This is a genomic window from Litchfieldella rifensis, assembly GCF_042646605.1.
GTDB lineage: Bacteria > Pseudomonadota > Gammaproteobacteria > Pseudomonadales > Halomonadaceae > Litchfieldella > Litchfieldella rifensis.
In genome coordinates, this window is record NZ_JBHRUG010000002.1 from 1 (window position 1) to 115,343 (window position 115,343).

The window sequence follows — 115,343 nt, forward strand, 5'->3', positions numbered from 1 at the left end:
TCAGACGATGCTGCTTCCAGGAGCGGACGGCCTCCCCGGTAACGGGTGCCTAACTCTAGCAACTCATATGGTGTCAACATACAAGGAGCGGCTTCAGCCGCGATGAAGGGCCTCCTGCTCCAGATGGATGAACAGCTTCTCCCTCGGCCAGCGCACTTTCTTGAGGCCGGCCAGGCGGTCGTTTTCGATATCCCGATAGCCTAATGCCATGAGGACGACACTGCGCAGGCCGTGTTCCTCGAGACCCAGCAATGCGTCCAGGCTTGCGGGATCGAACCCCTCCATGGGCGAAGCATCCACCTGTTCCACTGCAGCCGCCGCCAGGGCCGCTCCCAGGGAAAGGTAGGCCTGCTTGGCGGCCCAATGAAACCTTTCTTCCGGGGAGGAGAAGCCGTTGACGGCGCCCTTTATCGCGTTGCTGTAGTCTTCCAGGTCCGCCAGGTGCATACCACGTTCCTCGGCGGTCAGCCGGATGAAGTCATCGACATGCGTGGCGTGAACCGAGTCCCAGGCGGCGAATACCAGCAGGTGGGAAGACTCGGTGATCTGAGGCTGATGAAAGGCCGCCGGCGAAATCATTTCGCGCAGCGCTTCATCCTCTATCACCAGAACGGCATAGGGTTGCAACCCGTAGGAGGATGGCGCCAGGCGTGCGGCTTCCAATATCCTGTCCACTTTTTCCTGCGGGACTTTTTGCCCGTTCATCCGTTTCGTCGCGTAGCGCCAGTGAAGGGCTTCGGTGATGCTCATACGGTATCTCCGGATTTGATGTACCGAGTGGAGGCGGCGCGCGCACCGCGGTGAAAGAGGATCGTGCCGAGCGCGACCAGTATGCCCGCCAGGCCCAGGTTGGGGGGCAGAGCCTCGCCCAGCGTAAAGACAGCGATCAGTGTGCCGACCAGTGCTGCCACCGTCCCGATCTGGCTCAGGTAGACAGGGCCCGCGAGCTTCTGCAGCACGAAATAGAAGAGGTAAAGCACCGAGAACACGGCGACTTCCACCAGCAGCAGCCGGATCGCCGAGGCGGACTCGAACAGTGCCTGCATCTGCCCCGGCTCGAAGAGCAGCGCAAAGGGTAACAGCGCCAGCGCGCCGCCAAGCATCATCAGCGCGGCGAGGAAGACGGGGGCAGCACCACTGGGCCAGCGCAGGGTGCGATAGATGTTGCCCAAGGCGATTACCACCGGCATCGCCAGCACCAATACGACCCAGCCTTGGCTGCCGTCTACGCCCCCGGCCTTGGCAGCCGCCAGTAGCAGCCCACCGGAGAGCCCCAGCAGCACGCCGAGAAGCCGCAGCGTGCGCAGGCGTTCCAGACTCAATAGTACGGCCAGTAGCCAGGTGATGAGGATCGGGAAAGCGAAGCTGAGTGAGACGAACCCCGCTCCGACATGCCGCACCGCCAGAAACCCTAGGGCGTTAGGCAAGGCGAAGAGCGCACCGGAGACGATGGCATACTCGAGGGTGCGGCGCGTGAGCGAAATCGGCTGGCGTTGCAGTGCAGTGATCGCGGTCAGCACGATCCCGGCTCCCGCCACTGCCACCATCAGAAAGGTCAGGCGTGGCACGCCGGCCCCGTCGGCCAGTTTTGCCACCACCAGTGACAGCGCCAGAAAGGTGCCGACCAGCAGCAGGCAGCCAAGCGCATAGAGTCCGACCCGATTGATGATATTGCGCGATAATTCTGGATTCGCCATGATCCGTCTCCTATGGTATGCACAAAGAATCTTAGCAAAAAGTATCTTAACGTCAAGGTAAATAGACAGCCATGAACAGAGTAAAACTGGCAATCAGCCAATGGCAGCGGGAGATGCCCATGCTCGACCTTCTGCCGATGGAGGTCGTTGGCTATCTGAAAACCATGCAACTGATTAGCCGTGGCTATCTGGAGCCCTTCTTTCGGAGCCACGGCCTGCAGTTGGGCGAGTTCGACGTGCTGGCCACCTTGCGCCGGTCCGGCGCGCCCTACTCGCTGGGGCCGACGCAGTTGTTCGAGGCCCTGATGATTTCTTCGGGGGGCATGACCAACCGCTTGGATCGGCTGGAGAGATCCGGCCTGATTGTCCGGGCGCCCAACCCCGAAGATCGGCGTGGGACGCTGGTTTCCTTAACGGAAAAAGGGCGTGAACTGATCGATCGGCTCGTTCCGCTTCATGTGGAGAACGAAGCACGCATCCTCTCCACCCTCAGTCGAGAGGAGCAAGAGACGCTGAGCGAACTGCTGGGCAAACTGCTCGACGGGCTGGACGAAGGGTAGGCCGCCCGTCAGGGCTCTGTGCCGGCATGGGCATCCCGCTCACCGGCACGCTGGCAGACACGCCAGCCAAGCTCGCCGCCGAGTCGCTGCCCTCGTCTTGTCTGATCATGGTGGGGAGTGTAGTGAGGATGGTCGAGACCAATCCGGCAGTGGTCGATCGGGTTGATGCGATGGAACGTTTTCGGGAAAAATGGGAGCTGGGGCGGAATCTTGGGCGAACACTAAACTAGGGAAAATGGCTGTGACCAGCATCAGAGTGACCAGTGACTGCCTCATATTTCCCCTCCCTCGGACTTCACGACAATGCCCAAGCAATACGCCATGTAAGAAAAGATGCATCCAGTATAGCCCTGCCAGGCTGGCCTTTACGGAGGCTTCTGGCTCGCGATGACGACACCGATGGCGGCCACGCCCATGCCCATCCAGGCCAGCGGTGGCATGGCTTCATCGATCAACAGCCACGAGAGCAGGGCAGCGCAAGGTGGCACCAGGTAGAACAGCGCCGAGACGCGCGAGGCTTCCCCACGACGAACCATGGCCAGCAGCAGGGTAATGGCGATCAGGGAGTTGCCGATCACCAGGTAGGCAAGGGCAGCGATCATCTCACCGGCCCAGGTGATGTGCAGGCTGCCGAACAGCAGCCCGAGTGGCAACGTGGTGATCAGGCCCGCGGCATATTGCACCGTGTTGGCGGTGACGGGGTGCTGCGCCACGCTGAAGCGCTTTTCGTAAAGGGTGGCGGCGGTGATGCCCAACAGGGCCGCAACGGCACTGGCCAACCCGAGCAGCGAGGTGGCTTCGATCGTGGAGCGACCCAGAATGACGATCACGGCTCCCGCCAATCCCAGCACGAAACCGATCCATCGCGTCAGGCCGATCACTTCCTTGACCAAGGCCGGGGCCAGCAGCGCGACGAGAACCGGCTGCAGCGAGACCACCAGCGCCACGGTGCCTGCCGAGGTGCCGAGCGCGAAGGCGGTATAGCAGAACCCGAAGTAGACCGTCTGGATCAGGATGCCGACCACGCTCAGATGCAGCCAATCGATGCGCCTCGAGGGCATAGGTGGACGTAGGCAGACGATCAGCGGTGCCAGCACCACAAGCACCAGCGCATAGCGCAAGGTCAGGAAAACGATGGGGTCGACATAGGCCGTGCCGATCTTGGCGACCGGGAAGCCCAATGACCAGAGCAGCAGAAAGGCTGCCGGGGCAGCACGCAACCAGGGGGAGGGAGGGATAGCGGCCGGCGTTCCCGTCATGGGGATACGCTCGTCCGACACAAGGAGCGCTTGGAAACTCTCAGGCTTGGTGCTGTTGCCACTGGGCACGATGCTCTCCCGCGGTTTGAGACGTGCATGTATTGCGAGAGACTAGATGGGGGACTAAGTTAAGTCACGTTACTGGAAAATAAATTCGATATAAGCTGCGCTTAACTCATGAACTTGACACAACTGCGCGCGCTGGTCGCCGTCGCCGATACCGGCAGAATCAGCCAAGCGGCCGAGCGGCTAGGTGTGACGCAATCGGGAGCCAGTCAGGCGCTCTCTTCTCTCGAAGAGTCGCTTGGCGTACGCCTCGTCGTGCGTAGCCAGCGTGGCATGTCGCTGACCGCCGTGGGCGAGAGGGTCGTCGTGCGGGCACGGGAGTCGCTCGCCAGCCTGGAGGCGATCCGCACGATTGCCGACGAGGCACTGGGAATCGAGCGTGGGCAGCTGACGCTGGCCAGCTTCCCCTCGGTGATTTCGACACTGCTCCCTCCCCTGCTGCAGCAATTCAACACCCGGCACCCGGGCATCAAGGTCATCGCCCTGGAAGCGACCGACGAGGAGGTCGAAGCGTGGTTGGCAACCGGTACGGTGGATGTCGGGGTCGTGACCCGGCTGTCACCCGAGCGCGTTGGCGCGATGTTCTATCGCGATGAATGGGTCGCCGTGGTGCCCGCGGCTCATCCGTTGTCACGCCCCGCCGGCCGCGCCGTGCCCTTGGCGACACTGGTGGCCGAGCCGTTCGTCCTGGCCACCGGCGGTTGCACGACCCACGCGCGCCTTATCGCCCAGCAACACGGGCTGGTACTCGGCGATGTGAGGGTCGAGGTGCGTGACTGGGCCAGTGCGTTCGCCCTGATTCGCGAGGGGCTGGGTGTGTCGCTGGTCCCGGTATTGAACCTGCCGGAAGAGCGACGAGGGCTGCGCGTATTGCGGTTGGAAACGCCGATTTATCGCGATCTGGGCCTGGAGGTGGCGCCGCAAAGCACCGACTCCGCCATCGCGTTGGCGTTTCTGCACATGGCCTCGCAGTTGGATATTCGCAAAATGCCCTCGTTTGCCACGCTGGATGGCTGATATCGAAGATCGTCACTTTTCTTGTGATTCGGGGAGCGTTTCTCCCCCTGCCCCGAGCGCCCGTTGCATCAGCACCGTATCCAGCCAGCCACCGAACTTGAAGCCCACCGATTTGAAGGTGCCGATGGGCTCGAAGCCGCATTTACGATGTAAAGCGATCGAGCCGACATTATTGCTGTCGCCGATCACCGCGAGCATCTGCCGCCATGAGCCTTGTTCGCAACGAGCAATCAGCACCTCCAGCAAGGCCTTGCCGATACCGCGACCACCCATGCCCTCAGCGATGTAGACCGAGTCTTCCACGGTGTGGCGGTAGGCGGGACGCGGCCGGTAGGGCGTCGCATAGCTGAAGCCGAGGATGTGCTCCTGCCGGGCGGCGACCAGGTAGGGGAGTCCGGCGGCCAGTACGGCTTCACGGCGTGAACGCATCTCGTCCAGTGTCGGCGGTACTTCCTCGAACGACGCCGTGCCGTGCAGCACGTGGTGGGTGTAGAGGGCCTGGATGCCCGGCATGTCCGCGTCCCGTGCATCGCGCAGGCTCCAGGTGTTGCCACGATCGGTTTCGGAGGCCGACGCTTCGATAAGCCCTTTCGAGGTGGGAATATCGTGCTTCACTGCCATGCTCGGGATCCTCTCTGGTCAGGTATCGGCAGTATGGACCTGCTCAGCATGGCCAGTCATGGCTCTGGACTCGGCCTGAGCCGATAACGACCAGTATTCGGCTTCTTGGGTAAACTGAAGAACCTGGTAATTCATTCGCCCTCTGCCGCCACCGGCAGCTTGCACACATCCACCCACTCGGCTTCGACCAGCTCTGCCAGTCGTTCAGGGCACAGGCGTACGGCAGTGTGCTGCGAGCCAGCGGCCGGCAACACCTCGGGGTAAGCCTTGAGCGACTCATCGCAATAGACCGGTAGCGGCGTGGTCAGCCCGAACGGACAGACCCCGCCGACCGGATGGCCGGTCAATTCCAGCACCGTCTCGGCATCCAGCATTTTCGCCTTGGTATCGAAGGTTTCCCGCAGCTTGCGGTTATCGAAGCGCGCATCGCCACTGGCGACCACCAGCACCTGCCGCTCGCCGACACGGAAGGCTAGCGTCTTGGCGATCTGCCCCGGTGCCACGCCATGCGCTTCGGCGGCCAACGCCACGGTAGCGGTGCTGACGTCCAGCTCGATGATCTCGATATCCGGAGCCTGCGCGGCGAAAAATCGACGAACGGATTCCACGCTCATGCGATTGCTCTCCTCGGTCATGCATCGGTAGAGGGTAATCAATAACCGATGCACAGGCTGAATGCCACTGTCGCGGGGTGGAATACACCAAGATGGCTGGCGTATCATCGCCGCGTCCAACGCAGGAGATTTTCGATGAAGAACCCCAGGATTCGCGACAACGCCCTGAAGGCGCAACTGCGCACCCCGATGTTCAAGATGCAGCAGCAGAAACCCAAGAAGGGCAAGGGAAGCTACTCCCGCAAGGGGCGGGAGTATCGCCAAGCAGCCTGACTAGGCGGTTTCGCGATGCTTCCGCTACTTTTGCCACCCCCACGACTTCCTTCCCAATCAGTACCCTATCGATGCCGGGATGCTACGGATACGCCGCCGTGCGTGTGGCTAACGCCAGTCAGCCATTAAACGAAGGTAGGGTTGCACCAGTGCCTGGCCAGCCTGAAACTGTTTGGCCCACGCATTGCTTGCCGATGCCGGTTCTTACATAAATAAAAAAGTCCCCCGAAGGGGACAGGGGAGCACGCCAGCTCACTCGGTTTATCGCTACTTCGTAGCGACGTTGAAATTCGGGAAAGTCTCCAAGCAATATCCTCTTAGTATAGCCAAGCCGTGCTTGGCTATATCTATATAATACCATTCGAAAATCGCGCCAACTTGAATGAACTCGTTGAAAAACAACGAGTTGAAATAATCCTAACCGCTCTGTGTGAATGGTGAAGTCTCCGTGTAGAGGTTTTCCATGCACCAATGAGGGCCTTTGTGTGTTGCAGTGCATCATGTTGGCGCATGCGTGTGATGTTTGTTTCCGGACAGCATAAGCAATGGGTAGGATTGGCTGGAACTACGTTTGGTGGGCCGATAGCGGCATGTCCGATGTCGGCTTGATGTTCTGGTTGAAGCGGAAGACATTCGCTGGATCGTACTTGTTCTTTAGTGCGACCAGCCGCTCATAGTTGGCGCCGTAGGCAGCCCTGACTCGGGTTTCGCCTTCGTCACCCAGGTAGTTGACGTATGCCCCGCCTTCCAGGAAGGGCTCCGCCCTAGCGTAGCATCGACGCCCCCATGCGATGTTGGTCTCTGAATCCGCGGGATCGTCCCACATCCGTAACACGAGGATGCTGTGCTTCGCCTGCCGGTAAGCGAAGGCGGTGTCATGGGTTTCCACGCGACTGACCGCTCCACCCAGGTGTTCGATGGCGATCGCGGCAAATGGCGCAGGCATGTCGGCGACGAAGAAGTCGACGATCGCATTGATGGCGTCGTCGCTGAATTCACGGACGAAACCGCTTTTCCAGTAGTGGCGCATGCCCGGCTGGAAGACTTCGGTCAGCAGGTTCTGGACCGTCGCGTACGGAACGGAGTCGATGGTGTCGAGCATGGGAGAACCGAGTTGCCGTAGGGGCCGCAGCACCTTCTCGCCGGCGTCGATCTCCCCGCAATAGCAGACCTCGAACGCAAGCCCCGGCCCGTCGGGTGTCGAAACGAGGGTCGCATCCGCACGCAGCTCGTCCGGGGCATCGGTCGACCAGTCGCGGTAGAATCGCAGCGCCGTCCTGGCCTGGTCCAGAGGGAAAATGATCTCGCCCCCGAGTACAGGCCCGACGGGATGAAGCCGATACTCGAAGGACGTCACTACTCCAAGGTTGCCACCACCGCCGCGGAGGCCCCAGAACAGGTCCTCATGCTCGTCGACGCTGGCTGTCACGAGCGTGCCGTCCGCGGTCACCACTTCGGCGGATAGCAGGTTGTCGCAGGCGAGACCGTACTTGCGGTTGAGGCGCCCGATCCCGCCTCCCAGGGTGAGTCCACCGATCCCGGTGCTGGGGACGATTCCGCCAGTGGTGGCCAAGCCATAAGCCTGGGTTGCGCGGTCGAAGTCGCCCCACGTGGTACCGCCTGCGGCACGGGCGGTGCGTTTGTCCGGATCGACGCTAACGTTTGTCATCCCCGACAGGTCGATGACCAGGCCTTCATCGCACACGGCGCTGCCCAGGACGCTATGGCCGCCGCCACGCACGGCGATCGGCAGCTCCGTTTCGCGGGCAAAGTTGACGGCCGCGATCACGTCCGTCACATGTGCACACCGCACGATCAGGGCGGGGCGTCGGTCGATCATCGCGTTGAAGACCTGGCGAGCCTCGTCGTATCCCTCGTTCTCCGGCACCAAGAGCTGCCCTCGTAAGCTGTCCCGGAATTGCCGAATGCTGTTGCCGTTGACAGTCATGATCGCTCCCCTTTTTTCAGGATGTTCCGCATCTCAAGCTTGTGTCAGGAAGGCAAGGGGCGCTTCGGTGAAGCTACCCAATCTGCACCGCGTGGAAATATGGGTAATTTCCGCCAGGCATGAGATGGGGTCAGAGCAGTCCGTGATGGCAGGCGTAGGCCGTGGCTGCGGCCCGGGAAGGAACGTTTAGCTTGGCGAGAATGTTGCTCACGTGGCGATCGATCGTACGCTCGCTCACGAAGAGCTTGATCGCAATGGCTTTATTGGTCTTGCCGGCGGCGATCAGGCGAAGGACTTGCACTTCGCGGGGTGTCAGGCCATGGCGATTGCCGGGAGTGCCTGCGGAGGCGAGGGCATCGAGACGGGACAACTCAGATGAGGCTCCCAATTGCTGGAGGCACCAATGCGCCGTGTCGAACTCCATCCTGGCCGTGTCCTCGTCGCCGAGCTGACGACAGGCGAGCCCGATGAGAATCCGCACGCGCGCCAATTCATACTGGGCGTCGAGTGCTTCCCAAGTCTTGCATGCCTGGCGAAGCGGCCCCAGAGCCGCCAGGGGCTCGCACTCGGCAAGCAGGATCGCGCCCTGTGCACTAGTCGCCAAGGCTTGCAGGAAGGGAGCGTCCAGCATCTCGGCAATCCGGGAGAGCTCGTCAGCACCGGCCCGCGCCGCCGCCACATCTCCCACGGCGAGCATGATGTCGATGTAGGCGGGGAGGACGTCGGTGCGGGTTTTCTGGTCGCTCGCCTCGTTCACGATCCGCCGGATGGCGACCTCGGCAGCTTCTACCTGGCCTTGGGCCAGTCGCAGGAGGGCCAGGCCAGGCTGAAGCGTATATCCCCATCTGCTGGCCTGTTCGTACGCCTGCTCGGCCTCGACCCGCTCTCCACGCAGGCGATGCAGTTCGGCACATAGGTAGAAGGCATAGCCGGTCGCGGCCTCGCCAGGCCGATGACGGAGCTGATGGCAAGCCTTCTTCGCTTCATGCATGGCGTCTAGCCAAGCGCCGTGCAACAGCATGATCTCGGCACGGTGCACCAGGCACCGCCCACGGTAGGGGACCAGATCCGGTTGGGACTCGCACCAGCGGGTCAGCGCCGTTGTCCACTCCTGGGCTCTGCGCAGATCGAAAATCTGCTGGCATGTCTCGATCACGCCGCAATAGATTATTCCGGCGGCCAGAGGGGATAGCTCGCCGGCTTCCACCGCTACCATGGCTTCGTCCAGCAGGGCCGCGCCTTCGTGGATCCTGCCCGCCCCGATCAAGGATTGACCCTGACCGAGGCAGGATATGGCCACCAGGTTCGGGTCCCCGAAGCGGCGACCGAGTTCACCCGCTCGATGAAAGGTGGCGTGCGCCCCTGCGTGATCGCCCTCCCCAAGACTTCGGAGTGCGTCAGGGATCATCACGTAGCCTGCTTCCACGCAGTCGAGTCCTTCCTCCTCGATGAGCCGCCGAGCTCGAGAAATCCAGGCGCCGCCTCGCGCCTTCTCACCGCTCATGAGCAGCCCGAAGCCCAGCCAGAACGCACACCGGGCGGAACGCGCAATATCGCCCGCGGCTAGAGCGTCGTGGTGAGTGCGTGTCCACAGGTCGTAGCTCTCGACATCCTTGCCTAACAGATAGGCGGCAGTGGCGAGTCGCTCGAGGTCATCCGGCGCCAGCGATGTCCCGCGGGCCGCACCGGACAGCTCGGCGTAGGCATCCGCCCAGGCCTTCCGCTGAAAGGACGCCCGCCCTGCGTGAAGTGTTCCGGCCGTGTTCATAAACCCTCTACCGGGGCGCCGGTCGTATCGCGGAAGCCTGACGCCCGTTGAAGCATCTGTTCTTTTAACCGTGCCTTTGATGGTTATAGCGCAGATCCAATCCGCTGGCAGCCAAGCAGCGCTCAGTTTTCTGTCCGCCCGGATGCTTGTTTCATGCCCTGAGGAAGATACGCACCCAACCACTTGTACATGATATAGGTGTCCACGAGCCCGAGCCTTGCATGGTCGTAGCCCCTCGGGACCGTGCCGATGATCTCGTATCCCAGTGACTTCCACAGCTTGATGGCACCTTCATTGGTCGATACCACGGCGTTGAACTGCATCGCCAGATAACCCGCCTCGATGGCCACGTCTTGGGAGTGCAGGCACATCGCTCTCGCAATACCCCTGCCGCGCGCCTCGGGCGCGACCATGTAGCCGCAGTTGCAGACGTGAGCCCCCGGACCTGCCGCATTGGGCTTCAGGTAATACGAGCCCAACACTTCAGCGTTCTCCTTGGCGATGAACGTGAATTGCGGGAGCTCGCACCACAGACGGTAGGCATCCTCGTAGCCGATGTCGGGATCGAAGGCGTAGGTTTCCCGGGCCTTGACCACGGCCTTGAAGGTGGGCCAGAAAAGCCGGAAGTCGTCTGTCGTGATTTCTGTGATTTCCATGGAGCCGGTATCCGAGTGGGTAATCGCTTGCTAACTCTCCCAATGGCTGGCCGGCAGCCTCTTGAGATGCACATGGCTGGTCAGGCGAATCGTTGGACGGATCAGGAACTGAAAGCTGCCGATGATGAACAGCCATATCCCGACCTTCTCCATGCTCGGATTAGAGAAACAGGATGCTGCCCACCAAAAACCAGATGGCGATCAGGAAGTCGTTGATGATGCTGAGCGTCTCGTAGCGACGCCGAATGATCAATTCCTCCCGCCCGACATGTAGAGTCAGTGGGTTGTCGACCCGAGTATCGGGCATGGGCAGCCTCCTGTGTCATCGTGACTGAAGCCGATGAGGCGATACACCGGCTCAAGCCTGTCCCGTAAAGGCCTCGAACACTTCCTGGCCGGTCATGTTCCTGGTCTGATTGGCGAAATCGTAGAAAGTCGGCTTCTCGTCAATGAAGATTTGCGCGGTGAGGCTCCAGGGTTCGCCGCCATCGACCAGGCCAACCGGGACCGCGTAGTGCTTGCTATCCCGGAGTCGGTAGAACAGGTGGGTGCCACACTGGCGGCAGAAACCGCGTTCGGCCCAGTCCGACGAGCGGAACACCGTGATCTCGTCCTCTCCATCGATCCGTACTTCCTTGACCGATTCCAGAGCCAGCAGGGGACCGCCGCCCCAGATGCGGCACATGTTGCAGTGGCAAGCTCCTACCTCCTGATTGTCGGCCATGATGGTTAAACTGACCGCACCGCACAAGCAGCTCCCGCGATATTCGTTGGTGGCTGACATCTTTCTTTCTCCTTGCTGGTATTCCCGGTTCCTGTGTTGGGCGCACAAGGCGCTGAGCTTTGTCTGAAAAGTCGGCGAGCGATGACCAGACAAGGCAAAAATTGGTGAAAAGACGGAATTTACGCAGGGTAAATGAGTACTTTGAGCCAATTTTTAACGCCGTATGGTCGAGCGCAGGCAGTTTTCAGACAAAGCGTAACCAGTGTAGCCAGTGATGTTTGTAATGGGGAGATGACTAGCCGTGGTCGGTGACTTGCTCCCTTATCAGTGCCAGCAGGGCCGTGGCAGCCGCCGAGAGCGGGTGGCGTCGGCGCATGATGACGCCTAGTTCTCGGTCGATAGTCGGCATGACCAGCGGGCGGTAGTCGATGCCGTCGTCGGCGATCTGGCGGAAACTCAAGGCCGGCAATACGCTGATGCCGATACCGGCTGCCACCATGCGACCCACGGTAGCGATCTGGCTGACGTCACAGAGAATGTCGAGCGGCTTGCCGACCTCGGCCATGATCCGGTCGATATCCTGGCGTGAGCTGGACAGGCGGTTGATGCCGATAAAAGGATGCCCCGAGAGCTGTGCCCAGGTCACCGTGCCCTGTTCCAGCAGCGGATGCCCCAACGGGCAGACGGCCACGTAGCGGTCGACCAGTATCGGCTCGAAGACCAGGTCCTCCGATTCCAGCGGCGGCACCGAAAACCCCAGGTCGGCACGCCCTTCGCGGACCAGTTGGTTGACCTGCTCGGCCAGCACGTCGTGCAGGCTCAGATTGATGCGTGGGTGGCGTGCATGGAAGGTGGCGATGAGCCCCGGCAGCAGGCCCGCGGCCAGGGTCGGCAGAGCGGCCAGGTTGATCTTGCCCCGCTGCTTGGAGAACAACTCGCCCAAGTCCTCGAAAGCTTCGGTCCAATCGTGGAGCAGGCGGATCGCCACCGGCAGGAAGGCCTCGCCTTCCGGGGTCAACGACAGCTGGCGCGTGGTGCGCGCGAACAGCGGTCCGCCCACCGTGTCCTCGAGCTTGCGAATGGCGATGGACAGCGCCGGCTGCGACAGGTGAATACGCTCGCTGGCCTCGGCCAGGCTGCGCGAATGGGCCACGGCGACGAAGGCCTTGAGCTGCTTGATGCTGGGATTCATTTAGAAAATATAACGAAAATTAAAAACTATTCAATATACAAAATAATCCCTTGTGGCGACCATGCAAGGGAGCGGCGCCACGCGCCGGCGCCGGACGACAACGACAAGCCATAGCAACGATCCACAACAACGATCCATAACAACAGGGGCCCTGCGATCCGGGCCATGGGAGCCAACCATGAAGAAGACGCTGTTCACCGCCATAGCGACGAGCCTGGCCATGCTCGCTGCGGCCGCTACCGTCCAGGCCCAGGAGCGCCTGCTGATCGGTTCGACCTCGAGCTCCTCGAGCCACTACGGCTACTTCGTGGCCGTCAACCAGATCCTCAACAATCAAGTCGACGGTATCAGTTCCTCGGTGGCCGAGACCGGCGCGACCGTGGACAATCTGCGTCGCCTCAGCCGCGGCCAGATCGACCTGGGGCTGGTGACCACCAATACCGGCTACCATGCCTATGATGGGCAGGGCGACTTCGAGGGCCGCCCGGTCGACAGCCGGCTGCTGTGGGTCTACACCGTGGCGCCGCAGAACGTGGTGATGCGCGAGGATGCCGGGGTCACTACCTTGGAAGGCCTCGAGGGCGTACGCCTTAACCCGGGCATCACCGGCTCGGCTACCGAGAGCACCACCGAGGCGGTAATGAACACGCTCGGCATTTCTCCCGACTATGTACGCGGCTCCACCACCGACGTGGTCGATTCGATCAAGGATGGCCGGATTGCCGGTTACGTGAAATCCGGCGTCGGCAACCGCCTCGACGGCTCGACCCTGGACATTGCGACCTTCACGCCGGTCGAGGTGCTGTCGCTCAGTGACGACCAGGCGGCCACCCTGCGCGAGCAGATGCCGGACATCGCGGTCGTCGACATCCCCGAAGGGGCTGCGGATGGCATTCCCGCCTATACCACCTGGGCCTTCGGCGTGGCCGTGCATGCCCATCCGGACCTCGACGAAGAGACCGCTTACCGGATCGTCAAGGCGGTGATGGAAAACCCCGAGCCCCAGGCCAATGCGTTTGCTGCGGTCAAGGATGCGGATCTGGCGCGCATGACCCTCGAGGTCGGCACCGTGCCGCTGCACGCCGGTGCGGCCCGCTATTACGAGGAGCAGGGGCTGGAGATCCCCGACGCCCTGCAGCCCGCACAATAACGGCCATCGAGGAGCTCTCTCATGCGTGAGAACCTGACCAAGGCGCTGGCCCTGGCACTGGGTGGGCTGATTCTGTACACCTCGGCCACCGGCCCCTTCGACAGCCTGGTCCAGCGTGCGGTTTTCCTTGCGCTGGTGATTCTGCTCGGGCTGACCGTCTATCCACTGGGAGCCGGCAAACGCTGGCGCCCGCTAGGCATCGCGGTGGACCTGACACTGGCAGTGGGAGTGGTGCTGGCCTGCGGCTATGTGGCGATGAACCATGAGCGGATTCTGGTCGAGCTGCCCTGGGCGACGCCCCGCGACATGTTGCTGACCGGCGTGCTGCTGGTGACGATCCTCGAACTCTCACGGCGTGCCATCGGCATGATCTTCCCGCTGCTGGTGGTCGCGGGGCTGGCCTACGCCCATTTCGGCGCCGCCATTCCGGGGCCATTGGGCCACCGCGGGTTCGATGTCTACTACATCACCGAAACGATCTACCTCGGTGACCTGGGGGTATGGGGGATGCTGGTCGGTGTGGCCGCCACCACCATCGCCGCCTTCGTGCTGTTCGGGTGCCTGCTGCTGCATACCGGTGGCGGCCAGACCTTCATGGATCTGGCGTTGCGTGTCAGTGGCCGTTCCCCGGGTGGGGCCGCCAAGGTCGCCACCGTCGCCTCGGGTCTGTTCGGCATGGTCAGCGGCAGTGCGGTGGCCAATGTGGCCACCACCGGCAACTTCACCATCCCGATGATGAAGCGCTTGAATTATCCGGCTCCTTTTGCCTCGGGCGTCGAGGCGGTAGCGTCCACCGGTGGCCAGATCGCGCCGCCGATCCTGGGTGCGGCGGCCTTCATCATGGCCGAGATCCTGGGCGAGAGTTATGTGCGCATTGCACTTGCCGCCTTACTGCCGGCAATTCTCTTTTACCTAGGCGTATTCCTGACCATTCATCTGGTGGCGGGGCGGCGCAACCTGCAAGTGGTGCCTGACGACGAACTGCCGTCCTGGCCCGCGGTATTGCGGCCCGAACGTATCGTGCCGATCCTGGCGGCGTTGGGCGGGCTCTTCTATGGGGTGCTCTCAGGACGCTCGATCCAGACGGCGGCCTTCTACGGCATCCTGATGACCACCTTGACCTTCGTGCCCTTTGCGTTGTTGGCGAAGACCCCGGCTCGCGCCATCCTCGGCAGTCTGCTGTCGGGCTTGATCGATGCCGGTAAGGGCATGGTGATCATTGGGGTATTGCTGGCCGGTGCGCAGATCCTGGTGGCGATGATCGGCATGACCGGCATCGGCGTGACATTGGCCAGCCTGATCGTCGATATCGGCGGACAGTCGATGTTCCTGGTGGCCTTTATCGTCGGTGGCGTGTGCCTGATCCTGGGCATGGGGATCCCGACGACGGCGGCCTACGTGCTGGTGGCCTCGGTGCTGGCGCCGGCGCTGACCGAGATCGGCGTCGAGCCGCTGATCGCTCACCTGTTCGTGTTCTATTTCGCCACTCTGTCGGTGATCACGCCGCCGGTGTGCGTGGCCGTGTTCGTCGCCTCGGGCATCGCCCGTACCAACTGGTTGCCGGCGGCGGGCGAGGCGGTACGCCTGGCGGCGGCGATCTATGTGATCCCGTTCCTGCTGTTGATCTATCCGGCATTGGCGGGGTTCGGCAGTTGGACCGATATCCTGTTGGCGATCTGTCAGGGCGTGGTGTTCGTGCTGGCTTTCGCCTCACTGATGTCGCGGGTAGCGATCACCGGTATCCGCGCCTTGGATATCGGAGGGTTGATCGTGGTGATCGGCCTGGCGCTGACGCCAGGCTGGATCACCACGTCGGCGGCGCTACTGGTGCTGACGATCCTGTATGGATGGCGCCGCCATCTGACGCCCAAGGTGCCGGGACTCGGGCGAGGGGGGGTATCCCACTCTGGTGCCACCCAAGCGAAGGAGAGCCGCTCATGACATTCCTGCTGGGAAGCGGGGCCGGTTTCTCCGGTGATCGCACCGACGCGGCGGTTCCCGTGGTGGCCGAACTGATTCGGCGCGGACAGCCGGCCGCACTGCTCTTCGAAACCTTGGGCGAGCGGACGTTGGCGGCGGCGCATCGGGCCATGCGGGACGACGCCAACGCTGGTTACGAGCCGCTGCTCGACGAGCTACTGGCCCCGGTACTGGGCGACTGCCTGGATCACGGCATCGCCATTCTCGGCAACTTCGGTGCGGCCAATCCGGGCAAGGCTTGTGAGGTGGTGGCCGAGTTGGCCAATCGCTCCGGGCGTTCCGAGGCACGTATCGGTCAAGTTCATGGCGACGATATCCGCGCCCGTCTGGGGGAACTGGATCTTGAGCCCTGGGAAGCGGAAACCCGCGACCTGCCCGGTCCCGACCAGTTGATCTCGGCCAATGTCTATCTGGGCGCCGCGCCATTGGTACAGGCCCTGGAGCTCGGGGCCGAGGTGGTGGTGACCGGGCGCGTGGCCGATCCTGCGCTGTTCCTGGCGCCCCTTGTCCATCACTTCGGTTGGGCCTGGGACGACTGGGATCGCCTGGCCGCCGGCATGATGGCTGGCCATCTCGGTGAATGCGGTGCCCAGGTCAGCGGTGGCTACTTCGCCGATCCTGGGCACAAGGACGTGTCCGGCCTGGCGACGCTCGGCTATCCGATCATCGAGGTCGAGGCTGACGGCCGCCTGGTGGTGACCAAGCCGCCCGGCACGGGGGGCTGTGTGACCGGGCAGACGGTCAAGGAACAGTTGCTCTACGAGGTGCACGATCCGGCCAACTACCTGACGCCCGATGTGGTGGTCGATCTCACCGCTGTGACGGTGCGCGAGATCGGCCCCGATCGGGTAGAGGTAACGGGAATCGCCGGCAAGCCGGCCCCCGAGCGGCTCAAGACCACGGTCTGCTACGAGGGTGGCTGGCAGGGCGAGGCGGAGATCTCCTATGCCGGCCCCAATGCCCTGGCACGAACGCAACTGGCCGCGGAGATACTGCGCGAGCGACTGGCCTTCCGGGCGCCGTCGGCGTTGCGCAAGCGGCTGGATATCGTCGGGCATGCCAGCGTCTTCGACGACGACGACGGCGCCCTGCAGCGCGAAATGCGGGCAGGGTGGGGGGGCGATGGGGATTTTCGGCTGCGGCTCGCCGTCGAGCATCCCGAGCGCGCCTGGGTCGAGCGCGCCACCCAGGAGCTGCTGGCGCTGTACTGTGCCGGGCCGGCCGGTGGCGGTGGCGTGCGCCGCCATTTCCAGCGCCGGGTGTGCACGGCGTCCTACCTGGTCAAGCGCTCCGATGTGGAGCCCTTCGTCACCCTGGCCGAACAGAGGAGTCATGACCATGTCGCAAGCTGAATGCCGTCACGGGCGGATCGTCGTGCCGCTGCACCGCATCGCCCATTCGCGGGCGGGTGACAAGGGCGATCGGCTCAATCTATCGCTGTTCGCCTATGAGCCACATCACTATGAAGCCTTGGTCGCGCAGGTCACCGAGGCGCATGTGCAGGGGCTGTTTGCCCATCGCGGCGCCAGCCGGGTGCGCCGTTACCTGATGCCGAGCCTGGGTGGCATGAACCTGGTGATCGACGACGTGCTGCAGGGTGGGGTCAACGGCGCCCTCAATCTCGACGGCCACGGCAAGACGCTGTCGTTCCTGCTGCTGGGAATGGAGGTCGAGGTCGAGGCACGGTTGCTGAACTACTGATAGCCCTTGGCCTGCAGTCGGAATAGGTGGGCATAGAGGCCGTTCCGGGTCAGCAGGGTGGCGTGGTCGCCGTGTTCGACGATCCGGCCCCGGTCGATCACCAGGATCTGATCGGCGGCGCGCACCGTGGAGAAACGGTGCGAGATCAGGATGGTCATCTTGTCGTGGCTGTGTTCGCGGAAGCGAGCGTAGACCTTGGCCTCGGCGGCGGCATCCATGGCCGCGGTGGGTTCGTCGAGCACCAGGATGTCGGCTCCCTCGCGCATATAGGCGCGCGACAGGGCGATCTTCTGCCACTGCCCGCCGGAGAGTTCCTGGCCGTGCTTGAACCAGCGACCCAACTGGGTGCGATAGCCGCTCGTCATGCGCGAAATGAAATCGTCGGCCAGGCCGCTGCGTGCCGCCGCCTGCCAGCGGGCCTCGTCCTCGAAGGCATCGACATCGCCGACCCCCAGGTTCTCGCCGACCTGCAGTTGGTAGCGCACGAAGTCCTGGAAGATCACCCCGATGCGCCGACGCAGGGCCTGGATGTCCCATTCGCGAAGGTCGCTGCCATCGAGCAGGAGGCGGCCCGTGGTGGGGGAATAGAGGCGGGTGAGCAACTTGATCAGGGTGGTCTTGCCTGAGCCGTTCTCGCCGACCAGCGCCAGGCTCTCGCCGGGCTGCAGGTGCAGGCTGATAGCGTGCAGCACCGGGGTGTCGGTCCCCGGGTAGGTAAAGCCGACATGCTCGAAGCGGATACCGTCGCCCGGGATGGCGCCCTCGGTGAGGGTACCGCTGTCGGTTTCCACCGGCTGCTCGAGGTATTCATAGAGATTGGAGAGGTAGAGGTTGTCCTCGTACATGCCGCTGATCGCCGTCAGGCTCGCCGAGAGTGCCGCCTGGCCCTGCTTGAACACCATCAGGTACATGGTCATCTCGCCGAGAGTCAGGTTGCCGCCCACGGTCTCGATCACCACCCAGGCATAGGCGCCATAAAAAGCCAACGTGCCCAGCAATCCGAGCAGGAAGCCCCAGGTGTCGCGGCGAATGGTCAAGCGCCGGTCCTCGGCATACAGCGCATCGAAGATGGCGCGATAGCGCTCGAGAAACAGCGACCCCAGGCCGAACAGCTTGACCTCCTTGATGCTGTCCTCGCGGGCCAGCACAGTCTCCAGATACATCTGCATGCGGGTCTGGGGCGAGCGCCAGCGAAACAGTCGGAAGGCGTCACCGGAGAACTTGGCCTCGGAAACGAACACCGGCATGGCGCCGATCACCAGGATCAAGATTGCCCACGGCGAGAACTGGACCAGCAGTACGCCGAAGCTCAGCAGCGAGATGGCATTCTGCGCGAGCGTAAAGGTCTTGTTGACCAGTGCCAGTGGGCGGGCGGAGGCTTCGCGCCGGGCGCGGGTCAGCTTGTCGTAGAGCTCCGAGTCCTCGAACTGGGCCAGCGACAGGGTGCCGGCCTTCTCGAGAATCATCACATTGACCTTCTGGCCGAGCAACGCGCGCAGTAGCGACTGCTGGGCCGAGAGTCCACGCTGGGCCAGGGCGATCAGGGCAATCACCAGGGCTTCGAACAGTACATAGCGCAGTACCGGCCACAGCGCGGCATCTCCCGTCTCACGCTGGGACTGCATGGCGGCGACCACCGCATCGACGATCAACTGGCCGACCCAGGCTGCCACCGCCGGCAATACCCCGGCGACCAGGGTGCACAGCGCCAGGCCGATCGTCAGGGCACGCGAAGTGTCCCATACCAGCTCGAGCGCCCGGCGGCTATAGCGAAACACCCCGAAGAAACCGACCAGGGGGCTGGTATCGCTAGGAACGGGCTGGGGCCGGTCGGCAGGCGAGGAGGACAAGCGAACGAATCCTTTTGGCGGTCAGGAAGGGATAGTGTAACGCTCTGCGTGCCGCCTTCCCTGGCGACGAGGGTGATGGCTTATGCGGGATGGCGTGCCGTGATGGTCCACGAACTGGAGGCCATGACGATGCCTTCATCCTGCTGGTAGGAGCGTAGAGCATCGCGTTGTTCGCTGACCTGTGTCATGGTCGTGCCTCCAGGATCGGGTGGAAGGGGACCGGCGACATCTTTTCGTTGCGTCGGACCCCTACAGTATGAGCGATCATGGCGCCCCTGGCTCACTCGCCCCGGCATTGGGGCGGCTTACGAAAACAACACCGCCGCCCGGTTGGGCGGCGGTCTGCGTGGTGGGCCAGGACGGGTGGCCGTATGTCGAAAGCCTAGCGTAGCGACAGGGCGCCGCTGCCGGTGTCTTCGCCGACGGCATCGCGGTAGGCCGCCTGTTCTTCGGCCTCGACTTCGGGCGAGAAGCGCACCAGTAATGCACAGAGGGAGGCGATCACCACGGCGATGCCGAGGTAGAACAGGCCCTGCTGGTAGCTGAGCGACTCGGAGCGGAACAGGAAGCCAGCGGCCACGGCCCCGGCGTTGCCCCCCGCACCGACGATACCGGCCACCGCCCCCAGGGCTTTCTTGTTGACGAAGGGCACCACGCCGAAGGTGGCGCCTTCGGCCATCTGCACGAACAGGCTGAACACCAGCATGATGCCGATGGCCAGTGCCAGCACATGCATCTGGGAGAAGAACATCAGGGCGACGCCCTCGCAGAGCATGGCGATGAACAGCCAGCGGACACGGCCCTTGAGGCCGCCATTGCGGGCGAACAGGTCGGAGAAGACCCCGCCGAGAGTGCGGGCGAAGATGTTCATCAAGCCGAACAGACCGGCGATGATCCCGGCGGTGGCCAGTGTCAGGTCGAAGTTGTCGAAGAAGTAGATGGCGGCGATATTGTTGATGGTCAGCTCGACGCCGAAACAGGCAGCATAGACCACGAACAGCGCCCAGACACGGATATCCTTGGCGGCGGCGGCAAAGCTCTGGCCCATGCCGTGTTCACCGTCGGCCGGGGGCAGTTCGCCGCGTGCACGCAGCTCATCGAAATTGCCGTCGGGGGCATCCTGGGTAAAGAAGTAGTAGGCGATACCGGTGAGGAACAGCACCACACCGGGAACCACCATGGCCAGGCGCCAGCCGAAGGCCTCGTTGACGCCCAGCATCAGCAGGCCGGAGAAGATCAGCGGCATCAGGATCTGGGTGGTACCGCCGCCGAGGTTACCCCATCCGGCGGAGGTGGCGTTGGCCGTTCCGACCACGTTGGGGGCGAACATCACCGAGGTGTGGTACTGGGTGATCACGAAGGAGGCGCCGATGGCACCGATTGCCAGGCGAGCCAGGAAGAACGACTCGAAGCTGTCGGCGAAGCCGATGCACATCACTGGCAATGAGCCCAGGCACAGCAGCCAGGTGTAGGCCTTGCGCGGGCCGATCTTGTCACAGAGCACCCCGATTGCCAGGCGTACGATGACGGTGATGGCCACCGAGGCGATGATGGTATTGCCGATCTGCGTCTTGGTCAGGCCGAGGTCGTCCCGCACCACTGCCATCAGCGGCGCGATGCCGAACCAGCCGAAGAAACAGATATGGAAGGCGAACCAGGAGAAGTGGAAGGCGCGCATCTGCGGCGTCTTCAGGTTAAGCAGACGAATCCTGTTGGCTTTGTTACGAATTTCCATGGGAGCAGCCTCGTGGGGTATTGATCGAACTCACGAACTTTGGGCCTTCGCCGTTGAAGGTCGGGTTCGACGCACTCGTACTCCCTGGGAGCCTGGTCCACGTCTACCTACAGTCTGAAGGGATTGCTGCAATTATCTTGCCGGCCATGGATTGTCTGTTTTTAATCAATTCATTGCGTGTTTTTTGGTCTATGGAAATTGGAAGGGAATGACATATTCTGGTGCAGGATGCGCTATCGAGAGGCAGGATTGGGGCGTGGGGTTTGCGATCGCCACAGACGACAACGCCCCGACCGGAAAAAGACGGGGCGTTGTCGTGATAGAGACAGCCGTGACAGGACTTTTAGCTACCGTCACCACGCGGTTCACGGTTGCCGGTGCTGGCAACGACGGTACCGGTTTCACCGCTTTCGAGCGTCGCCAGCAGTCGCTCGGATTCACGCTGGAAGGTGACCAGGGCATCACCTTCGAGGCTCTGGTTTTCCGGCAGTTCGACGCGCATCGGGTCGACCTGATTGTTATTGACGATCACCTCGTAGTGCAGGTGAGGGCCGGTACTGCGGCCAGTGTTGCCGGACAAGGCGATGCGCTCGCCCATGCTCACTCGCTCACCACGATTGACCAGAGGTCGTGAGAGATGCAGATAGCGGGTCTGGTAGCCGTTGTCGTGACGCACCACCACGAAACGTCCAGCCAATGGGTGGTTACCGACTTTTTCCACTCGCCCTGCGGCGGGAGCAATGACCGGCGAGCCGGGAGGCATGGCGAAATCTGTGCCATAGTGGGGGCTGACTCGTCCTGTGATCGGATGTCTACGCTTGAGATTGAACGATGAACTCAGGCGGTAGCTGCCTTCGAAAGGGTAGCGATCGAAAGCCGGATCGAGGCTTTGGCCTTCAGGGGTATAGAAGCGATCGTCGGCACTGTTTCGGACCACGGTCAGGTCCATTCTGGCGCCTTCGTATTGCACGGCGAGGATGTGGGCATCGAGGTTTTGTCCATCGATGACATCGTATTCAACCAGTACGTGAAAACGATCGCCGCGACGGGTATCGCGGCGGAAGTCGAGTTTTTTCGAGAGCAGGCTGCTGAGCTGAGCCACCTCGGCGGCGGAGAGGCCGGTGGCTTCTGCCGATCGACCGAAGCTGCCATTGACGGTACCGGCAAACAGGCGCTGAGTCGGTTCACCGGACTTCTCGATGCTCGTCACCTCGAAATCCTGATCGTCACCACGTTCGATCAGATAGCCGTTGCGTGCATTCTTCATGATGCGCAGTGCCAGCAACTGATCATCCTCATTGAGCCGATAGTCGAAGCTGTGGCCGACACGCAACCGCGTCAGCACACTCTCGTCGGGAAGATTATCGAGAAGTTGCATGACTTCGCTATAGCCTAGACCCAGGTTGCGCTCGGCCATGACAGCGAAAGTATCGCCCGGCTGAACGGTATAGGTCTGCCATTCGGGGGTATAGGTCTGTTGGGCGACGATTTCCTCGTCGAGAAAGACATGCTCTTCATCGAACAGAAACAGCGGGTCGGCGGAGAAATCCTCATAGGAAGTGCCACCCTCTTCATCATGTGAAGTGTCGTCTTCCTGCGTTGATTCATCCGGCAACATCATGGCCAAGTGCAGTATGTTGTTATCGATACGCGGAGCTATGCCAGGTGCTGTAGTTTGTGCGTCGGTGGCAGGGGCCCGAGCGGTCGAGTCCACCGGACCCTGCGATTCCTCGTTCGCATTGGCGGACGAAACGAAATCGATGTCCAGAACTTCCGTGGCGGTCAACTCGGAGAGAGGGACGTGCTGGCGAGTGGGGTTCGGAGCATTCGACGCGAGTTGGACGGCCTCGGCTATGGGCGACTTGTCGGACGCCGTCGGCGTGTCGCTAGTTGAAGTGTCGAGATCGAGAGGGACGAGAACCGTGGGGGAGTCATCGACGCTGGCGTTTTCATCGAAAGCGCTGAAAATCTTTTGTGTGCCCAGCACGGTGACCATGGTGGCAACCGGTAACAGTAACAATTTGTGCGTGCGGGGCAGCGAATGAAGAATTCGCAACATAGTAAAGGCCATACGTGTCGGATGGATATAAAAAGGCACAAGAACCTTAACCCATGACGTATGGTCTGCCTAGTCTGTATGTAAATACAGTAATGGGCGGAAAGCCGCGCTGTCGCTGAGTTTCAGCGATAGCGCGGCCGGCTAGGCTGAGAAAAAGAGGGGCTTTTGGTGACTGTTTTTCGTTTTGCCCGTGGCTGATTTTTGAGCAAAAAAAGTATGGCTGATATCTAATCCGTCAGAGTGCCATCTCGATACTCGGCCAGTGTCTGTTCCAACTCGGCATGAGTGTTCATGACGAAGGGACCATAATGCGCAATGGGTTCGTGATGTGGTGTGCCGGCCAGTATCAAGGCCTGGGCACCCGCAGTACTGGAGAGCGGTACATCATCTCCGGCGCTCAACTTGGCGAGGTCACCCTGACCGACATTCTGGTCGGCGATGACCAACTCGCCGGCAAAGACATAGAGCAGCAGTGTCGGAGACTGGTTGGCCAAGCGTAGTGTGCCGCCAGCCTCGAGAGACACATGTGCCACGCCTCCCTGTCCGGCCAAGGCATCCAACGGCCCGTCGACCGTTGTGCCGTCGACGAGTTGCCAGTTGCCTCCCAGTGCCACCAAGTGGGCGTTGTCACCGCTCAGTGTGGGCATCTCACTGGCGCGTACGTCACGATAGGTGGCTGGGCTGAGCTTGTCCCGGGCGGCCAGGTTCAGCCATAGCTGAAAGGCATGCAATCCCTGGCTGTCGGTCAAGGGCATCTCCGAATGAATGATGCCACGTCCCGTGTGCATCCACTGGGCATCGCCGACGCCGATGGTGCTGGCGTGGCCCATATGGTCCTCATGGGTCAGGCCGCCATGCAGCACATAGGTCAGGGTCTGGATGCCACGGTGTGGGTGCGATGGAAAGCCACCGACGTAGTCGTCCGGTCGATTGGAGCCGAGTTCGTCGAGCATCAGGAAGGGATCGAGCCCTCCGCCGAAGTCGTGGATGCGCCGAATCTTGACGCCGTCGCCATCCTGGCTGGGCTGGCTCTTGAGCAGGCGCTCGACACGGCGCAGGGAGGAGGCAGGAGTTGGCATCTGAATACCCTCTTGGTGAAACATCTTCACTGGTATTTTAGGCCGTCTTTTTCGAAACTTAAGCGCATAATTTGGCTTCCCTGATTCGAGGAAATCGAAATGTCGCGTGTCACCTTGTCCCAATGGCAGATGCTGGCGGCCGTCATCGACCATGGCGGCTTCGCGCGCGCAGCCGAGGCGGTCCACAAGAGTCCCTCGACGCTGAACCATGCGGTTCACAAGATCGAGGAACAGTTGGGTGTCCGGGTTCTGGAGCCGGTCGGGCGACAGGTGCGTCTGACCGAGGCCGGGGAGATGTTGCTGCGCCGTGCGCGACAGTTGATCGAAAGTGCCGCCGCGCTGGAAGACGTGGCAGAACGCCTGGCCGAAGGGCTCGAGGCCGAGGTGGTGCTGGCGGTGGACCAGATCTTCCCCCCCGATGCCCTGGCCCATGCTCTGGAGACCTTCTCTGCCGCCTTTCCGCATGTGCGGGTGCAGTTGCATGAAACGGTGCTCAACGGTGGCGTCGAGATGCTCTACGACGGTCGCGCGGACCTGGTGGTGTCGGGCCTGGCGGCACAGGGCTTTCTCGGTGAACCCCTGGTGACCGTCAACTTCCTTGCCGTGGCCCATCCGGCGCATCCCCTCCAGCGTCTCGAGCGCGAGCTGGACTTGCGTGACCTGGAGCAACACCGGCAATTGGTGGTGCGCGACTCGGCGCTGCGTCAGTCGATGGATTCCGGTTGGCTCAAGGCCGAGCAGCGCTGGACGGTGAGCCACCTGAGCACGTCGGTGGGCATGCTCGAGCGCGGCCTGGGCTTTGCCTGGGTGCCGGAAACCCTGATTCGCGATGCCCTGGACGAGGGACGCCTGAAGCCCTTGCCGCTTTCTGCCGGCGGTATTCGGGAGGCGCCCATGCAACTCATCTTCCGTGATCGGGATCGTGCCGGACCGGCGACGCGTGCCATGGCCAACGCCCTGATGACGGCGGTGACGACCTGCTGTCCGAGGCGCGACGATTCGAATCTATCGAATGAAATTACGGAAAACATGCGCTTGAGCATCGATTGAATCGGTTTAGGCTATAGCCAAGAGTCTACAAACCGCTCAGGAGAGAATCATGGGCCTGTTGATCGATGGCAAATGGCACGACCAGTGGTACGACACCAAGAAGCATGGCGGCGAGTTCGTTCGCGAGTCCGCCAAACTGCGCGACTGGGTGACCGCCGACGGAGAGCCGGGACCGAATGGCCAGCCGGGCTTGCCCGCCGAAGCCGGTCGTTACCACCTCTATGTCTCCTTGGCCTGTCCCTGGGCGCATCGCACCCTGATCCTGCGCAAGCTCAAGGGGCTCGAAGCGCTGATCGGGATGTCCTATGTCAGCCCCTTGATGCTCGACCAGGGCTGGACCTACCACACGCAAGAGGGCTCCAGCGGCGATCCGGTCAATGGCGTCGCCTATCATCGCGAGCTCTATACGCTGACCGACCCGCACTATACGGGACGCGTCACGGTGCCGGCCCTGTGGGACAAGCGTACCGGGCGTATCGTCAACAACGAGTCCGCCGAGTTGCTGCGCATGTTCAACGGCGCCTTCGACGGCCTGACCGGCAACCGTCTGGATTTCTACCCCGAGGACCTGCGCAAGACCATCGACGCGATCAATGCCGATGTCTATGACCATATCAACAACGGGGTCTACAAGACCGGTTTTGCCACCGAACAGCAGGCCTACGACAAGCATGTCATGGCACTGTTCGAGGCGCTGGAGCGGATTGAGAGGCGTCTCGGCGAAAGCCGCTACCTGGCCGGCGAGTGGCTGACCGAGGCCGATATCCGGCTGTTCACCACCCTGGTGCGCTTCGATGCCGTCTATTTCGGCCACTTCAAGTGCAACCTCAAGCGCATCGAGGACTACCCCAACCTGTCCAACTACCTGCGTGAGCTCTACCAATGGCCGGGGGTGGCGGAGACGGTGAGCCTAGACCATATCCAGCGCCACTACTATTACAGCCACGACACCATCAATCCCACACGCATCGTGCCCAAGGGGCCGCTACTCGACTTCGATCGCCCCCATGATCGCGAGCGGCTGCGGGGGAAGGGGATTCGCGAGAAGTAGGGAAGCTGGAAGAGGGAAGAAGGAAGTCGGAAGAGAGAAGAAGTGATATGAGGGAAGAAGTGATATGAGGGAAGAAACAGGGAGTTGTTCTCGGGGATGGGACTATTCCGTGGGAGACGTATAAAGTCAGCGCCTACGGGGGACTGCCCTGCGCTTGTTTTGGCACTTGCGCCCCTGTAGCAGCCGCCCGGCGGCGATCCGGCCGCAGGCCGGCTTGGGCGGCCCCACCACCAAGTCCGGATCAGGCACCCAAGCCTTGTGGGAGCGGCTTCAGCCGCGATCCGGCCGCCAGGCCGGCTGAGCTGGTGGTGTCACCATCGCCGAATAGTCTTCCCCAGCGTGGCTACCGGCATGGACAATACCAAGCGCTGTAGCCGCTCCCGGCAAATCGCGACTGAAGTCGCTCCAACAAGAGCATTCGTGCTTGTATTCGAGCGAAGTGGCCCTTCAGTTCAAACATGCAAGCGCAGATTTTCTGCGCGAATAGCGCCGTCAGGCGCCCATACAGCTTTTGCTATCGCCCAGCAAGCTGGGCTCCCACGGCCATGCGCCCGTCGAATGCACATTATGCCGTAACCGGGATTATGCCGAATTCTGGAGATGATTCGATCCATGCATGCTTGGTATAAGAGTGATCGGCATAATCCTGACGTGATTGAGATGGTAAACTTCGGGACGGCAACGTTGGGCGGAGCGAGGAAGTTCGCTGCGTTTGCATCAACGTCGACTATGCGGACTTCGACCAAGCTAAGTTTAGCCAGCTCAGCGGGCCTCACCGAACCGTCCATCCGCCATCGGTGACAAGGTTGTGTCCTGTGATCAGCGAGGCCGCCGGTGACGCGAGGAACACGATTGCACCGGCGATCTCGACGGGCTGTCCGAGGCGTTTTAATGCGGCGATGCGTTCGATCGTGTCCTTCCTGAGTCGAGATCGGAGAGTGCGTCGCGCGTGCCCGGTGTTTCGATGAAGGTCGGACACACGGCATTGACATGAATCCCGTATTTTCCCCATTCGACGGCAAGGCTTCGCGTCATGTGGCTGACTGCGGCCTTGGCAAGGCAATAGACAGACTCGCCGGGGAGTGCCACCAACCCCGCTTGCGAACTGACATTGATAATGTTCCCGCCCCGTCCCGCCTCTATCAGATGGCGGGCGACCCTCTGGCTGAGAAAGAAGGCCGACTTCACATTTCGTTCGATGACGCTGTCGAAGTCATCGGGTCGGGCGTTAATTGCCATGTCCGCGATGCCGCCGCCGGCGTTATTCACGAGGATGTCGATGGGGCCTGCCTCGGTGGACGCCCGGTCGATCGCCGCGAAACTGTTCTCAAGATCGGTGACATCCATGGGCCCGATGCCGCGTGCCGCTCCGGTGACAAGTGCAGTTCGGCCCTTCAGATCGAAACTAGGAAGCGCATCAGTCATGTCGGTTCTCCATAGGCTTTGATGTAGTCCACGTCGAACCAGGCGTCGCTGGCGTTCTCACGCGAGCGGCCGTCCGGAAGATCGTAGAAGTTAAGCATCAGTTGCATGGGATAGTCCGGCGACTGCCGCGTCCTCGTTACCAGCTTGCCATCGACGAAGAACTCCACGCCGGCGGGCGTCCAGTCCATCGCGTAGATGTGCCAGTCCTGCACGTTGATCCGCAACTCGCCTTTATCCAACTCATCGCTGAGTGCGGGATCATTGATCTTCTTGATCCCGCGTCCGATCTGCGCCACGGAGCCTGAGCAGTCATGTCCGAACGCCTCGAAGACCGTGATCTCGCCTGAATGATGCTGTTCATTCCCGAAGCCGATGAGCCAGAGGGCGGCGAGATTCCAGGGATTCAGTCTTGCACGGGCCTTCATCTCGAGCCGACAGTACCGAGGCAGGAACAGGCGTTGTTCCGGAAGCTCGCTCCGGACGATGAGCCCATCCCGAAATCGGTGCTGGCCGGTCCGGCTGCCTAATGGCCCTGCATAGTGGCCGGTCTGAAGGTTGGACACCTTCACATCACCATCGAACTCCGGGCACCACGGCTCCTGGTCGTCGGCGATAAAGAGCCGCACCCTGCTGTCGGCTATCCGAAAACGAGCCATCCCGGCTTCAGGCGAGCTCCAATGCGGCAGATAGAAGGGAAACCACTTGCCTTGGTCCAAGCAGGGACCATCGAAATCGTCCACGAAGATGAGGCTCCGTCCCGATTGAACGGTGTAATCTCTGCGTCTTTCGCTCATGACACTTCTCCATTCGTTCCCGCGATGCTTCGTCATATGCGGCATATATATGCACCGTGCACATATATTGAGATTGCATTGTATGCGCAACGCATATAAATTGCCAACATGAAACCCGAACGACTTCAGAACCTGGTGGGGGCATTGGCCCTGAGGCTTTCCGACGAAATTGCCGAAGGCGCAGAGAGTCTTGCGCCGCGTGACGAGCCGGCGGCAGCGATTGCCCTGATCGGAAGGTCGCCCGGGTGGACGATTCGATATCTCAGTGAAGATCTCGGCCTCTCGCACGCCGCAACAGTTCGGCTGGTGGATCGCCTTGTCGGCGACGGCCTGATGATGCGCGCAAAATCAACAAAGGACGCGCGTGCGGTAGAACTTTCGCTAACTCCGGCCGGACAAGAGATCTATCAACGCATCCTAGATGCACGACACGAGCGTCTTGCCGTCGCCTTGTCTTGCCTGTCCGATGCCGAGAAGGACGCGTTGGGCGCCATCGCCGACAAGTTGCTCGCAGCGGTCGCCAAAGGCGGTGCCTGCAGAAGCAGAATCTGCAGATTCTGCGACGTCCAAAGTTGCAAGACATGTCCGATCGATGAGGCTTTGGCGACCGCCGCGACAGCGACAGCCCTCTGTTCCCGTCGATCCGGGGCGAGCGACTGAGACGTGATGCACTGCAATATCTGGTGCGGAAGCATCGCCTCACGACATCGCGAACTTGCCCGAGCCTTGCATGCAAACACGTCGCCCCTCACACGCTACGCCACAGTACCGCGATGGAGTTGCTGCATCACGGTGTTAATCAATCGGTGATCGCGCTCTGGTTGGGGCATGAATCCAGGAGGAAAAAGCACTCTCTCAGGTCACCAGCCCGGAAACGCATCCGGGCCGATATCGTCCAAGCGACGAACTACTCGCCTTCCTGGAGTCGCTCTGATTATGCCGAACTGCCGCATGGCCGAAACCAGGCGCACAAGTTGCCAAACTCGGCCATGCGGCATAATCCCGGTTACGGCATAATGCCTAGCCTCATGGTGCTTCAGGCATTCCTGGCCAGCCAGCGATCAAGCGCATTGGCGAACTCCCGCCGGTCGCCATCGCTATAGCCCTTGGGACCGCCGGTGTGTTCGCCGCTGGCGCGCAGCGTTTCCATGAAGTCGCGCATCTGGACGCGGGCGCGGATGTTGCTGCGGTCGAGCGATTCGCCACGGGTGGTCATCACCTGGGCGCCCTTGTCGATGGCTTCCATGGCCAGGGGCAGGTCCGAGGTGATCAGCAGGTCGCCCTCTTCCAGCCGTGCTACGATTTCGTGGTCGGCGGCGTCGAAACCATGGCTGACGGCCAGCGGCTTGACCCACCGCGAAGCCGGCAGCGGCACCTGATGGTTGGCGACGAACCAGGTCGGCGTGCCGGTGCGCTCGGCGGCGCGCACGATGATGTCTCGTGCCACGCGTGGGCAGGCATCGGCATCGACCCACAGGCTAGGCATGCATGATCTCCCGGGAAAAAGGCTGGTAAGGCTGAAGGGGCGATGATAGCATGCGCACTCCTCGCATGTGCTGACCCCACCATCGTAACGGATCGCCCTCATCAATTGCCGTCGAGTCGACGGTTCGAGGACGACGCTTTGCAGGACGCCTGGCGATTCGCCATCAGTGTCCGGATATGTAGATGGAGCGCCCGAGTGCAGACGTTCATCGCAACGTGCACGGCGCAAACGGTCGCCACAGCGGTTCGCCGAGCGTCAGCGAGACAGGCTATGCCTGATCGATGGCGCGGTTGACGCTGGCAGTATCTGCCAGTCTCGAAGACGCGAACCGGATGCCAGGTGCGACCGGCGTCCCAGACTCCGCTGACGGTTCCGCTCCTCTGGAGCGGGCTCGAACATGACCGTACCGAATTTCGCGTGTTTCGGGTCAGGGACGCCACCAAACTCTGTTGCCGGTAATGACCGGCCTACCAAGGTGTGATTGATGACCTCGACTTCTGTCGCCTCGCCGAGCTTCGGCGAACTGGCACTGCTGCCTGCCGTGCTGTCTGCCCTCGAAACCCTGGGCTACGAAACCCCCTCGCCGATTCAGGCGCAGACCATTCCGGCGTTGCTGGAAGGCCGCGACATGCTGGGCCAGGCCCAGACCGGCACCGGCAAGACCGCCGCCTTCGCCTTGCCGATCCTCTCGCGCCTCGAGCTCGGGCGTCGCGAACCGCAGGTGCTGGTGTTGGCGCCGACCCGTGAACTGGCGCAGCAGGTCGCCGTGTCGTTCACCAAGTACGGCCAGAACCTCAAGGGCCTGGAAGTCGCTACCCTGTGCGGTGGCCAGGAATATCGCGAGCAACTGGGAGCCCTCAAGCGTGGCGCCCAGGTCGTGGTCGGCACCCCCGGCCGCGTGATCGATCACCTCGACCGGGGGAGCCTCAAGCTCGAGGGGCTTTCCGCGCTGGTGCTCGACGAAGCCGACGAAATGCTGCGCATGGGCTTCATCGACGACGTCAAGCGGGTGGTCGCCGATACGCCGACCGACGCCCAGCGGGTATTCTTCTCCGCCACCCTGCCGGCGGAAATCGAGCGCATCGTCAATCGCTACCTGGTCGACCCGGTCAAGGTCATGATCGAATCCAGCGTGGGGACCGCCGAGAGTATCGAGCAGCGCCTGGTGCGCGTCGAAGGCGGCGCCAAGCTGGAGGCCCTGTCGCGCATTCTCGAGGTCGAGCCGGTCGACGGTGCGATCGTCTTCGTGCGCACCCGGGCCGCCTGCACCACCCTGGTCGAACAGCTCACGGCACGTGGCGTCAATGCCGCTGGCCTGTCCGGCGATCTCGACCAGAGCCTGCGCGAGCGCACCATCACGCGTCTCAAGCGCGGTAAGGTCGATGTGTTGATCGCCACCGACGTGGCCGCTCGCGGCCTCGACGTGCCGCGCATCACCCACGTCATCAACTATGACCTGCCGCAGGACAGCGAGGCCTATACGCACCGCATCGGCCGTACCGGCCGTGCCGGGCGTACTGGTATCGCAATCACCTTCGCCGGCTTCCGCGAGACCCGCAAGGTACGCTGGATGGAGCAGGCCACCGGCCAGCACATGAGCGAGATGCCGCTGCCCGACGAGAAGGCGATTCGTGCCCATCGCGACGACGTGTTCCGTGAGCGGGTGGTCGGCGCCCTGACCGCCGGTCCCGACGAGCAGCGCAGCCTGGTCGAGCGACTGGTCGCCGAAGGCCACGATCCTGTCGAACTGGCCTGTGCCTTTGCCGCCATCGCGCGCGCCGACGAGGCGCCGATCGGCCGCCTGCCGTCGCCGCGCGCCGAACGCAACGAGCGTGCGCCTCGTGACAGCAAGCCGCGGCGTCGTGACAGCGGTCCCAGCGAGGGCATGACGCGCTATCGCGTCGCCGTCGGCCACAAGGATGGCGTCAAGCCGGGCCAACTGGTCGGCGCGCTGGCCAACGAAGGCGGGATCGAAGGCAATCGTATCGGTCGGATCGATATCCGCAATGCCTTCTCGGTGGTCGAACTGCCCAGTTCGCTGCCGGCCTCCATCCTGGCCAAGATGGCGCGCGCCCGGGTCGCCGGTCGGCCGCTGGAGATCAGCGAAGACCACGGTGCCCCGGAACGTGCACCGCGCCGTCGCAATGACGACGATGCACCTATCCGCCGTCGCGAACGCGCCTGATCGCATCCCTACCGCCTTTCGGGCGGAAGCGGGGTCGTAACGACACAGGCCGGGGACGTTCCCCGGCCTGTGTTTTTTTATGGGTGCCTGATACTCGAACGATCGAGAAGGGCCAAGGAGATCGGCATGTGGCAGCGGTTGTCGTGGCGGGTGCGTGGCTATCTGATCACCGGCGCCGGCGTGTTGCTGTTGTCGCCGGATGCGCTGTTCGTCAAGGACACCCAGGTGGAGGTCGCCACCTTCGTGTTCTGGCGGGCGCTCATGCTGCTGGCGGTGCTGTCGCTGGTCGCCTGGTGGCGTTACGGCAAGCGGTTGCCGTCCGCGGTGCGTGCCTGTGGCCAGGCCGCCTGGTGGTGCCCGCTGGCCTTCGCCTGCAGCGCTTGGGGGTTCGTCGCCGCCACGCGGCTGACGGCCGCCGGCAATGTGCTGGTGATCCAGAACCTGGCGCCGTTGATCGCCGGGCTGCTCGGTTTGGTCGTCTATCGCCAGCGGCTGCGCCTGCAGACCTGGGGCGTGATCGTACTGTGCGTGCTGGGGGCAAGCCTGATGGCCGCCGGCGAGGTGAGCCAGGGGCATCCCCTGGGGTTGCTGGTGGCGCTGGCGGTCCCGCTGTCGATCGCCGTCAATACTACCGTGGCCAGTGCCCAGCGCGGGGTGGATACCACCGTGATATTGCCGCTGGGCTGCCTGGTGATGCTGTTGCCGGCCATCGCCATGGGTGGGATGACATTGCCACCGGCAGACGACCTGCTGCGCTTGATGCTGCTGGCGCTGGTCTTTCTGCCCGGCGCCTACCTGTTGATCCAGACTGGCCCACGCTACCTCCCGGGTGCCGAGGTCAGCCTGGTGATGTTGCTCGAGACTTTCGTCGGCACCTTGCTGGTGTGGTGGTGGCTGGGGGAGATCCCGCCACCGCTGGCCTTCGTTGGCGGTGGCGTGATCGTCATTGCCCTACTGGGTAGCGGTGGTCTGGACCTTTATCGCCAGCGGCGCAAAGTGGCGGCCGGCGCGCCGGATCCGCAGGCAGCGCTTGCCCCCGACCTTGCGTCCGAGTACGGCGACGAGGCGGGGAAACCTCTCGGTCGCCTGGAACTCTAGCCGGGGTACGATCCCACGGCGAAGCGGTATCAGACGTTCTGCCGCCAGGCGGCACCCTCGGGATACTGGTGACGGGTCAGGGAGTCGGCGCGCATGGTGATGCTGTAACCAGGAGCGCTCGGCACCTGATAGCGCCCATGCCGGATCACGACCGGATCGACGAAGTGCTCGTGCAGGTGATCGACGTATTCCAGTACCCGGCCCTCGAGTGAGCCGGACACGGCGATGTAGTCGAACAGCGAGACGTGCTGCACGTATTCGCACAGGCCGACACCGCCGGCGTGGGGGCAGACCGGCACTCCGTACTTGGCTGCCAGCAGCACCACCAGGATCACTTCGTTGAGCCCACCCAGTCGGGCGGCATCGACCTGGCAGTAGTCCAGGGCCCCGGCCTGCAGGAATTGCTTGAACATTACCCGGTTGTGGCAATGCTCGCCGCTGGCGACGCCGATGGGGGCCAGGCGGCGGCGAATCTCGGCATGGCCGAGGATATCGTCCGGACTGGTGGGTTCTTCGATCCATAACGGGGCGAACTCGGCCAGCCGGCGCATGTTGACGATCGCTTCATCGACATCCCACACCTGGTTGGCGTCCATCATCAGTGGGCGCTCCCAGCCGATTTCCTCGCGCAGGATGCGGGCGCGGCGACAGTCCTCGTCGAGATCGCCCCCGACCTTCTGCTTGAAGTGGGTCCAGCCTTCGGCCAGGGCCTCGCGTGCCAGGTGCCGCAGCTTGTCGTCCGAATAACCCAGCCAGCCAGCCGAGGTGGTATAGGCGGGGTAGCCCTGTTGGCGCATCTCGTGTTCGCGTTCGGCCTTGCCGCTTGCCTGGCGCCGTAGCAGGGCCAGGGCTTCTTCCGGGGTCAGGGCATCGCTGACGAAACGGAAATCCAGGCAGCGCACCAAGGCTTCCGGCGACATGTCGACCAGCAGTTTCCACACCGGCTTGCCCTCGTGCTTGGCCCACAGGTCCCAGACGGCATTGACGATGGCCGCGGTAGCCAGGTGGATGACGCCCTTGTCGGGGCCCAGCCAGCGCAGTTGGCTGTCGCCACCGGTGATATGACGCCAGAAGCCACCCATGTTTTCGGTGAGGGCCGCCAGTGGGCGGCCCTCGACCCTGGACGCCAGCGACTTGACCGCGGCGACGCAGATCTCGTTGCCGCGACCGATGGTGAAGGTCAGGCCGTGGCCCTCGAGCTCGGAATCGGTGTGCAGGATCACGTAGGTGGCGGAGTAGTCGGGGGCGGCGTTCATGGCATCCGAGCCGTCCAGCGAGCGGGAAGTGGGGAAGCGGATGTCCTTCACTTCGAGGCGCGTGATGGTGGTCATGGTGCATGATCTCCTTGCGGGTGACGACGGCGGCCGTCAGCCTCGGCGGGTCAGATGGGCATAGAGCTGACGGATGCCGAAGGTCCAGGGCGGCAGGCGGTCCGAGCGGTCGACGCGATTGATCAGAGCGCCCAGGGTCGGCGTGGCGATGGTGACCGTATCGCCCAGGTGGTGCGTAAACCCCTGACCCTGGGCATCGCGATCCTGGATGGGCGAGAACATGGTGCCGAGGAACAGCATGAAACCGTCGGGATACTGGTGGTGAGCTCCGATGGTCTGGCCGATCAGGTCGAGCGGGTCGCGGCTGATCTCGCGCATGTCGCTGGTGCCTTCCAGCACGAAACCGTCATCGGCTCCGTCGATACGCAGCGATACCTGGGCATCGCGTACCGTCTCTAGGGTAAAGCGGTCATCGAACAAGCGGATGAAGGGGCCGATGGCGCAGGAGGCGTTGTTGTCCTTGGCCTTGCCCAGCAGCAGCGCACTGCGCCCTTCGATATCACGCAGGTTGACATCGTTGCCGAGCGTGGCGCCCCGCGCTTGCCCGCGCGAGTCCACCGCCAGCACGATCTCCGGTTCGGGATTGTTCCATTGCGATGCCGGGTGCAGGCCGACCGAGGCGCCGAAGCCGACCGCCGACAGCGGTTGGGCCTTGGTGAAAACCTCGGCATCGGGACCAAGCCCCACCTCCATGTATTGCGACCAGGCACCGCGCTCCTGCAGGGCCCGCTTGAGCACCATGGCGTCGGTGGAGCCAGGAGCGATACGCGACAAGTCCTGGCCGATCACCTCGTTCAATTCGGCCCTCAGCTCACCGGCACGGCCCGGGTCGCCACCGGCCTGCTCCTCGATGACCCGCTCCAGCAAGCTGACCGCGAAGGTCACCCCACAAGCCTTGATGGCCTGCACGTCGCAGGGTGCCAGCAGGCAGGGCGCTGGCGTCGACTCGGCCAGGGAATTGTCGAAAAGGGTCTCGACCGCCCCCAGTGACACACCGCTAACCTGGGTGACGAAGTCGCTGACGTCGTCTCGTTCGAGCAGGTCGGCCATGGTGGCGCAATGCGCGGAGATATCCACTACCTCGCCCTGGCGGATGACCACCAGGGCCGGTCCCTCTTGGGGAGCGGGGCGCCAGACACGCCCGACCAACAGGGAAGATTCCACATCGTCGGGCAGCAGCTCGGTGTGACGGGGTGCGGTCATTGAAGCCTCCGAGAGAAGACGGACGGTGACGCTGGCGAGTACCTGCGAATCGCCTATGCTTGTCGTGATGTATGATAGGTATGCTGTCGACACTATGGCCATTGTCATGGTGACTCGTCAACGCGATGCGCATACGACAGAAGCGGAAAATGTTGTTCCTCTCCGGCGACGACGGTGCCTTGACGTGGTTGTGACCGCCTCCCGCCATTCGGCCAAAGAATGAGGCGTCGTCGGTTGCAGAGGATAAGGGGAGGGTCTAGTTTTCCTTATGATGGTATGACACGTATACAGTAAAGCCATCGATACCGGTGATTTCAAAGCTGTCATCGCACCGTTTTCAGGCAAGGAGAACAACAAGATGGGTAACAAGAGCAATCGCCAATGGAACCGTTGGGTATCGACGACGCTGCTATTGGCAGGAGTGAGCGTTGCCGGTATGGCCAACGGCGCCGAAACTCTCAACTTCGCACACGTCTATGAAACCTCGGAGCCTTATCATGAATGGGCGTTATGGGCGGCCGACGAAATCGAAAAGCGTACCGACGGTCGCTACCAGATCAAGGTCCATCCGGCATCCTCGCTGGGCAAGGAGGCCGATATCAACGAGGGGCTGAGTCTGGGCACCGTGGATCTGATCTATACCGGCAACCAGTTCGCCGGGCGTTCCTATGGGCCCATCGGGATCGCCGGCGCTCCATACATGTTCCGGGATTTCGATCATTGGCGGGCCTATGCCGACAGCGAGCTGTTCCAGGAAATCGCTCAGGGTTACGAGGACGCCACGGGCAATGTGCCGTTGGCCATGAACTACTATGGCAAGCGTCATACCACTTCCAACAAGCCGATCAATAAGCCCGAGGACATGCAAGGCCTGAAGATACGTGTGCCCAATGCGCCCATGTACATGATGTTCCCCGAAGCCGTCGGCGCCAATCCGACACCCATCGCCTTCGCCGAAGTCTATCTGGCGCTGCAGCAGGGCGTGGTGGATGCCCAGGAAAACCCGTTGCCGACCATCAAGGCCAAGGCCTTCTATGAAGTGCAGGACTACATCAACCTGACCGGGCACATCACCGACTCCCTGATCACCATTGCCGGGGGGCCGCTGTGGAACCGTCTCTCGGAAGAGGACCGCGAGATCTTCCGTGACGTTTACATGGAAGCTGGCGAGCGTATTACCGAAGACATTCTGAAGCAGGAGGAAGAACTCGTCTCCTGGTTCGAGGAACAGGGCACGACGGTGAACGAAGTGGAAACCGAACCGTTCCGGGAGGCAGTGGTGCCACGCCACAACGGAGAGGCCGCTACTTGGGACCAGGAAACCTACGACCAACTGCAGGCGCTCGGCCAGTAGTCCCGCTCCCTTTTGCAACGTTCACCACACCTCGTCATCGTCGTGGCGAGGTGTGGTGGTGAGGAGTCTCGCCCATGTCCAACGACCATTTGCCGCCGGACCCTGGAGCCGGCCTGATCGAGGCCGAGGAAGAGGACAAGTTCGACTTCAAGGACCACGGTCCGGAGGATTATGTGACCCTGGTCCTGTTCTGGATCCTGCTGGTCGTGGTGTTCCTGCAATTCTTCAGTCGCTATGTGATGGGTGACTCCATCGCCTGGACCGAGGAAATGGCACGCTATTTCCTGATCTCGGTCGGCTTTCTGGGGAGCGCCATGGCGGTACGGAAGAACTCGCATATTGCGGTGGAATTCTTCTATCGCTACATGCCGGGGAACGTCGGGTTGGCCATGTCGACGATCGTCGATCTGGCGCGAATCGTCTTCCTGGCCGGAGGGTGCTGGATTACCTATAAGCTGGCCGATAGAACCACCGCCATGATGGTGTCGGTGGATATCCCCAAGAGTGTCATCTACTACATCGTGCTGGCAGGTTTTGTGCTGATGCTCGTGCGTTCGATCCAGGTCGCCATCCGTCATTGGCGTGAAGGAACGAGCGAGCTGATCTTCACCGAAGATGACCGATGACGAGAAATTCCAGGAGAACCGCCATGTCAGCCCCTGTCACCTCGTTCGCCAAGCGGCGCGGCCTCTTGGTCCCCCCGGTCATCATCGTACTTGCCGTACTGGCATGCGCTTTTCTGGCCTGGCAAGGCTATTATCTGTCGTTCTTGTTCGCCAGTCTCTTCACCATGCTGGTGATGGGGATTCCGATCGCCATCGCCCTGGCGGGCTCCTGCCTGATGTATGTCTATCTCAGCGGACAGGTACCCGATGTGGTCGTGGCGCATCGCATGGTCAACGGTGTCGATAGCTTTCCGTTGCTGGCCATTCCCTTCTTTATCCTGGCCGGCAATTTAATGAACAATGGCGGCATCACGACTCGTATCTTCGCGTTCGCCAAGGCCTTGATGGGTTGGATGCGCGGTGGCCTGGGGCATGTCAATGTCGGAGCCAGCATCATCTTCTCGGGGATGTCCGGCGCGGCAGTTGCCGATGCCGGTGGCTTGGGCACGATCGAAATCAAGGCCATGCGCGATGCCGGCTACGATCAGGACTTCTCCGTGGGCATCACGGCGGCGTCATCCACCATCGGCCCGATCATCCCCCCGAGTCTGCCGATGGTCATCTACGGGGTCATGGCATCGGCCTCGGTTGGGCAGCTGTTCGCCGCCGGTCTGATTCCCGGCCTGCTGATGGGGGCGGTGCTGATGGTCATGATCACGCTGCTTGCCCGTCGCCGTGGCTATCCTCGCGATGCCCGCTTCTCGGTGAGCTTTCTTCGCGAGTCGGCCAAGCGTGCCTTCCTGTCCTTGCTGACTCCGGTGATCATCGTCGGCGGTATCATCAGCGGCGCCTTCACGCCAACCGAAGCCGCCATTGCCGCTGTCATCTATGCCCTGTTCCTGGGCGTGGTGGTATATCGCACCCTGACCTGGCGGCGGCTGATGAGGGTCAGCATGGAAACCATCGAGACCACGGCGATCATCCTGTTCATCGTCGCCGGTGCCTCGATCTTCGCCTGGATTCTCACCAGCAACCAGGTCACCCAGCAGGTGGTGGCTCTGCTGGGGCCGTTCTCGGATCACCCCATCGTCATTCTGTTGCTGATCAATCTGGTATTGCTCGTGGTTGGCTGCTTCATGGAAACCATTGCGGCGATCACCATCCTGGTGCCAGTGCTGTTGCCGGTGGCCGTTGCCGCGGGTGTCGATCCGGTGCACTTCGGGGTGATCATGGTATTGAACCTGATGATCGGCCTGCTGACACCACCGGTGGGCATGGTGCTGTATGTGCTGTCACGGGTATCGAACATTTCCTTCGAGAAATGCATGCGTGGAACTCTGCCGTTCCTGGTGCCGCTGTTCATTGCCCTGTTGCTGGTGACCTTCGTGCCGGCCATTTCCATGTGGCTGCCGACCCTGGTCTATCGTTGAGGTGCGTCATGAGTCATGCCCAGGAAGTTGCTGCACGCGTCACCGCCGAGAGGCTGGACACCTTCATGCGGCAAGCGTTGACGCGCTGCGGTGTCGATGAGCCTTCCACCGCGGCGGTGTCGCGGGCCTTGTTGACCGCATCGCGAATGGGGACCGACAGCCACGGCCTGCGCCTGTTGCCGCATTATCTGCGTGCCGTCCAAGGTGGGCGGGTGAATCCGCGTCCCGGGATGGTCTTCAGCCGGCGCATGCCGGCGATCGGCTATCTGGACGCGGATGATGGTTTCGGGCACCTGGCTGGTTATACGGCCATTGACCATGCCATCGCCATGGCCGATGACACCGGTCTGGGCGCCGTGGCGGTTGGCCACTCCTCGCACTTTGGAGCCGCGGGTTGCTATCCCCTGGAAGCGGCACGGCGTGGCCTGATCGGAATGGCGGTGTGCAATTCCGATCCATTCGTGCGCCTGCATCAGGGGCAGGGGGCTTTTCATGGCACCAATCCCTTTGCCTTTGCGGCACCCGTGGAGGGAGAGCCCCCCTACCTGCTGGATATGGCAACCAGTGCGATTCCCTGGAATCGTGTGCAGCAATATGCCGCCATCGATCGTGAGCTGCCTGCCGATGTGGCCGCCGATGCGCATGGCGACGTCACCACCGATCCGCGGCAGGTACGTTCGCTGCTGCCGCTGGGCGGGGCGCAGTTCGGGTTCAAGGGGGCCGGTCTGGCGGGCGTCGTCGAGGTATTGAGTTCCACCCTGGCGGGCATGCTCAACGGCTTCCGGCTGCTGCCCATGGGCGGTCCCGACATGTCGACTCCCCGCGGAGTCGGTCATTTCTTCCTGGTCATGCGTCCCGATGCCTTCACCGACAGGGCGACCTATCAGGCGAGTATGCGCGACTATCTCGACGACCTGCGCGCCCAGCCGGCCCAGCCTGGGGCCGAGGTGTTGGCACCGGGCGATCGCGAATGGCGCTGCCAGGCACGGCGTGATGCCGAGGGCATCCCGCTGGACCCGGCCAACCTGACGGCCTTCGAACGCATCGCCGAGGAATTGGGGCTCGCGCCGCTGACAGTACGGTAGTCGCGCGCGATGCAGTAACATGGCGTATCGCTCCTGCCGTGATGGCCGGAGTCGCTGAACGGTATGGCTAGGAGTCGCAACGAATGACCAGATACAAGGTGGAGCGCAAGACGCTTTCCGAGCAAGTGGCCGAGCAGCTCGAGGCGGATATTCTCGAGGGCCGGCTGCACGAGGACGACCAACTGCCCTCCGAGCGCGAACTCATGGAGCAGTTCGGCGTCGGTCGTCCCGCTGTCCGTGAAGCCTTGTTCTATTTGCAGCGCCTGGGGCTGATCGCCATCAACAGCGGAACACGGGCGAGGGTGATCCGACCCACGGCCGAGGCGGTGATGGCGCGGCTGTCCGGAGTGACGAAGCAGCTCCTCTCCAAGTCGGAAGGGCAGCAATACTTTCAGGAAGCGCGGGCGATGTTCGAGATTTCGCTGGCGCGTTATGCGGCGCGACACGCCAGCGAGGACGACCTGACGCGACTACGCCAGGCATTGGCCGACAATCACGAGGCGTTGGGGGATGAGGCTCGCTTCAAGCGCTCCGACAATGACTTCCACGGGGTGTTGGCCTCGATCGGACACAACCCCATCTTCGATGCCATTCATGTCGCGCTGTCGGAATGGCTCGACGATCGTCGTGCCCAGGCCCTGCAGCGGGAAGGAGAAGACCAGGCTGCCATGAAGGCACATACCGAGATCGTCGAGGCCATCGCGTCACGCGACCCCGATGCCGCCGAAGCGGCCATGCGCCGCCATCTCGACCGGCACTACGGCACCTATATGGAGCTGAAGAAGCGCCTGACGAAAGACTGAGGAGCCGACAGTTTCTACAGTAACCATCGCGGGATGCGATGGTTCCAGGTTCGACAATAGACGCGACGCTTACCCTCGTAGGCATCCAGGGTGGCGTTCAAAAGGAACTCCCGGGCATTCGATGTCAGCACGGTACTCATCACGGTCCGGACCTGCCAGTCGCCCCGACAAAGCTCACGCTCCCAGAGCGTCTCGCCACAAAGGGAGTCGAAATCATCGTACTTGGAGCTATACCACTCCACGGTTCTGGTGCTGACTTCGATACCGGAGTCTTCCAGCCGTACTCGCCCCCTGTCATTGATCACTTCCTGTGTCGACACATCCTCGGCCAGGTCACGATGCACATACCAGTTATGGTGCGGGGGTTCGATCAGGGTCTGGTCGATGGTCGGTGCCCCTTCCGGCTCAGCAAAGGAGGACACTTCGGCATCCTCTTCCCGCGGTAGCCGGACTGGGAGGCACAGGACACTGCCCTGATCGAAGATTGTCAGCCGGACATGCTCGGGGGGCGGCCAGGCAAGCGGCCAGTAGGATGTGGAGAGGGAAAGGCGCAACCGATGACCTCGTGGAAATACCTGTGCGATATGGTTCAGGTTCACCGTGACGCGATAGCGACGATTCGGCTCCAGCGGCGAAGGGGTCTCGTGCCCGTCTCGATGGGTCAGGTTCAGTAGGCCATAGGTCACCCGGGTCGCCTTGTCATCGGGCGCCACATCGGAGAGGCGCACTGCAACCATGGCCACGGGGCGGCTGGAGGAGAGTTCCAGCTCGACAGCGGGCGCCCCCATGACCTCGAGGGTCTCCTCCAACGGCGGGCTTTCGAAGGTCAGGGCCCCTCCGTCTTCCTGTCGCTGGTCATGGGCCAGATCCGGGCCTGCGGCATAGGAGCACCATTTGCCGGCGAACAACCCGCAGGTCAGTGGCGACTGAATCGTCATGGCGGTTTCGTCCTGTTGCGGCTTACCGTCGAACGCCAGCCCGCCGGGCGTTAGAGGCAGCCGCCAATCACGGATATTGGGCGACGGCCAGGACGGTTCCGTCACCCAACGGCCGGGACGGTGCTTATAGCTGGGGGTTGGTGGCATGCTGTCCTGCATCCACACCTTGAGGGCCGGATCCTGCATGACACCGGTATCTTCGTCTTTCAGCCACTGGTCCCACCAGCGAAGGCACTCTTGCAGAAAGCCGATGGCTGGCCCGGGTTCACCCAAGTGAGGGTACTTGTGGCTCCAGGGGCCGATAAGCCCCTTGCATGGACCTGGCAGGTTCTCCACCAGGCGTGTGACGGCATTGGAATAGCCGTCTGCCCAGCCACTGGCCGCGAGCACGGGGGTATTCACACGCGAGAAGTCCTCACAGATCGAACCATGCTTCCAGTAGTCGTCCCGGTGAGGGTGCTTGAGCCAGGTGGCCAGCCACAGGCCGCTGCCCTCGAGTCGCTCGTGCCACATCCCGCGCCAGGCATTGCCGACCACCGCCGGATCGGGCGGTAGCGAGTTATAGGCGAACATGGTGGAAGCCCAGGACAGGTTGTCGCCCAGCAGACAACCGCCCATGTAGTGCACATCGTCGGCGTAGCGATCATCGCTGGAACAGACACTGACCACGGCCTTGAGCTCCGGTGGGCGCCGGGCGGCCAACTGCAGGCCGTTGAAGCCGCCCCAGGAGATGCCGATCATGCCCACCCGACCACTGCACCAGCGTTGGGCGGCGAGCCAGCGTAGTACCTCCTCGCCATCCGCCAGTTCCTGCTCCAGGTATTCGTCCTTCAGGACGCCGCCGGAATCCCCGCTGCCGCGCAGATCGACCCGCACCGAGGCATAGCCGTGCCCGGCGAAGTAGTGATGGTGTATGGCGTCGCGGTGTGCGGAGCCATCCCGCAGGCGGTAGGGAATGTACTCGAGGATGGCCGGTACCGGGCTGTCGCTGGCTCCCTCGGGCAGCCAGATGCGGGCATTGAGCCGAACCCCGTCGGGCATGGGTATCCAGGCTGGATCGAGGCGCTCAACGCGATGGGGGAAATCGGTCACAACCCTCATGTGGATCCTCCGTCTGTCAGGGGGACGCGATGACACCCGATGTCGTCTCAGGCCGGTGTCTCGGCCGGAAGCGGCTCGATGTCGAACGGCAGCATCTCCCGGCACTGGTCAATCCGGTCATGCAGTTCATCATGGCTGTTGGCCCCGATGAACAGCACGCCCAGCTCCCAGGAAAAAGAATCCTGATGGCGCAACTCTGACAACCGCATCCCCTCATGAACATTGATTTCGACACTCGTTCCCGGAAAGGCCTCTTCGACACGCTGGCGTTCCTCCGACGATGGTATCCGACGCACGATGCCATCCTCGAAGACACGCAGCATCTGCTTGGCGGCGACGGGATACGAGCCTTCTCGGCGCGACATGCGCGGTTCAATCCCCAGCGCGACGTCCACCATCACCTGGAAATGAGGGGCGCTGTCAACCAGTTGGAAGATCGCCGCATTGGAGCGTGAGACGCGGGGGTTGATCTCCAGCAGGGAGATACGGTCGCTCTTGGCGTCATGATAGAACTCGATGTTGAACGGCGCGTTATCGTAGCCGATCTGCTCAATGAAGCGCCGGGCATAGTCGAGCATCCGCTGCTGCACCGATTCAGGCAGCCGCGAGGGATATTCGTAGCGCAGCAGCACCGAGCGGTGTCGCGCGTCGCAGACGCTGTCCACTACGCCGGTGAGATGGACCTCGCCGTGCAGGACATAGCCCTCCAGGGTGCACAGGCAGTCGGCCGAAATGATCGACTCTGCGATACAGTGGTGACCGGTCACTGCCGCGACTTCCTGGGGCAAGTCGGCATGGGCCGTGACCTCGTCCAACGGTCTGCCGAAACGGCCGATCCCCGCGCGAATGCGAGGAAGCGCCTCACGCAGCTGGTCGGCGTTATCGATACGGAAGCCAAGGTGGGAGGAGTGGGCCTTCACCGGCTTGATCCAGAACGGGTAGTCGATATGGATCCCGGCGACGACATCCTCGGCGAAGGGATCGACCGCCTGGAAGGAAGGCACGCACTCCGGCACCGACCGCTTCTGCTCGAGGCGACTCCAGTACTTGTGTTCGCACTTCAGGACGGCCTCGAGGGAGGGGCCGGGCAGCCCGAGCCGCTGCCGCAACACCGGTACCAGCGTACTGGTGGGGAAGTCCCAGTAACCGACAATGGCGTCCACCGACCCGGAAAACTGCTCCAGCTCCGCCAAGGCATTCGCCGTCAGGTCATCGAAAGCATACTCGTCGGCGTGTACCACCTTCTCGGGCGACAGCAACCCGTAGAACGCATAGTCCTCGGCGTGGCGAAGGTGCGGCAGCAAACGCCTACCCAAATCATCGAAGCCGATCACGAACACATTCCAGCTCATGGTGTATTCCTCCATGTACGGGGCCGAACGGTGTGATTACCCTCCGACCTCGGTATTGGCAATGAAAACGGCCATCGAGGGCCACAGCTTTTTCATGCCGATGCCTTACTGGACTGTATCGGTGAGCAGGGGTTCGAGGTCGACTGGATATCAAGCTGTATGCCCGGCGCTTCCTTAGAGCGACACGCCGCGTTTCCAGGGGATGAAGTCGTACTGGGCAAGTTGCACGGCTCGAGGCAGGTATCGCCCGGAAGCCGTGTCGACACATAGCCTAAGCAACTTATCGGCGAGTTCGTCGATCTGCGCTTCGCCACGGATAATGGGGCCGGCGTCGAAGTCGATGACATCAGGCATGCGCGTGGCCAGCTCGCTGTTACTGGCGATCTTCAGTACCGGCGCCACGGGATTGCCGGTGGGGGTGCCGAGCCCGGTGGTGAACATCACCAGGTTGGCGCCGGAGCCCACCAGAGCGGTGGTCGATTCGACGTCGTTGCCCGGCGTGCATAGCAGATTCAGACCTTTGCGTACCGTAGGTTCGGTGTAATCGAGCACATCGACCACCGGGCTGTCGCCGCCTTTCTTGGCCGCCCCGGCCGACTTCATGGCATCGGTGATCAGGCCGTCGCGGATATTGCCCGGTGAGGGATTCATCGAGAAGTGGGCTCCCACCGAGGCGGCATGGCGCTGGTAGGCGTCCATCAACTGACGGAAGCGCTCGGCCACTCGTGTGTCTCGACAGCGGGCGATCAGTTCGTGCTCGACACCGCACAGCTCGGGAAACTCGCTAAGGATGCCGCTGCCACCCAGTGCCACCAAGCGATCGATCACCGCGCCCACCAGTGGGTTGGCGGAAAGCCCCGAGAAGCCGTCGGAGCCGCCGCATTCGAGACCGATGGTCAGTTCCGACAGCGGAGCCGGTGTGCGCGTGACGCGGTTGGCTTCGGCCAAGCCATCGAAGATGGTGGTCAGGGCTTCACGAATCAATGCCTCTTCGCTACCGGTTGCCTGCTGCTCGAAATAATGCACCGGACGCAGCCCATTCGGGTCACGCTCGGCCACGGCGGCCTTGAGCATACCGATCTGCGACTTCTGGCAGCCCAGGCTGAGCACGGTGGCGCCGGCCACATTGGGATGACAGATATAGCCGGCCAACAGTTGGCACAGTGCCTGGGCGTCATCGTCGGTGCCGCCGCAGCCAAGGGTATGGGTCAGGAAGCGCACGCCATCGACGTTGGGGAACAGACGCTGTCGCGGTGCTGGCTCCGGCTTGAAGGCCGCCCGGCCATGCAATAGTTCCCGTGCCATGCGCTTGTAGTCGCGGTAGGGGTCTTCGCCCAAGGCATCGGCCACGCATTGGCGCAGCACCTCGATGTTGCGGTTCTCGCAGAACACCAGGGGCACCACCAGCCACACGTTGGCGGTGCCGACCCGGCCATCGGGGCGGTGATAGCCGTCGAAGGTCATGCCCTGAAAGGCACTGACTTCCGGTGCATTCCAGTGGTCGTGCCGGCCCTGCGGCTGGCTGCTGTCGGTGGAGTGCTCGACATTGTCGGTGGTGATGGCGGCCCCCGCGGCGATCGCCCGGATAGCGCGCCCCACGGTGACGCCGTACATGATTACCGACTCGCCCTCGGCGAGATCCTCGAGCGCGAACTTGTGCTTGTGACGAATGGGTTCGACTAGGCGGACTAGGCGGTTGTTGTCCTCGACCTCATGAGCCACCGGCAGGTCCTTGAGTGCGACGCGCACATTGTCGGCGACATGTACGCGTAGACTGGAATGGGCGAAGGTGTCGCTGGCGATGGTTTGGCTCATGTCGTGCGCTCCTCGTCGGCCACCGCCAACTGGTGCTGCTCGCCCAGCCCTGCGATGCCCAGGCGCATGCGTTGCCCCGGCTTGAGGTAAACCGGCGGTTGTTGGCCCATGCCAACACCGGGCGGGGTGCCGGTGGAAATGACATCGCCGGGTTGCAGGCTCATGAAGCGGCTCAGATAGCTGATCAGGAACGGCACCCGGTAGACCATGGTTCGGGTGCTGCCATCCTGGTAACGGTGGCCATCGACTTCCAGCCACATGGCCAAGTCGTGCGGGTCGGCGATCTCGTCGGGGGTGACCAGCCACGGGCCCAAGGGGCCGAAGGTATCGCAGCCCTTGCCCTTGTCCCAGCTGCCGCACCGCTCGAGTTGGTATTCACGCTCGGAAACGTCATTGACCACGCAGAAGCCGGCCACGTGGTCCATGGCGTCGGCCTCGTCGATATAGCGGCCGACCTTGCCGATCACCACGCCCAGTTCGACTTCCCAGTCGGTCTTCTGCGAGCCGCGCGGGATGATGACATCGTCGTTGGGGCCGCAAATCGCGCTGGTCCACTTGTTGAAGACTACCGGCTCGGCAGGAACCTCGGCGCCGGTTTCGGCGGCATGATCGGAGTAGTTGAGGCCGATGCAGATGAACTTGCCGACCCGGCCGACACAGGGCCCCAGGCGCGTGTCCGCGGAGATCGCGGGCAGCCGAGTGGGATCCAGGGTCGCCAACTCGGCCAGGTAGGCGCGACTCAGATGGTCGCCGGTGAGATCGGTGACATGCGCCGAGAGATCGCGGATGACGCCGTCCGCATCCAGCAGGCCGGGTTTCTCATGGCCGACAGGGCCGAAGCGAAGCAGTTTCATTGTCGTCGTGTCCTCTGTGTTCCTTGTTGGGGCAGGGAGTCAGGTCAACCAGCCGCCATCGATGATCTGGGTCGTCCCGGTAGTGTAGGCCGACTCGTCCGAGGCCAGGTAGGTGGCCAGGGCGGCGATCTCTTCGGGCTTGCCCAGCCGCCCCATTGGCTGGCGGGCGATGAAGTCGCGATAGACGTCGTTTTCCTCGCGCCCTTGCTGTACCGCCTGGGCGCGGATGCGTTCCCTGAGCGAGGGGGATTCCACTGTGCCGGGGCAGATGGCATTGCAGCGAATGCCCTGGCCGATGTAGTCGGCTGCCACCGACTTGGTCAGGCCGATGACCGCGGCCTTGGTGGTGCCATAGGCGAAGCGATTGGACACGCCTTTGAGGCTCGAAGCCACCGAGGCCATGTTGACGATGCTGCCGCCTCCCTTCTCGAGCATATCTGGCAGAAAGGCACGGATCATGCGGTACATGGCGGTGACGTTGAGCGCCAGGGACAATTCCCAATCGGCTTCTTCGCAATCCAGCAAGGCACCGCTATGCACAAGGCCCGCACAGTTGAACAGCACATCCATGGGGGGCAACTCGTCAGCTAGCGCGGCAATGGCCCCGGCATCCAAGACGTCCAGTTGGCGAGTTTCAATGCCAGGAGTCGTGGCCAGGTTCTCGAGCTTGTCGGCATCGATATCGGTGGCAATGACCTGGGCCCCTTCACTGGCGAAGCGCAGGGCGGTCGCGCGACCGATGCCTTGGCCGGCAGCGGTGATCAAGGCGGTCTTGTGCAAGAGTCGCATGGCGAGCATTTCCTTGCCTGTTGTTATCGTATACCTGTATGACAGGATACTAGGATGATGTTCGTCTCGAGTATGGTATAGATTCTTACTCTTGCCAACTCGCTGAACCAGGCATAAGCGAAAAAGGGGCGGCCCATTGGGGCCGCCCCTTTTTCATTGGTGAAGCGGATCGAGCTGTCTAGGCTTCGCGCTTGCCGTCCACCAGGCGGCTGACCCCCAGCGGGTTGCCATCCTTGAGCGCATCGGGCAGTAGCCCTGCCGGCAGGTTCTGGTAGCACACCGGGCGCAGGAAGCGCTGGATGGCGGCACTGCCCACCGAGGTAGTGCGCGAGTCGGAGGTGGCCGGGAAGGGCCCGCCATGGACCATGGCATGACACACCTCGACCCCGGTCGGCCAGCCGTTGGCCAGCACCCGCCCGGCCTGGCGTTCGAGTACCGGCAGCAGTGCCTTGGCCGCCTCGAGATCACTGTCGTCCATCTGCAGGGTAGCGGTGAGCTGGCCATCCAGTTGGGTTGCCACGGCCTGCATCTCTTCCGGGTTGGCGCACTCGACCACCAGCGCGCTGGCGCCGAACACCTCGGCCTGCAGGGCGTCATCGGCCAGGAAGTCGGCCGCCGTGGTGGCGAACAGTGCCGCCTGGCACTGGTAGGGGCCGTCACCGGCCGGGCCGCGCGCGATCTGGCGCACCTTGTCATGGCCGGCCAGCGCCCCGACACCGTCTTGGTAGGTGGCGTGGATACCCGGAGTGAGCATGGTCTGGGTGGCGCTGGCCTTGACCGCCTCGCCGGCGGCATCGACGAACGCCTCGAGCTCCGGTCCCGCGAGACCGATCAGCAGGCCCGGGTTGGTACAGAACTGCCCGGCGCCCATGGTCAGCGAGGCGACGAAGCTCTCGGCGATATCGCCACCCCGGTGCTTGAGGGCCTCGGGCAGCAGGAATACCGGGTTGATGGAGCTCATCTCGGCATAGACCGGGATCGGCTGCGGACGCGCCTGGGCGGTCGCCATCAATGCCTGGCCGCCGCGCCGCGAGCCGGTGAAGCCCACCGCCTGGATGCGCGGGTCGGCGACCAGCGCCTGGCCGATGTCGTTGCCGGAACCGAACAGCAGCGAGAACACGCCCTCGGGCAACTCGCACTTGGCCACCGCGGCCTGCACGGCGCGGCCAACCAGCTCCGAGGTGCCGGGATGGGCGGAGTGACCCTTGACCACCACCGGGCAGCCGGCGGCTAAGCTTGATGCAGTGTCGCCGCCGGCGACGGAGAAGGCCAGCGGGAAGTTGCTGGCACCGAACACCGCCACCGGGCCGAGCGGCACGTGGCGCTGGCGCAGGTCGACCCTTGGCAGCGGCTGGCGCTCGGGCAGGGCCGGGTCGAGGCGCACATCGAGCCATTCGCCGGCGCGCACCACCGAGGCGAACAGGCGCAACTGGCCACAGGTGCGGCCGCGCTCGCCCTCGAGGCGCGCCCGCGGCAGGCCGGTCTCCGCCATGCCTCGCTCGATCAGGGCGTCGCCGATGGTCTCGATCTCGCTGGCAATGGTTTCCAGGAACGCCGCGCGCTCCTCGAGCGAGCTTTCACGATAGGTGGCGAAGGCTTCCTCGGCCAGGGCGCAGGCCTGGTCGACTTCCGTCTTGCCACCGCCTGCATAGGTGGGAATCAAAGTTTCGCCGGTGGATGGGTCGATGGCATGGATCGACGCACCATTGGCGACCACTGTCTGTTGGCCGATAAGTTGATGTCCGCTGGGTTGCATGGATGATTCTCCGCTTCTCGATGGTGAGTCAGGGGGTGTCGATCTGAAAGGGCAGGCGATACCAGTGCACGGCGTTGTGGTGAAGGACGGCCTGGCGATGATCGGGGCTGGTCCTTGAAATAGCGGTTTCGATCAGGTCCAGCCAGTCGCGGTAGCTGATCCTGAGGCTGGAGACAGGGAAGTTGCTGGCGAACAGGCAGCGCTCTGGACCGAACAGCTCCAGGGTTTCGCAGAGCAGGTCGAGATTGGCGCTGGGGTCCCAGTCATGCCAGGGCGTGCCCAGCTCCGAGAGCTTGGCCGCCACATTGGGATTGGCAGCCAAGGCGCGCATGCCGGAGCGCCAGGTGGCGAGCCCTCGAGGGGTGCGATCCCACGGCAGCCCGGTGTGATTGAGGATGACACGCAGTCCGGGGAAGGCCTCGAGCGTGTCGGCGGCTTCCTGCAGGTGCCAGGCGGGGACGCGCAGATCCCAGGAAAGCCCGCGTTCGGCCAGCATGGCCAAGCCTTCACACCAGTGACGATCCTGCAGGGTACCGCTGCCACCACGAACGTGGGCGGCCTTGTCCGGGGTGGCGGCAGTCAGCGGCTTGGCACGCACACCGCGGAACAATGGCGAGCCCATCTGGGCATCCAGCTGCGCGGCACATTCCGGCCGACCGAAGGCCGCCCAGCCGACATGTGCCGTGGGCAACCCGTGTCGCTCATGCGTTGCGGCAATCCAGAGGGTTTCGCGCTCCGCCTGGCTACGTTCGGCCTCCGCTTCACAGTGCACACTACCCACCAGCCGGTAGCCTTCGGGCACCAGGGCTTTCAGGTCAGCGACCAGGAATGGTTGGCGGATCGTACGGTAGTCGCCGAGAAAGAACCCTTCCACGGGACGATCTTCCAGCCAGGGATAGGCCACGCTGCCATCCAGGGCCCAGAAGTGATGATGGGCATCGATCAGTGGCTGTTCGGCATTCATTGCTTGGGCAGCTCCTTGCGCGTCGGTGGTGGGCCCGTGTGTCGTCAGTCACGTACCAGCAAGCAGGACACGTCGGGTTCCGCACGCGTGGCGAAGCGGCGAACGACCTTGCCGGATTCCAGATTCAGTACCCCGATGTGGTCGCCCTTCAACGAGACGAAGGCGTGTTCGCCGTTGGGGTGGAAACTCATGGCGATGGGGATGCTGTCGAGCTCGATGTGTCCCAGCGGATTCAGTTGCTGGTCGAACAGCGACAGCGAACTCTCGCCATAGTTGGTGGTGATCAGGCGATGAAGCGGGTCAGAGTAGATGCGATTCGGGTCGCGACCGGTGGTGGCGCTGTTCTGCACCGTCATCGACTCGGTGTCGATGGCGACGATGCTGTCGTCGTCGCGATTGCTGATGAACAGGGTGCGTTCGTCGGCGGACAGGCAATTGCCCTCCGGCTTGCGTCCCGGAATCATCGCAATCGGTGAGAAGGTGGCGTCGTGCGGCTTGAACTTGGTGATGGTATTGCTGAGCAGATTGACGCCGTAGGCCCAGTCGCCACGACGGGTGAGGGCGAACAGGTGGGTCTTGTAGCCACCGGAGGAGACGGCCAGATCCGGAGCCGTGGAATTGAGCGGATCATTGAACAGCAGCAGGGTGTTGTGCCCCTCGCTCATGGCATAGAGGCGATCCTGGTCGTCGATACCGAGACCGTGAATGCGGTAGTAGGGCCAAGTGCTGAGGGTGTTGACGTGCTCGAGGGTCTCGAGGTCGATGACGAACACCGAACATCCGCCCTGGTCGCCGATGCAATCGGCGCCGAGGATGCCGTAGTGGCCGACGAAGGCGTATTTGCCCTGGGAGTCGACCACGAACTCATGCGGGTAGTCGGGTAGACGGATGTGCTTGAGCTCCTCGCCAGTCTGGGCATCGTAAAGGCTCAGGGTGTGAGCGCACTTTTGGTTCAGGAGCAGGACTTCGCGAGCCATCATGTGTGATCTCCAGGGGATGAGAGGGCGCCCGGTGGACGGGCGCCGAACGCTGTGGTCAGGAAATGCCGTCATTGACCCGCGGCATCAGTTGTGTTTCACGGCACCCTGAATGGCATCGATCCATTCGCTGCCGTTCTCGGCGATATAGCTGTCCCAGGTCGGGCGAATCACTTCCTGGAAGGCGGCGGTATCCACGTCTTCCTCGACCCGCATGCCACTGTCACGCAGCGCGGCAATGATTCGCTGCTCATTCTCGATATTCAGTTCGCGCTGGTAGTCGCCGGCTTCACGCGCCGATTCGACCAACACTTGCTGATACGCCGGTGAGAGGCTGGCGAACTTGTCTTGATTCATCACCATGATCAGCGAGGTGTAGGCCTGGTTGGTCAGCGACAGGTAATCCTGGACCTCGTGGAAACCGGCCGACCAGACGATGCCGATGGGATGGTCCTGGGCGTCGACGGTACCGGTCTCGAGCGCCGTGTAGAGCTCGCCGATGGGCATCGGCACCGGGTTGGCGCCAAGCAGCGAGAAGGCCTCGATCAGCGACTTGTTGGAGTTGGTGCGCATCACCAGCCCCTTGACGTCATCGGGTGTCTTGATCGGGTGCTTGGCGTTGGTCATGGCACGGAAGCCGACTTCCCAGAACGCCAGGCCCTTGAGGCCATCGTCCTCCAGCAGGCCGAGCGCCCGCTGACCGACCTCGCCGTCGAGTACCCGATAGGCCTGTTCGCGGTCGGCGAAGATGTAAGGCAGGTCGAAGGCGCCGAGGGCGGGTTCGAGCCCGGCGAAGTTGGGGTTGCCGGACATCTCGATATCGATGGTGCCGCTGCGTACGCCGGAGATCATCTGCTGATCGTTACCGAGTACCCCGTTGCCGAAGACCTTGACGGTGACTTCGCCGTCGGTACGTTCCTCGACCAGTTCGGCGAAGCGTTCCGCCGCGGCCTGCTGGGTATCGCCATGCGGTGCGGCATGTGCCAGCTTGAGTACGGTATCGGCGTGTGCCTGTGACAGCGAGCTGGCGGCGATCAGGACAATCGTGGACGCTTTTATCAGACGTTTCATGGTCTCTCTCTTCTTGGTTGCGCTGCGGTGTATCGGCATGAGCCATGTTTTCAGCTCACGCACGGGAGCTCGATGGTGGCCGTATGTCATTGGTTAGCCGGCCAGCCAGTAGAGCGGGATCGTGATGATCTGCGGGAAAGCCACGAACAGCAGCAGGATCACCACATAGGCCAGGGCGAAAGGCATGACGCCCGACACGGCCTTCTCGAATTTCAGGTTGCCGACGCTGGTGATGACGTTGAGCACGTTGCCCACGGGAGGCGTGATCAGGCCGATGGAGCAGTTGAGGACGAACATGATGCCGAAGTAGACCGGGTCGATGCCGGCCAGCTTGACGATGGGCATCAGGATCGGGGTCAGCACCAGGATGGTCGGTGTCAGGTCCATGACCATGCCGACGATCAGTACCACTGCCATGATCGCCAGCATCAGCAGTCGCGGGTCGTCGGCCAGCGGCTCCAGCATGGCGGAGACCATCATTGGCAGTTGGGCGATGCTGATCAGCCACGAGGCCACCATGGCGGCGGCGACCAGGAACATGACGATGGCGGTACTGCGCGCGGCCTGGGTCAGCACGTCGTAGAGCTGGACAAGGTTCAACTCGCGATAGACCACGGTAGCGACGAAGATCGCGTAGACGGCCGCCACGACACCGGCTTCCGTAGGCGTGAACATGCCGGTCTTGATGCCGCCGATGATGATGACCGGCAGCAGGATGGCCCAGAAGCTCTCCCTGAGTGCCTTGAGGCGTTCGCTGAGGGTGGCTTTCTCGGCCACGACCAGGTCTTCCTTGCGCGTCATGAGCGACCATAGCAACACCAGTGTCGCGCCCATGATCAGGCCCGGTACGATACCGGCCAGGAACAGCTTGCCGATCGAGATGCCGCCGGCCACGCCGATGATGATCAGCGGGATCGAAGGGGGAATGATCGGTGCGATGATGCCACCGGCCGCCATCAGGCCCGAGGAACGCCCGAGCGGATAGCCGGCCTGGCGCATCATCGGCAGCAGCATGCTGGCCAGGGCGGCGGTATCGGCCACGGCCGAACCGGACAGGCTGGCCATGATGATGGCGGCGAAGATGGCCACGAAGCCCAGGCCACCCTTGCGGTGCCCGACCAGTGTCATGGCCAGCGAGACGATACGCTGCGACAGGCCGCCGCGTGACATCACTTCACCGGCGACGAGGAAGAAAGGAATCGCCAGCAGGGTGTAGCTGTCGGCCCCGTTGACCAGGTTCTGCGCCAGGATCTGCGAATTGAACATATCCAGGTGCAGCATCAGTACCACGGCGCTGACCAGCAGGGCGAAGGCGATGGGCACGCTCAGGCCGATGGAGGCGAGCAGCGAGCCGAGGAACAGCGCGATGGTCATGACGCTACTCCTTCACGGGGCGGTGCTGTGGGTGGCGCTGCGGCGGGCATCAGCAGCCGATAGGCCAGGATCACGGACATCAGCACCCCGGCCATCAGGCCGGCCAGGTAGAAGACGCCGACGGGGATGCCGCTGATCGGGGAAAGGTTGCTCCAGTTCAGCAGGGTCTGTTCGTAGCTGCCCTTGAGCAGCATCAAGCAGCAACCCAGCATGACCAGGGTGACCAGACGCCTTAGCACTGCCTGGGCCGGACGCGGTAGGCGCTCGGCCAGCGTCGTCACGCTCAGGTGCTCATGGCGCAGCAGGGCGGTGACGGCGCCCAGGAAGGTCACCCACACGAACAGGAAGCGTGACAGCTCGACGCTGACGGAAATGCCGCTGTTGAAGCCGTAACGAAGCACCACGTTGGTGAAGACCAGCACGATCATGCTGACCAGCGCCAGTACCATCGTGAGGTTGAGTGTCTTCTCCACCCACTGCGTGAGCAGAGCGATAGGGGCGTAGAGGGCCCCCGGCGTAGTTGGCGTCGCCTGGGTATGGCGCTCAGCACTCTGAGACATGATGCGGGTACCTTTTGTGGAAAGCCTGGCGCCTACAGGGAATGCACCCGCACAGGGGTGTCGTTGCTTCTTGGCGCGAAGCGCACCGGGTTGCACAGGGCGCGCCCCAGCGTCGGCAGTTCGATCTCGAAACGGTCGCCATCGCGCACTTCGACGCCATCGGCAAAGCTCAGGGTGGCGGTGCCGAAGTAGTGCACGTGCAGATCGCCGGGGAGTCGGAACTGCGCATACTTGAAGTGGTGGTGTTCCAGGTTGGCGAGGCTGTGGGCCATGTTGGCCTCGCCGGTGAGGAAGGGCTTACACCACATCACCTTGCCTTCGCGCACGATGCGGCTTTCGCCTTCCAGGTATGTCGGCAGTTCGCCGATCAACAGTTCCGGGCCGAAGCTGCATGGCCGCAGCTTGGAATGCGCCAGCCACAGGTAGTTGGCGCGTTCGGTGACGTGGTCGGAGAATTCGTTGCCGACGGCGTAACCGAGGCGGTAAGGCGTGCCGTCGGGGCCATTGAGGTAGACGCCGACCAACTCCGGTTCCTCGCCGGCGTCTTCGGCGAAGGCCGGCACCTCGAAAGGCCGTTCCGGCGCGACGACGATGCTGCCATCGCCCTTGTAGAACCATTCCGGTTGCGCCCCGACTCGCTCGGCTTGCGGTTTGCCGCCCTCGACGCCGAGCTTGAACATGCGCATGGAGTCGGTGAGTTCGCTCTCGTCGGTGTGGGCATGCATGGCCGAACGGGTGTCCGCGCTGCCCAGGTGGGTCAGGCCGGTGCCGGTGACCAGGCAGTGTGCCGGGTCGGGATGGGTGACCGGGGGCAGCAGCAGGCGCTTGTCGAGCGCCTGCTTGTAATCCAGCAGCTCATGGCAGCGGCGAGATGCGATGAACTCGGCCAGGGTCACTCCCTCGGCGATGGCCGCCCGGGCCAGCGCATAGGTGCCGCCGGGAAAGTCGATCAGGCGCAATTGGTCGCGGCTTTCGACTACCGCGGCATACACGCCGCGGGGCGTCATGACTTGTACGATTCGCATGGTGTGACGCCTCACTCGATGATGGTGAACTGGTCGAAGTAACGCTCGTTGAGCGACAGCCCCAACCCGGGGGTGTCATCATCGAGGTCGAGGAAGCCGTTGACCGGCTCAGGATCGCCTTCGAACAGGTAGTAGAAGAGTTCGTTGCCGATCTCGACGTCATGCACCGGGAAGAACTCGGACATCGGCGAGGCCAACGTCGACATGGTCAGGTGGTAGTTATGCATCTGCCCAGCGTGGGGGATCACCGGCACGCTGAAGGATTCGGCGATGGCGTTGATCTTGCGTGCCGCGGTGATGCCGCCGACGCGGTTGGTGTCGTACTGGATGACCGATACGGCCCGCTTCTCGAGTAGCTGGCGGAAGCCGTAGTGCGTGAACTCGTGTTCACCGCCGGAGATCGGAATGCTGGTCAGTTGATTGAGCTCAGCGTAGCCGTCGATATCGTCGGCAATCACCGGCTCCTCGAGCCAGCGCGGCTGGAAGCGCTCCAGCTTCGGCAACATGCGCTTGGCATACTCCAGGTTCCAGCCCATGTAGCACTCGAGCATCAGGTCGATGTCCTCGCCGATGACTTCACGTACCGCAGCGACGCTATCGAGGTTGGCACGCACGCCCTCGGGACCGTCCTTGGGGCCATAGCCGAAGCGCATCTTCATCGCCTTGAAGCCCTGGTCGAGGTAGGACTGGGCCTCTTCCTGCATCGACTTGAGGTCGGTGCGATAGAGCTTGGAGGCGTAGCAGGGAATCTTCTCCTTGGTGCGCCCGCCGAGCAGCTTGAACACCGGCTTGCCCAGTGCCTTGCCCATCAGGTCCCAGATCGCGATGTCGACGCCAGAGATTGCCGCCATGCCGATGCCCTTGCGACCCCAGGCATGGGTGGAGCGGTACATGCGCTGCCACAGGTATTCATAGTCGAAGGGGTCCTGGCCGATCACCAACGGCGCCAGGTACTGGTCGACGATGGCCTTGGCGATGCGCGGTGCCAGCGCCACGTTACCCAGGCCCACCAGGCCGGTGTCGGTCTCGATCTCGACCGTGGTCCAACCATGGAAGCGGAAGGTGCCCATGGAGTCGCCCTTGTCCCACAGCTCGTCCATGGCGTTGGAGCAGAAGTGGGGCGTTGGGGGCACGGTGTGGCCTTTCCATTCGAAGACGCGGGCACGGACCTGGGTGATCTTCATCTTTGGCTTTCCTTGTGTCTGTTAGTGTTCAAGCGTTGAGGGTTTCGAGACGCTGGCGACGCAGGCTCTCGCCCATGCGGCAAGCGATGGCAAAAGCGTTACGGGTCGGGCCGACATCGGCCTTGCCCTGGCCGGCGATATCGAAGGCGGTGCCGTGGGCCGGCGTGGTGATGGGGATCGGCAGGCCGCCCTGGACGGTCACGCCCTGCTTGAAGCCCAGCAGCTTGATCGCGATCTGCCCCTGGTCGTGGTACATGGTGACGATGGCGTCGTACTCGCCGTCACGGGCCTTGATGAAGATGGTGTCGGCGGGGAAGGGCCCGGCGATGGGATAGCCCTGGGCCTGACACTCCTTGACCGCAGGCTCGATGACGTCGATCTCCTCGCGCCCACAGGTGCCGCCCTCGCCGCCGTGGGGGTTGAAGGCCGCCACCGCGACACGCGGCGCTTCGAAGCCGGCCAGGAGCAGCGAGTCGTAAATCAGCTTGCTGGCCGCGACGATGCGCTCCTTGGTCACGTACTGCGCGGCATCCTTGAGCGGGATGTGCGAGGAGATACGCGAGGTCCACAGGGTGCCCAGGGTATTGAACTCGCAGAAGTAGCTGTCGACGCCCAGGTGTTCGGCGAAGAAGTGCAGTTCGTCCTCGTGCTGGAGCCCGCCCTTCTTCATCGAGAACTTGTTGAGCGGCGCGAAGCAGATGGCATCCACGTCGCCGGCCTGGGCGGCTTCCAGACAGCGGGTCAGCACATCCAGTGTCGAGGCGCCGCCAGCGGCGGTTTCCTCGGCATAGGGAACCACGCCCTTGGCGACGGTCTCGACGGGCATAAACACTGGACCGTCGTGGTCGCGGGCAGCGGCGAAGCTATCGACCTCGGGAAGCTGGTGGCTGATGCTGGCAACGTGCTGGCCTTCCTCCCATAGCCAGCGATCGCCCACCAGCACGGTAGGCACCGCGCTGAACAGCGCCGTTTCGGCGAACAGCTTGGCGATCAGTTCGGGCCCGATGCCGGCAGGGTCCCCCAGGGTGACAGCGATGACAGGACGTGAATCGTTCATGAATAGCTCCGGCTCAGTAGAAGAGATTGACGAGGGTCATGGGAATGGCGGGGACATAGGTCACCAGCATCAACACGATGAACAGCACCAGGATCATCGGCAGGTTGACCTTGGTGACTTCCCACATATCGGTCTTGGCGATGGAACAGGAGGTGGCCAGCACCGAGGCGACGGGCGGTGTCTGCTGTCCGATGGCCAGGTTGAGGGTCAGGATCAGACCGAAGTGGATCGGGTCGATACCGATCTGCTGTACCAGGGGCATGACGATGGGCACCACCAGGATGATGGCGGCGGCACCATGCAGGAACATGCCGAGTAGCAGCAGCAGGATATTGAGCAGGGCCAGGACCAGCACCGGATCCTGGGTGATGGCGGTGATCTCGCGGGCCAACTGCTGGGGCAGTTGCATCTCGGTGAGGAACAGCCCGAGTACCGCGGAGGTAGCCACCAGCAGCATCACCACAGAGGTCTGCACCACGCCATCGATCACCGAGCGGTAGAGGATATTGAGGTTCAATTCGCGGTAGATGAGACCGCCGATCAGCAGGGCGGCGAGCACGGCAATGCTGGCGCCTTCGGTGGCAGTGACGAAGCCGCCGAAGATCCCGCCAAGAATGATCACCGGCAACAGCAGGGCCCAGAAGGCTTCCTTGAAGGCCTTGCCCAGCCGGCTCAGATTGAAGGCGTCTTCACGTGGCAGGTCATATTTCACCGCATAGTAGTAGCAGGCACCGGCGAGCCCCGCGGCGCCAAGGAGGCCGGGCACGATACCAGCCACGAACAGCTTGACGATGGAGGTGTCGGCGATGGCGCCATACAGGATCATCGACAGCGACGGTGGAATGATGATCGCCAGTGAGGCCGAGGACGAGGTGATGGCAGCGGAGAAATTGGGGTTGTACTTACGCCGCTTCATCTCCGGGATCAATACCGAACCGGTGGCGGCCACGTCGGCGACCGCCGAACCGGATATCTCGGCGAAGAACAGCGAGACCCCGACGTTGACCATCGCCAGGCCACCGCGCACGAAACCGATCATGGCCGTGACCAGGTTGATCAGGCGCATGGAGATGCCCGAGGTGTTCATCAGGGCACCGGCGAAGATGAACAGGGGAATGGCGATCAGCGGAAACTTGGTGGCCCCATTGAACAGCGTCAGCGGGACGTTGACCAGGGCCTCGGCGCCCATGTTGAGGTAGACGCCCACCACCCCGACGACGCCGATGGCCACCGCAATGGGTACGTTGATCAGCACCAGGGCGAAGAGAGCGGCAATGATGATCAGGAGTGTCATGTGCGATGCTCCTGGAGGTCTTCCTCGGCCTGTCGGATGGCGGCTTCGATCTCTTCCGTCTCGCTGTTCACACCGCTGCGCATCTTGCGCCAGGCCATGGGCAGGCTGAGCAGCTCACAGAGAATGAACAGCGCGGCGCTGATCGGGATCACCGACTGGGTAACATCGAGTCCGATCCAGGGCAGGGAAACCAAGCTGTCCCAGGCGAGCACCTCGAGTACCCGATAGCCGTAGAACGCCACGACGGCGAAGAAGCCGATCACGATGACTTCCGAGGCGATGAACAGGGTGGTGCGGATGGCTGCCGGTGCGCGGCTGACCAGACCGGGGAACCCCATATGGGCACGCTTGAGGGCCGCCAGGTTGGCCCCGTAGAAGCTCAGCCAGGCCAGGCCGATCGAGGCGACCTCGTCGTACCAGGCAATCGAACTGCCCAGCATGCGAAAGCCCACGGCACCGACGACGATGGCGGTCAGGGTCAGCAGCAGGGCCACGGTGAAGACCTCCAGAAGCCGTTCCAGCAGGAAACGCGAGCGGTCGATCAGCGCCATGACACCTGCCTCCCGTGACGTTGAGTGAGAGGGCGCCTGGACGGCGCCCGAACGTGAGGACATGAGGTATCACTCCTCGGCCAGCGCCATGGCGCGGTCGACCAGTGCCTGACCGTCCGGCACCTTTTCGGAGAAGGACTGGTAGACGGGGTTGCTGGCTTCGACGAAGGCGTTGCGATCGACCTGGTTGATCTCCATGCCGGCCTCGCGCATGGTGCTGAGCAGGCTGTCGTCGAGCTCCGTACCCTTGGCCAGCGCCCAGTCCTGGGTCTCGGCGGCGACCTCGCTGATGGCGGTACGCACGTCTTCGGGAAGTTTCTCCCAACCGCTCTTGCCCGCGGTCAGCCAGATCGGTGAGTAGACATGGTTGGAGAGCGACAGGTAGTCCTGGACCTCCTGGAACTTGGCGCCATCGATATTGCTGAGCGGGTTCTCTTGACCGTCGACGACCCCGGTCTGCAAACCGACGAACACTTCGGAGAAGGCCATCGGCGTGGGGTTGGCGCCCCAGGTGCGGAACATCAGGGTGCGCCACTCGCTCTGTGGCGTGCGGATCTTGAGACCATCGAGATCCTGGGGCGTATTGATCGGCCGTTCGCTGTTGGTGATATGGCGGAAGCCATTCTCCCAAGTGGAAACGAGGTGCAAGCCCTTGGCGTCGGCGCTTTCGGCCAGGTCGGTCATCACGATGTCCTGGTCGATGCGCTTGAGGTGGGCGCGGTCCTTGACCAGGAACGGCAGGTCGAACAGCGCGAAGTCGGGCGACACCGAGGACATGATCGAGGAAATCGCCGCCAGGTCGACGGTGCCCAGGCGTAGTTTCTGGATCAGTTGGCGCTCGTCGCCCAATTGGCCACTGTCGTAGTATTCGACCTGGTGCTCATCTCCGAGCCGCTCCTGTAGGCGCCGGGTGAATTCCTGGGCGGTCTGGCCCTGCAGGCTTTGCGGTGTGCCACCGATGGCGAAGACGATCTTGTCGGCCTGGACTTGCGTCGCGGCGAGGCTCAGGGACAGCGCGGACAGGCCGAGGAGTTTCTTGAACATGGCGTGGTGATCCTTGTTGTTCTCATGTGGATGTGATGTTTTGCTTAACTGGTCTACTGGTTGGTTAACCGTACCAGTTGTATTCAATCTAGATATCATGGCAGCGAGCCGTCAAGCCAATACCACTGTTTTTAGACTTTTGTCGTATCTCGCTGTCGGTAGAGGGGTAGCAATATTCGGCTTTCTGGTCTATTGTTTAGACCAGTTGGGAAGAGAAGGGCCTTATGGACAATCCAGCGTTCGCCTTTGAAAAGGCACTCAAGAACAAGACCAAGAAAGACATTCTGGCCGATAAGTTGGTCGAGATGATTCAGACGGGATTACTGCGTGACGGCGATGTATTGCCCAGTGAACGTGAGCTTGCCCAGCTCTTCGAGGTAAGTCGGGAGACAGTGAGAGGGGCGTTGTCGCAGATCACCGCTTATGGGTTGATCAGTGTCTCGCATGGCAGCAAGACGCGTATCCGTGCCAGTGACGAGGTGCTGGCGCGGTTCCGTTCCTCTCAGCCGGAAGACGCTGCCAGTGAAGTGAATCGCTTCGATGTGGATAGCGTGTTCGAGAGTCGTATCGTGGTCGAGGCAGCCATCGCCCGTCGTGCCGCCATCAATATCGATGCCGAAGGCATCGACAAGCTGGAGCGCTTGCTCGAGGCCCAGAGCAAGCTATTCGACTCCCCGGTGCATTTCCAGTTGTCCGACCAGAATTTCCACAAGCTGATCTCCGAATACGCCAACAACGAGATCCTGTTGCGTTATGCCGGAGAGCTGTATGCCTATGGTCTGAATATCCGCCGCCAGGTAATGGTCGAGGCCGGTGCCATCGAGCGTAGCTACCATGAGCATGGCCATATTGTCGAGGCGTTGAAGCGCGGCGACCCGGATGCCGCCGAACGTGCCATGCTGGCTCATCTCGATAGTGTCTATCGCACGACGAAGGCAAAGATGGTGTCTTGAGCAGTATGTTGAAATGAACAATTTCCGTGTTAGGGAAAATACAAGGGGGCGGCCAGTGGACCGCCCCAAGAGGTTCCAGTTCTTTTCGACTTCCTACTTCCTACTTCTCTCTTTTGCCGTCCACCAACCGGCTCACGCCCAGCGGATTGCCATCCTTGAGCGCTTCGGGCAACAGCCCTGCCGGCAGGTTCTGGTAGCACACCGGGCGCAGGAAGCGCTGAATGGCCGCGCTGCCCACGGATGTAGTGTGGGAGTCGGAGGTCGCCGGGTAGGGGCCGCCATGGACCATGGCGTGACACACCTCGACCCCGGTCGGCCAGCCGTTGGCTAGCACCCGCCCGGCCTTGCGCTCCAGCGTCGGCAGCAGCGTGCGGGCGGTATCCAGGTCGCCGCTGTCCATCTGCAGGGTCATGGTGAGCTGACCTTCGAGGTGGTCGGCGATGCGCTGCATCTCGTCGAAATCGGCGCACTCGACCACTAACGCACTGGCACCAAACACCTCGGCCTGCAGGGCGTCGTCGGCCCGGAAGTCGGCACCGCGGGTGGCGAACAGTGCCGCCTGGCACTGATGCGGCCCGTCGCCGGCCTGGCCACGAGCGATCTGGCGCACCTTGGGGTGGGAAGCCAACGCTCCGATACCGTCTTCATAGGCGGCGTGGATGCCCGGAGTGAGCATGGTCTGGGCCGCACTTTCATTCACGGCCGTGCCGGCGGCGTCGATGAAGGCTTCGAGTTCAGGCCCCTGGATCCCGATCAGCAGCCCCGGGTTGGTACAGAACTGCCCGGCGCCCATGGTCAGTGAGGCGACGAAGCTCTCGGCGATATCGTCAACCCGATGCTTGAGGGCCTCGGGCAGCAGGAACACCGGGTTGATGCTGCTCATCTCGGCGTACACCGGGATCGGCTGCGGGCGTGCCTGGGCAGTGGCCATCAACGCCTGGCCGCCTTTGCGCGAGCCGGTGAAGCCCACCGCCTGGATGCGCGGGTCGGCGACCAGTGCCTGGCCGATGTCGTTGCCCGAGCCGAACAGCAGCGAGAACACCCCTTCGGGCAGGCCGCACTTGGCCACGGCGCGCTGAATGGCGCGGCCGACCAGCTCGGACGTGCCGGGATGGGCGGAGTGGCCCTTGACCACCACCGGGCAGCCGGCGGCTAAGCTTGATGCGGTGTCGCCGCCGGCGACGGAAAAGGCCAGCGGGAAGTTGCTGGCGCCGAACACCGCCACCGGGCCGAGGGCGATATGGCGCTGGCGCAGGTCGACCCTTGGCAGCGGCTGGCGCTCGGGCAGGGCCGGGTCGAGGCGCACGTCGAGCCACTCGCCGGCGCGCACCACGGACGCGAACAGGCGCAACTGGCCGCAGGTGCGGCCGCGCTCGCCCTCGAGGCGCGCCCGCGGCAGGCCGGTCTCCGCCATGCCGCGGGTAATCAGTTCGTCACCGATGGCCTCGATCTCGCTGGCAATGGTTTCCAGGAACGCCGCACGCTCGTCGAGCGAGCTCTCGCGGTAGCTGGCGAAGGCCTCCTCGGCCAGCGCGCAGGCGCGTTCGACCTCGGGCTTGCCGCCGCCCAGATAGGCGGGCGTCAATGTCTCGCCAGTGGCGGGGTCGATGGCGCGAATCTCGGTCTGATTGCCGCTGATGGCCTGCTGGCCGATCAGTAACTTGCCTTCCAGTGTCATCTTCGGCTCCTGTGTCGTTACAGTGAATGGATGCGGACGTCGAAGGTGTCTGCCTCGAAGCGTAGCGGATTGCACAGCGGCCGCCCGAAGAGTGCCAGGTCGATCTCGAAACGGTCACCGTCGCGGGTCTGGACGCCGTCGGCGAAGCTCAGGGTCGCGGTGCCGAAGAAGTGCACATGCACGTCACCAGGTCGACGGAAGTTCGCGTACTTGAAGTGGTGATGTTCGAGATTGGCCAGGCTATGCGCCATATTGGCCTCGCCGGTCAGGAACGGCTTCTCCCACAGGGTCTCGCCATCGCGCACGATGCGGCTGGTGCCTTCCAGATGCTTGGGCAACTCACCGATCAGAAGTTCCGGACCGAAGCTGCAGGCGCGCAGCTTGGAATGCGCCAGCCACAGGTAATTGAAGCGCTCGGTCACGTGATCGGAGAACTCGTTGCCAATGGCATGGCCGACCCGCCACGGACGGCCATCGTCGCCAATCACATAGAGGGCGGCCAATTCCGGTTCCTCGCCGGCATCCTCGGCGAAGGCTGGCACCGGGATTGGGGCTTCCGGGGCCACGATGCAGCCACCGTCGCCCTTGTAGAACCACTCCGGCTGGGCACCGCTCTTGCCAGGCGCGGGCTTGCCGCCTTCGACACCGAGCCTGAACATGCGCATCGAATCGGTCAATTCGCTGTCGTCGGCCTGGGGCTGGTTTGAGGGCTGGGCATGCATGGCGTCGCGGGTATCGGCACTGCCTAGGTGTGTCAGTCCGGTGCCGGTGACCAGGCAATGTGCCGGATCGGGATGGGTCAGCGGCGGCAACAGGCGGCGCTCGTCTATCAAGGCCTGGTAGTCGAGCCGGGTGTCGGTCAGCGCCGACTCGATGGTGTCGCCGAGCGATTTGCCGGCCGCGATGGCGCGCCGGGCCAGCGTGTAGGTGTCGGCGTCGAGCAGCCTGACCTGTTGTTCGTTTTCGACCAGCGCGGCACACACCTGGCCTTGGTAGTCACATTGAATCAAGCGCATGGGGGAGTCCTCGAAAGGGGGCATCGTCGTTGGTCAAGCGGTGCCGTGTTGGGCAAGATCACATTTCCATGCGTGACGAGCGGGTCGCCAGCGCACCGGCGACCCGCGGTCGGTTGACGTAAGTCGGAATCAGAGAAGGTTGCGTGAGCGCAGGAAGGCCGTCGCCGAATCGTAGATCTTCTGGGTCATCTCGTTCTCATCGGCCCACTCTTGCCATTCCTGCTCTGCCGCAGCACTGAACTTCTTGCGTTCCTCGGCGGGCAGGTCGAAGGGGTGGACATTGGGGTCGTCCTGGAGCTTCTGCAGGGTCTCGATGTCCTGCGCCTTGAGACGCGCGATCAGATCATAGGCCATGCCGTCGAAAGCCGTCTCGAGCGTTGCCTGCAGGTCTGTGGGCAAACCGTCCCAAATATCCTTGTTGATCGACACGGCAATCATCGGCATCGAATGGAAGCCCGGATACAAGGGATAGGGGGCGAAGGAGTGCAGGCCCATGGCGTCATTGTTCGATAGCACCGTGGAGTCGGCGGCATCAATGACCTTCTTCTCCAGGCCGGTATAGACTTCGGAACCGGGCAGGTTCACGGGGGAGGCGCCGATACGCTCGAAGATGTTGTAGACCATGCCCTGCGGAGCGCGGATCTTCAGGCCCTGGAAGTCTTCGAGGGTTTCGATGGGCACGGTGGAAGGCACCGATTCCAGCGGGAAGGTCGCCGCTCCGATCAGGTGCACGCCATAGGGTTCGACCAACTCGTTGTAGAGGTCTTCACCACCGCCCTGCTTCATGTATTCCAGGAAGTCGTAGGGGTCGTTCCAGGCCCCCACCAGGTTGCCGAGCATGCCGAAGGCCGGATTCTGGCCAGAGAAATAGCTGGGATCGGTCATATGGCCCTGGATGATGCCGGCACTGACGGCGTCCAGGGTTTCGGTCGGCCCGACGATGGCGTTGATCGGCATCACTTCGATTTCGACCCGCCCGTCGGTCATGCGATTGATCTTGTCGGCCCACTCCTGCTTGATCTTGAAGCTCGGCTCGCCGGAGGTCTCCGATGCCTGGAACTTCCATTCATAGTCGGCCGCCTGGGCCGTGGATAGACCGAGCAACAGTGCTGAGCCGGTGAGGATCAGGCTGTGCTTGAGGTTGAGCATAGGGGGAACTCCATCGGGTGTTGTTTTTTGGTTTTGTCTGGTGCGTGGTCGGATAAATGTTGAACATATGGTGGCTATGTTCAACATATACTTTGGTAGGGTCGAGTTATACTGGTAATTTGGTTTAGGTTGCATACCTCGACGAGAACACGCTTTCAACCCAACCACAGGTAAGCGCATGCCTCCCATCAATCTTGGTCTCGTAGGCTTTGGCAAGATCGCTCGCGACCAGCACCTTCCGGCCATCGCGGCCAACTCCGGCTATCGGCTGGTAGGCATTGCCGACCCGCATTCTCGCCTGGACGGCGTGGCGCATCATGCATCGCTGAAAGCAATGCTCGACGCGACTCCCGCACTGGATGCCGTGGCGATCTGCACGCCGACGCATCTGCGCCACTCCCAGGCGCGTCTCGCCCTCGAACACGGCAAGCACGTGCTGCTGGAAAAACCCCCCGGTGCGACGCTAAGCGAAGTCGATGAGTTGAGCGACTTGGCCGAGCGGCGGCAGCTCACGCTCTTTGCTGCCTGGCACTCGCGCTTCGCGCCTGGTGTGGCTCAGGCGCGACAGTGGCTGGCTGGGCGCGAGATTCGTGCCGTCGAGATCGAATGGAAGGAAGACGCGAGGGTCTGGCATCCCGGTCAGACGTGGATCTGGGAGCCTGGTGGGATGGGCGTTTTTGACCCGGGGATCAATGCGTTGTCCCTTGCCACCGAGATCCTGCCGCGGCCGTTTTTCCTGCGTTCGGCGAATCTCGCGGTGCCGAGCAACTGCCAGACGCCGATCGCCGCCGACCTGGCGTTCAGCGATGTCCAGGAGACGCCTATCCGGGCAGCCTTCGATTTCCGCCAGACCGGCCCTCAGACCTGGGATATCCACGTCGACACCGAGGCGGGCCGGCTGAGCCTGACCCAGGGGGGGCGTCGCCTGAGCATCGACGGGCGCGTGGAGCTGGAGGCCGAGGAACGGGAATATCCCGGTCTGTATGCTCGCTTCGCCGAACTGGTGGCGGGGCGGACCTCCGATGTCGACGTGGCGCCCTTGCGGCACGTGGCGGACGCGTTTCTTCTCGGCCGCAGGAAACGGGTTGCCGCCTACGTCGAGTGAATTTCGGACGAAGAAGCAATCGACGACGGCGGCAAGCACTGGCAGGTAGCGTACGGTGAACGACTTTATTGGGAGGCCGCCGTTTTCGCCTCAGAAGGCGACGGCTGCGGCGGCAGAAACTCCGAGTCGAACATCGCCCGGTCCAACCGCTGTGCCCAGGCCATGACCGGGATCATCTTGTCGTCCGGTCCACCACGCACCGGATTGACGAACTCCCAGGCAATTTCTCCTTCCGGCGTCACCTCCAGGAGGCGTCCACCGTCCGATTCCGTGATCAGCGTATTGCCGTTCGCAAGACGCTGCTGATCCCCGCGGATACGGCTCGCGAATGGTTGCTCCGGCGTCCCGCGATACTGCCAGACGATCTCCATCGTCTGTGGATTGAACTCGATGATGCGCGACTCCCCCTCCGCCTCATCGTGGTTTCCGCGGTTGTCGAACAGCAGGATATGGCCGTTCGGCAGGATGTCCGGGTCATGTTGCGCATCCCAAGGGCCCCGTGTGACCCAAGTGAACTCCTCGGTCCCGGGGTCGAATACGGCAATCACATGAAGGGCACGGAAGGAGAGCAATACCTGGCCTTCTTCAGCGAAAGGAAAATTCCTGGCCTTCTCTCGGTCGATGTATTCGACGGTATTGGTATGCAATGGATCCCACAGGCTAAGACCGGGCACCGACTCCAGCAGACGTCGATATTGCGACTCGCCAAGCGTGGTGACCAAGCGGGTCTTCTGTAGCTCTTCGCCATCCGGCGACAACACGACAAGGAAATCCTCGAGCCGCGGCTGTTTCCCCAGCACGTCGACCTCATCATCGACGACCTCATGGGTGAGCACGTAGATCTTGCCATCCGGGGCAATATCGAGTTGATGATGGGCACGTCCCGGGTAACTCCAGATTACGTTGGAATCGCGATCGAGCTTGACGACCCCGTAACCATATGGCGTATCGCCATTGCCTTCGTAGAGCGCGACCAAGTCGCCGTTCGGAAAGGCACGCGCGTTGCGCATGTGCACGAACTCGTCGGGGCGTGGTTTCTCGATGCTGCCGACACCTTCTTGCCAAATCTCGCTGAACGGGCGGCGCCACTCATGCACCACGTCGCCGTCCATATCGATCAGGTATGCTGCGGAGGCATCGCCCGAAGTATAGAGGGTCAGGCCATCCCGCGTCTGATTTGACTCGTGAATGGTCACCCCCTCGTCGGAACGGCGTTCCTCGCGCCAGATGTCACCCGCATAGACGTCGCGGTATTGCGTGAACTGATTATAGAGCGCTATGCCAGCCTGATAGGCACGCTCGATCTGGGGGCCGGGAAAGGTCTCGCTCACGGCCATGATAGCCCCGGCAAGAAAGATGAGGGCCATCAGCGCTAGCCATGAGAGGGTACGAAAAATCTTGTCCAAAAGGGAAGGCTGCTCGGTCGACGTCGAGCGCGTGTTGCGGGTTTTCGATGTGTCCATATCTTACCCTGTCCGGTTCAGTGGTATATGCTCCACCCCCTTCCTGTCATTGTCAGGCTCAGGTTGGTAGCGTATTGCTTCCGCAATACGACAACAGAGCAAGAGATTAGTGCCTTCTTCGATCCGCTTTTTTATGTGAACCACCGCTGTAACGGTGATGATGAAATATCATTAATACTGATGTATGAATGTGTGTAGTGATATCAAGAGGTCGTTGGTTTTTCAAGGAGGGTATAAATGGTTGCTTCCATCAAATAAAAAATCAAACAAGATAAACATTTTTATTTATATTTTTACATTTAAAAAATGTACTGCTCTTCCATTTTCTACTATAAGATTTTTAGCTCGAGTGGTTTTGTGATTTCTTCATCAACGCAGGGCGTTCGAGGCCGGCGCGTGTGCCGGCCAGGTCAATTCGCACACCAGGAGGGGAAGCTTTAAATAGCCGAGGAAGTATGCTGCTTGCTGCAAGGTGGCGCTAATTGGGCGGCGATTTGCTGTGCCTCACGGTCAGCTCGCCTTCTTGATTCTGTGTCGATATCACTGCCGAAGAGGGTCTTTTCCACGACCACGGAGGACACATCGGTCACTCCGACAAACTTCAGCCAAGATTCGAAATACGGCTTCTGGAAATCGAATTCTTGCGCCGGGGTAAATGATCCCGCCGTGTAATCCAAGCCTCTTGCATATACGACAACCGCTTTCTTGTTGTTAAGCAAGCCGCCGAAACCCTCTTCAGCGTCGAATGAGAAAAGAATGTCCTTCTGTGAGACAAGATCAATGAAATGCTTGAGTTTATAGGGAATGCCGAAATTCCAGAGGGGGATGGAGAAGATGAGGATGTCTGCTTCATGCAGATGATCGGCTAAGGATCGCAGCCCATCCCAGGCGCTCTTCTGCGTCTCTGTAAGGGGCGTGTCGCTGAGTCCGGCATATTTCGCTGCCATGGCGTCTTCATCGAACTCAGGCAGATCCATACGCCAGAGATCCAAGGTTTTCACCTCAGTTGCGGGGTATCGTTGGCAATAATGGGAGATGAATGCCTGAGCGATCTCCAGTGAAGCGGACCGCTGTCGCCGTGGAGAAGATGCAATATGCAGTACAGTAGACATAAGACAGTGCTCCAATATCTGGAGAATTTATTTCAGCACATGAAGGGTAAAAATATAAATGGCGTTATATGATATTTTTTATAAGGGGGTGAAATATATGTTTTTGACCAAGCATTCTTCAAAATCTCGACGAAAATGGTTTTGCATGCTTTACTGAGTCATTGGGCGCGCTTGTGAAAGAGAACGGTATGACCCGGCAACCTATTGTTTCATATGAATTTTCCTGGAACAGGAAGTGCCAGGAATCCGAGTGGGGTATAAGCAATATATTATAAGCCATAACGGTATTTATCACGGAGTGATATGAATGCTTGATCTACTACTGCTCAGAAGCTTTGTCACGGTGATAGACGAAGGTAGCTTCACGCGTGCTGCCAGCCGTCTTCATCTGACCCAGCCGGCAATCAGTGGACACCTGCGTCGCCTGGAAGCGCAAATCGGCAAGCCATTACTGCAACGAACCACCCGCTCGGTCGAGGTGACGCCGGATGGTGAGTGCCTGGTTGGTTATGCCCGCGCCATACTCGCGCTGAACCGGGATGCCATGACGCAACTCTCGCGCTCCACCTTTCAAGGCAATATACGCATCGGGGTCGCCGAGGATTTTTCGCACCCACGACTTCTGCGCACATTGCAGGATTTCATGCAGGATAATCCGAAAATCGAAATCGGGGTGCGGGTCGGCATTCCCGGTGACATGATCAACGCGATGAAGAGAGGATATGTGGATCTGGTGCTGGGTGCTCAATGCGGCGCACGTGAGCCAGGGCGGCTGCTATGGCGCGAGCCACTGGTATGGGCCTGGGCAAGCCAGGCGGCAATCCGCTTACCATCACCGCTCCCCCTGGCGCTGTTCCCCGAGCCGTGCCCTTACCGTGAGGTCGCGCTTGCCAAACTGGCACAGTCAGGTATCGCCCAGCGTACTGCCATGCTGTGCATGAGCGGAGCCAGCTTGCGCGCAGCTGCGACGACCGGTTTCGCCATTGCCCCCATGCCCGCCAGCCAACTCTCGCCGGGGCTAATGGCCTTGACGCAAGAGCATGGCCTGCCCCAGTTGCCGGATGCAGAGTTCATGCTCATTACCAGCCCAACCGGAGACCAGGCAGTGCTGACCGCACTGGCGGACAGCATTGTCGAGAGTTTGACTTCTCGCGCAGTGGCCGAACCGGCTTGAGTATGGTTTCTGTTTTAAGTGCCTGAATTTTCCCCATGCATGATAAATACTTGGGCGCTGCTCCACGTTAGCTCAATCATTTATCAAGAAACGTGACTTATTCTTGGGGCAGGCACATTTTAAACTGAAGCGATTGCTCGCTTCGCCGTGACAGCCCATTACTGGACAGCCAGTCAATAAACAACAGCGCCGTGTTGCATAGTTGAGGACAGGAGGCCTCTTCGATGAGACCCATACCACTCCGCCCTTTTCGTTTGCCGACTTCGTCACAGGATGATTTGCCCACTAACGCCTTCAGCATGGCACTCGAGCTGGCGCAGAGAATCGTGACGGCCAGGCAATCACAAGCACCTGGAAATGGCACCTCCAGCGGAGTGACGATCCACAAGATACAGTCCGGGAACACGACTCTCGACGTCGGTGGAGATTACGGCTACACATTGCCAAATCTGGAGTTGATGGTTCCGGTACTGCATGACAATTCGGATGTCGAAGTCGAAGACGACACACTGAAGATCCGCGATGAAGCCCTGTTCCAGGCCGTGAAGACAGCCGTCGAGCCGTGGGACGATTATCTCGAGTCCGATGAAGGAGTACGGCAACTTCAAGCAGGGGCGGAGGGAGACGGCGCTGTCGAGGATATTGCCGGAAGCATCGCCGAAAATGTCGGCGAGGACATTGCTGAAGATGTCATCGAGGATGTCACCCAGGGCCAGAGTCTCGACGAGGTGGCCGAATCACGCGGGATATCCCGCGACCAATTGATCGCCCGGTTGGAAGCGGCGGGATTTGATGTCACGACAATAGAGCCGACAAACAAGAACGGTGATGTCGAAGGAGTGGAGATTCGCCAGACGACGGCCGACGAGGGTGCTGAGACGGGCAAGTTGATCGTCGGCTCCTATGACGACCATCATAATGACGCACGCACCACGCGCTATACCGACGCCGATGGCAATAAGATCCGCCGAGTCGAATATGCCGATGGTGAGATCAGCGAATCCGTTACCGATACTGAAGGAACCGAGACCACTACCGTCACGAAACCCGACGGCACGGTTGTGGAGACCGTCATCGAGGCCAACGGGCGCCAGACCAAGACAACCACGGAGCCGCCGGAGAACGGCAAGCTCATTACCCACGACGTCAAGCCGGGCGAGTCCCTGAGCGAGATAGCCGGCCAATACGAAGGAGTGGAGGGATGGCAGGATCTTGAGCCGGACAACCGCGACTTCTTCAACGACCGTAACCCGAACCTTATCCATCCTGGTGAAGAAATCACCATTGGGGGTGGACGGACCACGGTAGAAGTCACCCACAAGGGCTATACGTTGACGACTGAGCCGGATGGCGAGATGAGCTTGCGGCGCCACGAAGATGGGGTGAAGTTCGATATCGAGCAAGGTTCTCCAGAGGCCTCGCTTGTCGAATTGCTGATGGAAGTCAATCTCGACAGCCATGATCCACAGAAAGCTAAAGAAGCCGAGATCATTCAGACAGTAGTCGAAAAGGCGCTGGCTGGAAAAGCCATTGAAGCTTTCAAAGGACAAGGGGAAGGGCCACAGCAAGCTATCAACGAGGGAAAACCAGGTCGGAACGTGACCCTCGAAGATCCTTATGGCGACCCTCCAAGTGAAGCACCGCCCTCAGGCGGCGACTGGGTGCCAATGCACGGGGTCTGGCTGGACCCGGAGGTTGCATCAACGATCGCCGCCCAAAATGTCACACTTACCAGCCTGATCGAAGCGCAGGCACAGCTGGATGTCTACGCCCTCGATCCAGACTATAAAGAAGCCATGACCAATGCCGGCGTGACTCTGGACGAAGCGTTCGCCCCCCATGGCCTGAGTTGGATACGCCCAGACCCGAAAGGCAAGCAGAAAGGTGCCGAAGAACGCTTGGAACAGGTTGGCCAGGCTAAAGAGGAATACCAGGAAACACAGAAACTTCTCAAACAGGCGATCGCTAAACAAGAGGAGATGGCACCGCTTCTTACTCCTTCCTTTGAAGTATGCAAAGAGGATGACACAGAGGCCGACATACAGCGCCGAGCGGATAAAGGAGATAAGCGAGAAGCTGCACAAGCCCAAGTCGACGCCCTCTTCTATGGAGCGGGCCTGCACAGTAGCAAGGGCGACGACCTGCTTGCCACTCATACCGTTGATCAACTTCGCCACCAGCTCGAGAACACCGATCCCGACACGAAAGCGTATCGAACTATCGAAGGCGCCCTCAAGGATGCAGAAGCCGTTCAGAAGAAGACGGGTAAGCAATTGGAAACGGCTCAAGCCTATTACGACTTCTATGCAGCCAAGAGTGAAGCCGGAGAACTAAGGCTGCAAGCTTATGATAAAAGAGATGAGCTGCTTGCTGTCTTCAACGCCGAGAAAGGTCTTCTGGAAGAGGGAAAACAGTTTTCCACCGTAGGAGGCGACTACCTGGGCGAGTTTACTGGCCAACAGGTTATTGAAGAGCGAGAGGATGGGCTTTGGGTCATCACTCACTTTGAAGAAGGGACCACGGATGAACCGCTGGCCCCCGACGAAATGTCATCCTTTTGGGAGGAGAACCGGGATCCCGAGCTCACGAGGCAGTGGCTTAAACTTGTCGATAATCGACAGGAAGCGCATGAGAATGTTGCCCACGCGGGTAGGGATCTCCACCAAGTATTGGAGGATCAACTCGGTGTCACGCTCGAAAACCTCGGCACCGAGACCGGCGACCTGAAGCAGGAACTGGATGAACTGCTCAAAAAGCATGGTCCAGGAAGCACTGAGCGCCCCGATGATGCGCTTCCCGATGGCACCGAGCCGGTCAAGATTACCATCGGTGATCATGAGGTTCAGGTAATTCCACAGGTTGCGGAAGGCTATGAAGAAAACGGATTGGGTGCGTTAACGGAAAGTGGTCAGCCGATAGGAATCGAGATCGATGGGGAGTGGCGATGGGTCCATCCCGAAATGGCCATCACCCGTATTGCCTTGGATGCCGCAAAGGACCAAGAAAAGGATCAAGGTCAAGTTCTCTCACAAGCCCAGGAAGTCGCCAGGCGCACTGCTGAGAGATATGACTTACTGGCCACCCAGTCAATGCAACGTATGGGAGAATCGGAAACGGAGTACAATGCTTGCCTGGACTACGGTTATCTCGACGAACAAGAAGAGCAGGCGCTGGATAGTATCTATCAACCTCTGTTCCAAGAGCTCTACAAGAAGGAGGGATTCGATAACGAATTCGAGCGCTTGGGTGCAAGCGACATAAAGGAAAGGGTAGGAAAAGTTCTGGGATTGAATGGAGCTTCAGAAAAAAATCGTGAGTCGCTGGAAGAAGTCACAGAAGCCATTCATGACATTGGGGGAAGCAATCCCGAGATCAACGATGTTCCCTTCTTCTATGTCGATGACACGGTAGGTAAGACGCAAGCGGCATTGATTGCTGTCAGAAATAGTGACGGCGATATCCGGTATGTCGATGCGACTGGAAAGGATTTCTCGAGCCTAGAAGACTTCGTAGACAATAACGATCAGTTCAGTGAAGAAGGCAAATTGGTCGTCCCGAAAGGGCTTGAAATGAAGCCCGGAGAGGACAACACCATTCCTCTCGAGGTCGTCAATGCGCGCAATGTTTCGATATTTGAAAAGAGCGTCGACCCCCTCGTGGGCATTGGCACTGGCATTGCCACGGCTCTGTCCTTCACCCCGGCCGCGCCTGTGGCGGCCCCACTAGCCTACTTAGGGGGCGGTTATCTTGGCTTCAGAGCCGCGCAGCATCAGATAAACCATCTCCAACATGGCGGCGACTGGTACGATTGGGAATCGAGCATGAACTACCTCTCGGTTGCTACCACGCTCCTGCCCGTAGGCTCCAGTGTCCTGCGCACCATCGGCATGCCAGGCATGATGAGGGGTGTCCACGGCATCCACGTAACGAGAGGGGAAGCCTTCCTGACCAGTATTGGCGCCGTCAAGCCGAGTTCGATGCTTGCCGGCCACGCGACAACCTACCTGCGGAGCACCGATGGGTTGAACCGAATTGCCCGAAGTTTGGATTGGGGGGCGATAGGTACCGGTGTGCCGCTCATGGCCATGTCTGCTTATAACCTGGTCGTTAATGGCGACCAAATGTCGGATATCCAAAAGACAGAGGCCATCGTTGGAGGGCTGACGGGCCTCGTGGGAACGGGGCTGGGTATTCACGGGCTTTGGCGGACCAGGCCTAATCGAGGGACACAAGCCATAAGCGGAAACGGACCCGACCCACAAGCAGGAGGAAGTGGCCCGAACGTCCCGCCTGGAGGACCAGAACTAGGTCCAACACCAAACCTGGTCGTTTATGAAGCGGGCCCCGATGGCGTCTATCGCCCCACCGATGAAAGGGTTTCCCACGACCCTAGCAAGACCATCATTCGCCATGAAGATATCTCGGATAGCGATGTGTCGCAGGCGGCTCGCACCACACAGGACATAGCCGCACTACCTGCTCGCGATCACCAAGAACTTGAAGGTTATCACCCCTCCCACCCTACTCGATCTCAATCGTCTTCACCTGAGATGAGCGAAAGTGCAGCAGTCAGTCACAATGGGTCATCCCCGCGGCACTCATATAGAACCATTCAAGTCGATGGCGCGCCAGTTGAGGTCAAGTTCCTGTCGGGGCAACCGCCCAAAAGCGACGAAAGTGTCTATGTATTACCGGATGATGGTCCGCGCGCAAGTACGGAAGAGCTGGTTGCAACGGGCAAGACCCACATCATCGGGCTCAATCCGAATACCCGAGAATGGGAAGGCGCGCCGTTGGTGCTTGGGGCATCGGAGGATCATGCATCGTCACAACCTTCCAACACTGAAAATCGAGTTAAGATACCACCCGTTGCTTATTACAAAGAGCCGAGTACCAGTTGGATCGGAGCGCGAGTTCCTGGCCACCCAGATGCTCATGTCAACATGATCATCGAGAACCCTGGGATTCCTGGAGAAAAAAATCTCGGGGATCGAGATGTTGTCGAGATTACACATATCTATCGCGGCACTCTTCCGCGTCATGGAGCAAGTGAACTCGCGGCACAGGTACTTGAGACCTATGGCGTTCGCCCTACTGAAAAGCTGATTTTCAGATCAGTCGAAAATGAAAGCGCACTCCTTGCCTATGCAACTGAGCAGCCAGCATCGGAAACAAACTTGGCTCGTACTGGAGAGCGAATCCTCGATCTCCTTGGACTTAAAGCAAGCAGCTGGGAGTTTATCACCAGTGGTCGTGGGGGGCTTGATATTGTCGGACACATTGATCCGCTGTCAAGGAAAAGCCTGGATCTCGAGGCACAGCAAAACACGCGACTCGAAACGTTGGATACCGTTCTCAATGACTACCTGAGTCCCAATGCCTCACAAAATCATGCACGCATCACTGCCGAGGTGATTGATGCAGAGCATATTTATGCCTTCGACAAGCAGATGACTCCACATGACCTTCTGCTGTCGACCGACTTGCACAAGAATAGACAGTGGCGGGATCACCAAGGGCCTATTGTGCTGGATATTCAAAACCCTAGCGCAGTCGCTACCGCTTTTGCCCAAAGGCTTTCCAATATCTACGGCTCGGAAGTTGTCGCGCCGAGTGCCAATGCACCCTCTCAATGGAAAGTCCTGCGCCCTGATCACAACACGGGCGAGCGCCAGCAAGGGTCGGTTGAGCTAATGGATGGAGAACTCATCTTGACTCAGGGAGGGGAGCGCAGGGTAATTCAACCAGATGGCGAGCACTTGGGTGAAATGGTGGGAGCCGGCCTCCATAAAACTGCCATTAGGCTGTACGACAAGGTGCTCGTCATCTATCGCGATGGGAGAGGGCTATATTCCGCCGCTGTAGAGAGGGGAGCTGCGGAGGAATACATCAAACTGGGTGCGCCTTATGTCGCGCCCATCCACGGTGCCATAAAAGCCAAGGGCCACGATGCTCTGTTGATGGATTACTATCCCGCCCACAGCAGTACGATCGAAACGTTAAAACCTTCGCTGCTAAATGAAAATAGTGTACGAAGTCTTAAGGCAATACGACAGTTCATCGAGAAAAAGAATAAAATTCCTAGCGATCTGCAGTTTTTGATTGATCCTGATGGATTTTTTTATCTCCATGATTTTCAGGAGATTCGTTCTCCCATGAACAGCTTTGAGATACACCCTCTCAATCGGTTCATTGATCTAGCGGAAGCTACCGTCCGTGCCCGGCAGAACCCTGGCCCACAGTCACTATCGGCAGCTTATCACCCTGCCAGCGATCCCAATGTCCGCCCGTATGGGCCGGCGGCTACTGCATTCACGCGGCCATCACTACCTGAGCCGACACCATCTTTCCAACTCCCTCATATCATTGCGGATGTCGCACCACGTCAGCCTGCTAGAGTCACCTTGCCAGCAGAATATGCCCCCTTGCCGTCAGTAGAGTATTTCATTGATGGCAATGAGATATCGCTCGATCACTCAGATTCAACAGTTCCATTGGTTCATGTTAATGCCATAGTTAATGACCCATCTGGGATAATCGGTCATGGTCCCGTCACTTCACCAGAGGTGGTGGTAGAGCACTTCTTCGCTTTTTTTGGCAAGAGCGGCACGCCTAGCCCGTCGGGTAGCGGCAGTCGGCTACTAGCAGGTTTACTCAAGCACTTTGAGGTACGCCCCACAGAGCGGCTGATCTTCCGGGACGTTATCAATGAGCAAACCAGAGAAGCTTATGAGCAAGGCGCTGATCCGGCGAACACTGTGCTCGGCCGCTCGGGAGCTAGGGCGCTACAGCGGCTCGGTCTTGAAGCTGCGGGGTTTCGTTTCAAGAGCGGTCCTGATGACTCTCTCGAGCTCGTCATCGATATCGCGCCACAAGCACATCAGGCAACCCATCAAGAAACAGCGCAGGCTCACAAAGGCAGCCCAGCAGAAGGCGTCTTCACGCGTATCAAGAATAGACTTGGAAATGTCCCATGGAGGGAGGACCGTGGCGCGGTATCTCTCGATTTTCTTTTCCCATGGCGCAAATCCAATGAGCCCGAGAATACGACGCAGACGGGAGAAGCTTCCCCACCGGCCGTGCACATGTCCGCGCCACCGGCAGGACAACCTCGACTCTATCGTCTCGACGACTTGGGCGCGCTACGTCAGGCAGTGAACAGTGGCGAAATACCTGTTGGAAATTACCTTCACGTCATACGCACCCAGCGAGCCGCAAACACTTTCGCCTTGAATGACGGCAAGGTGCCATATAGTGGGCGTATCCAGGACAATGGGCGGATCCTTTGGCCGGCCGGACGAACCGGACATGTCGATGACATCTCGGTTACCACCCCGAATGCCGAGGGTCGACAAGTCGTCCAGGTCCGGAGCGAAGGCGCTGATGGACAGCGTACGCACTATGCGAGGTCCAACGATGACGTCTATATCGTGGTGACCGAGCTGTCGGCACAGCAGCTAAGAGGACAGTTCCATAACGGCGAGGCGCTGCCTGTTGCCGAATACCAAGGAGAGAACGCCTGGTTGTCGCCCGCAGCATCGGCGCTAGTCCATCAAACCCCGACATCGACCAGCGAACAACAATCCACCACCTCGCCAGTGGCACACTCTCAAGCGGAGCCCTCTCCCTGGCAACGACCGGAGTATGTCGAACTGCCGGAAAGCTTCGGCTTTGCCGACGGGGACGAAAGCGTCAGCCGCTTCCAGGATGGCTTGTTCGATGCAGCGGTACGCGACCCGGACCGGTTGAGCGCGGCGATTGAAAGCGCCAAACAATACAGCGGCACCGGCGTCTTCCTGATTTCTCCCCAGGCGAAACAACGGATTGTCGGCAATCTGCGAGAAGCTTGGCAACATATCCTCTTCTCTTCGGGGGATACGGTACCGGAGGGATACAGTCCGAGTGACTATGCCTTCCTTCAGGCGCTCGTCGAGCATGTTCAAAGTCACCGTATCATCATGGAAGAGCCCAGTCTGGGGCCAGATGGTTCACCGACGAAGAACGGGGGCACGACACGCTATCGGCTATACCACACCCAGGAAGCGCTGGACGCCGGAAATTTTTCGCAGCGTACTGAGGTCACACACTTCCTCGAACGCCTGCTCAGTGGCTCCCATTTTGTTAGCCAACGAGCCAGTGGCTCCAACGGTGATTTCTACCGCTCATTGGAAAGCTCGCCAGCAGGCGATTTCACTCGCCGTGCCACGGGGCATTCTCATTATCGACGTGGCGTGGTGCTACGCGACGGTCTGGTCTACCCCAACACCGTCACCGGCGACAAGGCACCGGAAACCGCCTCACTGCTCAGCGCCCTGTTGATCGGTCACACTCAGCGGCGCTCTCCCAGCGCCGACACCTTTCTGCAACTCGAGGGCTGGCCGGCCAGAGGTCTCACCGGTATACGTGGCCGCCATGGCCAGGATTTCAGCGTCCACCGCCAAACCGGCTGGAACATCTCGACCTACGGTGCGTCGCCTTTTAGTGAGAAGCACGCCCTGGCCATCTCATTGGTACCTGACACGGTATTGCCCGCACGCCCGTCGACGCCGGAGCCAATTCCCTCGCCTGCCTCGCTAAGAGAGCGTTTCAGCCTAAGCAAGGAGCGTCGTGACGAGGCCAAGGAACGCCGCAAGGAAGTCAAAGGCCACCAGACCGAGAGCAATGTTGACAAAGGGATCGAGAAGCGATGGACCCGCTCGAATAGCTTCAACGAACTACAACATGAGCTCGGCCTGGAGGGTAGCTTCTATGCCGACCACCTCGTGCATGGATTAAGCGAGAAGTCGCCAAGAATATTGGCCGGCATCGTGGCCGATGCCCGCGGTGTAACGACCACGGGAGTCCCCAAGGATGGCCGCGACCTAAAATTCCATGCTGGCAATCTCGACCCCCACGCCAGGTCCATCGTCGGTTATCCCGCCGAAAGCTTTGGCTCTGGAGGGGAGAACGCACTGACCGCCGAACAGGGGCGTTATCGCTTGTCGGAGCACAAGAACAGGAGATTGGGCGAAGAGCACTTGGCGCTGTTGAATGAGGATCCAGAACTGGCAGCCAAGGTCGACCCCCAGTTACGAGTACCGCCGGGATTGATGGGGATGCGAAAAAGATCGGCCATCCAGACGATAGAGAAATTGACGGCCGAGTTTCCCTTCGTCTTCAGTGGCGGCGTACATGTGGTGGCCGAAAGAGGTGTCGCCACCACCATGCTGGGGCGCCGTAGAACCCCGGTCAATCAAACCGTCGGTTTCCGTTTCGACAATCAGGCCCAAGTCGACAATCTATCGAAAATCATCGAGACATCCCAAGAGAGAGGGCTCTTCGTCACCATTGAATCCGGCTGGGGGCCAGTGGCGGTAGGCCAGGACGGGCGACCTCAGGCAGGCACTTTGCGCTATGACCGTCAGTTCCAGGGCATCATGCGGATGGTCAAGCAATACGATGATCCCGAGGCCCCCATCATGCTCAGCGATCTTGGTCTCGACGTCTTCACACGTCCAAACATGGGAACCGTCAAGCTACCAGTGCAAAATGTCGACGGTAATGTGCAACGCATGACCCTGCCGGCACATATCGCAAAAATGGAGCAACTGGTCGCAACTGCGCCCAATACCAAGTTCAGCGTGGGCGAGCATGCAACCCGAGCCCTGGTCGAGTCTCCCGAACTGCGCCAGGCACTGATCGGTTTCATGCAACGCCACCCCGATGCCGTTCTGCACGAGAGCGGTTCGGTCGCCGTCGAGAATGACAGCATGTATCGGCGCACCCTGACCAAACAGTCGCAATTCATCGACGAACTGGCGCAAGTGGACAAGCACCTGGCATGGCGATTCGTACGCGGCAACTACGAAGCGTTGGTCGATGGGTCACGTGCGCGAATGGCCGAGCGGACCCGTCCTTTGGTCCTACAGGAAATCCAGCAACACCGTGCCCAAGGCGACTGGATCGAGGCCAATAGGCTGGAAAACCGGCTGCAAGTAATGGAAGGGAAACTGAAAACGCTCGAAGATAGTCGTATGGTGGCCCATGGCGAAGCACTCACGGCCTTCGACGACTGGCTGAATATGCCCAGAATCGAAACCACGGCGCCAAGCTTTCGCCCCATGACGGAAGTTTCCTTTCCAAAAACACCGCCGCCTGCACAGTTCGATCGCAAGCAGCAGGTGGGTGTTGGCACTCCCTGGGGAATACAAAAGAAAAAGGCCGCGACCTACGTATACACTGCGGCAGCCTTTGCTGCCGGTCATGGCGTCGCCTACGTAGCCGGCAACGCTGCAGAGGGAACCTCTTGGGCGACAGGACTAGGTACCGCCGGTGCATCGGCGACGATATTGCGTGGCTCCTTATCCCTGAAGGAAAACGCGGAGAAGCGTCACAATAGGCTCGCTTGGGAGCGCATGACCGAAAAAGGCCAAGTCGACGAGCAGAACTTCACCGTTACCATGAATCGCTTTGTCGGGGTGGCACGTGAAGCCGGGGTGGCTGAACAGGATATCCAACAGGTCGTGTGGCATGCAGGCCAAATGCAGGCCAATATCGCCCATCTACAGCAGAGCCAGCTACCCGATGCCGCCAAGATCGACGCCATTCTGGCAGAGGTGCGCCGCTTCGAGAATGCCGGGACGGCGGCCCTGGGTATCGAGCCAGGCAGTCTCAGTCCCCTTGACTCACGAACCCGTCGCGGCCGCAGGATCGCTTTTACCAATGCACTTAGCAATGTGGTGAGCTTGAGCACCTATCACTCGATCCCCGGTTGGTTCTCTCCCGCTCATGTACCAAGCCTCGTAGGTCGTGAACGGGGTATCGCGCAGAATGCCTTGCGTGTCATCAGTGGGAAAAGAGGCTCTAATGTGGCGGACCGCAACACCGAGTTGCGGACTCCCTTCAGGTTCATAGGTGCCACGTTACCGGCTGGCCTAGGTGTCTATCTGTCGGTCAACGATGCCATGGCTCTTACCTCCAGTGCCATGAACGGAGACATGTCCGGAGCGGTCACTGCCAGCCGGCAGCTTTTGCTCGATGCTGCTATGGCCGGAGCCGGTGTGCACTGGTTGGCTGGCGAATCGCGCGCGATGCTACGCTACTCACGCCCCGGGTCCGGAGACAAAGAGACCCGTACTCGACGGCTGGCTTGGACATTTGTCGCCATTGGCGCGGCAGCTCTCATCAATGGACTGGTGGAACCGTTGTTCGCTGATGACGAGAAGAAGCCTGATACTACTAACAAACCGACGGCGCCTGATAGCGAGGCTCCGCAACCCATCGAGACTAACGACTCTGAGCGAACGACGCCGCCATCAGAGAGCGCAGCTCCGCAACCGAGCGAGCCTGACAGCTCGAATCGGGACGAACCGACACCACCGAAAAATGAAGAACCACAACCGGATGTCCCCGATGACGCTGTCGAAGATGATGAAACCGACGAGAGCGGGCGCTTCAATCCTGATCTGAAAGATTCAGCGGATTATGAGGAGATCATCGTCCAACAGGGTCAGACAATGGGAGGTATCGCAGTGAGACATGGCCACGATATCGCCGAAGTGGTGGAGCTGAACATGGGCCATATCCCCAACCCCAGCGTCCTTTATCCTGGAGATCGGGTCTATTTTCCACGGTAACCCTGATGCCGCCATACAAAGGATAACGTTGACGATTCTTTTGTGAACGAAATTTTACTTTTTCTTTCATCCTTACGACTAAATTAGAAGGATCGTCTTCGCGTCTCGTACGCAAAGAATCAGAACAAAAGCAAGCCGGCCAATATCACTTTCTGCGGTTGAGGAGAGGAAAGGAGGCCACCTTGATAGATTTGATACGTGCCGCCCGCGCCGCTCGGGCCGCCCGTCAACTCCTCCAGGCCGAGTCCGTGGATGCCTTCACGGCAGCCCTTAACAGAGCGCAGCAGCCCTCACCGTCCAGTTTCCGGGCGCAAGGAAGCGGCGCATGGATGCCTGCCTTTCAACAACCACTGGCCCCTCCTACTCCAGGCAGCGGCATGGGATTCGGCGTCTATTCGCCCGACTATCTCGAGACCATGCCGCTCTCGAACGTTGGTCTTGAGGATGATACGAATCTCGCCCCATACGCTTACTACACGCCGACAGACGGTAGCGAATCGGTGCCGGATGTCGAGCCGGTCGACAACGCCCAAGAGCCCGATGAGCTTTCTCCCGAAGAGAGGGAAGAGATAGCGGCTGAAGCCACCGAAGGCAAGAGTCTCGATCTGCTTGCCGAGGAGCATGGCCTGAGCAGGCAGGAGGTGCTTGATCTGCTCGAAGACGACGGCTGGGAGGTCGAGACCACTGAGCAACCAAGTGGCGTGGTGATCGAAGAGATTACCGATGAGGATGGTGGGACTACGACGACGGTAGTCGACGAAGAGGGCAATCGTACGACACTCGATCCAGGCCAGGAAACGACTCGCGAGGGCATCGAGGGTATCGTCGATGGTGTCGCCGACGGCCAGAGCATCGACGAGATTGCCGAGAGCCAGGGACTGACCCGAGACCAGGTGATCGCCCAGCTCGAAGCGGCTGGGTTCGAACTCGAATCGGACGTGACGGGGCAAGGGCCCAGTTATGTCAATACCATCGAGATCACCGATAAGGAGAGCGGGGAGAGCCTCGTCCACCAGGAGACGAAGCCCGATGGCACAACGACCTCCCGGAGGACCGACGCCGAGGGCAACGAGATAAGTCATACCGTGCACCCCGATGGCAGCACCACCAGGGTGGTCACCGAACCGGACGGCCGCGAGACCGAGACGCGGGAGGATGCCGATGGCAAGACGACCGAGACGGTCACGTACGAGCAGAATGGCGTGACGGTCGAGGAAGTCACCGACGACGATGGCGAGACCACCACCACGCTCATCGATGAAGACGGCAGTCGCACGGAGCTCGATCCAGGCCAGGAAACGACTCGCGAAGGCATCGACGAGATCGCCGAGGCGGTCGCCAACGGCAAGAGCATTGATGAGGTTGCCGAGGATCAGGGACTGACTCGCGAGCAAGTCATGGCTCAACTCAGGGCGGCGGGTTACGTGGTCGAGTCCGAGACCAACGAACTGGCCAATGGCGGCGAGCAATACACCACTAGGATCGTCGATGCGGAAGACAGCGAGAAGGTGATTGCCCGCTACTGCACGGGACGAGGTGTCGACGACTCATCGCTGTATATCGATGCTGAGGGCAACGAGACGCGCCGCACCGAGCATACCGATGGCAGTACCACGGAAACCGTGACCAAGGCGGATGGCCGCGAGATCAAGACCACGACGAACGCCGATGGTGAGACGACTCGGGAGGATACTGATAACGGCTATACGCTGATTACCCCGCCGGATGGTGACTTGACGCTGCGTAACAACGAAGACGGCGATGAGGTCAGGATCGCGCGGGGAACCGAGGAGCAATTCCTGGCGGAGGAACTACTCAAGCTTGCCCCCGACGATTCCAAAGAAGACGAGGTGCTGCAGGCCGTTATCGAAGAGATGCTGGTGGAGCGGGACGACGAAGGCAACATCAAGGAACTCGAGGACCTAGAGACAGATCTGGACGAGAAAAAACAGGCGGTGGAGGCTGCCATCAATGAGATCGTTGGCGAGGATGGCGATAAGGGCGACGTCATCAAGTCCGGCGAAGGGACGAGAGAAGGCGATCCACTGGGCAAGCCACCGAGTGCAGAGGCTTCCTCGGGCGGTGATTGGGTCGCGATGTTCTATCAGGGCGAATGGAAATGGGTGGACCCCGCCATTGCCGACGCGCTCGAAGCGCAAGAAACGGCTAGCCTGACGTTGAATCTGGCACGTGCGGAAGCCTGGCGTCGTCAGTCGCAGCTGTCGGTCTATGCGCTCGATGACAGCTTTGAGGAGGCCATGAACGGTGCCGGTGATCGGCTCGACAAGTTGCTGGCACCGTATGGATTGCGCTGGGTGCCGCCAGATCCCAAACAGCAAGGGCTGAACCTGGAAGACGCCGAGAAAAACCTGCGCAATGCCAATACCTGGATCGGCTTTCTTGAGACAGAGCAAGAATACCAGGCGCTTCAGGAGGAAGCCGAGGGCCTCAAGGAGGATGCCTTTGAGATCTATCGCAATGACGAGGAGTACGCGGACTACTTCAAGGAAGAGGGTTTCGAGGAGCCTACCGAATCGGTTAGCCCTAGAAACCCTTCGGGAGAAAAAGAGCATACAGGTGAATTACTGCACCAGTCCGTGGTGGAGAAGGATGGCCAACTCTATTTGCGCAATATCTATGCGGATCGCGAAGAGCCACTGGATATTCCACTAACCCAGAGCCCGGAAAGCGATCCTCGCGGACTGTCGGAAGAACAGCAACGTCTCAACCGTGACTGGCATGACTTGAAGCTTGGTGAGGAGCCTGCCCAGTTACAGAATGATGCGCTGGAAGCCTTTCGAGAGGCCAATCCCAAGTATTTCAATCCCGATGGTTACTCGGAAACACGTCATGGTGCCATGGGGAGTGAACATAAATGGGAATCGGGTGAATTGACGGATACGCGGGTCGTCGAACGCGATGGCCAGCTCTATGTCATCAATACCTACGGTGAAGGCTACGAGAGGACGACGAAGGAGTTCCAGCTCACCTATGGCCCCGATGAGGAAGCCCCTGAAGGGCGTACCCAGGCCGAGCGCGACGCCGACCAAGCCTGGCAGGAGTTCAAGAATGACCGTGACGGAAACGATGGTCTAGAGGAGCGAGTCCTCGACGAATATCGTCAACGCCATCCGGAGCACTTCGACCCACAAGGGTTCACATGGATCGAAAGAGAGGGTCAGGTACGTCATGGCTCCGGTTTCACCGAGGGAGAGAAGATCGAACACAGCTCGGGTGAGTTACTGAATCAGCAAGTCGTCGAACGCAACGGCCAGCTCTATCTGATCAATACCTACGAGAACCTGAATGAGCCACTGGAAGTCCAACTCACCTTCGATCCAGACACTGACCATCCAGGGCGTACCAAGCTACAACAGCAAATCAACAAGGACTGGGCAAGCTGGAAGGAGTATCGCTATAGCTCGGATGACGGCTTGGTGGAGGTGGCGCAGGACCGGCACGAAGCCGAAAGCGCCATGAACGAGTGGCTCGCCGAGCAGCGCGGTGAAGCGGCAGAGGCATTGGATAAGCCTATCTCGACACTGGAGCGACAGTATCAGGATGAGCTTGAGGAACACGGTGAAGGCACGGTCGTTCCCGGTGGCGAAGAGGCGAAACGCATCGAGATCGATGGCGAAATGCGCTGGGTGCATCCGGAGGTCGCGGCGGCACATCAGAAGTGGGTCGCCGCCCGCGAGGTCTTGCAGGAAGGCGAAGACATTATTGACCGAGCGAAGGGGCTGTACGGCGAACGGCATCCGGATCACGTCGATCTCAATGGTTTCACCGACACGGAACGACATGGGGAGGGACGTGGCGCCTATACGGAGTACATTCCGACGGGCGCCATGATGGAGGCGGACTCCGAGATCATCGTGGGCGACGATGGTCAGCTCTATATGCGCAATGTTTATGAAGACCTTGATGATCCGCTCGAATTTCGACTGACCTATGCTCCGGGCGAGGCCCCGGAGGGTCGCTCCGAGGAGCAACTGAGCATTGATCGAGAATGGGCCGAGTGGTGGCAGGCCCATGGTGATGGCGGAGAGGACCCTGTCTCCGGTGCGAAACGGATCTCCAAAGAGGCCAAGGGGACCTATGACGATCAGGTCGAGAGCTATGGCGATGGCACGACGCAGAAGCTGACCGAGACACTGCCTGACGGGGTGGATCCCGTGCTGGTGACGATCGATGACGAACAACGCAGCGTCCATCCCGATGTGGCGATGGCCCTGCGCTCCCTGGAAGTCGCCAGGCTACAACGTGAAAGCGATGCAACCGCCTCCGAGGAGATGGCATTGGCCGCCGAGGAATCTGACTACCGTGCCAGTCGTCCCTCGACCTGGAAGCTGCTCGATGACGGCGCCTCCGCGGAACATGAGTCGGGTGTCCAGGCCGAATGGCAAATGGAAGCGGCATACCTCGAAGCGAACGGCGCGCAAGGCAGCCTGACACAGGCGCGATCCCGACTGATGGACAGCCAGGCGGCACTGCTAACGACCGAGGAGGGATTGACCCGGGCAGGATTCCAGGCATCGGACGATGCCATGCAGGTGGCAAGGACTAATGGGCTGAGTCCGGAGGATCAGGAAGATGGTCTGCAGGCAGATGAACTGAGCGACGCACGTGCTGAATTGACAGATAAGCGGGAGACATTGCAAGAGTCGGCTCAATGGAACGACTCCCTACAGCAAAAGTATTCCCTCGATGAGCGTCTCGATCCCGAGAAGCGCGGGGAGATAGAGAACGAGTACCACGAACATAACCCCAAGGTCGCTGAAGAGGCGATCGCAGATCGCCTCGACGAGCTGCCGGAGTCGATCACGCTGAGCGACGAGGATGCGCGGCAGAATCTGGAAAAGGCACTGGGCAGCGATGATGAGGCACAGCAGGATGCTGTCATCGATCAACTTCGTGAGATCGGTGGCGACGACGCCGAGGTCAGGATTATTCCCATCCTGTATCGAGATGGTCAGCAAGGGGCACGCGATTCGGCCCTGTTCACCGTGGAGGATGACGACGGCAAGACATGGCTGGTGGACGAGAGCGGCAGCAAGTACCGCAATCTCGAGGACTATCGACATCACAACTACCTGTCCGACAGTGGCCACGTCTATATACCGGAGAACCTCAATCAACTGACCGATGCTGCCAATGGAAAACCGGTATATGAGTGGCAGCAGGCCCGGGAATTGAGTGAGTTCGAGCAATGGGTGGATCCCGTGATTGGTATCGGTACCGGTATTGCCACAGTTGCCGCTTTTATCCCTCTGCTGGCACCGATAGCAGCTCCCATCGCCTTCGCAGGAGGCGCTTATTTCGGGGCGCGCAGTGCTTCCAATCTTCATGAGATGCATGAGCATGGCAGACCGCTGGCCAGTACGGAAGGGGCGATGCAAGTTGGCATGCTGGCGACATCGGTGTTGCCGATGGGAGCCGGTGCCTTCCGTTACGTGGGCTTGACCCGAGCGAATATTTCTCGTGGCGTGGCGCTGCGAACGAGCATCGGTAACGTCAACACCAAAGGCCAAGCCTGGAGCGCGAATCCCATGTATCAGGAAGCCGCCAAGCTTGTGACCAAACGCGGCACAGCCTTCGATATGGCGCGCAGGCTCGACATTGCCTCTATGGTTACCGGGGCACCGCTACTTGGATATTCCGGTATCCATATAATGACGAGCTGGAATGAGATGTCGCGGCTGCAAAGAACTGATGCCGTGATGGGCTTCGCCAGTGGCCTCTTCGGTATGGGTATGGGTTACCGGGCATTGCGAGCCACAAGACCGGAGGAGGATGCTGGTACGGAAAATGCGCCAGTTAGACCAGACTTGCAGCCTTCTGGTGAGCATGTCGCGGACCGTGTCCTGGGCACCCCTCCCGAGGCTCTCGAGGACGTTTATATCCCACCGAAGGGAACGGAGCCGTTGCGAGGGGATGCGCCCGAAGTGGCTGATAAGTCTCATATCCTCGTGCGTGATCCGGAAAGTGGGGAAGCCATCATCATGCCATGGATCCGCGGGGCATCCGACGAACATGTATCGAGCCCATATATTGACGAGGTTGCGGCACACCTTGCAGAGCCTGCCATTGATACTCAGCGTCGCATCTCGGACCGAGCAGCGGCAGCACAACGTAGTCTCATTGAAGGCCAGGAAACGATTGCCGCAGGAAGGTCTAGTGGGAACGAAATGCCTCAGGATCATGCACGCCTTTACCATCTCGATGACATCGAGGCCCTGAATCAGGCATCGTTGGCGGGCGATCTACCGGCGGGGCATTATGTTCACTTTATCCGGACATCGGGGCAAGACATTGAAGGCTTCACCCTGAAGCGGGGAACCGTGCCGCTCAGTGGCCGTGTGGATGATGCGGGCACCATCCAGTGGCCAGTTGGGCGAGAAGTGAAGTCCAATCGAGACTTGTATGCCGTTGTCACGGCGCTCTCGGCAAAGCAAGTCAGGGAACGGTTCCGGCAGGGAGAGGAACTTCCCTTTGCAGAGTACGATGGTCGGGGCGGTTGGCATCATATGCCGGAAAGCGGCCAGGATACCGCATCAGTACCCCAATCGAGTGAAAAGAGCGTCTCGGCTGATTCCAGTGGGGCACAACGGGAGCCGACGGTACCCCCTTGGGAAAAGGCATCATATGTGGAGCTACCGGGTAAACTTGAATTTGTGGAAGGCAAAACGGGAGTAAGCCGTTTCCAAGACAGTTTGTTCTCTCTGGAAGTCCGTGATACCAATCGATTAAAGGAGCAGATACAGCAGGCTCAAGAACAAGGAGAGACCAGCGTTTTCCTAGTGTCACCAGAAGATAGGCAACGCATCATTGAGAACCTTCGAGGTGCCTGGCGACATATCCTCTTTTCACCGGATGCTCCCATGCCAGGAAACGTTGGAAAGAGTGATTACGCTTTCCTCCAAGTTTTGGTTTCGCATGTACAGAAACACAGAATTGTCATGCAGGAGCCCCACCCCAGCTGGGTGGAGGGAAGTTCCAAGGAAGCGTCTTATCGGCTCTATCACACCAATGAGGAGTTAAAGTCTGGCGAGCTCTCACAACAGGCCGTCGACCACTTCTTGGTGCGCCTGATCAGTGGTGCGCACTTCGTCACTGGCAGAGCCACAGGCGCCCGGGGAGACTTCTATAAAGCTCTCGCGTCTTCCGCAGCGGGGGAGTTCACACGCCCCGCCATGGGGCATTCGCACTATCGGCGTAGTGTTGCGCTACGTGATGGGTTGGCATATCCCAATACTGTCCAAGGTGATGAGGCGCCGCCAGCTTCGTCCTTGCTCAATGCCTTGTTGATCGGGCATACCGGTCGTCATGCCCGTCGTGCCGATACTTTCTTCCAGCTCGAGGGGTGGCCCGCGGTGGGGCTCTCAGGCCTGAAAGGTCGCCATGCGCAAGATTTTAGCGCCCATCGTCAGACCGGTTGGAATATTTCGACGTATGGAGCTTCTCCTTTTTCCGAAAAATCGGGGTTAGCCATTACCTTGCGGCCTGATCCAGTTCTGGAAGCAGCGGCTCAATCCAGTGAATACCAGTATCGTGGATTGGCATTGCTAAGCTCAAGTTCTGATCGGCGTAGTGCAGTTCGTAAGGATTGGGATGATGTCGGGGCTCAGAGATACCTGAATCGGCGTGCTTCGAACATCGACAGCTGGCCTGATTTGTTGCGCCGCTATGACATGGATGGGAGTTTCCATGCCGATGCGCATGCCCACCGGTTGGGTGATCTGTCCGCGAGAACCTTGGCTAGTTTCGTGGCAGACGCTCGGGGAGTGATCAGCACAGGGGTGCCGAAGGACGGGAAAGACTTGAAAGCATATGCCGTGGGGCTTGGCGCTAGTAACAGGTCTACGGCGGGATATCCTGCCGAAAGCTTCGGGCCGGGGTCGGAGAACTCCCTGACTGCAGAGCAAGGGAGAATTCGCCTCTCTGAGCACAAGAACCGCAAGGTGGCGAAAGAGGAACTAAACCTCCTCAGGAGCGATCCCGATCTGGCGGCGCGTATCGATCCACAATTACGAATACCTACCGGACTGATGGGTGTTCGCTGGCTCGGTAAGAAGTCGGCCAGTCAGCAAATTGAGTCGCTGCTATCAGAGTTTCCCTTCGTATTCAGCGGCGGTGTGCATGTCATGGCCGAGCGGGGTGTCGCTACCACCATGTTGGGACGTCGTCAGAGCCTGGCAACGCGTGCTGCAGGCTTCCACTTTGGCGAGCAGGCCCATGTCACCAATTTGGAGTGCATAATAAGAACAGCACAGGATCGTGGAATGTTTGTCACGATAGAAAGTGACTGGGGCCCTGTGCCGGTTGGTGAGGATGGCCGGCCTCAGATGGGGATAGTGGCCTATGATCGCCAATTCGAAGGTATTATGAATCTCGCCAGAGACTTCGACAGTGCCGATACCCCCATTGTATTGAGTGATCTGGGGTTGGATGTGTTCCTGAAGCCGAGTGTCGAACCCATCCGAGTCGAGCTTACCGATACACACGGAAGGCAATGGTCAGGACGAGTGCCGGAGCATATCGCGCGGATGGAGCAGCTGATTGAAGCAGCTCCCAATGTTCGCTTTACTGTGGGAGAGCACTCAGCACGTGCATTGATTGAGTCGCCTGAGTTGCGCCGGGGCCTCATCCGCTTTCTGCAGCGTCATCCTGATGCCATCCTTCATGAAAGCGGCTCGGCACCTGCAGAGAACGACAGCATGTACCGGCGTACCCTGACAAACCAATCTCCGTTTATTAATGAACTGGCACATGTCGATAGTCACCTGGCCTGGCGATTCTTGCGAGGCAATTATGAGGCGATGGTCGATCATGGGCATACCCTCATGGTGGAGAAAACTCGCGCAGCCATCACGCAAGAAATCGAGCACCATCACTCGATGGGGAATCTGCTTGGCGCAAAGCGCCTGGATAATAAATTGAGACATGCCGAGGCCTCTCTGGAGTTACTGAGCAAGCGTCGACAAGTGGCGCACGGTGAGGCGCTGACCGCATTCGATGATTGGCTGCATCTATCCAGAAGAGGGAATGCCAGTGAACAGCCGGGCTTGGTGACGGATGTTGCCTATCCAGAAACACCGCCACCACTCATGGTGAGTGCTAATAAGCAGCAGGCAGGCCTGGGTACATCGTGGGGTGCCAAACATAGAAAGTTCTCCACATATGCGGCGACATTGGTTGCAACGCTTGCAGCCCATGGCGTTGCCTATGGTGTTGGGCAGGCGGTAACAGGAGGAGCCGCGCAGGCGTTACAGACAGCGGGCTCCTCTGCAACTACCATGCGTGGGGCCCTCTCTCGGCATCAAGTTACGGTTCAGCGTTATGACAGGCTGCTGTGGGAACGCATGTCCGAAAAGGGTCTTCTCGATGATAAGAACTTTGCCTCGACACTGAACCGATTCCTTTCAGTGGCACGAGAAGTGGGGGTATCGGAACAGGATATTAAGCAGGTCGTCTGGCATGCCGGCCAGATGCAGGCGAATGTCGCGCACTTGCAACGTAGTCCTTTGTCGGAAGCGGCTCGCAATGACGCCATTATTGCGGAGGTGCGACGCTTCGAGAATGCGGGCACGGCGGCCCTGGGAATAGAGCCGCCGAGTTTGAATGTCTTTGATGCCCGTACTCGCCGCGGTCGTGGCTTCTCACTTGCGAACCTGCTGAGTAATGTGGTCAGCATGGGGGCTTTTCACTCAGGGCAGGGGAGCCTGCTGGCACCTGAGCGAGCTTCTACATTGATGAATCGGGAAAAGGGTATCAACCAGAATGCCTTACGTATCATCAGTGGCAAGCTCGGCTCCAATCTGGCGGATCGTAACACCGAATTGCGCACGCCTTTTCGATTGGCTGGAGCCTTTCTGCCTGCTGGGTATGGCAGTTATCTGGCGGCAGGTGATTTCGTCAATGCGGTGACAAGCGCCATGGCGGGCGATGTGGGAAGCGCGGCATGGGCAGCCGAGCGGTTGTTGTTCAACACGGCCATGGCGGGGACCGGTATGCATTGGCTGGCCGGCGAGTCGCGAGCAATATTGCGTTATTCGCGTCCAGCAGCCGGAGACAAGGAGAATCGCCAAAGAAGGCTCGCTTGGGCGTTCATGGCTTTTGGTGCCAATGCTCTCTTCATACAGTTGCTCAACAATGAGGAGCAGAAGATCAAGGCCAAGCCCCTAACGGATACGAGTCAATTACCTGGTTATGTACCGTCCAGCTTCACGGCTCCCGAACCGCCTCCATCACGGGTTGCAAATATTGCTGAATCACCACTTCCAGATGTGCCCTCTCAATCAACATCGAATGTTGTCGAGGCCCAACTGGCTGTCCTTAACAGGCAAGGCCTTGCCTTGCACGCCGCTCCTACCGGCACTTCCTCCGTGATCACGCACTTCCCGCATGGCACCTTCCTGACCGAAACAGGTTTGCGAGTCTCTGATGCTGAAGGCAATGAATGGGTTCCCGTTCGTGGCATGGACTCTGTTAACGAGCAACAAGGCTGGGTGATGGCTCACCATGTCGACGAACATGCCGAGGGAGCAATGGGAGAGAACGGGCGCATCAATCCCGAGCTGGAAGCCCAGGACTATGAGTCGGTCGATGTCCAGCCAGGGCAGACACTCGGAGGCATCGCAGTGCGCAACGGGCACGATGTCGAAAAAGTGGTGATGCTGAACCTGGACCACATCATCGATCCCAGCACCCTATTCCCTGGCGACCGGGTATATCTGCCAGAGAAAGAACCACGTTAGTGTGCCTTAGGCCCCCCTGTGCATAGTCCAATCTCGAAGTGCAGGGTATGACGATAGTCCGAACGGTCCTGATAAAGCGTCAGAATTCAAATTTTTCGCAAAACCTACGCTGCCTTTTTGAAAATTCTGTCATGGCCACTCTTAGTGGAGCATTATTCTTTTTTTACTTCTTGAATTTCACTTTATCGACTCTGTGACTACGTTAGTAAAGTTGAGTCTCATTAATCACCAGCGTTGAGGTACTTGAAGCGCGAGAAATGGATCTCGCCAGTACTCTGTTCTAGGCAAGGAGGCCGTCGTGGCAAAGCTGCAAGGTGTCTTACATTCCTATTCGAAAACTTCTAGCAGCAGTGGAATGGCGTTCGCCAAAGCCATCGCCAAGGCACAGAAAGCCCCCTCCCCTCAGCCCGTCACGCACCACTCTCCAACACAGTGGGGCCATGGAACGTCTCCCCTTTACCAAGCCCAGGTGGGAAACCCCCTCACTGGTGGCCAGGGATTCGGCGTCTACTCGCCCGAATATCTGGAAGGGATGCATAGCTCGGCTCTGAATCAAGGGGATGACCCAAGCCGCACGCCGGATAACTACTATTTCACTCCAGCAGTCGATACCGAAGAGCCGTATCCGGAGTTCGAACCAATCGACAATGTTTCCGAAGCCGATACTCCAGATGCCGATGAGTTGGCCGCAGACGTGTCCGGAGGCAAGAGCCTCGATCTGGTTGCCGAAGAGAATGAGCTGTCCGATAGGGACGAGGCAATCGCTGAGCTCGAAGCTGGAGGTTATGACGTCTCGGTGACGGAAGAGGATGGGGTACGCATCACTGAAATCACTCGTCCGGAAACCGATGAAACGATCACGGAAACTGTGCGGCCCAGTGATGACGAAGGAGAGGTCGTCACTATCGAGACGACTGGGGGTGAGAATGATCATCCTACAGTCGTCATCGATGAGGAGGGGCATCGCACGGAGTTGGATACCAGTCAGGAAACGACTCGGGAGAGTGTCGATGAGATTGCGGAGAGCTTTTCTGAAGGTAAGGAGCTCGGGGCGATAGCCGATGAACTAGGGATTACCGAGGAACAGTTGACAGCCCAGTTGTTGGCAGCAGGGTTCAAAGTCGCTGACTGGGAGCAGTATGACCAAGAGGGTAATTACGATGGTCGGTATCGGGAGATATACTCGTATGGAGATGATAAGGAAATAATCGCTTTCTATGATGATCGGAAGAGTACGGTATCTCACTATGATCCTCGTGGGCATGAGAATGGCGGCAATGGCCATCATTCCTACTTTATTGATTCACAAGGTAGGGTGGTGAAGAGATACTCAACCCGTCCGGAGGGGCCGCTGGTAGATGGCGGGCTAGATATTGAAATCATTGTTGATGAGGAGGGGGTGACGACAAGGACGATCACGGATAACGGAGAAACGACACGGGAGGTATCACGGAATGATCGTACCGTGATTACCGATGATGATGGGAATATTACGCTGCGTGATGATGAGAGCGGGGATGAGGTAGCAATAGAAGATGGAGAGGTCAGTGGAGATGTCAATGATGATATAGATGAAGCCATGCTTGAGGCAATACAGGAAACTGATTTGGATGGAGAAGATGGGGAGATTTTTCAAGTCTTCATAGATGCGTGGCTTAATAGGGACTCCTGGTTGTTTGGAGGTGATGAAGATAGTCGAGCTGATGAGCTAAGGGAAGATTATAACGCCCGTGAAAGAGAGATGGAGGATGCCGTTGAGGAGTATGGCGAGAACTCGGATGAAGCACAAGAAGCGCTCCGTGCGCGTGATATCGCCTATGCTGCATGGCAGGAGGCTGCCTATGCTTCCCTAGTGCGCAGGGCTACCTTGGAGTTTTACGCAGTTGACCCTGATTCCGAAGAGGCCATGCGTAGCAGTATGGCCAGGATCAACGAAATATTGAATCGCCATGGGATGGAGTGGAGCCAACCGGATTCACAACTTAGCCCAGAGGAGGCCAGTGAGCGACTTGAGGAGGCAGAGAGGGGACTCGAGCTTGCCCGTGAAGCGAAAGAGGAACTTCAGGAGGCTGAGCGTCTGCTTGACGAGGCCAACTCTGCACTAGAGGAGGGTCGTAGAGGTCTCTCCCCCGGAGAAATCGCTGGTGATAATAGTGCTGAACTTGCACAGGTCGCTGTGATGTTTTCCAATTTTGAGGTGCATCGTGCTAAAGGGGATGATCGCCTGTCTGACTTTGATATTTTACACCTAGAGAGGCTTTTAGAGGAGGTTGAGAACAACCCAAGTGCATATGAAGGAATCGATGCCAAGGAAGTGGATAAGTATTTGGATCAGGCTAAAAGAAGAAAGAAAAATACTGAAGAACAATTGGCAAGAGCCGAGTCTCAGCATGATGTTGACATCGCCAGATTGGAGGCTGCAGAAATACGCGAGCAGATTGCGGATGAATATATAGAAGAATATGTCGATGAGAATGGCACTGTCTATAGATACGATGGAATATTTGGCCAGCACTCGGGAGAGTATAAAGGATATTCGTTCAACGATGCGCGAAGTTCAGCGGATGGTGGTGTTTGGATCGATATTCACTATGAAAATACGACCAAGACGGTGAATGTTGCACCCGCTGACGATGCACTGGACGCCTGGTGGGAGAACAACCGCAATGCCGATCTTATTCGGCAGTGGCATGAGGCGATAGGCCGCTTGGGTGCGACTAGCAGGGCTGCGGGCCGTGTCGGCGTGGAACATAGTGCAACTCGGATAAACACACTGCGAAGCAATCTCAGCGAATTGGAAGGAGATCTGGAAGAGCAGGAAAGAGCGGTTGGGCCACCCAGCGTCGAGTCGCCGGAAGGTGCACCACCCGAGCACGAACTTGTCGAAATCGGTGGCAAGATTCAGGTTCCTAGACCAGTTGCCGAACGCTATGCGCAGATCGGAGTGGAGGCACTGGAAAAATTCGATCTCCCGGCCAGGGTGTTGGTCGATGATAATAACAACCCATTTAGCCATCCCGAGTGGCGATGGGTTGAGCGCTCAGAACTTGCAGGTGTCTATCTCGAACTACAGGAGACTAAGGATCGTCTCACCGTCGCTGAGCAGTCTGCTCAGAGGGATGCCCAGCAAGCTGTGTGGCGCGCAAGGCTACCGGGGGAATCGGAGGAGGAGTATAGCCAGCGTGCGATGTATGACTCGCTAGGCGGAGACTACCAGCAGCGTACCCTGGATGATTTCTATCAATCCCGCTTCGAAGAGTTTTTCGCCGATCCCACTTTCAACGCCGAATATGAACGGCGAGGAGAAGGAGAGCTGGGAGGCTGGACGAGGCAAGCCCTGGGGGTGTCAGGAGGACGGATCGGGAATCTCGACAAGGTGCTGGAACAGATCCGCGATCATGGAGGCAACAATCCCGAGGTCAAGGCCGTACCGCTCTCCTATGTAGGCCTAGATGGGAATGAGGCGACGATCGCCCTAGTGGCGGTCAAGAGTGATGATGGCGACGTGCACTATGTCGATGCCACCGGCAGGGACTTCAGAGATCTAGAGGACTTCAGCAAGCACAACCGGCAGTTCAACGCAAATGGCAGGTTGGTGGCGCCAACCAACCTCGAGATGACACCGGGCCGGGATGAAAACATCCCACTCGAGGTGGTGGATGTGCGGGCCCCTGATATGACGCTCGACAACGCGGTCAACTACACGACCATGGCGGCAACGGGGGCCTCCTTTATTCCCGGCGCCGCGCCGGTTGCGTTACCACTGGCGGTGGCTGGAGGAATCTATATCGGTGCCCGTTCTGCTTACAACCAATGGCACCATGTTGGGCACGGCGGCGACTGGTACGATACGGAATCGCTGTTGAACTACGGATCGATCGCTTCCGCTGCCTTGCCCATGGCAGCGAGTTCCTTCCGTTTCGCCGGTATGGCCGGTCACGGCGTGGACATGACCGTGGCGGCGCGTACCAGTATCGGTGCAGTCAATTTCTACAGCCGTAACCCTGTGTACTGGAACGCCGCAGAGAGTTTTAAAAAGGGCGGCAGATGGTTTGAGAGCGCACATGGGCTTGATGTTGCCTCTCTGACCATCGATGTCCCCCAGATTTTCTACTCTGCCGCCTATTTGAACCGTAATCACCATCAAATGTCGGATCGCGAGTTTACGGAGGCGACAACGAACCTTGCCATTGGGGTTTTCGGTGCCGGCATGAGTATTAGAGGTTTGCAGTCATCCTGGCCTGGCGAGGGGGGAACCGAGGGAACCACTCAAGTGGCTGACGGCTCTTACGCTTCTCGACACGACGGGCTGAACGACACCCCTATCGCGCCCCCTATGTCTCAAGGTTTTCTAAAGCGTGCGGTCCGCCAGCTTCTTCCTGGCGAAGGGTGGCGCGATGACAGAGGTGCCATTGAATTTCCGTTCGGGCCAAAGAAGAATGAACCGAAAGGTTCTGAAATAGAATCACGCGGCGAGCCACAGTTCCGCAACAAGCTGACTGAATATGTGCGGTTGACAGGTGGCATTCCCTTTGCCGAATTCATGGAATATTCCCTTTATGGATTTGATGGTGAAGGCGGTTATTACAATTCTGGGGTTGTTAAAATCGGTGATGTTGCTGAAAACGATTTCATTACTGCGCCGGAAAGAAGTAAATATTTTGGACGTACTATTGCCCGATCGCTAGTCGATATGTATGAAGCGATGGGGCGACCACTGCGCTTTGATGTCGTCGAGATGGGGGCGGGTAATGGAACGATGGCCCATGATATCCTCGAGAAATTGCAGACCGACCATCCTGATCTTTACGAATCCCTCCATTATATAATCGTGGAACGCAGTCAGGCGCTAATTAAGCGGCAGCAAGAGGCGTTAACAGAGCAACAAGGGGTCCGTTGGCTCCACGCGAGCGCAGATGCTCTACCGCTGCGGAATATACGAGGTGTATTTCTATCCAATGAACTTCCCGACGCTTTTCCAGTACATCGTGTCCTCGCTCGGGCGGGAAAATTCAAAGAGATATATGTTACGGTCGACGAGCGGGGCCACTTCGTTGAAGAGGTAAGAAATCCGAGCTCTGCTCTCGCTGCGGCTCTTCCTGAGTTGGGCGGACTATTTCCTCCTTCGTCATTGCGCTATGACGAACAACTAACGGTCAATGCAAGGTCCATCAACTGGATGCGAAGGCTTGGTGACGCGTTAGAGGAAGGTTACGTCCTGACCATAGATTACGGGCAGCCTGCAGCTACCAAGCAAAAGCCTTATGTGTACTACAGGAATACGGGGCCGATCGAAACAGCCTATGAATTCCCCGGCGAAATCGATATTACCTCGCACGTTGATAACCTTCTCCTTTCGCAAATTGGTTCGCAGGTTGGTTTGGAGCCCGCAACTTCTTTAGGTGCGGGAGTGCTCGACTCACAACATGCTTTCCTAGAGCAACACGGACTCAGAGAAGAATTGTCGACGGAATCCGATGATCGGCTGCGTGCCGATGGTCAGCGTTTGCTGGGTGATGACTATGCTGGCTTCTTTGCTCTGGTTCAAGAAAAGCGCAACACTGCGCAAGACAACAGCCATCAACAGAGACAGGATCCCCCCCAATCGCTCTCAGCCAGCTACCACCCTGAAGGCTCTTCTTTTTCCGAACGACCCTCACCCATTCCAGAGGCCTTCCGCAGACCGGAGCGGCAGCCATCGCTTCCCGATCTCACCATTGACTCACCTTTGAGTCTAACCGGTACGGCACATTTCGGTAATTCAGACGTCATTCCGCATGGATTTCGCCTCGAAACGACGCCACCGGAAGGCTTCGCATGCCTGTATCGGCTCGACGACCTAGAGACTCTGAATCGGGTCTCGAGCAATGGTGCGCTACCACCAGGGCATTATGTTCATGTCATACGTTCTGTTGATCCCGCACGGGATGGCACTACCTTTACCCTGAATCGCGGCACGGTGCCACGCAGTGGGCGTGTGGATGCAGATGGACACCTCCGCTGGCCTTCCAGCGGGAGAGGAGAACGGGTCTCGTTGTCGGTGGCGCAGGCAGAGAGTGATCGTCAAATCGTCCATTTTCGTGACCAGAACGGCAACGAGTTAGCACGTGACGTCAATGCTAACGGTGATGTTTATGTCATCGTCACAGACCTGAATCAGACTAATCTGAGACACCGGCTGCGGGGAGATGAAGGCCTTCCCTATGCCGAGCACAGCGGTAATGGGTTGTGGGCCACATCACCTTTGACGACAAGCCAAAAATCACAACCGGAAAATCAACCGGCAACAGCAAACGACGCCTCGCCATCCGCGCCACAACCGACGCAAGAACCTCACAAGCCTGCGGCTCCCTCAGCGACAGAGGATACGACTCCAAGTATTGAACAGCTTTCCAGTCTATCGGGGACTCAACTGAACAGTATTTCTCCCTCAGAACTGGCTCAGGCCGCAACCCAGCAGTTCAGGCAACTACGATCTGATCAGCTGGCAGCATTTACGGAGTTGCAGTGGAATGCTCTCCGGAAACCCCAGCTCGATCAGATCGACACTTCATTGCTCCAGCAGCACGCGACACGGAAGGCTCTGAAAGAAGCAGACCGAAAAGGCACGATTACTAAACTCTCGGTGGGGGCTGAAGGCCCTATCTTCCAACTCCACGGCGTGGATCGCAGGGGGTTCGACGAACTGCGGCGGCAGTCGTCTTGGGACTTACTTTTCTTTAGGACAAAGAGAACAACTGAAATTACTGAGAATCCAGATGGGGCAGCATCTACGGCGAAATTCCGAATCGATAGTGGTCGGTTTCGAGATCTAGGCTTTTTGGATCCGCAGGCCGAGTCACTCCTCCCTAAGCAGTCGAAAATAATAGAAATACAAGTTCACAGGAAGTCTCACCCTGCACCCGATGTATCTCGAAACTCCAAGGAGATGACGAAAACGGCACTCGCGATTGCGATTGCAAGTGCTAGCGGTAGCGCTCTCATGCTACCGGAGTTAATTCCGATAATCCCGCAAGCGATATCCCAGGTAGCAAATACCATGGCCTATGGCTTGCGGGGTGCCAGTTTCATCATAAGATCGAGATTTCCAGCGCAGACTGCGCCAGATACTAACCTTGGTCGAAACCTACGGCTGTTGGAAATTGCTACCACTGTTGTGCATTTTACTGGTACCGGTCAAAAAATATTGGAGGGTCAGAGTCCCGTAGCTAACGTAATGATTGAGATGGCATACGCTTTGTATTCTTCAATCACTTTCTTGGAAGCTGTGACCGGAAAGACTTTTACGGGAAAGAAGATACAAGATATATGGCGTGGGCTGACAGGGCGAGAATATAAAATGAAGCCAGATGATTTAGGGCTTCAGCTTTATTTTTGGGGTAGTGCTACCCCCTTGGTCGTAGACGGACTTGTCCTTTCAGGAACTGGAGGATGGCTGGCTGGGGCTGCGGCGACTTCTGGATTAGTTGGCGGAGTACTGTTTTCACTCGGGTCGCTGGTGCTGTACAGAAATACATATATGGCAAGTCTTGTTGCCCGCCACATTAGTAAGATAATGCCAGATAAGTTTGTGTTCTTGAATTCTGGTTCTGGTGTCAAAGAAATGACGAGGTCTGACTTTGTTAATGTAGTTGAGCCGCCATGGTGGCGCTTTCCCTCGACGGCAGATCGTGACTTCGCGTTATTCATTGGCGGTGGTCTGTTGAGCTTTTCCTTGTGGTCCGCAATGTCCTTGATCAGCGACTTCAGAGATCAGTCCAATTCCGGATCGGATGAGACGGAGGACGAGGAGTCGGAACCTGACAGTATCCAATCTCCACTGCCGTCGGTAAGGCCGAGCCCTTCGCCGACAGCAACGAACGTACCCGAGGCTTCTCCGTCTCCGACACCGGAGTCAACTCCGTCGCCTTCGTTGCTTCCCGATCAGCCAGAATCTCGCTCGGGAGGGCTTGAGCCGCAGCGTGCTGCATTGGCCCCAGACGGCCTCAACCTACACGTCAATTCATCGAACGAGGGTGTGGTGGTCCAGGATAGGCGCACCGACCCTGCTCTCGAATCCCAAGGGTACCTGTGGGTTGAAGTGCTCCCTGGCCAGTCACTGGGCAGTATCGCAGTGGCGCATGGATATGATGTTGTGGATGTGGCGATGCTGAACATGGGCCATATTGGCGACCTGACCTCCCTCAAAGCCGGCGATCGGGTCTATCTGCCAGACACCGCTCAAACATCACCGTTACACGATGAACGAGTGACGGCATGAACGGATGGGAGATTCATGGCTCGTAGCAACCGCCAATAATCAGCACGTGTTATATAAAAGACATAACTTATAACTCAGCATTTAGCTATTTATAATGTTATCTAATCAGTATTGAGAAAGAAAGATGACAGGCATTCATTTTCTTGCCGTGAAGGGTAAGAAATTGGAGATATTTCCATAAAAATCATGATGTTAACATTATCATTCATTTAAATTCATTTTGTTACTTTTTTGAAATTGCGCTGCCATATCTTTCTTCTAATATGAAACTGTCCAACAAAAAAAGCTTTTCTGGATAGCAATGCAATCAGGGGGTCAGAATTCTTTTCTGAAGAATGAAAAGCCATTCTGTAACCTCAATCCTCAGCAATTGAAGGAGAAGTATCATGGGACTGTTCAGGATGCCGGTCAGAAAGCAAAATGATGGTGGCCCCGAGGGGACCGAAGGCGGCAAATCCTACGATAGCGACACGATAAAGCAAGAGCTGGAAAAAGTGGCTCAGGACTATTGGGAAAACAGCCTAGCAAAATCACAAGGAATGGTGGGAATCGATGCCGCGAAGTCATCGCGGGGACAGTAAAGGATTTGTTGCGCTCTCGGGTGGGCGTGGCGGTTTCGCCTACCCACCATGAATTCTATGCACTGAGAATTAGTGCATGCGGGCGATAGTCGCTGTCCCTTTTCCTGGCCGCCCGCCAGAAAGAACGGTGGTGGGCGGTTCAGTTTTTCATGACAGGTGTCTTTATGGCCTCCGCATTCATGTCATCTTTAAGCTCGTTCGTTTTGCCAGTGACGGAAGTGTTTTCCACACTGGAGGTAATGAGCGGGTTTCATCGTGGTGTGGTCGTTCCGCTTGAGCAGCCTGTCTGCCGTATCGGCTCTTCCCCTCAGTCGGACGTGATGCTCAGCGATGACGACATCACTGCTGAGCATGTCACCTTGCGCTTTCATGCGCGTATGGTCGCCATCGAGGCCGTGGGTGGCGACGTTGAGGTCGGTGGTAAGTACCTGAAGCAAGGCACCGGCTGGCGGACCAACTTGCCAGTAACAATCACCATTGGCAATGTGCGGCTGCAACTCTCTCAACCCGTGCTTTCGCTGCCCCCAGTCATCCAGCTTATCCAGGAGTCCGTCACTCCCATTGTTCAGTCTGCCCGCCAATCGGCGCCTGCCCTTTTGCAATCCGTCCGCAAGTCGGTGTCTCCTGCCTTCCAGCGTTGCCGGCGACACCTGGCCCCTGCGCTGGGGTTTTGCTCGGAGCGTTTGGCACCCGTTTCTCTATTCATCCACAAGCAGATAGCCAAGATCCCGATTTCGGAGGCTTGGCGTGAGCGCTTCAGGCGCCTGTGTCGACGACATAGCGAAGATACCCGAATACGTATGAAGCGAAGCGCCGCTGTGACGGTGTTATGCACTACGGTGGTTCTCATCGGCGCGTATCAATTCGTTGGAGCTAACAAGGCAGGCGCCAGTATCTCCGCCAGTGCGTTACATTCCACGGCCCTCTTGCATCCAGAAGCCGCGGAAGCGGCACTGATGCTTACCATGTCGGACGACACGCCAGCCGAGGCCTTGAAGCAGCAGTTGGCCCAAGCGGGTCTCGATAATCTGCACGTCGAGGATGCAGGCAACCACCTTGTCGTCTCCGGTGAGTTTGCTCCCAATCGATACAATGACTGGCAAAGCGTGCAGCGCTGGTTCGATCAGCGCTACGGCAGCAGCCAAGTGCTGATCAGTAACGCCAGACCGGGCCTCACGCCCGAAAAGCCGGAATTTCAATTCCAGGCCGTGTGGTTCGGCGAAAACCCTTATGTCATCGATGCTCGGGGAGAACGTCTCTATCCTGGGGCATCGTTACCGGAGGGCTGGGTACTCTCCGACATTAAAGACAATCGTGTCACGCTGCGCCGCGGTGATGACCGATTTTCCCTGACGCTGTAGTCGACGCGGACGCTTATTGATGAAAGTCACTTCCGACCGCGCCAACGACGATTACCGCCTCCGCGATTCCTCGGAAGCGGTAACGCGTACCGATGAAACCGGCACCAGCAAGCCTGTCGACCCCGATCGACAGGCTGACTTCACGCGGGCGGTGGAGAGTTCACAGGCACGTCAAGGACGCTCCGGCTCGTTGCTCAAACACGTCGAGCGCTTGGGGTTACCCGATGCCAGTGATCCGTCACTCTACAGTAATGAGCGGAGTATCGAGCTGCTGCAACACGTGGTCGACAACCTATTGCCGCGGCTGGATGCCGCAAGTGATGTCACCGACCTGGCCTCTCAGTTACTCACAGAAGAAATCGACCAACGCCTGACATGGGAAGCGCGCTACGCAGAGGAAGCCAAGGAGAGCGATACGTGAACGACGACATGGACCGTAATGCCGCTGATTTTCTGCACATGCTGGGCCACCTCTATATCAAGAGTGGTAGCCACAAGCGTGGCCTCGTGCTGCTGCTTCTCGCCGCACACATCACGCCGACTCACCCAGGCATCCTGCATACACTGACTCAGGCCTTCATCGTGACCGGCGATACCCAGCGTGCGCTCGAAACAGTCGGGCACCTCGAGCAACTACAAGGTCCTTCGCCGACATTTTCACTGTTACGGAGCCGGGCGCTTTGGGTCGCCGGTCATCACGGCGATGCTCGACACTATTTCCGTGACTATGTGCAGCGCCGGAGCGAAGGATGAGCAGTTTACTAGCCAAGCTCAATGGCATCGCCCTACGCGCAGCGCAGCGCAGCGACGTGGTGATCGCCATCTTCGTCGTGCTGGCGGTCATCATGATGGTCATTCCGCTTCCCACCACGGTGGTGGATGCGCTGATTGGCATCAATATCGGCTTCAGCCTGCTGATCCTGATAGTGGCGTTCTACATCGCTCACCCGGTCGATTACTCCTCATTACCAGCGATCATTCTGCTGGCCACGCTGTTTCGCCTGGCACTATCGATTACCACTACACGCCTAATCCTGCTTGAAGGCTATGCGGGCCAGATGGTTTCGGCCTTTGGCAATTTCGTGATTGCCGGCGAGGTGGTGATCGGTCTGGTGGTATTCCTGATCATCACCGTGGCCCAGTTCCTGGTCATCACCAAAGGGGCTGAGCGTGTTGCCGAGGTGGCAGCTCGCTTCATCCTGGACGCCATGCCGGGCAAGCAGATGAGTATCGACAACGATCTGCGCAACGGCGATATCGACCAGCAGGAAGCACGCTCCCGCCGCAAGCGTCTGGAACGCGAAAGTCAGCTTTACGGCTCCATGGACGGGGCCATGAAGTTCGTCAAGGGTGACGCCATTGCCGGCCTGGTCATCCTTTGCGTCAATCTGATCGGTGGCTTGTTGATTGGCATGCTCAAACGCGGCATGTCGTTCGGCGAAGCCGTGAACACCTACTCTTTGCTGACCGTCGGTGACGGACTCATCGCGCAGATTCCAGCTCTGCTCATTGCCGTCGGGGCCGGTACCGTGGTGACACGGGTGAACTCCGACCAGGCCGGCGATCTCGGCAGCGAGATCGTTGCCCAACTAGGCAGCAATTCCCGGGCGTTGGGACTGACCGCTGTCATCCTGTGCTTCGCCGCTTTCGTCCCCGGGTTCGCCACCACGGTATTCCTGACGCTTGCCGCAGGGCTCGGTTTCGCGGCTTGGATGATACGTCGTCGCGACCGGCGCCAGAACAAGGGAGAAACATCCACCGACTTCCAGTCGGCACCTGCCACTTCTGCTGATGCTCCACAGAAACCCTCGGCAGAGAAAACGCAAGATCCAGAAGCTTCGGACATCACGCCACAGGCAGAGTACCATCGTGTCGTGCTATCGCTGGGTACCTCACTGGCCGATGCGCTGGCGCTCGATATGCTACGCAACGGCCTCGATGAAACACGGCGCCGTACCGGAAGCGATATCGGCGTGGACATACCCAGCATCGGCCTGAATGTCGATGCCAGCATGGAAGATCATCACTTCGGTATCCAACTCGACGAAGTCCCCGTGATGAAAGGTGAGATTCCTGCCGATCGAGTGCTGCTCAACGATGATCCCATGCACTTGGAACTGCTTGAGGTCGAGTACATCAGCCACCCACCGCTGGTGGGACGACGCCCCGGCAACTGGATCGCGCCGCAGGATATCGAGTACCTCGATGAAGCTGGCATTGGCTATCGCACTGTCGATCAAGTGCTATGCCAATGTCTGGAGCAGATCCTGAATCGCTATGCAGGCGAATTCATCGGCATCCAGGAAACCCGTACTCTACTGTCGCGCATGGAACAGGACTATTCGGAATTGGTCGGCGAAGCGGTTCGAGTGGTGTCGTTGCAGAAGATGGCGGACATTTTGCGCCGCTTGGTGGACGAAGGCGTGCCACTACGTGCCCTGCGAACCGTTCTCGAAGCGATGGTGACCTGGGGCCCACAGGAGCAGAGCGTGCCCCGTTTGACCGAGCGCGTGCGGGCCGCCCTTGCACGTCAGATATGTCATCGTTATGCCCGCGCCGATCGGGTACTCCCGGCATGGGTGGTCACCCGCCAACTCGAGGAAGCGATTCGCGCCACACTGCGCGACAACGAGGGAGGGACGCCAAAAAGTAGTAGTCTCCCGGTGCAGTTGTCACGCCCTCTGAATACCTGGTTTCAGCAGCGGCTGGATGAACTGGATGAGGACATATCACCCGTGGTCGTCACCTCCAGTGACGTACGTCCCGTACTTCAGCAATGGTCAAAGCGCCACAACCTGGATCTGCCGGTCATGGCCTGGCAGGAAGTGGCATCGGAGTTCAGCCTGCAGTCACTGGCCCAGGTGAGATTGCCTAAACCGATCTCCCAGCACGGCACCAATCAACCGGCCAGCACCCCCAAGGAATGACGAGTCAATAACAATTCATCTCTCTGCATGGAGCAGACCCTGTGACGGCAGCAACCTTGACGATATCTACAGCCATCTGTCGCTATTCGATAGCGAGAAGCCCACTTATGCGCTGGATGACACACCTGCTGGCCCTTCCGCTGATCCTGTTGGCAATACCCAGCCACGCCCAAATGCAGGCCGATACCAGCGGTGAACGCATACTTACCCTGGAAACGGGCCAAGGGCGTATCTTGCGCTTCGATCAGGGAACGGCATCGGTGTTCGTCGCCAATCCCGAGGTTGCCGATGTGCAGGTCGTCTCCCCCGGTGTGCTCTATCTATTCGGCAAGAGCCACGGCGATACCAATCTGATCGCACTCAGTAACGACGAGCGGACGCAAGCATCGATACGTCTGCAGGTGCGTGACGGCGACCAAGGAGCCGACCAGGCACTACAGGAACTCGATCCCAATAGCCCCATTCGCTTGCGCATGGTAGGTAATCAACTAGTGGCGGAAGGTGAGAGCCGGGATGTCGAGGATGCCATTGCCGCCCAATCCACGCTCGAAAGCCACACGCCAGACGATCGTCCGGCCGTAAACAACGCCACCTATGAGGGGGCTACCCAGATCAATATTCGCGTGCGTTTTGCCGAGGTGGCAAGAGAGGAACTGCTGCAATACGGGGTCAGTTGGAGCGCCCTGATCAACAACGGCTCGTTCTCGCTCGGCGTCTTCCCCGGCTCGATCGCCAACAACGCGTTCGGCACCATCGGCGGTGGCGTCGATAGCGTCGACGGCTTGCTCCAGGCCTTGCAGGAAAACGATCTGCTGCAGATTCTGGCCGAACCCAATATCACCGCCGTGACCGGGGAAACTGCCAGTTTCCTGGCAGGTGGCGAGATTCCCATCCCGGTCCCGGTCAGCAACGATCTGGTCGGCATCGAGTACAAGCAGTTCGGTGTCTCGTTACTGTTCACGCCGGTCCTCTTACCCAACGACCGCATCTCGCTCGAGGTGCGTCCGGAGGTGAGCAGCTTGACCACCAGTGGTGTCGAGATCGCGGGCACCAGCGTCCCTGGATTGCAGGTGCGTCGTGCCGACACCCTGGTCGAAGTGGGTAGCGGGCAAACCTTCGCCATTGCCGGCCTGTTCCAGCGCAACGCTTCCAACAACATCGAGCGTGTCCCCGTATTGGGTGATCTTCCGGTCCTGGGCAACCTGTTTCGATCGCGCCGCTTCCAGCGCAACGAAACCGAGCTGGTCATCCTGATCACCCCGTACATCGTCGAACCGACGCCATCACCAGTACCGAGAACGCCACTGGATCAGGGGCATGTCAGTAACGGCGGGCTGCGAATCGACAACCGGCCCTCTCCCACGTTGGTACGGGATGATCCATTCGGTTTCCATCTGCAATGAGTGCTGGAGTGAGAACAATGACCCATCGATTCACCAGACAAGCGTGGCCGTTGATTCCCTTCTTGGCATTGTTGACCGGTTGTTCATCGTCACTCGGGCCAATGTCCTGGGAAACGGGCTATCGCGCGACCGGTGTTGCGCAGGCAGGCAACGAAGCCTCGCTACGTCAATCGATCTCCCCCATCGCCTGTCGAACGCAACCTGGCGAGACCGGCATCGTGACCTTGCCGCCCGGCTGTGCCAACGACCTCAATCTGCAATTCATGGTCGAGCGCCCCCGCGATCTATTGCATGGCAGGGAGATGGGGCCGGCACGGGCAGGGCCCGTCGCCAATGCCGCCCAGGAACGTCTTGCAAACCGTGAGCGGGCCAATGCCCGCCGCCAGAAACTCGAAGGGGAAGCCAGCAGCTCAACCAACTACGCCACTACAAGTGACATGTAGAAGCGAGATCAATTGGCCATGGCCAGCCCCATGGCCTGGGCACGATCACGAGGAGTGGGAAGGTCACGAATGTTCCGAGCCTGCTCGATCAACGACTGACGGAGTGATGAGGACATGTCGGGAATATCGATACTTGCTGCCTGGTCCGTGTCACCGGCCATTACCAACACCAGGATCAAATTGCGGAAGTGGCGTTCCTCGGCCAGTGGCGAAGCGGTGACATCGTGCATCAGGGCTACCGCTTCGGCATTGTCACCGGCCAGCGATTGCGCCAGCGCCAGATTGGTGAGGGTATCGGGATCATTCGGAGCCAACGATACGGCTTGGGAAAAGGCATCCTTCGCGGCCTGTTCTTGGCCCAACAATGCATGGGCAACCCCCAGCCGACTCCAGGCAGATAGGGTGTCGATTTCAGGTACTGCCTTTTGCAGATTGCGCACCGCGCTTTCGGTCTTGCCGAGTTGCAATTGGGCAGATCCCAGCCCCAACAAGGCCTCGGTATTGTCGATATCACTGGCAAGTGCGGCGCGAAAAGCCGACACCGCTCCTTGGGGATCGCCACCAGCGAGCCGAGCCTTGCCAAGCCGGACATTGATATCAAGGCTGCTGCCCGACACTTCCGCAGCACGTTCATACATGGCGGCGGCGGTGGCGTAATCACCTCGTTGGGCAATGTCGTCCGCGAGGGATATCAAACGAGACTCATCGGTTGGCTGAACTGGCGTTGCACAGGCCGCCAGTGCCAAACAGGACAACAGGAGAAAAACGCATATGCAGTGGCGCATCACCAGTAGAGCTCCTTGTGTTGGACTTCCGGATGAAGCCCACATGGGAATGAATAACATGTTATTTCATTAGCTAACGTAAGAAGTACAAAAAGGGATGTTAATTCATGAAAATTTTAGTCGCGAGTTTCTATCATTGAGTCATCGATTCAAGAAAACGTCAACGATTCATGGGGGCGAAATATTGCGGATGCATCAGGCTCCGCATGATTCGCACCGGCTCCTGTTCGAGGCGACGATGCGACACCGATTCGCATCAGGGATCTTGCGCATTTGCCGTTTCACTGTCGTGACACTCATGACCAGCATGGGGATGTCGGTATGGGCTGCATCGGCGCTGGCCATTGGTGATCCCCGCTGGGAGGGAAATGAGTGGCTGGCTAAAGACTACCACTATGTCATCGTCGAGCAGGATGTACGTGATGTCCTGACGGAATTTGGCCGCAATCTATCCTTGCCGGTAGAAATGTCCCCTCAAGTTCGAGGGCGTGTGCGTGGCAATATCCGCAACGGTACGGCTGAGGAGTTTCTCGATCAGGTCAGCTCGGCCAATGGTCTGGCGTGGTTCTTTGATGGCGGCGTACTGCATGTTGCCACACGCCAGGAAATGATCCAGCGCACGTTCGAGCTACAAGGCATTGACGCGGATCGATTGATGGAGGCGATCGACCAATCACGGATCGGAGATCCGCTGCGAGCCAGATTGATCGATGGAAACGCGGCACTCCAGGCCTGGGGGCCACCAGCATGGATCGAGAGCGTGGCACGGCGCGTTGATCGTTTGCGCCAGCCAACCCCGACAAGAAGCAGAGAAGTCAGAGTATTTCGTGGCAGCGTTTCGACAAAAACCCAGATTTCCGAATGACAGCAATATCAAAGGAGATGTGTCATGGCTATCCAACCTACGGAAGCACCCAATAATACTGAAACCCAAAAGCCCGACTATACCACCCAACAATCTGGCGATGAGCAAGCCTTCGAGGAGGCCGTTAATGCCGCTTATGAGTCCATGTTCGGGTTGTACATGATGGGCTATGGCAGGGATATGCTCCAGGATATTCTCAAGGAAGGTTGATTGACTATCCGGCCAACCATATTGCTCATTGCAGTATATCGAATCGCTATAGGTGACCTATGACTTCTCCGATACCAACAAGCATGGATCCTATGCCGGTGCCAGCTAATCATTCCACTCAGGAATCGTTAGCATCGCAAAATATTTTCGAACATATGGCACAAAACGCTAGTAGTACACTACAGGCCGTTACTCCTGGGGAATTCACGTCCAATGCCTTGGAAGGGGCAAAAGGTATCTTCGATTTGATGCAAAATTTCTCCATCCAAGGGCATGGCTTGAACACTAATTCGACACAGATGGTAGCTAGCTTCAAAGATGCACAGACCACAGCCACTGAGGTCGATAATGATACAGCAGAGGATTTTAGTGATGCACAGTATGACCGCATGATCGAAGGACTTGACGCAGGAACAATAAAACAAGTACTTGGTGAGATAGGTGCGGTGACGTTTGTGTTCAGCGTGGCCCCTAAACCTGCAGAGGGCGTCAAGATGCTGATGCGAGGCTAACCTTTGTTGACAACTTATCAAAAGAAATCGCCCTGTTTAGTTATCGGTAAACTGCTGATGACGATGGTCATGGCCTTGCTGCTGCAAGCGTGTGACACGGAGCTTTATACCGACCTGAATGAACGTGAAGCCAATATCATGGTGGCCACGCTGGCGCGTCATGGCATTCCCGCCAAACGGGTAGCCCAGGAAGAAGGCCTGATGACCGTCACCGTCGACGAAAGCCGTTTCTCCGAAGCGGTGAGTATTCTCGACCGTCTCGGGCTACCGGAAGAAGAGTTCTCCAATCTCGGCAAGGTGTTCGAGAACAATAGCCTGGTGTCGTCCCCGGTTCAGGAACGCGCGCAGATGATCTATGCGCTCAGTGAAGAGCTCTCCCATACCGTGTCACAGATCGATGGTGTGCTCTCGTCACGCGTTCACGTGGTACTGCCCGATAACGACCTCATGGCACAAGACAGCACGCCTTCATCGGCCTCGGTCTTCATGCGTTATTCCCCGACGATCGACATCGACCCACTGATTCCACGCGTCAAGACCCTGGTCGCCAACGGCATTTCAGGCCTTACCTATGACAATGTCTCGGTGGTACCAGTCGCGGCAGTGACGCTGGAAGTGCAGGAAGAAACGCCTCCGCAGATGCTGAGTTCCTTCCTCGGCATCACCATGCCGGCTACCAGCGTGGCGCGTGCGGGGTGGATATTCGGCCTCCTGATCGTGCTGGTGCTGGCATTGGCTGGCGTGGTGGGTTGGATGGTATGGCGACAGCGCCGACGTGGTACCTATGAACTGGAGACGCCGCCATGAGTGCCGATGCATCGGCCAAGACGCCCTCACGCGATGATAGGTGGCAGGCCTTCGTCGCTGTACCGACTCGCTGCATTGCACTGCGCTGGTTGTGCGATTGCCTGGGTGACGTAGCGGATGAAGCCACCCAGCAGTCGCTGGCATGCCATCCACGCTTTCGGCAGCGGTTGGCGCAGCGGCTGATCCAGCAGCATGGGTTGACATCTCCCGATGCGCTTCCCATACCCGGCGAAGACGATCTCCCCCTGTTTCTGCTGTCACCCAATGCCGGAGATATCCTGGTGAAATACAGCGGCATGATCTGTCATGCCATGGCCTTCGTACGCGAAATTCGTGCCCCCCGTGTCATCGAGCTCAAGCAGCGCTTCGGCGAGTCTTCTTTCGTCACCGCACTGGCCAATCGCGACCTGGCGATTCATCAAGGCCCTTACACCGACGATGATGCTCTGGAATATGCCGTTCTACGTGACGGTGTCGCCTGCCTGGCGATATGGCTGGCGCAGCAGCCGGCCGAGCTAGCGGCCTGGTTACGCTTGGGGCTGGCCAGCGATCCACGCTTGGCCGATGCCGATATCTCTCCGGAAGTCCGCGAACACGGCGTCGCTATCATCCGTCGTGCGGCGGCAGTCATCCTCGACGACCCAGCCGAGGAGCCGGTATGAACGAGCTCCCGACGCGCCCTGGCAAGACCATTTTGCGTGCCAAGGAAGCGGAGGCATGGCTCGACGGTTATGCCTTTCTCGAGCGGGTGCGACAGCATGCCGACGAGGTCGAGACCGAAGCTCGTCGCACGGCCGCCAAGGCATATGCCGAGGGCTTCGAAGAAGGTCGCCGCGAGGGCGAAGCCCAGGCTACCGAGCTACTGACCCGAACAACTCGGCGCGTGGAGCGTTATCTGAGCGGGCTGGATCAATCGATGGCCGATCTGTGCCTGCAAATGGTACGCCGCATCCTGGGGGAATTCGACGATACCGAACTGATCAGTCGCTGCGTACGCCAGGCATTGCGCGAGTATCGCCACGATATGGCCGTCACCGTGCGCGTCGCTCCAGAGCGGATGTCAGAAGTCGAGTCGCTGCTGGCTGCGGGCGAGGAGAGTGGACAGCCGCCCTGTCGCGTCGAAAGCGACACCCAGCTCAAAGCTGACCAATGCTTGCTGGTTAGCCCAGTCGCGGTAGTCGATGTCGGGCTGGATGCGCAGTTGAACGCACTGCGTCGGGCGCTCGCCGTCAAGTCGGAGACATCACCATGAGCCCAAGCGACGTCATGCCCGATATCGAACTCGAGTCACTGCTGCCACGCCTGGAAGAGCGTGTCGCCCAGGCGGAGCTACGCCCGGTGCATGGCCGCGTACGACGCATTCGTGGGCTGCTGGTGCATGCCAGCGTTGGCGGCACCGGTATCGGGGAGCTGTGCTTCCTGCGCGACCCCCTCAGTGGTCGTCGTGTCGCGGCCGAGGTGATCGGCTTCGAAGACGAAGATGCCATTCTCTCCCCTATCGGAGACCTGCAAGGCATGTCGACCCGCGCCGAGGTGATCGCCACCGGCGCGCCTCAGGGAGTTCCCGTGGGCGAGGCATTGCTCGGTCGTGTCGTCAGTCCGCTGGGCACCTTCGTGGACGGAGCACCAGCCCCCGATGACGGCGCGTTGAACGAGTATCCCGTGCATGCCGAACCGCCCGAGCCACTATCGCGCCAGTTGATCCAGCACCCCTTGTCGCTGGGTATTCGTGCCATCGACGGCCTGCTCACCGTAGCTCGCGGTCAGCGTTTGGGAATTTTCGGCGAACCCGGTGTCGGCAAGTCATCGCTACTCTCTGCCATCGTGCACGGCAGCGAAGCGGATGTCATCGTGCTGGGGCTGATCGGCGAACGCGGGCGCGAGGTGCGTGAGCTACTGGAAGTGCAATTGGGCGCCGAGGCGCGTCGCCGTACAGTCTGCGTGGTAGCCACTTCCGACCGTCCCGCCATCGAGCGCGCGAGAGCGGCCATGGTCGCCACCAGCGTGGCCGAATACTTTCGCGACCAGGGCCGCGACGTGTTGCTGCTGGTCGATAGCATTACCCGTTTCGCCCGCGCGCAACGCGAAATTGGCCTGGCTGCCGGAGAGCCACCAACCCGGCGTGGTTTTCCCCCCTCGTTCTTCGCCGCTCTGCCACGGTTGCTGGAGCGCGCCGGACCAGGACCCAGCGGTAGCATCACGGCACTCTACACCGTACTCACCGAAGGCGATGGCACCCTCGACCCTGTGGCGGAAGAGGCCCGAGCGATCCTCGACGGCCACATCATGCTCAGTGCCGACCTGGCGCGTCGTGATCACTTCCCGGCCATCGACGTACTTGCCAGCCGCAGTCGGCTAATGGAAGCGGTGGCATCGAGTGAGCATCGCCAACACGCTGGCCAGATGCGTGATCTATTGGCGCGCTACAACGATATCGAACTGCTGATCCAGGTCGGTGAATATCGCGAGGGCAGCGATGCACGCACCGACGAAGCCGTTCGTAAGCATGCCGCTATCGAAGCCTTTCTGCGCCAGCCCAACAATGAGGCCAGCAGCATAGAAGAGACGCAACGACGCATGAGCGAGATCGTGTCATGAACGAACGTCAACGACTCGAACGGCTGATGACTCTGCGCGAACGGCGCCAACGGAAAGCCGAATTGGCCTTGGTCGAACAGCAGCGACATTGCCAGACCGAGGCCGAGCGCATTTCGACACTGGATGCTCAGCTTTCCGACCAGCAGCACGACTTCGATCGCCAGGAACAAGCACTGTTCGATGCCATGCAAGGGTCGTCATGGTCGGCTCTGAAGCTGGAACAGGTCCGCCAAGCCATCGACGATCACTATCAGCGCCAGGCCGAGCTGAGCGAGGCCCGTCAAGCCGCCGATCACGAATATCATCATCAACTTGCCGAACGTGACCAGCGCGCCAGTAGGTGGGCACATCAGGTACGCGCCAGAAAAGCCTTGGAAATGCTGCTGGAACGTCGTCGCCGTATCGATCGACTCGCCGAAGAGGGACGCGCCGAGTTGGACCTGGAAGACGAAACCCCTAGAGGGGGGCGCTGATGACAGGAGTCGAACTATCCGTGGGCAACGAAGACCATGCGACCCAAGTCAATACGACCTGGCTCACCTCCCCTCGGCTGACACGTATTGCCCCGGAGAGCGTCACCACGCTGAATGCCCTGAATCGCCCACGAGCGTCGCTAGTGCTTTCGCTCGGCGATCGCACATTGTCATGCCATCGCCATCACGACCTTTCGTCAATCTCGCAACCTTTGACGTTCGGACTCACCATCGGTGGAGAACCCGCGACGCTGGAAATCAGCCCAGACACCTTGGCAGTGCTGACCGAGCACTTGGCACTGCATCGCCCATTGGAGATGTGTTCCCCCGAGCTGCGCGCCTTGTGGCTGGAATACGCGCTGCTGGAATGGATCGAGCCTCTTGAAGCACAACTCGGTCGTTCGCTTCGCTTGCACGACGACACCATAACCGCGACAGACTCTTTCCCCATTCGTTTGCCGCTGCGGCTGGAAACCGGGGGAAGAAACTATGCTTTGTCACTTTCGCTGACCGTCACTACTGCCCGCGCATTATTGCCCTTACTGGATTCACACTGCTCACCAACGCCGAAACCTTGCCCTGCCGTGCCGTGGCCATTGCAGTGGATCGCCGGTCACCAAGACCTGGCACTTGCCGAACTCCGTCACCTGGCACCGGGCGACGTGGTAATGCTCGAGAGGCCGGCGCAAGGCATGGCAGTGGTGATCGGCGGCTGGTTGCTCGCCGACGTCGACTCTCACCACGGCGGAGTTCGCCTGTTATCTCCGCCATATGCTCAGACCCGTGGAGACTTCAATATGGCCCAGTCATCTTCGGATGCCACCGCTAATCGCAAAACCTCGAAGACCGCTCGATCGAGCATGGACGACGCCCAACTGGACCAACTACCTGTGCGGTTGGTATGCGAATTAGGTCGGCTCGAACTCTCGCTCGGCGAACTGCGTGAGCTGGACCAAGGCAGCGTACTGCCCTTGTCGCGACCGATGGAGGAAGCCGTAGACATCGTGGTCAATGGCCGACGCATGGGACGTGGCCGGCTGGTGGAAATCGGCGACGGCCTAGGTGTGCAGATCGTGAGGCTTGCCACTGATGAATGAAGTTGGTCCCAACCTGATTGGGATGGTGCTCGTCGGCGCCACGATCGGGCTATTGCCGTTGGCGGTGGTAAGCATGACCTCGTTTCTCAAGATCGCCGTGGTGTTGTTTTTGATCCGCAACGCCCTGGGTGTGCAGCAAACGCCTCCCAACCTGGTGCTCTACGGCATTGCGTTGATCTTGACGGTATATATCACCACACCCTTGGTGGGCGAAATATATTACCAATTCGAGAACAGCCCTGGGGGGGTGGAAAGTGTGGAGGACATCAAGGAGATCGGCATTACACTACGCGAGCCGCTCAAGGAATACTTATCCATGTACGCCAATGAGCGTGAGCGGGCGTTCTTCCTTGATGCGACTCAGAATATCTGGTCGGAGCAAGCACGTGAAAATGTCGAAAGCGATGATTTGGTAGTGCTGATTCCTGCCTTTGTGACGTCCGA

87 protein-coding genes (1 of these 87 running past the window's edge) are annotated in these 115,343 nt (G+C 59.9%); 42 read left to right on the plus strand and 45 right to left on the minus strand.

What is annotated here, in order from left to right:
- Positions 1 to 93: 93 nt before the first annotated feature.
- Positions 94 to 750, minus strand: coding sequence for a nitroreductase family protein (locus tag ACFOEV_RS00665; protein WP_386770562.1), 657 nt, complete (start codon positions 748 to 750; stop codon positions 94 to 96).
- Entirely contained in the window at positions 747 to 1,697 is a 951-nt protein-coding gene (locus ACFOEV_RS00670; RefSeq protein ID WP_386770564.1) for an EamA family transporter, read from the minus strand. The genes ACFOEV_RS00665 and ACFOEV_RS00670 overlap by 4 nt, the downstream gene beginning before the upstream one ends.
- A gap of 119 nt (positions 1,698 to 1,816) precedes the next feature.
- On the opposite strand from ACFOEV_RS00670, the gene ACFOEV_RS00675 reads away from it, so the two are divergent.
- Positions 1,817 to 2,257 carry a MarR family winged helix-turn-helix transcriptional regulator gene (locus ACFOEV_RS00675; protein WP_386770566.1) on the plus strand — a complete coding sequence of 147 codons (441 nt, stop codon included), beginning with the start codon at positions 1,817 to 1,819 and terminating at the stop codon, positions 2,255 to 2,257.
- A gap of 26 nt (positions 2,258 to 2,283) precedes the next feature.
- Complete coding sequence (locus ACFOEV_RS00680) at positions 2,284 to 2,487, plus strand: hypothetical protein (protein WP_386770568.1); 204 nt, start codon at positions 2,284 to 2,286, stop codon at positions 2,485 to 2,487.
- Positions 2,488 to 2,622: 135 nt separating this feature from the next.
- On the opposite strand, the gene ACFOEV_RS00685 is transcribed toward ACFOEV_RS00680, so the two are convergent.
- Positions 2,623 to 3,516: a DMT family transporter gene (locus ACFOEV_RS00685; RefSeq protein WP_386770569.1), complete on the minus strand. Its 894-nt coding sequence runs from the start codon at positions 3,514 to 3,516 to the stop codon at positions 2,623 to 2,625.
- Positions 3,517 to 3,693: 177 nt separating this feature from the next.
- On the opposite strand from ACFOEV_RS00685, the gene ACFOEV_RS00690 reads away from it, so the two are divergent.
- Complete coding sequence (locus tag ACFOEV_RS00690; protein WP_386770571.1) at positions 3,694 to 4,599, plus strand: LysR family transcriptional regulator; 906 nt, start codon at positions 3,694 to 3,696, stop codon at positions 4,597 to 4,599.
- Positions 4,600 to 4,611: 12 nt separating this feature from the next.
- On the opposite strand, the gene ACFOEV_RS00695 is transcribed toward ACFOEV_RS00690, so the two are convergent.
- Both ACFOEV_RS00695 and ACFOEV_RS00700 read right to left on the minus strand, forming a co-directional pair.
- Positions 4,612 to 5,220, minus strand: coding sequence for a GNAT family N-acetyltransferase (locus ACFOEV_RS00695; RefSeq protein WP_386770573.1), 609 nt, complete (start codon positions 5,218 to 5,220; stop codon positions 4,612 to 4,614).
- A gap of 131 nt (positions 5,221 to 5,351) precedes the next feature.
- The gene (locus ACFOEV_RS00700) at positions 5,352 to 5,834 is read right to left on the minus strand and encodes a YbaK/EbsC family protein (protein WP_386770575.1); all 483 of its coding nucleotides are present in this window, start codon (positions 5,832 to 5,834) and stop codon (positions 5,352 to 5,354) included.
- A gap of 135 nt (positions 5,835 to 5,969) precedes the next feature.
- On the opposite strand from ACFOEV_RS00700, the gene arfA reads away from it, so the two are divergent.
- A complete protein-coding gene (gene arfA / locus ACFOEV_RS00705) occupies positions 5,970 to 6,107 on the plus strand; it encodes an alternative ribosome rescue factor ArfA (protein WP_386770577.1) in 138 nt (45 codons plus the stop codon).
- A gap of 565 nt (positions 6,108 to 6,672) precedes the next feature.
- On the opposite strand, the gene ACFOEV_RS00710 is transcribed toward arfA, so the two are convergent.
- From ACFOEV_RS00710 to ACFOEV_RS00740, 7 genes are all read right to left on the minus strand, one after another.
- The gene (locus ACFOEV_RS00710; RefSeq protein ID WP_386770579.1) at positions 6,673 to 8,055 is read right to left on the minus strand and encodes an FAD-binding oxidoreductase; all 1,383 of its coding nucleotides are present in this window, start codon (positions 8,053 to 8,055) and stop codon (positions 6,673 to 6,675) included.
- Positions 8,056 to 8,185: 130 nt separating this feature from the next.
- A complete protein-coding gene (locus ACFOEV_RS00715; protein ID WP_386770581.1) occupies positions 8,186 to 9,823 on the minus strand; it encodes a LuxR C-terminal-related transcriptional regulator in 1,638 nt (545 codons plus the stop codon).
- Positions 9,824 to 9,945: 122 nt separating this feature from the next.
- Positions 9,946 to 10,479 (minus strand): GNAT family N-acetyltransferase, encoded by a 534-nt coding sequence (locus ACFOEV_RS00720; protein WP_386770583.1) that lies wholly within the window; start codon positions 10,477 to 10,479, stop codon positions 9,946 to 9,948.
- Positions 10,480 to 10,509: 30 nt separating this feature from the next.
- Positions 10,510 to 10,632, minus strand: coding sequence for a YrhK family protein (locus tag ACFOEV_RS00725; protein ID WP_386770587.1), 123 nt, complete (start codon positions 10,630 to 10,632; stop codon positions 10,510 to 10,512).
- Positions 10,633 to 10,639: 7 nt separating this feature from the next.
- Positions 10,640 to 10,786, minus strand: a complete 147-nt coding sequence (locus tag ACFOEV_RS00730; protein WP_386770589.1) for a YrhK family protein — start codon at positions 10,784 to 10,786, stop codon at positions 10,640 to 10,642.
- A 51-nt stretch (positions 10,787 to 10,837) separates the two neighbouring features.
- Complete coding sequence (locus tag ACFOEV_RS00735) at positions 10,838 to 11,263, minus strand: GFA family protein (RefSeq protein ID WP_386770591.1); 426 nt, start codon at positions 11,261 to 11,263, stop codon at positions 10,838 to 10,840.
- 235 nt (positions 11,264 to 11,498) lie between these two features.
- Entirely contained in the window at positions 11,499 to 12,395 is an 897-nt protein-coding gene (locus ACFOEV_RS00740) for a LysR family transcriptional regulator (protein WP_386770593.1), read from the minus strand.
- Between the two features lie 178 nt (positions 12,396 to 12,573).
- Here ACFOEV_RS00740 and ACFOEV_RS00745 point away from each other — a divergent pair, with 178 nt between their 5' ends.
- Genes ACFOEV_RS00745 through ACFOEV_RS00760 form a run of 4 tightly spaced genes read left to right on the plus strand, consistent with a single transcriptional unit; the run spans position 12,574 to position 17,226 of the window.
- Positions 12,574 to 13,545 carry a TAXI family TRAP transporter solute-binding subunit gene (locus tag ACFOEV_RS00745; RefSeq protein ID WP_386770595.1) on the plus strand — a complete coding sequence of 324 codons (972 nt, stop codon included), beginning with the start codon at positions 12,574 to 12,576 and terminating at the stop codon, positions 13,543 to 13,545.
- Between the two features lie 21 nt (positions 13,546 to 13,566).
- Positions 13,567 to 15,486, plus strand: coding sequence for a TRAP transporter permease (locus ACFOEV_RS00750; protein ID WP_386770597.1), 1,920 nt, complete (start codon positions 13,567 to 13,569; stop codon positions 15,484 to 15,486).
- Positions 15,483 to 16,877 carry an acyclic terpene utilization AtuA family protein gene (locus tag ACFOEV_RS00755; RefSeq protein ID WP_386770599.1) on the plus strand — a complete coding sequence of 465 codons (1,395 nt, stop codon included), beginning with the start codon at positions 15,483 to 15,485 and terminating at the stop codon, positions 16,875 to 16,877. The genes ACFOEV_RS00750 and ACFOEV_RS00755 overlap by 4 nt, the downstream gene beginning before the upstream one ends.
- Positions 16,864 to 17,226 (plus strand): AtuA-related protein, encoded by a 363-nt coding sequence (locus ACFOEV_RS00760; protein ID WP_386770601.1) that lies wholly within the window; start codon positions 16,864 to 16,866, stop codon positions 17,224 to 17,226. Before ACFOEV_RS00755 ends, ACFOEV_RS00760 begins: the two co-directional genes overlap by 14 nt.
- On the opposite strand, the gene ACFOEV_RS00765 is transcribed toward ACFOEV_RS00760, so the two are convergent.
- The 4 genes from ACFOEV_RS00765 to ACFOEV_RS00780 all read right to left on the minus strand — a co-directional run bounded on the left by ACFOEV_RS00765 (position 17,220) and on the right by ACFOEV_RS00780 (position 23,949).
- Positions 17,220 to 19,076 carry an ABC transporter ATP-binding protein gene (locus tag ACFOEV_RS00765; RefSeq protein WP_386770603.1) on the minus strand — a complete coding sequence of 619 codons (1,857 nt, stop codon included), beginning with the start codon at positions 19,074 to 19,076 and terminating at the stop codon, positions 17,220 to 17,222. The genes ACFOEV_RS00760 and ACFOEV_RS00765 overlap by 7 nt on opposite strands.
- Before the next feature lie 382 nt (positions 19,077 to 19,458).
- Complete coding sequence (locus ACFOEV_RS00770) at positions 19,459 to 20,811, minus strand: MFS transporter (protein WP_386770605.1); 1,353 nt, start codon at positions 20,809 to 20,811, stop codon at positions 19,459 to 19,461.
- A 343-nt stretch (positions 20,812 to 21,154) separates the two neighbouring features.
- Complete coding sequence (locus ACFOEV_RS00775) at positions 21,155 to 22,870, minus strand: peptidoglycan DD-metalloendopeptidase family protein (RefSeq protein ID WP_386770607.1); 1,716 nt, start codon at positions 22,868 to 22,870, stop codon at positions 21,155 to 21,157.
- A gap of 227 nt (positions 22,871 to 23,097) precedes the next feature.
- Positions 23,098 to 23,949: a pirin family protein gene (locus ACFOEV_RS00780; protein WP_386770609.1), complete on the minus strand. Its 852-nt coding sequence runs from the start codon at positions 23,947 to 23,949 to the stop codon at positions 23,098 to 23,100.
- Positions 23,950 to 24,048: 99 nt separating this feature from the next.
- On the opposite strand from ACFOEV_RS00780, the gene ACFOEV_RS00785 reads away from it, so the two are divergent.
- Both ACFOEV_RS00785 and ACFOEV_RS00790 read left to right on the plus strand, forming a co-directional pair.
- Entirely contained in the window at positions 24,049 to 24,999 is a 951-nt protein-coding gene (locus ACFOEV_RS00785; RefSeq protein ID WP_386770610.1) for a LysR family transcriptional regulator, read from the plus strand.
- A gap of 49 nt (positions 25,000 to 25,048) precedes the next feature.
- Positions 25,049 to 26,050: a glutathione S-transferase family protein gene (locus tag ACFOEV_RS00790; protein WP_386770612.1), complete on the plus strand. Its 1,002-nt coding sequence runs from the start codon at positions 25,049 to 25,051 to the stop codon at positions 26,048 to 26,050.
- 772 nt (positions 26,051 to 26,822) lie between these two features.
- On the opposite strand, the gene ACFOEV_RS00795 is transcribed toward ACFOEV_RS00790, so the two are convergent.
- From ACFOEV_RS00795 to ACFOEV_RS00805, 3 genes are read right to left on the minus strand one after another with little or no spacing between them, the layout of a single operon-like run.
- Entirely contained in the window at positions 26,823 to 27,029 is a 207-nt protein-coding gene (locus ACFOEV_RS00795) for an SDR family oxidoreductase (protein WP_386770614.1), read from the minus strand.
- Positions 26,939 to 27,475 carry an SDR family NAD(P)-dependent oxidoreductase gene (locus ACFOEV_RS00800; RefSeq protein WP_386770616.1) on the minus strand — a complete coding sequence of 179 codons (537 nt, stop codon included), beginning with the start codon at positions 27,473 to 27,475 and terminating at the stop codon, positions 26,939 to 26,941. The genes ACFOEV_RS00795 and ACFOEV_RS00800 overlap by 91 nt, the downstream gene beginning before the upstream one ends.
- Entirely contained in the window at positions 27,472 to 28,269 is a 798-nt protein-coding gene (locus tag ACFOEV_RS00805; RefSeq protein WP_386770618.1) for a glycoside hydrolase family 16 protein, read from the minus strand. The genes ACFOEV_RS00800 and ACFOEV_RS00805 overlap by 4 nt, the downstream gene beginning before the upstream one ends.
- A gap of 108 nt (positions 28,270 to 28,377) precedes the next feature.
- On the opposite strand from ACFOEV_RS00805, the gene ACFOEV_RS00810 reads away from it, so the two are divergent.
- Both ACFOEV_RS00810 and ACFOEV_RS00815 read left to right on the plus strand, forming a co-directional pair.
- Positions 28,378 to 28,929 (plus strand): MarR family winged helix-turn-helix transcriptional regulator, encoded by a 552-nt coding sequence (locus ACFOEV_RS00810; protein ID WP_386770620.1) that lies wholly within the window; start codon positions 28,378 to 28,380, stop codon positions 28,927 to 28,929.
- 11 nt (positions 28,930 to 28,940) lie between these two features.
- Entirely contained in the window at positions 28,941 to 29,372 is a 432-nt protein-coding gene (locus ACFOEV_RS00815; RefSeq protein ID WP_386771213.1) for a tyrosine-type recombinase/integrase, read from the plus strand.
- On the opposite strand, the gene ACFOEV_RS00820 is transcribed toward ACFOEV_RS00815, so the two are convergent.
- Entirely contained in the window at positions 29,306 to 29,755 is a 450-nt protein-coding gene (locus ACFOEV_RS00820; protein WP_386770622.1) for a YaiI/YqxD family protein, read from the minus strand. The two genes, ACFOEV_RS00815 and ACFOEV_RS00820, sit on opposite strands and share 67 nt — an antisense overlap.
- Positions 29,756 to 30,239: 484 nt before the next feature.
- Between ACFOEV_RS00820 and ACFOEV_RS00825 the strand changes: the two genes are divergently transcribed.
- Together ACFOEV_RS00825 and ACFOEV_RS00830 are read left to right on the plus strand one after the other, a co-directional pair.
- On the plus strand, positions 30,240 to 31,940 hold the full coding sequence (locus tag ACFOEV_RS00825) for a DEAD/DEAH box helicase (RefSeq protein WP_386770624.1): 1,701 nt from the start codon (positions 30,240 to 30,242) through the stop codon (positions 31,938 to 31,940).
- Positions 31,941 to 32,066: 126 nt separating this feature from the next.
- The gene (locus ACFOEV_RS00830; protein ID WP_386770626.1) at positions 32,067 to 33,038 is read left to right on the plus strand and encodes a DMT family transporter; all 972 of its coding nucleotides are present in this window, start codon (positions 32,067 to 32,069) and stop codon (positions 33,036 to 33,038) included.
- Between the two features lie 29 nt (positions 33,039 to 33,067).
- Here the strand turns inward: ACFOEV_RS00830 and ACFOEV_RS00835 are convergent, their stop codons facing one another.
- Positions 33,068 to 34,369 (minus strand): L-fuconate dehydratase, encoded by a 1,302-nt coding sequence (locus ACFOEV_RS00835; protein ID WP_386770628.1) that lies wholly within the window; start codon positions 34,367 to 34,369, stop codon positions 33,068 to 33,070.
- Positions 34,370 to 34,405: 36 nt separating this feature from the next.
- On the minus strand, positions 34,406 to 35,572 hold the full coding sequence (locus tag ACFOEV_RS00840; RefSeq protein WP_386770630.1) for a fumarylacetoacetate hydrolase family protein: 1,167 nt from the start codon (positions 35,570 to 35,572) through the stop codon (positions 34,406 to 34,408).
- Positions 35,573 to 35,930: 358 nt separating this feature from the next.
- On the opposite strand from ACFOEV_RS00840, the gene ACFOEV_RS00845 reads away from it, so the two are divergent.
- From ACFOEV_RS00845 to nanR, 5 genes are all read left to right on the plus strand, one after another.
- Positions 35,931 to 36,926: a sialic acid TRAP transporter substrate-binding protein SiaP gene (locus ACFOEV_RS00845; protein ID WP_386770632.1), complete on the plus strand. Its 996-nt coding sequence runs from the start codon at positions 35,931 to 35,933 to the stop codon at positions 36,924 to 36,926.
- Positions 36,927 to 37,000: 74 nt separating this feature from the next.
- Positions 37,001 to 37,552, plus strand: coding sequence for a TRAP transporter small permease (locus ACFOEV_RS00850; protein ID WP_386770634.1), 552 nt, complete (start codon positions 37,001 to 37,003; stop codon positions 37,550 to 37,552).
- A 23-nt stretch (positions 37,553 to 37,575) separates the two neighbouring features.
- Positions 37,576 to 38,961, plus strand: coding sequence for a TRAP transporter large permease (locus ACFOEV_RS00855; protein ID WP_386770636.1), 1,386 nt, complete (start codon positions 37,576 to 37,578; stop codon positions 38,959 to 38,961).
- Positions 38,962 to 38,969: 8 nt separating this feature from the next.
- Complete coding sequence (locus ACFOEV_RS00860; protein WP_386770638.1) at positions 38,970 to 40,046, plus strand: Ldh family oxidoreductase; 1,077 nt, start codon at positions 38,970 to 38,972, stop codon at positions 40,044 to 40,046.
- A gap of 83 nt (positions 40,047 to 40,129) precedes the next feature.
- Positions 40,130 to 40,849 carry a transcriptional regulator NanR gene (gene nanR / locus ACFOEV_RS00865; RefSeq protein WP_386770640.1) on the plus strand — a complete coding sequence of 240 codons (720 nt, stop codon included), beginning with the start codon at positions 40,130 to 40,132 and terminating at the stop codon, positions 40,847 to 40,849.
- A 14-nt stretch (positions 40,850 to 40,863) separates the two neighbouring features.
- On the opposite strand, the gene ACFOEV_RS00870 is transcribed toward nanR, so the two are convergent.
- From ACFOEV_RS00870 to ACFOEV_RS00950, 17 genes are all read right to left on the minus strand, one after another.
- The gene (locus ACFOEV_RS00870; RefSeq protein WP_386770642.1) at positions 40,864 to 42,888 is read right to left on the minus strand and encodes a CocE/NonD family hydrolase; all 2,025 of its coding nucleotides are present in this window, start codon (positions 42,886 to 42,888) and stop codon (positions 40,864 to 40,866) included.
- A gap of 47 nt (positions 42,889 to 42,935) precedes the next feature.
- Positions 42,936 to 44,240, minus strand: a complete 1,305-nt coding sequence (locus ACFOEV_RS00875; protein WP_386770644.1) for an ATP-grasp domain-containing protein — start codon at positions 44,238 to 44,240, stop codon at positions 42,936 to 42,938.
- 174 nt (positions 44,241 to 44,414) lie between these two features.
- Positions 44,415 to 46,055 (minus strand): UxaA family hydrolase, encoded by a 1,641-nt coding sequence (locus tag ACFOEV_RS00880; protein WP_386770645.1) that lies wholly within the window; start codon positions 46,053 to 46,055, stop codon positions 44,415 to 44,417.
- Positions 46,052 to 46,909 carry an ureidoglycolate lyase gene (locus tag ACFOEV_RS00885; RefSeq protein ID WP_386770647.1) on the minus strand — a complete coding sequence of 286 codons (858 nt, stop codon included), beginning with the start codon at positions 46,907 to 46,909 and terminating at the stop codon, positions 46,052 to 46,054. The genes ACFOEV_RS00880 and ACFOEV_RS00885 overlap by 4 nt, the downstream gene beginning before the upstream one ends.
- 39 nt (positions 46,910 to 46,948) lie before the next feature.
- Positions 46,949 to 47,698, minus strand: a complete 750-nt coding sequence (locus tag ACFOEV_RS00890; RefSeq protein ID WP_386770650.1) for an SDR family oxidoreductase — start codon at positions 47,696 to 47,698, stop codon at positions 46,949 to 46,951.
- 178 nt (positions 47,699 to 47,876) lie between these two features.
- Positions 47,877 to 49,454, minus strand: coding sequence for an aldehyde dehydrogenase (NADP(+)) (locus ACFOEV_RS00895; protein ID WP_386770652.1), 1,578 nt, complete (start codon positions 49,452 to 49,454; stop codon positions 47,877 to 47,879).
- A 28-nt stretch (positions 49,455 to 49,482) separates the two neighbouring features.
- On the minus strand, positions 49,483 to 50,418 hold the full coding sequence (locus ACFOEV_RS00900; protein ID WP_386770654.1) for an amidohydrolase family protein: 936 nt from the start codon (positions 50,416 to 50,418) through the stop codon (positions 49,483 to 49,485).
- 44 nt (positions 50,419 to 50,462) lie between these two features.
- Positions 50,463 to 51,398, minus strand: coding sequence for a YncE family protein (locus ACFOEV_RS00905; RefSeq protein WP_386770656.1), 936 nt, complete (start codon positions 51,396 to 51,398; stop codon positions 50,463 to 50,465).
- A gap of 84 nt (positions 51,399 to 51,482) precedes the next feature.
- Positions 51,483 to 52,466, minus strand: coding sequence for a TRAP transporter substrate-binding protein (locus tag ACFOEV_RS00910; RefSeq protein ID WP_386770658.1), 984 nt, complete (start codon positions 52,464 to 52,466; stop codon positions 51,483 to 51,485).
- 93 nt (positions 52,467 to 52,559) lie between these two features.
- Positions 52,560 to 53,840: a TRAP transporter large permease subunit gene (locus tag ACFOEV_RS00915; protein ID WP_386770660.1), complete on the minus strand. Its 1,281-nt coding sequence runs from the start codon at positions 53,838 to 53,840 to the stop codon at positions 52,560 to 52,562.
- Positions 53,837 to 54,400 (minus strand): TRAP transporter small permease, encoded by a 564-nt coding sequence (locus ACFOEV_RS00920; protein ID WP_386770662.1) that lies wholly within the window; start codon positions 54,398 to 54,400, stop codon positions 53,837 to 53,839. The genes ACFOEV_RS00915 and ACFOEV_RS00920 overlap by 4 nt, the downstream gene beginning before the upstream one ends.
- Positions 54,401 to 54,432: 32 nt before the next feature.
- Complete coding sequence (araD1, locus tag ACFOEV_RS00925; protein WP_386770666.1) at positions 54,433 to 55,425, minus strand: AraD1 family protein; 993 nt, start codon at positions 55,423 to 55,425, stop codon at positions 54,433 to 54,435.
- 11 nt (positions 55,426 to 55,436) lie between these two features.
- On the minus strand, positions 55,437 to 56,609 hold the full coding sequence (locus tag ACFOEV_RS00930; protein WP_386770668.1) for an L-rhamnonate dehydratase: 1,173 nt from the start codon (positions 56,607 to 56,609) through the stop codon (positions 55,437 to 55,439).
- A 28-nt stretch (positions 56,610 to 56,637) separates the two neighbouring features.
- Positions 56,638 to 57,666, minus strand: a complete 1,029-nt coding sequence (locus ACFOEV_RS00935; RefSeq protein ID WP_386770670.1) for a 4-hydroxythreonine-4-phosphate dehydrogenase PdxA — start codon at positions 57,664 to 57,666, stop codon at positions 56,638 to 56,640.
- A 13-nt stretch (positions 57,667 to 57,679) separates the two neighbouring features.
- A complete protein-coding gene (locus ACFOEV_RS00940; protein ID WP_386770672.1) occupies positions 57,680 to 58,960 on the minus strand; it encodes a TRAP transporter large permease in 1,281 nt (426 codons plus the stop codon).
- Positions 58,957 to 59,574, minus strand: a complete 618-nt coding sequence (locus tag ACFOEV_RS00945; RefSeq protein ID WP_386770674.1) for a TRAP transporter small permease — start codon at positions 59,572 to 59,574, stop codon at positions 58,957 to 58,959. Before ACFOEV_RS00945 ends, ACFOEV_RS00940 begins: the two co-directional genes overlap by 4 nt.
- Positions 59,575 to 59,580: 6 nt before the next feature.
- Entirely contained in the window at positions 59,581 to 60,555 is a 975-nt protein-coding gene (locus ACFOEV_RS00950) for a TRAP transporter substrate-binding protein (protein ID WP_386770676.1), read from the minus strand.
- Positions 60,556 to 60,779: 224 nt separating this feature from the next.
- Here ACFOEV_RS00950 and ACFOEV_RS00955 point away from each other — a divergent pair, with 224 nt between their 5' ends.
- Positions 60,780 to 61,508 carry a FadR/GntR family transcriptional regulator gene (locus ACFOEV_RS00955; RefSeq protein ID WP_386770677.1) on the plus strand — a complete coding sequence of 243 codons (729 nt, stop codon included), beginning with the start codon at positions 60,780 to 60,782 and terminating at the stop codon, positions 61,506 to 61,508.
- A 100-nt stretch (positions 61,509 to 61,608) separates the two neighbouring features.
- Here ACFOEV_RS00955 and ACFOEV_RS00960 read toward each other — a convergent pair whose 3' ends face one another.
- The 3 genes from ACFOEV_RS00960 to ACFOEV_RS00970 form a co-directional block, all read right to left on the minus strand.
- Positions 61,609 to 63,186 carry an aldehyde dehydrogenase (NADP(+)) gene (locus ACFOEV_RS00960; RefSeq protein ID WP_386770679.1) on the minus strand — a complete coding sequence of 526 codons (1,578 nt, stop codon included), beginning with the start codon at positions 63,184 to 63,186 and terminating at the stop codon, positions 61,609 to 61,611.
- Positions 63,187 to 63,203: 17 nt separating this feature from the next.
- On the minus strand, positions 63,204 to 64,202 hold the full coding sequence (gene araD1, locus ACFOEV_RS00965) for an AraD1 family protein (RefSeq protein WP_386770681.1): 999 nt from the start codon (positions 64,200 to 64,202) through the stop codon (positions 63,204 to 63,206).
- A gap of 129 nt (positions 64,203 to 64,331) precedes the next feature.
- Entirely contained in the window at positions 64,332 to 65,351 is a 1,020-nt protein-coding gene (locus ACFOEV_RS00970; protein ID WP_386770683.1) for a TRAP transporter substrate-binding protein, read from the minus strand.
- Positions 65,352 to 65,529: 178 nt separating this feature from the next.
- Between ACFOEV_RS00970 and ACFOEV_RS00975 the strand changes: the two genes are divergently transcribed.
- Positions 65,530 to 66,456, plus strand: a complete 927-nt coding sequence (locus ACFOEV_RS00975) for a Gfo/Idh/MocA family protein (RefSeq protein WP_386770685.1) — start codon at positions 65,530 to 65,532, stop codon at positions 66,454 to 66,456.
- Positions 66,457 to 66,521: 65 nt separating this feature from the next.
- Here the strand turns inward: ACFOEV_RS00975 and ACFOEV_RS00980 are convergent, their stop codons facing one another.
- Complete coding sequence (locus ACFOEV_RS00980) at positions 66,522 to 67,823, minus strand: arylsulfotransferase family protein (protein WP_386770687.1); 1,302 nt, start codon at positions 67,821 to 67,823, stop codon at positions 66,522 to 66,524.
- A gap of 533 nt (positions 67,824 to 68,356) precedes the next feature.
- Positions 68,357 to 69,031, minus strand: coding sequence for an FMN-dependent NADH-azoreductase (locus ACFOEV_RS00985; RefSeq protein WP_386770689.1), 675 nt, complete (start codon positions 69,029 to 69,031; stop codon positions 68,357 to 68,359).
- Positions 69,032 to 69,338: 307 nt separating this feature from the next.
- On the opposite strand from ACFOEV_RS00985, the gene ACFOEV_RS00990 reads away from it, so the two are divergent.
- From ACFOEV_RS00990 to ACFOEV_RS01040, 11 genes are all read left to right on the plus strand, one after another.
- Positions 69,339 to 70,205, plus strand: coding sequence for a LysR family transcriptional regulator (locus ACFOEV_RS00990; RefSeq protein ID WP_386770691.1), 867 nt, complete (start codon positions 69,339 to 69,341; stop codon positions 70,203 to 70,205).
- 299 nt (positions 70,206 to 70,504) lie between these two features.
- Positions 70,505 to 81,820, plus strand: a complete 11,316-nt coding sequence (locus tag ACFOEV_RS00995; protein ID WP_386770693.1) for a LysM peptidoglycan-binding domain-containing protein — start codon at positions 70,505 to 70,507, stop codon at positions 81,818 to 81,820.
- A 248-nt stretch (positions 81,821 to 82,068) separates the two neighbouring features.
- The gene (locus ACFOEV_RS01000; protein ID WP_386770695.1) at positions 82,069 to 92,577 is read left to right on the plus strand and encodes a LysM peptidoglycan-binding domain-containing protein; all 10,509 of its coding nucleotides are present in this window, start codon (positions 82,069 to 82,071) and stop codon (positions 92,575 to 92,577) included.
- Between the two features lie 298 nt (positions 92,578 to 92,875).
- Positions 92,876 to 100,837, plus strand: coding sequence for an SAM-dependent methyltransferase (locus ACFOEV_RS01005; RefSeq protein ID WP_386770697.1), 7,962 nt, complete (start codon positions 92,876 to 92,878; stop codon positions 100,835 to 100,837).
- A gap of 386 nt (positions 100,838 to 101,223) precedes the next feature.
- On the plus strand, positions 101,224 to 101,418 hold the full coding sequence (locus tag ACFOEV_RS01010) for a hypothetical protein (protein WP_386770699.1): 195 nt from the start codon (positions 101,224 to 101,226) through the stop codon (positions 101,416 to 101,418).
- Positions 101,419 to 101,582: 164 nt separating this feature from the next.
- Positions 101,583 to 102,779, plus strand: coding sequence for a SctD/MshK family protein (locus ACFOEV_RS01015; RefSeq protein ID WP_386770701.1), 1,197 nt, complete (start codon positions 101,583 to 101,585; stop codon positions 102,777 to 102,779).
- Positions 102,780 to 102,798: 19 nt separating this feature from the next.
- A complete protein-coding gene (locus ACFOEV_RS01020; protein ID WP_386770703.1) occupies positions 102,799 to 103,200 on the plus strand; it encodes a hypothetical protein in 402 nt (133 codons plus the stop codon).
- Positions 103,197 to 103,532, plus strand: coding sequence for a tetratricopeptide repeat protein (locus ACFOEV_RS01025; RefSeq protein WP_386770705.1), 336 nt, complete (start codon positions 103,197 to 103,199; stop codon positions 103,530 to 103,532). The genes ACFOEV_RS01020 and ACFOEV_RS01025 overlap by 4 nt, the downstream gene beginning before the upstream one ends.
- Positions 103,529 to 105,706, plus strand: coding sequence for a type III secretion system export apparatus subunit SctV (sctV, locus tag ACFOEV_RS01030; RefSeq protein ID WP_386770707.1), 2,178 nt, complete (start codon positions 103,529 to 103,531; stop codon positions 105,704 to 105,706). The genes ACFOEV_RS01025 and sctV overlap by 4 nt, the downstream gene beginning before the upstream one ends.
- Before the next feature lie 107 nt (positions 105,707 to 105,813).
- Positions 105,814 to 107,109: a type II and III secretion system protein family protein gene (locus ACFOEV_RS01035; protein WP_386770709.1), complete on the plus strand. Its 1,296-nt coding sequence runs from the start codon at positions 105,814 to 105,816 to the stop codon at positions 107,107 to 107,109.
- Between the two features lie 17 nt (positions 107,110 to 107,126).
- Positions 107,127 to 107,552, plus strand: coding sequence for a hypothetical protein (locus tag ACFOEV_RS01040; RefSeq protein ID WP_386770711.1), 426 nt, complete (start codon positions 107,127 to 107,129; stop codon positions 107,550 to 107,552).
- An 8-nt stretch (positions 107,553 to 107,560) separates the two neighbouring features.
- Here the strand turns inward: ACFOEV_RS01040 and ACFOEV_RS01045 are convergent, their stop codons facing one another.
- The gene (locus ACFOEV_RS01045) at positions 107,561 to 108,397 is read right to left on the minus strand and encodes a tetratricopeptide repeat protein (RefSeq protein WP_386770713.1); all 837 of its coding nucleotides are present in this window, start codon (positions 108,395 to 108,397) and stop codon (positions 107,561 to 107,563) included.
- A gap of 37 nt (positions 108,398 to 108,434) precedes the next feature.
- Here ACFOEV_RS01045 and ACFOEV_RS01050 point away from each other — a divergent pair, with 37 nt between their 5' ends.
- From ACFOEV_RS01050 to sctR, 10 genes are all read left to right on the plus strand, one after another.
- Positions 108,435 to 109,202 (plus strand): hypothetical protein, encoded by a 768-nt coding sequence (locus tag ACFOEV_RS01050; protein WP_386770715.1) that lies wholly within the window; start codon positions 108,435 to 108,437, stop codon positions 109,200 to 109,202.
- A 24-nt stretch (positions 109,203 to 109,226) separates the two neighbouring features.
- Complete coding sequence (locus ACFOEV_RS01055; protein WP_386770717.1) at positions 109,227 to 109,412, plus strand: hypothetical protein; 186 nt, start codon at positions 109,227 to 109,229, stop codon at positions 109,410 to 109,412.
- Between the two features lie 83 nt (positions 109,413 to 109,495).
- A complete protein-coding gene (locus ACFOEV_RS01060) occupies positions 109,496 to 109,924 on the plus strand; it encodes a hypothetical protein (protein ID WP_386770719.1) in 429 nt (142 codons plus the stop codon).
- A 57-nt stretch (positions 109,925 to 109,981) separates the two neighbouring features.
- Positions 109,982 to 110,731 carry a type III secretion system inner membrane ring lipoprotein SctJ gene (sctJ, locus tag ACFOEV_RS01065; protein WP_386770721.1) on the plus strand — a complete coding sequence of 250 codons (750 nt, stop codon included), beginning with the start codon at positions 109,982 to 109,984 and terminating at the stop codon, positions 110,729 to 110,731.
- A complete protein-coding gene (locus tag ACFOEV_RS01070) occupies positions 110,728 to 111,393 on the plus strand; it encodes a hypothetical protein (protein ID WP_386770723.1) in 666 nt (221 codons plus the stop codon). The genes sctJ and ACFOEV_RS01070 overlap by 4 nt, the downstream gene beginning before the upstream one ends.
- Positions 111,390 to 111,983 (plus strand): type III secretion system stator protein SctL, encoded by a 594-nt coding sequence (gene sctL, locus ACFOEV_RS01075; RefSeq protein WP_386770725.1) that lies wholly within the window; start codon positions 111,390 to 111,392, stop codon positions 111,981 to 111,983. The genes ACFOEV_RS01070 and sctL overlap by 4 nt, the downstream gene beginning before the upstream one ends.
- Positions 111,980 to 113,329 (plus strand): FliI/YscN family ATPase, encoded by a 1,350-nt coding sequence (locus ACFOEV_RS01080; protein WP_386770727.1) that lies wholly within the window; start codon positions 111,980 to 111,982, stop codon positions 113,327 to 113,329. The genes sctL and ACFOEV_RS01080 overlap by 4 nt, the downstream gene beginning before the upstream one ends.
- Positions 113,326 to 113,802 carry a hypothetical protein gene (locus ACFOEV_RS01085; protein ID WP_386770729.1) on the plus strand — a complete coding sequence of 159 codons (477 nt, stop codon included), beginning with the start codon at positions 113,326 to 113,328 and terminating at the stop codon, positions 113,800 to 113,802. The genes ACFOEV_RS01080 and ACFOEV_RS01085 overlap by 4 nt, the downstream gene beginning before the upstream one ends.
- Before the next feature lie 20 nt (positions 113,803 to 113,822).
- A complete protein-coding gene (gene sctQ, locus ACFOEV_RS01090; protein ID WP_386770731.1) occupies positions 113,823 to 114,899 on the plus strand; it encodes a type III secretion system cytoplasmic ring protein SctQ in 1,077 nt (358 codons plus the stop codon).
- Positions 114,892 to 115,343, plus strand: partial view of a type III secretion system export apparatus subunit SctR gene (gene sctR, locus ACFOEV_RS01095; protein ID WP_386771215.1) — the 5' portion only. 205 nt of this gene lie beyond the right edge of the window; the window shows 452 of its 657 coding nt (coding positions 1-452); it begins with the start codon at positions 114,892 to 114,894; the stop codon falls past the right edge of the window. Before sctQ ends, sctR begins: the two co-directional genes overlap by 8 nt.

What these genes read in the sequence shown, in the direction of transcription:
- ACFOEV_RS00930 (WP_386770668.1), bottom strand. Translation starts at nt 56,609, where the DNA reads ATGAAGATCACCCAGGTCCGTGCCCGCGTCTTCGAATGGAAAGGCCAC.
- ACFOEV_RS00695 (WP_386770573.1), bottom strand. Translation starts at nt 5,220, where the DNA reads ATGGCAGTGAAGCACGATATTCCCACCTCGAAAGGGCTTATCGAAGCG.
- ACFOEV_RS00990 (WP_386770691.1), top strand. Translation starts at nt 69,339, where the DNA reads ATGCTTGATCTACTACTGCTCAGAAGCTTTGTCACGGTGATAGACGAA.
- ACFOEV_RS00985 (WP_386770689.1), bottom strand. Translation starts at nt 69,031, where the DNA reads ATGTCTACTGTACTGCATATTGCATCTTCTCCACGGCGACAGCGGTCC.
- ACFOEV_RS01040 (WP_386770711.1), top strand. Translation starts at nt 107,127, where the DNA reads ATGACCCATCGATTCACCAGACAAGCGTGGCCGTTGATTCCCTTCTTG.
- ACFOEV_RS01070 (WP_386770723.1), top strand. Translation starts at nt 110,728, where the DNA reads ATGAGTGCCGATGCATCGGCCAAGACGCCCTCACGCGATGATAGGTGG.
- ACFOEV_RS00910 (WP_386770658.1), bottom strand. Translation starts at nt 52,466, where the DNA reads ATGAAACGTCTGATAAAAGCGTCCACGATTGTCCTGATCGCCGCCAGC.
- ACFOEV_RS00955 (WP_386770677.1), top strand. Translation starts at nt 60,780, where the DNA reads ATGGACAATCCAGCGTTCGCCTTTGAAAAGGCACTCAAGAACAAGACC.
- ACFOEV_RS00860 (WP_386770638.1), top strand. Translation starts at nt 38,970, where the DNA reads ATGAGTCATGCCCAGGAAGTTGCTGCACGCGTCACCGCCGAGAGGCTG.
- ACFOEV_RS00835 (WP_386770628.1), bottom strand. Translation starts at nt 34,369, where the DNA reads ATGACCACCATCACGCGCCTCGAAGTGAAGGACATCCGCTTCCCCACT.
- ACFOEV_RS01020 (WP_386770703.1), top strand. Translation starts at nt 102,799, where the DNA reads ATGAAAGTCACTTCCGACCGCGCCAACGACGATTACCGCCTCCGCGAT.
- ACFOEV_RS00855 (WP_386770636.1), top strand. Translation starts at nt 37,576, where the DNA reads ATGTCAGCCCCTGTCACCTCGTTCGCCAAGCGGCGCGGCCTCTTGGTC.
- ACFOEV_RS00670 (WP_386770564.1), bottom strand. Translation starts at nt 1,697, where the DNA reads ATGGCGAATCCAGAATTATCGCGCAATATCATCAATCGGGTCGGACTC.
- sctL (WP_386770725.1), top strand. Translation starts at nt 111,390, where the DNA reads ATGAACGAGCTCCCGACGCGCCCTGGCAAGACCATTTTGCGTGCCAAG.
- ACFOEV_RS00735 (WP_386770591.1), bottom strand. Translation starts at nt 11,263, where the DNA reads ATGTCAGCCACCAACGAATATCGCGGGAGCTGCTTGTGCGGTGCGGTC.
- ACFOEV_RS00885 (WP_386770647.1), bottom strand. Translation starts at nt 46,909, where the DNA reads ATGAAACTGCTTCGCTTCGGCCCTGTCGGCCATGAGAAACCCGGCCTG.
- ACFOEV_RS00690 (WP_386770571.1), top strand. Translation starts at nt 3,694, where the DNA reads ATGAACTTGACACAACTGCGCGCGCTGGTCGCCGTCGCCGATACCGGC.
- ACFOEV_RS00810 (WP_386770620.1), top strand. Translation starts at nt 28,378, where the DNA reads ATGAAACCCGAACGACTTCAGAACCTGGTGGGGGCATTGGCCCTGAGG.
- ACFOEV_RS01080 (WP_386770727.1), top strand. Translation starts at nt 111,980, where the DNA reads ATGAGCCCAAGCGACGTCATGCCCGATATCGAACTCGAGTCACTGCTG.
- ACFOEV_RS00840 (WP_386770630.1), bottom strand. Translation starts at nt 35,572, where the DNA reads ATGACCGCACCCCGTCACACCGAGCTGCTGCCCGACGATGTGGAATCT.
- arfA (WP_386770577.1), top strand. Translation starts at nt 5,970, where the DNA reads ATGAAGAACCCCAGGATTCGCGACAACGCCCTGAAGGCGCAACTGCGC.
- ACFOEV_RS00825 (WP_386770624.1), top strand. Translation starts at nt 30,240, where the DNA reads ATGACCTCGACTTCTGTCGCCTCGCCGAGCTTCGGCGAACTGGCACTG.
- ACFOEV_RS00770 (WP_386770605.1), bottom strand. Translation starts at nt 20,811, where the DNA reads ATGGAAATTCGTAACAAAGCCAACAGGATTCGTCTGCTTAACCTGAAG.
- ACFOEV_RS00875 (WP_386770644.1), bottom strand. Translation starts at nt 44,240, where the DNA reads ATGAGCTGGAATGTGTTCGTGATCGGCTTCGATGATTTGGGTAGGCGT.
- ACFOEV_RS00960 (WP_386770679.1), bottom strand. Translation starts at nt 63,186, where the DNA reads ATGACACTGGAAGGCAAGTTACTGATCGGCCAGCAGGCCATCAGCGGC.
- ACFOEV_RS00945 (WP_386770674.1), bottom strand. Translation starts at nt 59,574, where the DNA reads ATGTCCTCACGTTCGGGCGCCGTCCAGGCGCCCTCTCACTCAACGTCA.
- ACFOEV_RS00820 (WP_386770622.1), bottom strand. Translation starts at nt 29,755, where the DNA reads ATGCCTAGCCTGTGGGTCGATGCCGATGCCTGCCCACGCGTGGCACGA.
- ACFOEV_RS00750 (WP_386770597.1), top strand. Translation starts at nt 13,567, where the DNA reads ATGCGTGAGAACCTGACCAAGGCGCTGGCCCTGGCACTGGGTGGGCTG.
- ACFOEV_RS00785 (WP_386770610.1), top strand. Translation starts at nt 24,049, where the DNA reads ATGTCGCGTGTCACCTTGTCCCAATGGCAGATGCTGGCGGCCGTCATC.
- ACFOEV_RS00730 (WP_386770589.1), bottom strand. Translation starts at nt 10,786, where the DNA reads ATGCCCGATACTCGGGTCGACAACCCACTGACTCTACATGTCGGGCGG.
- ACFOEV_RS00665 (WP_386770562.1), bottom strand. Translation starts at nt 750, where the DNA reads ATGAGCATCACCGAAGCCCTTCACTGGCGCTACGCGACGAAACGGATG.
- ACFOEV_RS00905 (WP_386770656.1), bottom strand. Translation starts at nt 51,398, where the DNA reads ATGATGGCTCGCGAAGTCCTGCTCCTGAACCAAAAGTGCGCTCACACC.
- ACFOEV_RS00830 (WP_386770626.1), top strand. Translation starts at nt 32,067, where the DNA reads ATGTGGCAGCGGTTGTCGTGGCGGGTGCGTGGCTATCTGATCACCGGC.
- ACFOEV_RS01045 (WP_386770713.1), bottom strand. Translation starts at nt 108,397, where the DNA reads ATGTTATTCATTCCCATGTGGGCTTCATCCGGAAGTCCAACACAAGGA.
- araD1 (WP_386770681.1), bottom strand. Translation starts at nt 64,202, where the DNA reads ATGCGCTTGATTCAATGTGACTACCAAGGCCAGGTGTGTGCCGCGCTG.
- ACFOEV_RS00790 (WP_386770612.1), top strand. Translation starts at nt 25,049, where the DNA reads ATGGGCCTGTTGATCGATGGCAAATGGCACGACCAGTGGTACGACACC.
- ACFOEV_RS00920 (WP_386770662.1), bottom strand. Translation starts at nt 54,400, where the DNA reads ATGTCTCAGAGTGCTGAGCGCCATACCCAGGCGACGCCAACTACGCCG.
- araD1 (WP_386770666.1), bottom strand. Translation starts at nt 55,425, where the DNA reads ATGCGAATCGTACAAGTCATGACGCCCCGCGGCGTGTATGCCGCGGTA.
- ACFOEV_RS00900 (WP_386770654.1), bottom strand. Translation starts at nt 50,418, where the DNA reads ATGAATGCCGAACAGCCACTGATCGATGCCCATCATCACTTCTGGGCC.
- ACFOEV_RS00890 (WP_386770650.1), bottom strand. Translation starts at nt 47,698, where the DNA reads ATGCGACTCTTGCACAAGACCGCCTTGATCACCGCTGCCGGCCAAGGC.
- ACFOEV_RS01085 (WP_386770729.1), top strand. Translation starts at nt 113,326, where the DNA reads ATGAACGAACGTCAACGACTCGAACGGCTGATGACTCTGCGCGAACGG.
- ACFOEV_RS00710 (WP_386770579.1), bottom strand. Translation starts at nt 8,055, where the DNA reads ATGACTGTCAACGGCAACAGCATTCGGCAATTCCGGGACAGCTTACGA.
- ACFOEV_RS00700 (WP_386770575.1), bottom strand. Translation starts at nt 5,834, where the DNA reads ATGAGCGTGGAATCCGTTCGTCGATTTTTCGCCGCGCAGGCTCCGGAT.
- nanR (WP_386770640.1), top strand. Translation starts at nt 40,130, where the DNA reads ATGACCAGATACAAGGTGGAGCGCAAGACGCTTTCCGAGCAAGTGGCC.
- sctJ (WP_386770721.1), top strand. Translation starts at nt 109,982, where the DNA reads ATGACGATGGTCATGGCCTTGCTGCTGCAAGCGTGTGACACGGAGCTT.
- ACFOEV_RS00845 (WP_386770632.1), top strand. Translation starts at nt 35,931, where the DNA reads ATGGGTAACAAGAGCAATCGCCAATGGAACCGTTGGGTATCGACGACG.
- ACFOEV_RS00740 (WP_386770593.1), bottom strand. Translation starts at nt 12,395, where the DNA reads ATGAATCCCAGCATCAAGCAGCTCAAGGCCTTCGTCGCCGTGGCCCAT.
- ACFOEV_RS00915 (WP_386770660.1), bottom strand. Translation starts at nt 53,840, where the DNA reads ATGACCATCGCGCTGTTCCTCGGCTCGCTGCTCGCCTCCATCGGCCTG.
- ACFOEV_RS01055 (WP_386770717.1), top strand. Translation starts at nt 109,227, where the DNA reads ATGGCTATCCAACCTACGGAAGCACCCAATAATACTGAAACCCAAAAG.
- ACFOEV_RS00850 (WP_386770634.1), top strand. Translation starts at nt 37,001, where the DNA reads ATGTCCAACGACCATTTGCCGCCGGACCCTGGAGCCGGCCTGATCGAG.
- ACFOEV_RS00745 (WP_386770595.1), top strand. Translation starts at nt 12,574, where the DNA reads ATGAAGAAGACGCTGTTCACCGCCATAGCGACGAGCCTGGCCATGCTC.
- ACFOEV_RS00970 (WP_386770683.1), bottom strand. Translation starts at nt 65,351, where the DNA reads ATGCTCAACCTCAAGCACAGCCTGATCCTCACCGGCTCAGCACTGTTG.
- ACFOEV_RS00675 (WP_386770566.1), top strand. Translation starts at nt 1,817, where the DNA reads ATGCTCGACCTTCTGCCGATGGAGGTCGTTGGCTATCTGAAAACCATG.
- ACFOEV_RS01015 (WP_386770701.1), top strand. Translation starts at nt 101,583, where the DNA reads ATGGCCTCCGCATTCATGTCATCTTTAAGCTCGTTCGTTTTGCCAGTG.
- ACFOEV_RS00775 (WP_386770607.1), bottom strand. Translation starts at nt 22,870, where the DNA reads ATGTTGCGAATTCTTCATTCGCTGCCCCGCACGCACAAATTGTTACTG.
- ACFOEV_RS01035 (WP_386770709.1), top strand. Translation starts at nt 105,814, where the DNA reads ATGCGCTGGATGACACACCTGCTGGCCCTTCCGCTGATCCTGTTGGCA.
- ACFOEV_RS00895 (WP_386770652.1), bottom strand. Translation starts at nt 49,454, where the DNA reads ATGCAACCCAGCGGACATCAACTTATCGGCCAACAGACAGTGGTCGCC.
- ACFOEV_RS00760 (WP_386770601.1), top strand. Translation starts at nt 16,864, where the DNA reads ATGTCGCAAGCTGAATGCCGTCACGGGCGGATCGTCGTGCCGCTGCAC.
- ACFOEV_RS00715 (WP_386770581.1), bottom strand. Translation starts at nt 9,823, where the DNA reads ATGAACACGGCCGGAACACTTCACGCAGGGCGGGCGTCCTTTCAGCGG.
- ACFOEV_RS00995 (WP_386770693.1), top strand. Translation starts at nt 70,505, where the DNA reads ATGGCACTCGAGCTGGCGCAGAGAATCGTGACGGCCAGGCAATCACAA.
- ACFOEV_RS00940 (WP_386770672.1), bottom strand. Translation starts at nt 58,960, where the DNA reads ATGACACTCCTGATCATCATTGCCGCTCTCTTCGCCCTGGTGCTGATC.
- sctV (WP_386770707.1), top strand. Translation starts at nt 103,529, where the DNA reads ATGAGCAGTTTACTAGCCAAGCTCAATGGCATCGCCCTACGCGCAGCG.
- ACFOEV_RS00805 (WP_386770618.1), bottom strand. Translation starts at nt 28,269, where the DNA reads ATGAGCGAAAGACGCAGAGATTACACCGTTCAATCGGGACGGAGCCTC.
- ACFOEV_RS00725 (WP_386770587.1), bottom strand. Translation starts at nt 10,632, where the DNA reads ATGGAGAAGGTCGGGATATGGCTGTTCATCATCGGCAGCTTTCAGTTC.
- ACFOEV_RS00935 (WP_386770670.1), bottom strand. Translation starts at nt 57,666, where the DNA reads ATGAACGATTCACGTCCTGTCATCGCTGTCACCCTGGGGGACCCTGCC.
- ACFOEV_RS00800 (WP_386770616.1), bottom strand. Translation starts at nt 27,475, where the DNA reads ATGACTGATGCGCTTCCTAGTTTCGATCTGAAGGGCCGAACTGCACTT.
- ACFOEV_RS00975 (WP_386770685.1), top strand. Translation starts at nt 65,530, where the DNA reads ATGCCTCCCATCAATCTTGGTCTCGTAGGCTTTGGCAAGATCGCTCGC.
- ACFOEV_RS00880 (WP_386770645.1), bottom strand. Translation starts at nt 46,055, where the DNA reads ATGAGCCAAACCATCGCCAGCGACACCTTCGCCCATTCCAGTCTACGC.
- ACFOEV_RS00685 (WP_386770569.1), bottom strand. Translation starts at nt 3,516, where the DNA reads ATGACGGGAACGCCGGCCGCTATCCCTCCCTCCCCCTGGTTGCGTGCT.
- ACFOEV_RS00980 (WP_386770687.1), bottom strand. Translation starts at nt 67,823, where the DNA reads ATGGCCCTCATCTTTCTTGCCGGGGCTATCATGGCCGTGAGCGAGACC.
- ACFOEV_RS00780 (WP_386770609.1), bottom strand. Translation starts at nt 23,949, where the DNA reads ATGCCAACTCCTGCCTCCTCCCTGCGCCGTGTCGAGCGCCTGCTCAAG.
- ACFOEV_RS01010 (WP_386770699.1), top strand. Translation starts at nt 101,224, where the DNA reads ATGGGACTGTTCAGGATGCCGGTCAGAAAGCAAAATGATGGTGGCCCC.
- ACFOEV_RS00720 (WP_386770583.1), bottom strand. Translation starts at nt 10,479, where the DNA reads ATGGAAATCACAGAAATCACGACAGACGACTTCCGGCTTTTCTGGCCC.
- ACFOEV_RS00950 (WP_386770676.1), bottom strand. Translation starts at nt 60,555, where the DNA reads ATGTTCAAGAAACTCCTCGGCCTGTCCGCGCTGTCCCTGAGCCTCGCC.
- ACFOEV_RS01060 (WP_386770719.1), top strand. Translation starts at nt 109,496, where the DNA reads ATGGATCCTATGCCGGTGCCAGCTAATCATTCCACTCAGGAATCGTTA.
- ACFOEV_RS00870 (WP_386770642.1), bottom strand. Translation starts at nt 42,888, where the DNA reads ATGAGGGTTGTGACCGATTTCCCCCATCGCGTTGAGCGCCTCGATCCA.
- ACFOEV_RS00680 (WP_386770568.1), top strand. Translation starts at nt 2,284, where the DNA reads ATGGGCATCCCGCTCACCGGCACGCTGGCAGACACGCCAGCCAAGCTC.
- ACFOEV_RS00755 (WP_386770599.1), top strand. Translation starts at nt 15,483, where the DNA reads ATGACATTCCTGCTGGGAAGCGGGGCCGGTTTCTCCGGTGATCGCACC.
- ACFOEV_RS01050 (WP_386770715.1), top strand. Translation starts at nt 108,435, where the DNA reads ATGTTAATTCATGAAAATTTTAGTCGCGAGTTTCTATCATTGAGTCAT.